Below are 110426 nucleotides of genomic sequence, written 5' to 3'. Positions count from 1 at the left end.
GGACAAGGGGCTTCGGCGCGAACTGCCGACCCGCGAGGAAGCCCTGGCCGTCCTCGCCACTTCCGACGACGACGTGCTGGACGTGGTGGCCGCGGCCGGGAAGGTGCGCCGCCACTGGTTCGGGCGACGGGTGAAACTGAACTACCTCATCAACATGAAGTCGGGGCTGTGCCCCGAGGACTGCTCCTACTGCTCCCAGCGGCTCGGCTCCACCGCCGGGATCCTCAAGTACACCTGGCTGAAGCCGGACGAGGCGTCCGAGGCGGCCGCGGCGGGGCTCGCCGGGGGCGCCAAGCGGGTGTGCCTGGTGGCGTCCGGGCGCGGGCCGACGGACCGGGACGTGGACCGGGTCTCGGCGACCATCAAGACCATCAAGGACCAGAACGAGGGCGTCGAGGTGTGCGCCTGTCTCGGCCTGCTCTCCGAGGGCCAGGCGGAGCGGCTGCGCGAGGCGGGCGCGGACGCCTACAACCACAACCTGAACACCTCCGAGGCGACCTACGGGGACATCACGACCACCCACACGTACGCCGATCGGGTGGACACGGTGCGCAAGGCGCACGCGGCGGGGCTGTCGGCGTGCTCCGGTCTGATCGCCGGTCTGGGCGAGTCGGACGAGGACCTGGTCGACGTGGTCTTCTCGCTGCGCGAGCTGGACCCGGACTCGGTGCCGGTCAACTTCCTCATCCCGTTCGAGGGCACCCCGCTGGCCAAGGAGTGGAACCTCACCCCGCAGCGCTGTCTGCGGGTCCTCGCCATGGTGCGGTTCGTCTGCCCGGACATCGAGGTCCGGATCGCGGGCGGCCGCGAGGTGCATCTGCGCACGCTCCAGCCGCTCGCCCTGCACCTGGCCAACTCGATCTTCCTCGGCGACTACCTCACCAGTGAGGGCCAGGCGGGCAAGGCCGACCTGGAGATGATCGCGGACGCCGGGTTCGAGGTGGAGGGCACGGGCGAGGTGACCCTGCCGGAGCACCGGGCGGCGAGGGCCGGGGGCGGGGGCTGCGGGTCGTCGCACGCGGAGGGCGACGGGTGCGGTGGCTGCGGTGGTTGCGGGTCGCACGAGGGGGGCGGGGGCGGTGGTGTGTGCGGATCCGTGCCGGCCGCGGCCCCGGCGCCCGACAAGGCGGCCGCTGCCGTCGTCGCCACGGCTTCCGAGCCCGTCGTCGGCGATGCGCGTCCCGATCTGGTCGCCGTACGCCGCCGGGGCACCGGAACGGATCTCGCGCCCAATGCCTGAACTGCCCGTCACCGAACTGCTGGACCTCGACCGGCGGCATGTGTGGCATCCCTACGGTCCGATGCCGGGCCGGGCCGAACCGCTCGTCGTGGAGTCGGCGAGCGGGGTCCGGCTGCGCCTCGCGGACGGCTCGGGCGAGCTGGTCGACGGCATGTCGTCCTGGTGGTCGGCGATCCACGGCTACAACCACCCGGTGCTCAACGAGGCCGCGCGCGAGCAGCTCGGCCGGATGAGCCATGTGATGTTCGGCGGGCTCACCCACGAGCCCGCCGTACGGCTGGCGAAGCACCTTGTCGACATGTCGCCCGAGGGTCTCGAGCATGTGTTCCTCGCCGACTCGGGGTCCGTGTCGGTCGAGGTCGCGGTGAAGATGTGCCTCCAGTACTGGCGTTCGCTGGGGCGGCCGGCCAAGCGGCGTCTGCTGACCTGGCGGGGCGGCTACCACGGCGACACCTGGCAGCCGATGTCGGTGTGCGACCCGGACGGCGGGATGCACGACCTGTGGACCGGGGTGCTGCCGCGCCAGGTCTTCGTGGACGCGCCGCCCGTGGAGTACGACGAGGGGTACGCCGAGCTGCTGCGGTCCGCGATCGAGCGGCACGCCGGCGAACTGGCCGCGGTGATCGTGGAGCCGGTGGTGCAGGGCGCGGGCGGGATGCGGTTCCACTCCCCCGGGTATCTGCGGGTGCTGCGCGAGGCGTGCGACGCGCACGACGTGCTGCTGGTGTTCGACGAGATCGCGACCGGGTTCGGCCGTACGGGCGCGCTGTTCGCGGCGGGGCACGCGGCGGTGACACCGGATGTGATGTGCCTCGGCAAGGCGCTGACCGGCGGTTATCTGACGATGGCGGCGACCCTGTGCACGTCCCGGGTGGCCGACGGGATCTCGCGGGGCGAGGTGCCGGTGCTGGCGCACGGGCCGACGTTCATGGGCAATCCGCTGGCGGCGGCCGTCGCCTGCGCCTCGGTCGAACTGCTGCTGGGCCAGGACTGGCTGGCCGAGGTCAAGCGGATCGAGTCGGGCCTGCGGGAGGGGCTGGCGCCGGCCGCCGACCTGCCCGGGGTGCGTGACGTCCGGGTCCTGGGCGCGATCGGCGTCGTCCAGCTCGACCACGAGGTGGACATGCGGGCGGCCACGGCGGCGGCCGTACGGGAGGGCGTGTGGCTGCGCCCCTTCCGTGACCTGGTGTACACGATGCCGCCGTACGTCACCGGTGACGTCGACGTGGCCCGGATCGCGCGCGCGGTGTGCGCGGCGGCGCGGGAGGGATGAGCATGCCGATCCTGGTGATCACGGGGACGGGCACGGAGGTCGGCAAGACCGTCACGACGGCGGCCGTCGCCGCCTCCGCGCTCGCGGCGGGCCGTACGGTCGCCGTCCTGAAGGCCGCGCAGACCGGTGTACGGCCGGACGAGCGGGGCGACGCGGACGAGGTCGCGCGGCTCGCGGGCGCGGTGACGACGGCCGAACTGGCCCGCTATCCGGAGCCGTTGGCGCCCGGCACGGCGGCCCGGCGGGCGGGCATGGCGCCGGTGCGGCCGTACGACGTGGTGCAGGCGGCCCAGAAGCTGGCCGTGGAGCACGACTTGGTGCTGGTCGAGGGGGCGGGCGGTCTCCTCGTCCGCTTCGACGACGCGGGCGGCACGCTGGCCGACGCGGCGGAGGCCCTCCGGGCTCCGGTCCTGGTGGTGGCGACGGCGGGCCTCGGCACCCTCAACACCACCGAGCTGACGGCCCGTGAACTACGGCGCCGCGGCCTGGAGTTGCTGGGCGTGGTGATCGGCGGCTGGCCCGACTCCCCCGACCTGGCGATGCGCTGCAACGTCACCGACCTCCCGGACGTGGCGGCCGCCCCCCTGCTGGGCGCGATCCCCCTGGGCGTGGGCACCCTCCCACCCCGCTCGTTCCGCACCGAGGCCCCGAACTGGCTGGCCCCCCGCCTGGACGGCAACTGGGAGGCGGACGCCTTCCGCCGCCGAGCGACGGCCGGACCGACAGCAGACTGACCGCCGGTCCCGGCGGGGCGGTGCGGGCGGGGCCCGACGCGGCGTGGGGCGGCCACGTACCGCCCCACGCCCCCCGCGGACTTACCCCGGGGCACCCCTCGGGCCCCCAGACCCGACCGGCCGACGGCCGGCGCCTGTGTCGCGCGCCGCTGGACCCGCCGGTGCGGACGACGGCTCGGTATGGCATGCGGGGGGGTGATAGCGCACACCGCCCGGTGCCGACGGCGCGCGATGCGGATGGCCCCGGGCCGCCCCGGCACGGGCGGGTGCTCCACCCGGCGCAGGACGGTCAAGTACCGCCCGGACCGCGGCGGCCCCACCCTGAGGGCACCCCTCGGGCAACCCACCGGACCCGACCCGCCGACGGCCGGTGCCGACGTCGCGCGTCGCGCGGCGCGCGGCGCGCGGCGCGGTGCCCGCCGACGTGGATGCGGCTCGGCGTGGCACGCGGGGCGCCCCGCACGGACCGATGCCCGGGGCCCCCTGCGGACGGCGGCGCGGCGGCATAGCCCGTGGCCGGGTGTGTGCCCCGCTCCGTGCCGAGGGCCGGGACCGTCGTGCGTTGCCGCTGGGCTCCCCGGCTGTGAGGTGTCGTGGGCCTCCGCGGGGGAGACTGAGGGTGAGGCTCGTCGTTCTCCGGTGGAGGTCGTCATGGCGGGACGGTCCGGTGGCGCCGTGCGGCATCCGGTGTTCGCGCGTTGTTATGCCCGGTTCAGTGTCGCCGCCGAGACGCGGGGCGGGCTCGGGGTCGTGCGGGAGCGGTTGCTCGGTGGGCTGGCCGGGCGGGTCATCGAGGTGGGGGCCGGGAACGGGATGAATTTCTCGCACTATCCCCGTGCCGTCAGTGAGGTCGTCGCCATCGAGCCGGAGGGGCGGCTCAGGGAGCTGGCGCGGGAGGCGGCCCTGCGGGCCGAGGTGCCCGTGGACGTGGTGCCGGGGGTGGCGGAGGCGTTGCCGGTCAAGAGTGAGGCGTTCGACGGCGCTGTGGTGTCTCTGGTGCTGTGCAGCGTGCGGGATGTGCCGCGCGCGCTCGGGGAGTTGCGGCGCGTGCTGCGGCCCGGGGGTGAGGTGCGGTTCCTGGAGCACGGGCCGGGTGGCGGGCGGGCGATGCGGGTCACGCAGCGCGTGCTGGACCGTACGGTGTGGCCCCCGCTCGTCGGCGGCTGTCATCTCACCCGGGACACCGTGGCCGCGCTGCGGGACGCGGGGTTCGTGCTCGGACCGTACCGCCGGATCACGCTCCCGGGGGAGGGGCCGAGGCTGCCGTACTCCTACTGTGTGCTCGGGAGCGCCGTGCGGCCCTCATAGGCTCCAGCGGCGCAGTTCGCGGGCGATGTCCTGGACGCCCGCCTCACCGCTCGCGACCAACTGGGCCAGGGCCCGGACCTGTTCGGGCGTGGTGGCGACCTTCACACCGCTGGCGACGAGATAGGCGTACGCCACGGCAACCGCGAAGAGCGCGTTCGACCGCTCCAACGCCGGTACATGGATGAGGAGTTGGAGGAGCGACGCGGCGCGGGCGGCGGCATCGTCGTAGACGGGGACGTCGAAGATCTCGGCCTGGTGGCGGGCGACCGCCGCGACCAGGGCGCCCCAGTCGGTGACCTGGGGGTCCCCCGGGGTGCGTTGTTCGGCGAGCATGAGGAGCCAGGCGAGGTCGATGCGGAGATCGTTCAAGGGATCAGCGACGACCTTCGCGCGCGCCGCCCTCGCGCTCCGCGCCGAACTCCTCCGCGAAGACGCCCTCGTACCGCTTCATGAAGTCGGCCGCGGCCTCGACGAAGGTGTGGCCGACCTCGCCCGCGTCGCGTCTGACCAGTTCCTCGATGTAGCGGTTGACGCTCATGCCGCGGGCCGTGGCCCGCTCCCGGGCGGCCTGGGCCGTGCCCTCGTCCACCCGCACGTTCAACTGGGTCTTCGCCATACCTCGACGCTAGCGCCGGACCGCTAGCAGCGGCAAGGGCGCACCGGAATCGAAAAGCGATACCGGCTGTGCGCCGGGTCACACTACCCTCGGCCGGACAGACGGGAAGAAGCGAGCCGAACCAGTCCGCGTGAGCGAGGAGGCTGTTTTGTCCACACCTGCTGCGGGTCCCGCCCCGGGTCCGGCCCCGGCACCCGCCCCGGCCGACGGGCCCGCCGCCCGCGCCCGCGCGCTGACCAAGGCGTACGGCTCGGGCGAGACGGCCGTGCTCGCCCTGGACTCGGTGGACGTGGCCATCGCGCGCGGCCGGTTCACCGCCGTCATGGGTCCCTCGGGTTCCGGCAAGTCCACGCTGATGCACTGTCTGGCGGGTCTGGACACCGTCTCGGCCGGTCAGGTGTGGATCGGCGACACCGAGATCACCGGCCTCAAGGACCGGGAGCTGACCCGGCTGCGGCGCGACCGGATCGGGTTCATGTTCCAGTCGTTCAACCTGATCCCGACGCTGAACGCGCTGGAGAACATCACCCTGCCCATGGATATCGCCGGGCAGAAACCCGATCCGGAGTGGCTGGACCGGATCATCGACACGCTCGGGCTGCGCGAACGGCTGAAGCACCGGCCGGCGCAGCTCTCCGGCGGCCAGCAGCAGCGCGTCGCCTGCGCCCGCGCGCTCGCCTCCCGGCCCGAGCTGATCTTCGCGGACGAGCCGACCGGCAACCTGGACTCACGGGCCGGCCTCGAAGTGCTCGGCTTCCTGCGCGAGGCCGTCGACAGCCTGGGCCAGACGGTCGTCATGGTCACCCATGACCCGAACGCCGCCGCCCACTCCGACCTGGTGCTCTATCTCGCCGACGGCCGGATCGTGGACGAGATGGCCGAGCCCACGGCGGAGGCGGTGCTGGAGCGGATGCGGCGCTTCTCCGGGAGCGGCGCCCGAACCGGCGCCTCCGAGGAGTGACCCGGTGCTGAAGGCCACCCTCAGGAGTTTCCTGGCGCACAAGGGGCGGCTGCTCCTTTCGGCGCTCGCCGTGGTGCTGTCCGTGGCGTTCGTCGCGGGCAGCCTGATCTTCTCGGACACGGTGACCCGTACCTTCGACCGGCTCTTCGCGTCGACGGCGGCGGACGTCTCCATCGAGCCGAAGGACGACCTGACCTCGTCCGTGCCGACCGGCGCGGTCCAGACCCTGCCCGCCTCCCTCGCCGCCGAGGTGGCCCGGGTCGACGGGGTCGCGGCGGCCCGCCCGGACGTGGGCGTGCAGAACATCACGGTCGTCGACAGCGAGAACGAGTCGGTGGGCCCGACCACCGGCGCCCCCACCATCGCCGCCGACTGGAATGTCACCGACCGCAGCCCCGTACGGCTCACCTCGGGGCGCGCCCCGCGCGGGGACGGCGAGGCGCTGCTCGACGCGGACACCGCCGACAAGAAGCACGTGAGGATCGGCGACACGCTCACCGTGATGGCCCAGCCGGGCACCTTCCGGGTCCACATCGTCGGCATCGCCACCTTCCGGACCACCAACCCCGGTTCGGCCCTGGTCTTCCTCGACCCGAAGGCCGCCCCGGCCCTGCTGCTGGGCTCGGCCGACCTGGCGACCGGTGTCTCCGTGGACGCGGCGCCGGGCGTGACCGACGCCGAGCTGAAGCGCCGGGTGAGCGCCGCGATCGGCCCGGGGCCGTACGAGGTGCGCACGGCCGACGAGCAGGCGAAGTCGTCGGCGGAGTCCCTGGGCGGATTCCTCGACGTGATCAAGTACGTGATGCTCGGCTTCGCCGGGATCTCCGTGCTCGTGGGCGTCTTCCTGATCGTCAACACGTTCTCGATGCTGATCGCCCAGCGCACCCGTGAACTGGGTCTGCTGCGCGCCCTGGGCGCCGACCGCCGTCAGGTGCGGCGCTCGGTGCTCACCGAGGCGGTGCTGCTCGGTCTGGTCGGCTCGACGCTGGGCCTCGCGGCCGGCATCGGGCTCGCCGCGGGGCTGATCCGGCTGATGGGCGCGTTCGGCATGAACCTCAAGACCACGGAGATGGTCGTCGGCTGGGGCACTCCGGTGGCGGCGTACGCCGTCGGTGTCGGCGTGACCTTCGTGGCGGCCTATCTCCCGGCCCGGCGCGCGGCCGCCGTCTCGCCGATGGCGGCCCTCGCGGACGCCGACGGGGCGGGCGTGGGACGGCCGTTGAAGGTCCGCGCGGTGGTCGGTTCGGTCCTCGGGGCGCTCGGCGCGGCCGCGCTGGCGGGCTGCGCGGTCTCCTCGGAAACGGCGTCGGCGGCGTCCCTGCTGGGGCTGGGCGTCGTACTGACCCTGGTCGCGACCGTCGTCGCGGGCCCGCTGCTGGTGCGTCCGGTGATCCGGGTGCTGGGCGGGGCCTTCCCCGCGCTGTTCGGCACGGTCGGCCGGATGAGCCAGCGCAACGCCCTGCGCAACCCGCGCCGCACCGGTGCCACGGCGGCCGCACTCATGGTCGGCCTGGCCTTGGTGGGCGGCATGTCGGTGGCGAGCGCCTCGATGTCGAAGTCCTTCGACCAGCAGATCGACAACACGCTCGGCGCGGACTTCGTGGTCCAGAACGCCAACTACACGCCGTTCTCCCAGGAGGTCACGGACGCGGTCCGCGGCACCGACGGCGTCGGCCTCGTCGTACGGCAGCGGTTCGCGCCGGTCGCCGTACGGCTGCCGGACGGCAAGCGCGTCGAGACGACGGCCGCCGGGTACGACGACGGCGTGGACGACGTCGCCCATGTCACCTACGCGGCGGGCGACACGGCGGCCGCGCTGGCCGAGGGCGCGATCGGCATGGACGTCGGCTTCGCCGAGGACCACGGCGTACGGATCGGCAGCGTGCTCCCGGTCGAGTTCCCCGGCGGCCGCACCACCGAGCTGAAGGTGACCGCGCTCACCGACCAGGACGCCGCCGACGCATTCGGCATGCAGGGCGGACTGTTCTTCGGGATCGCGACCGTCGAGAAGTACGTGCCCGGCGGCCAGGACTCCGCGTTGTACGTGAACGCGGCGGGCGACGGCGGCGCGGACCAGCTACGGCCCGAGCTGGAGCGGACCCTCGACGCCTACCCCCAGGTGCAGGCGCGCGACCAGGCCGACTACAAGAAGCTGGTGCACGACCAGATCGCCGTCCTGCTGTACCTGGTGTACGCGCTGCTCGGGCTGGCCATCGTCATCGCGGTGCTCGGCGTGGTCAACACCCTGGCGCTGTCGGTGGTCGAGCGGACCCGGGAGATCGGGCTGCTGCGGGCCATCGGTCTCGGCCGGCGGCAACTGCGCCGGATGATCCGGCTGGAGTCGGTCGTGATCGCCGTCTTCGGCGCCGTCCTCGGGCTCGCGCTGGGCCTCGTATGGGGTGTGTGCATACAGCAGGTACTGGCGCTCCAGGGCATGAAAGCCCTGGCCGTCCCGTGGGGCACTGTGGTCGCGGTGGTGATCGGCTCGGGGATCGTCGGAGTCGTGGCAGCGTTGCTCCCGGCGATGCGTGCATCCCGCATGAACGTGCTGGCGGCCATCGCCCACGAGTGATGGAATCGCGACGAATGCTCAAGTCGGTTGCCACTGAGGAGAGTTCATGCCGTCGCGTCCGTTCGGGTTCGGGGGCGGTGTGGTCGGGCCCTCGCCCTCCGGCCGCCGTCCGGATGCTGGAATTCCGGGTCCGGGCGGGGGCCGCGTGGTGGGATCGTCGTATGTCTGATCTGCGGATACGGGCCGCGACGCCCGACGACCTGGACACCGTGCTCGCCTTCTGGAAGAGCGCCGCCGAGGGGACGAGCATCAGCGACGACCGCGCCGGAGTCGAACGGCTCGTCGCGCGCGACCCCGAGGCGCTGCTCCTCGCCGAGCTGGACGGCGAGCTGGCCGGCACGGTGATCGCCGGATTCGACGGCTGGCGGTGCCATCTGTACCGCCTGGCGGTACATCCGGAGCGCCGCCGTCGCGGCATCGGGTCGGCACTGCTGGCCGCCGCCGAGGAGCGCTTCGTCGGGCTGGGCGGGCGGCGCGGGGACGCGATGGTGCTCACCCGCAACGAGACGGCCCACCATGCCTGGCACGCGGCGGGGTACACGCCCGAGGAGCGGTGGCGGCGCTGGACGAAGCCGCTCACGGACTGACGGCGGGGGTGCGTAACCGACCGACCGGCTACTTTGCCGATCCTTTACTATAGGGAGGCCGTACGTCCGTACGGCCCCCTGATGTCTTGACATGAAAGGTGTGAGCGTCCGCCCATGGGCGAGCCTCCCAGTAGCAGTACGCGCCGTACAAGCCGTACGACCGGTACGAGCCGTGCGCGACATCGCGCGTTCCTCCCCGCCCTGTCCGATCATGGGACGGAGGTGACCCGATGACGGAAGTGCTTCTGCTGCTGGCGGCGATCCTGCTGTCGTTCGCGTGCGGCGCGTTCGTCGCCGCCGAGTTCTCGCTGACCACCGTCGAGCGCAGTGAACTGGAGCGGGCGGCCGAGCGCGGCGAGCGCGGCGCGGCCGGTGCCCTCAAGGCCGTGCGCGGCCTCACCTTCCAGCTCTCCGGCGCCCAGCTCGGCATCACCGTCACCAACCTGGTGGTCGGCATGCTGGCCGAGCCGTCGATCGCCAAGCTGATCTCCGGGCCGCTGGAGTCGGCCGGGCTGTCGAGCGGCGCGTCGAGTTCGGTGGCGCTGCTGCTGGGCACGGCCCTGTCGACGGTGTTCCTGATGGTCGTCGGCGAGCTGGTGCCCAAGAACTGGGCGATCTCCTCCCCGCTCGCGGTCGCCAAGACGGTGGGCAACGGCCAGCGCTGGTTCAGCGCCGCCTTCCGGCCGTTCATCACCCATCTCAACAACACCGCGAACCGGATCGTGCGCCGCTTCGGCGTGGAGCCCACCGAGGAACTGGCCGCCGCGCGCGGCCCGCAGGAGCTGGCGGCACTGGCCCGGCACTCCGCCCGGGAGGGCGCCCTGGAGGCGGACACCGCCGAGCTGTTCGTGCGCACCCTGAACCTGGCCGACCTGACCGCGGAGAACGTGATGACCCCGCGCGTCCAGGTCATCGCCCTCGACGCCCAGGCGACCTGCGAGGACGTGGCGAACGCGACCCGGGCGACCGGTCTGTCCCGCTTCCCCGTCTATCGCGGCACGCTGGACGCCGTCGTCGGCACCGCGCACATCAAGGACGCCCTCGCGGTCACCGCGGGGCGCCGGCCGCGGGTGCCCGTATCGGAGATCATGCGCGAGCCGCTGCTGGTCCCCGAGTCGCTGACCGTGGACCGGCTCCTCGACCGGCTGTCCGGCAAGCGGACCATGGCGGTCGTCATCGACGAATACGGCGGTACGGCGGGCGTGGCGACGCTGGAGGACATCGTCGAGGAGGTCGTCGGCGAGGTCCGCGACGAGCACGACCCGCACGAGACGCCCGACCTGGCCCCCGCGGGCACCGACGACACCGGGCGCGCCCTGTACTCGGCCGACGGCGCCGCCCGCACCGACCAGCTCGCGCGCGTGGGCCTGGCGGTGCCCGACGGGCCGTACGAGACGCTCGCCGGTCTGGTGGCCACCGAGCTGGGCCGGATACCGGCCGTCGGCGACACGGTCGAGGTCGCCGGCTGGCGGATGGACGTGGTGGACGCGTCCGGACGCCGGGCCGCGCGCGTGCTGCTGCACGCGCCGCTGGGCGAGGACCAGGACAGCCATCGCGACGGCCGTGGCGGCCGTGACGACCACTCGGAAGGGGCGGGCCGGTGACCGCGGTACAACTGCTGATCGCACTGGCGACCCTGGTCGTCAACGCGTTCTTCGTGGGCGCGGAGTTCGCGCTGATCTCCGTCCGCCGCGCCCAGATCGAGCCGTACGCCGAACGCGGCGACCGGCGCGCCAAGAGCGTGCTGTGGGGTCTTCAGCACGTGTCGGCGCTGATGGCGGCGGCGCAGCTCGGCATCACCCTGTGCACCCTGGTGCTCGGTGTGGTGGCGGAGCCGGCGATCGCGCATCTGCTGGAGCCGGTGTTCCACGCGGTGGGCGTGCCCGAGGGCGCGGGGCACGCGGTGTCCTTCGTGATCGCGCTGGCGGTCGCCACGTATCTGCACATGCTGCTGGGCGAGATGGTGCCCAAGAACATCGCGCTCGCCGAGCCGGTGCGCAGCGCGCTGCTGCTCGGCCCGCCGCTGGTCACGCTGTCCCGGGCGCTGCGCCCGGTGATCTTCACGATCAACGCGTTCGCCAACGCCCTGCTGAAGCTGCTGCGGATCGAGACGAAGGACGAGGTCACCGCGGCCTTCTCCGACGCTCAGCTCGCCCAGATCGTCAAGGACGCCGGAGAGGCGGGGCTGATCGACGACCGCGCCCAGGAGCGACTGCACGACGCCCTGGAGCTGGGCCGCCGACCGGTCCGGGACGTCGTCATGCCGCTGGAGCGCGTGACGTACGCGCGCGTGGGCGTGACCCCGGAGGAGCTGGAGCGGCTGTCGGCCGAGACCGGGTTCTCGCGGTTCCCGGTGGTGGACGAGGGGCGCCGGATCGTCGGCTATCTGCATGTGAAGGACGCGCTGGACGCCTCGCCCCGGGACGAGCCGTTCCGGCTGCGGGACATGCGCCCCATCGCGCGCGTACGGGAGACGACACCGCTGGACGACGTCCTGACGGCGATGCGCGGCAGCCGGACGCATCTCGCGGCGGCGTTGGGCTCGGACGGCCGGCTGGCCGGGCTGGTGACGATGGAGGACGTGCTGCGGGAGCTGTTCGGGCAGCGGGCGTAGGACGACGGTGGGCCCGAGAAGCAGGCCCAGGGGGCGACCGACCGCTGGGTATGGTCCTCGGGCTACCATCTATGTCGCCATGCAGACGAATCCCACACACACCAGCCTGGTCGCGGTCGGCGACTCCTTCACCGAGGGCATGTCGGACCTGCTGCCCGACGGCTCCTACCGGGGCTGGGCGGACCTCCTCGCCGGCCGGATGGCCGCCCACAGCCCCGGCTTCCGCTACGCCAACCTGGCGGTGCGCGGCAAGCTGATCGGCCAGATCGTCGAGGAGCAGGTGGGGGTGGCGGCCGCGATGGAGGCGGACGTCATCACGCTGGTCGGCGGTCTGAACGACACCCTGCGCCCCAAGTGCGACATGGGGCGCGTGACGGGTCTGCTGACCGAGGCCGTGGAGCGCCTGGCCCCGGCCTGCAAGCAACTGGTCCTGATGCGCAGCCCGGGCCGCCAGGGCCCCGTCCTGGAACGCTTCCGGCCGCGCATGGAGGAACTCTTCGCCTGCGTCGACGGCCTCGCCGCCCGGCACGGCGCGCTGGTCGTCGACCTGTACGGCGCCCCCTCGCTCGGCGATCCGCGCCTGTGGGACGTCGACCGGCTGCACCTCACGCCCGAGGGCCACCGCCGGGTCGCCGAGGCGGTCTGGCAGGGCCTCGGCTACGCCCCCGAGGACCCCGAGTGGCACACGCCGATGCCGGTGACCCCGCCGCCCGGCTGGGCCGCCCGCCGCGTCGCGGACGCCCGCTTCGCCCGGCAGTACCTGCTCCCCTGGATAGGCCGCCGCCTGACCGGCCGCTCCTCGGGCGACGGCCGCCCGGCGAAACGCCCGGACCTGCTGCCGTACGAGGGCCCCACGGGGTAGGGCCCGCGTGGTGGGATCGCCGTATGCCTGATCGCGCTCTCACCTTCGGAACGGTCGCGGAATCGTACGAACGCTTCCGCCCGGCCTACCCCGCGGAACTCTTCACCCTGGTGACGGAGTACGCGGCCCGCCCGCTGGTCACGGCCCTGGAGATCGGCGCGGGCACAGGCAAGGCGACGCGCGTCTTCGCCGGCCGCGGGCTCGAACTGACGGCCACCGACCCCGACGCGGCCATGCTCACGGAGCTACGCAAACACGTACCGGCGGACGTCCGCTCGACACAGGCAGCCTTCGAGGACCTGCCCTTCCACGACGAGCGATACGACCTGGTCTACGCGGCGGCCGCGCTCCACTGGACCCACCCCAGGACCGCTGCAACCGCCTGGCCACACTCCTGAACCCGGCCGCCACCTTCGCCTCCTTCGGCGGCCCCTTGCGTGTGGCCGACCCGAGGGTCGAGGAGGCGGTACGCACGGCACGCTCCCCCTTCCTGGACCGCGACGACATCCCGTCCCCGGACGGCACACCCCCGGACGACGCGATGCAGTGGCCTGGCACGGAACTCCACCGCTCGGAGTGGTTCACCGACGTCCGCCAGACCGTCGTACACCGCCGCGTGACGATGAGCCCGCACGACTACCTCGGCCACCTCTCCACCGTCTCGGCGTACCTCGTCCTCCCACCTGCGGAACGGGAGGAAGTGTTCAGCCGGATCGAGCGGGTGTTGCCGGAGCGGGTGGAGATGGTCGCGGACATCACGGTGCATCTGGCCCGTCGCCGAGGGGACAGGAAGTGAATTTCCCCTCCGGCTCATGGCCACCGCCTGCATGTCGCCGAGGAACTTCCCATACAGATGGCATGCGTGGCCCGAGCCCGAGACAGCCCGCCCTGTATCAGTCGGCCGATGCGTGGCGGCGAGCGCTGCCGCATGTTCGGAGGCGCAAGACCCAGGCCAAGTCCGCCGCGGTACGCCGAAAGGTCGAGGGCAAGGCGCGCGCACTGCTCACCGAACTCAGCGTCAACCCAGTCGGGGACGCACTCGCCCAACTGCGGTATCTCGCGGGCGAGGTCTCCTCCTCGCAGAAGGCGACGGCCGCGCTCGTCAACCAGCTCGAGCACCTCCGCTACCAAGACTGCATCGGCGAGCAAGGGTGGGCCGAGGTGCCGTTGTACGCGCGCGCGATGGGCCGAGCTGCCAGCATCCTGGCCACCATGCAGAGCGACGAGCGTCTCGCCGAAGTGACGCAACGGCAGGCGGGAGTGGTCATGAGCGCAATCGAGGCCAGTCTGTAGGCGGCCGGTGTGGCCGACGACAACCGGATGACCAAGGCGCCGCGCGGCGGCCCGGCACCGCCGTCTCGTGGACGCAGTGCGCTGAAGAGCGTACGCGGCCGAGTTCGACGAGGCGCAGTGACGGGGTACAACGGCATGTCGTTGTGCAGCTGGCATGCGGCGAACAGGGATAGCGGTTACCCCACGCCCCCGCCATCGACAATGCTTCAGTCGGCGAGGAGTCGCGCCTTTTGCGCCTCGAACTCCTCCGGGCTTAAGAGGCCCTGTTCCCGCAGCGCGCCGAGCTTGGCCAACTCGTCAGCCACGGACTCCGAGGACACGATCGCGGGCGCAGCCGACGCCTTGTGGTGCGCAGCGATGGCAGCCTCGACAGCGGTCCGCAGCTTCTCGAATTGTGGCATCTGCTTCTTGTGGAAGACGACCGAGTTCTCGTCGTGGGCCGCGTCCTTTGTCTGACTACCGAAGGCGGACCGACGCTCATTGCCGCCGGGCACCGTGAATTGAATGAAGCCGTTCACCAGCAGCCCGGCGGGCTTCCACTGCACGCCGCTGATCTGCGATATGTGCATGCGCTTCTCGCCCTTGCCGACGCTGAGCCGGGCGTTGAGGCCCTTTCGCATAATCGTGACGTACTCGCCGTCGAACGCAACCTGACCTGTGTGACCTTTGACCTCAATCATCTCGGATGCCCCTTTTGCCGGTAGGAGGCATGGTTCCATGCTCGGGCTGGCCTCGCACGAGAACGAACGGATACACCGAGCATCCGCGACGCCGATCGACTGCGCCACCCCGCGAGCGCGCGACGAATGCCGCCCCATCCCCCCTCGAGGCGATAGACCCAAGGGCAGATTGCCTCGTTAATCTTCGAATCAATTGGGAGCTGGGGTTATGACCCAGCACGGGACACAAGCATCGCGGGGGCCCCACCAGCCCGCGATGGGCTCAGCACCTGGGCACGGCGACAGCAGCCCACCAGGTTCAGGCGGATAGCTCACAGGTTCGCTCAGGCAGGGACAGCACCCCCACATCCCACGCTGCTCGACCCGGCGCCCCTGTGGCTGTCACCGCCTCTAGCGGCTCGGTGCTGCGCGATCAGCGCCGCCTCGCCGACATTCCCGCCGCCGTCGCAGGCTGCTCCGGGGTGGGACCCGTGGAAGCACGAGACCGACAGGTCCACGCCGCCGTCGGCCTCGCCGACGCCCTCCACCTCTGCCTTGAGCAGCGCCTCACTCGCACGACCGAGCCACGATGTGGCGGCGCGTAACAGCAGGTTGAGTGCTCTGCCCGTCGGACAGCCCCCACCTACCTGGCACACCGCACACGCTTTGGCCCCGGTGCTGTGGTCGAACAAGGCGCACATGGCGTGGCGGGCCACGTCCCTCCGGCACCCCCGTAGGAACACCCTGCGGCCGGCGTGGTCGCACTCGCCGACGGTGACCGCCGTGCCGGCCGTCAGGGATTCCCCGCCCCACACGCACACGTGCCCCTCCAACTGCGCCCCGGAGAGTCGAGCCAGGTCGGGCACGGGCAGGGCCTTCAGCGCTGCTGCGGTGAGTTCCTCCAGGGTGGTGGTCATGGTGCCGTCTCCCGTGGTTCGAGGGCGTGGGCGAGTCGCAGGGCCACGTCGGCGCGCACGCGGCCGAGTTCGACGAGGCGCAGCGACGGGGACGCGGGGTCCGCGCTGAGGGAGGGCAGGACGATTCCCGCCTGGTCGAGGGCCGCGCGGAGGGACTCCACGGCCGCGTGGGGGTCGATGTCGGCATCGGGTGCCGGGGGTGCAGAGGCCATGAACCGGACCGTAGAAGCGGTCCGTTGACAGCGGACAGGTGATGTTCCTGAATGTTCGCGCCATCCGACTGACTGTTCTCGTATGGTCGCACGCGAGGTACGGCACGCTGTAGCGGCGTGGTCACCGGCCCGGACAGGATGAAGGAGACCAGGCCCCACACCCGAGGGAGGCAACTCATGGCACGACGGCTGCGGTTCACCGGCACCGACAGCAAGAACGGCGGGTGCCCGGCCCTGCACGAGGACGCCGACACCGGACAGGTCATCGTCCAAGGACCGCCGCTCACGGATCCCGAAGACCTGGCTCAGCTCCAGCACTTGGGGGCCGACGACGTCGCCGTGGTCGTCCCGCGGGAACTCCTCGTCCATCACGGCCCCAAGGAGACGCTCCGCGTGCCCGAGCTGATCGGGCCGGAGGAGTTCGGGCGGCTCTTCGAGACGTTCGAGCACTCGGCCTGGCACCTGGAGACCCGACGCGGCTACGCCTCGGACAGGGAAGACCCGTCGTACGCCGCGTTCCTGGAGACCGGCACTGCGGCGATGGATCTGGACAGCGACTGGTGCCGGAACATCATCCGGCAGACCGCCGCCGGCAAGTACGTCGGTCGGGTGAGGGTGGTCGACAACCCGCCCACGCAGGGGCAGTTGTTTCTACTCGACTACGCGCGCTGCAACGCAGCCACCGGCGAGGACGTCGGCAATCTGTGGCGCGCGGACGCGGACCGCGCACACGTACCCGCGGAGGACTTCTGGCTCTTCGACAGCCGCCTCGTCGCCGTCCTCCGGTTCGACGACGCCGACGTCTTCCACGACGTCGAGATCATCACGGAGCCCGCCGAGGTCCTGCGTTACTGCCAGATCCGCGACGCCGCGGTGCACCACGCCGTCCCGTACGACCGGTTCGCGGCGCAGTTGCGCGCCTCGCGAGGTTAGACGGCGTTCCGGTGAGCACAGACTTCCAGCAGGCCCGAGAGGCCCTCGGACTCCGGCTCCGGGAACTCAGGCTCTCAGCCCCTGGAGGCAGCCGGCTCACCGGCACGCAGCTCGCACAGCGGCTCGGCTGGCCGCATTCGAAGATCTACAAGCTGGAGAACGGCCGCCAGACCGCGACCGGTGAAGACCTCAAGGCATGGGCGGACGGGGTGGGTCAACCCGACGCCTACGACGAACTCCACGCCCGGCTCAAGGGATTCGAGTCCCGCATCCGCTCCTGGCGCCGCCAGCTTGCGGCCGGCCACCGGCCCGTACAGGACAGTTGGAACCTCGAGGTCTCCCGCTCCACGGTCATCCGCGCGTGGGAGGAGGCCGTGATCCCCGGCATGCTCCAGACCGCGGAGTACGCGCGGCACGTCTTTCTCCGCTACGCCGAACTCCAGGGCACGGTACGCGACACCGACGCAGCCGTCCGCGCCCGGCTCAAGAGGCAGGATTGGCTGTACGAGGGAGGCGGACGCACGTTCCACGCCCTCGTCTGGGAGGCGGCGCTCCATGCCCTGATCTGTCCTCCGGCCGTCCTTGTCGGCCAACTGGACCGCCTGATGGGCATGGTCGGCATGGACACCGTGGAGCTGGCGATCATCCCGCTCGGCGCCTCCCTCAGGATTCCCCCCGCCAACGGCTTCTGGATCCTGGACGAACGACTCGTCGTTGCCGAGGACTGGCACGCGGAGCTGTGGCTGGACGACGCCGAATCCACGACAACGTACCTGCGGGTCTGGAACACCCTGCGGGAGTCGGCGGTGCACGGCCCGGAAGCACAGAACGTCATCAGCCGCGCCCGCCGTGCCGTGAGCCCTCTGTGAGGTACCGGCCAGGCTGCAACAGTGGTCGAGGTGCGACCCGCTGACCCCGGTGTTCGGCGCGTCAGGAGAGGGGGACGAGGACCCGCAGCAGCCGTCGGTGTCGAGCGCGCCGACTCCGTCCGTGACGGAGACACCCGACATCACGGTTACTCCGTCGACCAGGACACCGGACCCGCCGACCGTCTCGGTCACCGTCACCGAGACCAAGACGGAAGAGGTTCCTGCGGCCGAAGTGCCGGAACAGCATTCCGCGGCGCCCAGGCCGCCGAGTACGCCCGCCCTCTCCGACGTGTACTACGAGAACCGTGACGAGGCGCGTTCGGCCGGTGTCGCTCCGTTGCATCGCCGGGAGCCCGGCTACGGACCGCATCTGGACCGTGACGGTGACGGCGTCGCGTGTGAGCCCTATCTGGGGAGGTGAGGATCTGCGTCTTTGCCGGTGTGGGCCCCGTCTCGTAGCTTCCGCCGAAGGGGTCGCGGCGCGGGGCTGCATGTTTCGCCAGTAGAATCCGGTCACGTGACTTCTGCGCCCGTCAAGCCCCGTATCCCCAACGTCCTCGCCGGACGGTATGCCTCCGCCGAGTTGGCCACGCTCTGGTCGCCCGAGCAGAAGGTGAGGCTGGAGCGTCGGCTCTGGCTTGCCGTGCTGCGGGCTCAGCGCGACCTCGGGATCGAGGTGCCGGACGCGGCGATCGCCGATTACGAGCGTGTCCTGGACACCGTCGACCTGGTCTCCATCGCCGAGCGCGAGAAGGTGACGCGGCACGACGTGAAGGCGCGGATCGAGGAGTTCAACGATCTCGCCGGGCACGAGCAGGTCCACAAGGGCATGACGTCCCGCGACCTCACGGAGAACGTCGAGCAGCTCCAGGTCCGGCTGTCGCTGGAGCTGGTCCGTGACCGCACGGTGGCGGTGCTGGCGCGGCTCGGCAAGCTGGCCGGGGAGTACGGCGAGCTGGTCATGGCCGGCCGGTCGCACAACGTGGCCGCGCAGGCCACCACCCTCGGGAAGCGGTTCGCCACGGCCGCCGACGAGCTGCTGGTGGCCTACCAGCGCGTCGAGGAGCTGCTCGGGCGGTATCCGCTGCGCGGGATCAAGGGGCCTGTCGGTACCGCGCAGGACATGCTCGACCTGCTCGGCGGCGACGCGGACAAGCTCGCCGAGCTGGAGGCGCGGATCGCCGATCATCTCGGGTTTTCGCAGGCGTTCACGTCCGTCGGCCAGGTCTATCCGCGCTCGCTCGACTATGAAGTCGTCACCGCGCTCGTGCAGCTCGCGGCCGCGCCCTCCTCGCTGGCCAAGACGATCCGGCTGATGGCCGGGCACGAGCTGGTGACCGAGGGCTTCAAGCCGGGCCAGGTCGGTTCGTCGGCGATGCCGCACAAGATGAACACCCGCTCCTGCGAGCGCGTCAACGGCCTCATGGTCATCCTGCGCGGGTACGCCTCGATGACCGGCGAGCTGGCCGGCGACCAGTGGAACGAGGGCGACGTGTCCTGCTCGGTGGTGCGCCGGGTCGCGCTGCCGGACGCGTTCTTCGCGCTGGACGGCCTGCTGGAGACGTTCCTGACGGTGCTCGACGAGTTCGGCGCGTTCCCGGCGGTCGTGGCGCGTGAGCTGGACCGTTACCTGCCGTTCCTCGCCACCACCAAGGTGCTGATGGGTGCGGTGCGCGCCGGTGTGGGCCGCGAGGTCGCGCACGAGGCGATCAAGGAGAACGCCGTCGCCTCCGCGCTGGCCATGCGCGAGCAGGGCGCCGAGCGCAACGAGCTGCTGGACAAGCTGGCCGCCGACGAGCGGCTGCCGCTCGACCGGGCCCAGCTCGACGCGCTGATGGCCGACAAGCTGTCCTTCACCGGTGCCGCGTCCGCCCAGGTCGCCACCGTGGTCGCGCGGATCGAGGAGATCGTCAAGCAGCGCCCGGAGGCGGCCGGTTACACCCCCGGGGCGATCCTCTGACGCGGTTCACCCCCGCCGAGCTGGAGGCCGCCCGCGACCGTCTCGTACCGGACGTCGTCGCGGGCGGTCTGCGCGTGCTGTTCTGCGGGATCAACCCGGGCCTGATGACGGCGGCCACCGGCCACCACTTCGCCCGCCCGGGCAACCGCTTCTGGCCCGTGCTGCACCTCTCCGGCTTCACGCCGAGGCAACTGAAGCCGGCGGAGCAGGCGGAGCTGCTGTCCTACGGACTCGGCATCACCAACGTCGTCGCCCGGGCGACCGCGCGCGCCGACGAGCTGTCCGCCGAGGAGTACCGGGAGGGCGGGCGGCTGCTCGCCGACAAGGTCGTACGGCTGCGGCCCCGCTGGCTGGCCGTGGTCGGCGTGACCGCCTACCGGGCCGCCTTCGGGGAGCGCGGGGCCGCGGTGGGGCCGCAGGAGCGGGTCTTCGGGGACACGCGCGTGTGGGTGCTGCCCAACCCCAGCGGGCTCAATGCGCACTGGACGGCGGCGACCATGGCGGAGGAGTTCGCGCGGCTGCGTGCGGCGGCCGGGGACGAGGGCTGACGCCCCGCGCGCGCTCAGGGCGGGTCGGTCTCCGTGGCGAGCGCGAGGAGTTCGAACGGCAGCTCGCGGTCCCACTGCGAGACGCCCAGAGCGACCCAGCGGGGCGTGTCCGGGTGCCGCCACAGGTGGACGTCCGGCACGTGCTGAGCGAGCCAGTCCCAGGGCTCGGGTATGTCCTCGCCCTCCATCGAGCGCTCCAGGACGCTCGCGAGGCTGATGACGTGCGGCGGGCCCCAGCGGTCCGTCAGCCGCTCCGACAGGCCGTCCCGGTCGGCCTCGTACTGGTCGACCGTCTCCTCCCAGGCCGTGCCGTCGTCCTCCCAGAAGTCACGGCTCATCTGTAAGGCGGCGGCAAGCCATCCGGGGCCGCCCGGACCCACGTCGGTCCTGCCGTACTCCGCGGGGAACTCCCGGGTGCACAGCAGGTCGACGGTGGCGAGGCAGCGCGTGATGTCCATGCGTTCCAGTAAACCCGGCGCCACTGACAATTGGCGTGGCGTCAGCCCCCTCGGCCCCTCCGAGGCAGACCCCAAGCCCACCGAGCAGTCAGGCGTCCCGGTGCCGCAGCCGCCACCCGCCCGCGAGGATCACCCCGGCCGTCCACAGCGCGGTCACGGCCAGCCCCGACCACGGCCCCAACGGCCCCTCGTACGACGCGTGCAGCGCCACCTGCCCCGCCCGGTCCGGCAGATACGCGACGGCGCCGCCCGCCGCGTCGCCGATCACGAACGACACCACGAGGATGAACGGGATCAGCAGCGACAGCGCGCCCACCCCGCTGCGCAGCAGGGCCGCGAGACCGGCCGCGAGCAGTGCCATCAGCGTGAGGTAGATCCCGCAGCCCACGACCCCGCGCGCCTGTCCGGCCACGCTGAGGCTGTCCGCCGCCTCGCCGAGTCCCGCGCGGGCGACGACGAGCGAGGCGCACGCGGTGACCAGTCCGACGGCCAGCACGGGTACGGCGACGGCGGTCAGCTTGGCGGCGAACCACCGGCCCCGGCGCGGCACCGCGGCGAGGGAGAGCCGCAGCGCGCCGGAGTGGAACTCCGCGGACACGGCCAGGGCGCCGAAGGAGATCGCCGCGATCTGGCCGGGCATCACACCGGACAGGGCCGTGTACAGCGGGTCGAAGCCGGGCTCCCCCGTCTCGGAGGGGTCCGCGCTCGCGAGCGCCGAGAACGCCGTCGTCGCGGCGAACAGCGCGAGCAGCGCGCCGAGGAGCGAGCGCAGGGTGCGGATCTTCAGCCACTCGGAGTGGAGGGCGGGTACGAACGTCATGTCATGCCTCCTGGGGCTGTGCCGTGAACTCGGCCTCGGCGGACGTCAGATCGAGGTAGGCCCGTTCCAGCGTGGCCTCCTCCGCGGCCAGTTCGAGGACGGGCACGCGCGCGGCGGACAGCAGGCGTCCGATGTCGTCCACGCGCGCGTGGTCCACCAGCCAGTGCCCCTGCTCATGCTCCAGGGCGTCGTGTCCGCCCGCCGTTAGGGCCTGCCGGAGGGCGGCGGGGTCCGTGGTGCGGATCCGGACGCGGGGCCGTACACGCGCGTGGATGAACTCCCGCATCGGGGTGTCGGCCAGGAGCCGTCCGCGGCCCAGGACCACCAAGTGGTCGGCGAAGGACGCGGTCTCGTTCATGAGGTGGCTGGAGACCAGGACCGCGCGCCCCTCCCCCGCGAGCCGGCGCAGCAGCCCGCGGATCCAGACGATGCCCTCCGGGTCGAGGCCGTTGGAGGGTTCGTCCAGCATCACCACCGCCGGGTCGCCGAGCAGGGCGGCCGCGATGCCGAGCCGCTGGCGCATGCCCAGGGAGTACGTGCGTACCCGGTGCCGGGCGACCGCCGCGAGGCCGGTGGCCTCCAGCACCTCGTCGACCCGGCGGGGCGCGATGCGGTTCGCGGCGGCCAGCGTCCGCAGATGGTCGCGGGCCGTGCGGGAGCCGTGGGCGGCCTGGGCGTCGAGCAGGGCGCCGACGTGCCGCAGGGGTTCGGTGAGGGTGGCGTAGGCGCGGCCGTCGAGGGTGGCGGTGCCGGAGGTCGGCCGGTCGAGGCCGAGCACCAGCCGCATGGTCGTGGACTTTCCGGCGCCGTTGGGGCCGAGGAAGCCGGTGACGCGGCCGGGCAGGACGTCGAAGGTGAGGTCGTCCACGGCGCGCCGGGTGCCGTACTCCTTGGTGAGGGCGCGGACTTCGATGCTGGTCATGGCAGGAGCATGGCCGGGCGGGCGGGTCCGGGGCCTCCCCCGCGGGTGGAGATCGTCTCCCCCGGGCGGGGGAGGCCGGCTGTCGGTGGCGGCTGGCACGATGGCGGGATGGTCCGCATCCTGCGCCCGTTCGGCCGGGCGGTGACGTACACCCGGTGGCTGCACCTCTTCATGGCCTGTGTGTGGCCCGCCCTGTGGTACCTCGTCGACAGCACGCGCATGTACATGACGGCCGTGCTGCTGGTGCCCGTCGGACTCGTGCCCCCGATGCGGGTCGCGGAGGGCGTGCAGGCGCGGCTGCTGCTGACCGGACACCGGCAGGACGGCGGCCCGGACCCGGGGATCGTGGTGACGCCCTCGGCGACCTGGGCGGACCGCGGCCGGACCGTGCTCTGGCTGGAGACCCGGCTGCTCCTCGGCGGTACCGTCGCCTTCCTCACCATCCAACTGCCCATGCTCACCGAGGATCTGCTGCGCACCTCCCGGGGCGGCGGCGCGGACCCGTCCACGTTCGTCCAACTCCCCGGCCACCACTGGTGGTACGCGCTGCTCGCGCCGCTCCCCCCGATCGCGCTGGCCGCGGTCGTGGTCGGCGCGGGAGAGCTGATCAGCGTCGCGGCCGGGCATCTGCTGGGCCCCTCCCCCGGCGAGCGGCTCGCGGCGCTGGAGGAGCGCACGGAGCGGCTTCTGGAGCGCAACCGCATCGCCCGCGAGCTGCACGACTCCATCGGGCACGCGTTGACGGTCGCCGTCGTCCAGGCGGGCGCCGCGCGGGCGGCGGGCGATCCGGCGTTCACGGAGCGGGCGTTGGACGCGATCGAGGAGACGGGGCGGGCGGCGCTGGAGGATCTGGAACGGGTGCTGGGCGTCCTGCGCGAGTCGGAGCGGCCGGTGAGCGGGCGGCCCACGCTGGCCGACGCGGACCGGCTGCTGGAGTCCGCGCGGGCCTCGGGGGCGAAGGTCGACGCGGAGCTGACGGGGCCGCTGGAGACCGTGCCGGGGCCGGTGTCACGCGAGGGCTACCGCATCCTCCAGGAGTCGCTGACGAACGTGCTGCGGCACGCGGGCGCCGTGCCCGTGCGGGTGCGCGTCGAGGTCGACGGCGGGTCGCTCGGCCTGGAGGTCCGCAATCCGCTGACCGCCGGGGCACCCGACGCGGGCCGGGGCAGCGGGCTGCGCGGGATACGGGAGCGCGCGGCCCTGCTCGGCGGGCACGCGCGTACGGGGCCGTACGAAGGGGACTGGCGGGTGCGGGTCGACCTGCCGTTGCGCTGATCTAGGCTGGGCGGATGCCGGTCACCGTCCTGCTCGTCGACGACGAACCCCTGGTCCGCGCGGGGCTGCGGGCCGTGCTGGAGGCACAGCCCGACATCGAGGTCGTCGGCGAGGCGGCCGACGGGGCGGCGGTGATCCCGCTGGTGCGGCAACTGCGGCCCGACGTGGTCGCCATGGACGTCCGCATGCCGCTGATGGACGGCATCGAGGCCACGCGCGCGGTGCTGCGCTCGGTGGCCGACCCGCCGCGGATCGTCGTCGTGACGACGTTCGAGAACGACGAGTACGTGTACGACGCGCTGCGGGCGGGCGCCGCCGGGTTCCTGCTGAAGCGGGCGCGGCCCGCGGAGATCGTGCACGCGGTACGGCTGGTCGCGGCGGGCGAGTCGCTGCTGTTCCCGGCGTCGGTGCGGCGGATGGCCGCCGACTACGGCGACCGGGGCGGCAACGCGGCGGCCCGGGACACGCTGGAGCGGGCCCGGCTGACCGACCGGGAGGCCGAGGTGCTGCGGCTGATGACGCGCGGTCTGTCCAACGCGGAGATCGCCCGGCGGCTGGTCGTGGGCACGGAGACGGTCAAGTCGCATGTGAGCGCGGTGCTGGCGAAACTCGGCGCGCGGGACCGCACCCAGGCGGTGATCCTGGCGTACGAGTCGGGGTTCGTGGCGCCCGGTTGAGCACCCGCCGATGCCGGGGTGTGTGATTCCGCACTCGCCGGGGTGCCCCGCGCCGAGTACGATCCGCCCAACACGCGCACGAGCTGGAAGGACGGACGGTGGGTCGGCTGACCGGCGGGGATCCCTCGCTGCTGCGAAGGATCAACTCCGCGGTGGTACTGCACGCGCTGCGTGCCACGGACTGCGCCACGCTGACGGAGATCACCCGGGTGACCGGCCTGTCCCGGCCGACCGTCGAGGGCGTGGTCGAGGACCTGATCACGGCGGGGCTCGTGGTCGAGACGGCGGCCGACGAGAGTGTCGCCCGGCGGCAGGGGCGGCCCGCGCGGAGGTTTCGGTTCCGGGCCGAGGCCGGCCATCTGCTGGGCCTCGAGATCGGACCGCACCGGGTGGCGGCGCTGCTGGCCGACCTGGACGGCCGGGTGCTGGGCGCGCAGGCCAAGGACGTCGACGAGACGGCGTCGGCGGACGAGCGGCTGGAGCGGCTGCGCACCGCCGTCGCCGAGCTGCTGCGGCGGGCGGGTGTGCCGCGCAGTTCGCTGCGGGCGGTGGGCGTCGCGACGCCAGGCATCGTCGAGGCGGACGGGACGATACGGCTGAGCACCGCGCTGCCGGAGTGGACGGGGCTGCGCCTCGGCGAGCGGCTGAGCCGCTCCTTCAAGTGCCCGGTGCTGGTGGAGAACGACGCCAACGCGGCGGCCGTCGCCGAGCACTGGAAGGGTTCCGCGACCGAGTCCGACGACGTGGTGTTCGTCCTCGCCGGACTCAGCCCGGGCGCCGGCTCGCTGATCGGCGGACGGCTGCACCGGGGGTACGGCGGGGCGGCCGGGGAGATCGGCGCGCTGCACCTGCTGGGCCGGGGCGTGACGCCGGAGACGCTCCTGTCGACCACCGACGAGCCGTTGCACCCGCTGGACGAGCAGGCGGTGGCCGCGGTGTTCGCGCAGGCCCGCCAGGGCGACCAGCGGGCCCGGGCGGCCGTGGACCGCTTCCTCCAGCGGCTCGTCCACGACGTGGCCGCGCTGGTGCTGGCCCTCGACCCCGAACTCGTCGTGATCGGCGGCTGGGCGGCCGGTCTGGACGGCGTACTGGAGCCGCTGCGGCGGGAGTTGGCGCGTTATTGCCTGCGCCCGCCGAAGGTGGTGCTGTCCCTGCTCGGCGAGGCGGCCGTGGCGACGGGCGCGCTGCGGCTGGCCCTCGACCACGTCGAGGAGCAACTCTTCGCGGTGGAGGGGACGGTGACGGGCCGCTCCACGGTGGGGCAGGTGTGAGGCCGCCGTTTCACCGCGGGGCCCCGCGCCCCGCGCCGCGCCCCGGGAATGCCGGGGCGCGCTGCCCGCGCACCACATGAGCGTGCGCACCGTGCGCGGGCCGGGCCGCCGCGGTGACGCGCGTAGCGGCCGGTCGGGGCCGTCGGAGGCCCGCCCGGGTCAGGACGCCTGGCGTTCCGGGCCGTGGTGTATCTCCACGCCTCCTGACGCGCCGAAGGTGAGGCGGCAGGTGTCGGCGCGGTAGGTCGCCACCGACAGGGCGGCGGTGCGGCCCGCGGCGAAGAAGCGGGTGGTGACGACGAGGACGGGCGCGCCGGGCAGCCGGTCGAGTTCCTTCGCGTCGTCCGCGCGGGCCGAGCCAAGCTCCACGGCGCGGTCCTGGGTGTCGAGCGGAAGGCGCTGGAGTTCGCGCAGCACCGCACGCGCGCGTGCGGCCTGGTTCGCGGTGTCGATCGCGGACAGGTCGGGCACCGAGGCGTGCGGCACGTAGAGCAGTTCGGCGGCGACCGGCTGGCCGTGCGAGACACGGGAGCGCCGCACGATGTGCACGCTCTGCTCGCGCGGGATCTCCAGCGCCGTCGCGACGGTCGACGGCGGCACCGCGTCGGTGCTGTCCACGGCCCGCCAGGCGTCGTCGCCGCCCCCCGGCCACGCCTGCTGTCCGGTGCCGACGGCGACCCCCACGCGCGGCGGCGCCACGGTCGTGCCGACCCCCCGGCGGCGCTGGAGACGGCCTTCCAGTTCGAGCTGCTCCAGGGCCTGACGGAGCGTCGCGCGCGCGACGCCGAAGCGGGCGGCCAGCTCACGCTCGTTCGGCAGGATCTCGCCGACCGTGAACTCGGAGTCGAGCGCCTCGCTGAGCACGGTCTTGAGATGCCAGTACTTCGGTTCCGGTACCGATTCCAGATGCGTGGTCCCCACCCTGTCCTCCGCATTCCCCGTGGTCCGGCGGCGTTTTCACGCCCTTGTTTATTAAAGGTTGTTGTACTTCTCTGCGACGATAGGGCGGCCCCCACCCTTGGTCAAGACCAATCCTCACCCCCGCGCGGGCCGCCGGGCGCGGTGACGGCGAGGTTTCACGGCCCGTTCGTACAGACCCGGTTTCGTGACGTCGCGGCAAACCTCCCGTCGCGAAAGACCCGGAAAGAGAAGGCGGGGTGACTTTCCGAAGGGGCTACCCGCGAGTAGCAATTGCTGACAAGCTGTCTCGGGCGTCCGCCCCCACGTCCAGCCGAGGAGCATCCGCATGTCCGCCACCGTCTCCTTCCCGGTGCCCGCCCCCAGCGGCCCACAGACCGTCACGGTCTCGTACACGCGCGTGGGCGCGGGTGAGCCGCTGCTCCTGCTGCACGGTATCGGTCACCACCGGCAGGCATGGGACCCCGTGGTGGACATTCTGGCCACCGAGCGGGACGTGATCGCGGTCGATCTGCCGGGCTTCGGCGTCTCCCCGGCCCTGCCCGACGGACTGGCCTACGACCTGCCGACGACGACCGCCGTCTTCGACGCGTTCTGCCAGGCCCTGGACCTGGACCGGCCGCACGCGGCGGGCAATTCGCTGGGCGGTCTGCTGGCCCTGGAACTGGGCCGGGAGAAGCTGGTGCGGTCCGTCACCGCGCTGTCCCCGGCCGGGTTCTGGTCCGAGGCGGAGCGCCGGTACGCGTTCGGCATCCTGCTGACCATGCGCAGGATCTCCCGCCGGATGCCGCTGCCGATGGTCGAGCGGCTGGCCCGGTCGGCGGCCGGGCGCGCGGCGCTGACCAGCACCATCTACGCCCGCCCGGCGCGCCGTTCACCGGACGCCGTGGTCGCCGAGACGCTGGCGCTGGCCGGGGCCACCGGCTTCGACCAGACCCTGCGGGCCGGCGGCTCCGTGCTGTTCACCGACGACGTCCCGGACATCCCGGTGACCGTCGGCTGGGGCACCCGTGACTGGCTGCTCGTACGCCGCCAGGGCGTCCGCGCCAAGCGGGTCATCCCGCGCGCCCGTCTGGTACGGCTGCCCGGCTGCGGTCACTGCCCCATGAACGACGACCCGGCGCTGGTCGCGCGCGTGATCCTCGACGGCAGCCGCTGAGGTCCGGCGCCCGGTGGAGGCGCCGCGGTCACGGGGTTACCGGGAGCCCGGCGCCCGGTGAAGGCGCCGCGGTCACCGGGTTACCGGGTGCCGTCGGCGGTCTCCACCCGGGCCGCCGGACCGCGCTCCGATCCGGCCTGATCTTTTCCCGTCCGCTCCGGATCCGTCTGCTCCGGAGCGGACGTCTTGTATGCAACTCCCCCGGCACGCACAGCGCCTTGATGACCCGTCAGCGCTCCCCACACCACTCCCGCACCCACCAGCGCGCTGCCCACGGCCTGGGCGGGCCCGTAGGAACCGGTGCCGACCAGCGGGGCGGTGCAGGCGGCGGCGACGGGGATCAGGCCGGAGAAGAGCGTGGCCCGTTCCGCGCCGAGCCGCTGCATGCCCATGTACCAGCACACGAAGCCGACGACGGTGACCACCACCGCCTGCCACAGCAGCGCGGCACCCTCCGCCGCGTCCGGCATCCGCAGCCACCCGCCGCCGTCGGCCAGGAGGCCCACCGCGGCCGACTCGGCGGCCGCGAGACCGCACACCGTGGCCGACAGCAGCCGCGGGCCCAGCGGCCGCAGCACGGGGACGGCGAGCACCGCGAAGCCGACCTCCCCCGCCAACGCGCAGAAGGAATAGGCGAGTCCGGCGCCGTCGGTCCTCCCCCACCCCTGCACCACACAGGCACCCACCGCCACGAGCCCGGCCCCGAACAGGACCGTGCGGCGCGGCCGCCGCCCTTCCAACAGCGGGACCACGACCGCCACGACGACCGGCGCGCAGCCCACCAGGACCCCGGGTACGGCGGGTTCGGCCGAGCGCTCGGCGGCCAGGACCGCCAGATTGAAGCCGACCATCCCGACCGCCGCCAGCAGCGCGAGCCGCCCCCACTGCCGGGCCGTGAGCGCGCGCAGCCGGTCCAGGGCGCCGGCGCCCGTCAGCGGGACGAGGAGCAGACAGGCGAGGCCGTACCGGAGGAACTGGCCACCCGCGTACGGATAGTCGCCGAGCACGCTGTTGGCGGTGAAGGAGGCGCCGACGAGGACGCAGGCGAGCGCGGCGAGCAGGGAGCCGCGCGTGGTGGTGGCGTTCATGAGGACGACGCTAGGAAGAGCGGCGGTCCGGTCTAAGGTCCACTTCCATGACGTCATCGGGGACCAATCCGAACGGAACGAGCGGACCGCCCCCCTTCTCGGCCGCCTGGGAGGTGCTGCTGCCGGCCGCCGCCGCGCCGGCCCGCTCGCGGGGGCGGGCGTTGCAGGGCGCGCTGCGGGACGCGGTGCGGTCGGGGCGGCTCGCGCCGGGCACCCGGCTGCCGTCCAGCCGGGATCTCGCCACCGACCTGGGAGTGTCGCGGGGGCTGGTCACGGAGGCGTACGAGCAGCTCACGGCCGAGGGCTATCTGCGCAGCGGCCGGGGCGCCGGGACCTGGGTGGGCGGCGCGGTGCGGGCGGTCCCCGCACGCGCGCGTGACCTGGCGCCCCGGGTCCCGGGTGCGGCGGCCGACTTCGTGCCGGGCACCCCGGATCTGGCGCTGTTCCCGCGCACCGCCTGGACGGCCGCGCAGCGGGGCGTGCTGGCCGAACTGCCGCACGCCGACCTGGGATACCCCGATCCGCGCGGGCTGCCCCGGCTGCGCACCGCGCTCGCCGCGCTGCTCGCCCGGCGGCGGGGCGTGGTCGCCGACCCCGAACGGCTGGTGATCGTCTCCGGGGTCGCGCAGGCGATGGCGCTGCTGGGGCTCGCGATGCGGGCGCGCGGCTGGGACACGGTCGGCGTCGAGGACCCGGGGAGCCCGCAGCACGGCGACCTGTACGCGGCGGCGGGCGTCACCGCCGTACCCCTGCCGCTCGACGGGGACGGGCTGGCGCTCGGGCCGTTGCGGGGGTCGGGGGTGCGGGCGGTGGTGGTGACGCCGGCGCACCAGTTCCCGACCGGGATCGCCTACTCGGCGCGGCGGCGTGCCGAACTCCTGGACTGGGCACGGTCGGTGGACGGTTTCGTGCTGGAGGACGACTACGACGGCGACTTCCGCTACGACCGGGCGCCGGTCGGCGCGCTCCAGGGACTGGACCCGGAGCGGGTGGTGTACACGGGGTCGGTCAGCAAGTCGCTGGCGCCGGGGCTGCGGCTGGGCTGGATGCTGGTGCCCGAGGCGCTGGCGGAGAAGGTCGTGGAGCGCAAGCGGACGCTGGACCTCGGCCATCCGACGCTGGACCAGGCGCTGTTCGCGCGATTCGTGGAACGCGGCGACCACGACCGGCAGTTGCGCCGCTGCCAGCGGGCGTACCGGGAACGGCGGGACACGCTCGTGACCGCGCTCGGGAAGCACTTCCCGGGGGCGCGGGTGACGGGGATCGCGGCGGGTCTGCACGTCATCGCGGAGCTTCCGCCGCGCCACGGGCCGCAGGCGGAGTTCCTGGCGCGGGCCACGGCGGCCGGGGTGCGGGTGCGGGCACTGACCGAGTACACGCACGCGCGTAACGAGGACACGAGCCCGGTCGAGGGCGGGGTGCGGCTGGTCCTGGGGTACGCCCATCTGCCGCCGACGCGGATCCGGGACGGGGTGCGGGTACTGGCGCGGGCGGTCGGCGCGGAGTGACCCTGTTTCTCTTTCAGTAAAATAATCAACAATACGGACAATTACATCCTTTACCCATCGGTCACACATCGTTCGTGATCACGCAACACCCTTCCTTCACAGTGGTTGCATGACTCGAGACATGACTGACACGCGGGGCGCGAAACACGGGCACCCCGTCCACCACTGGCTGCGCGACCTCGTGAAGTGGGCACGCCGCCACGGACACGCGCCGCCGACAAGTGATACCGGCGCCCGGCCGCCCTCCCCCGAGGAGCAGGCCGGGCCGTCCGCGCTTCCGGGCCGGGCAGGCGGCGGGAGCACGCTGTGGCGGATGCGGACCACCGTGCGGGACGAACCGGGGGCCCTGGCCGCGCTGTGCACGGCGCTGGCCGGCCACCGGGTGGACATCCTGAGCCTCCAGACGCATCCGCTGGGCGCGGACACGGTGGACGAGTTCCTGCTGCGCGCGCCCGGCGCGCTCGGCGCCGACGAGATCACCCGGGCCGTGTCACTGGCGGGCGGGTCGGACACCTGGATCGAGCGGGCCGACGCCCACGATCTGGTGGACGCCCCCACCCGGGTGCTGGGCCTGGCCACCCGCACCGCGCTGGACGCGGCGGAACTTCCGCTCGCGCTGCGGCAGTTGCTGGGCCGGTGCACGATCCGTTCGCTGCCCGCCAAGCCCGCGGGAGGCGGCCGGGGACCGGCCGGGGTGCCCGTGGAAGGGGTGCTGGAGGACACCGTGATGCGGCTGCGGGCGCCGGAGGGCGGTGTGATCACCGTGGAGCGGCCGTATCTGCCGTTCACCCCGACCGAGTTCGCCCGCGCGCGTGCCCTGGTGGAGCTGGACGCGCGGCTCGGCCCGCGCGTGCCGGGCGGCCAGGACGTGCTGACACTGCCCGAGGGCAACGACATCACCGTGCGCCGGGCCGACACGGGCGATCTGGCGGCGGCCCGGGAGATGCACGAGCGGTGCTCGCCGCGCACCCTCGGCATGCGCTACCACGGGCCCGTCGGGGACGCCGACCGCTATCTGAACCACCTGCTCAGCCCCCGCTTCGGCCGTACGCTCGCCGTGCAGACGACGTCCGGCCGGATCGTCGGACTCGGCCATCTGCTGTGGGACGGCGACGAGACCGAGGTCGCGCTGCTCGTCGAGGACGAGTGGCAGCGGCGCGGCATCGGCGCCGGGCTGCTCGACCGGCTGGTGGCGATGGCCGTCGAGGCGGGCTGCGAGAGCGTGTACGCGGTGACGCAGTCCTCCAACACCGGCATGGTCGCCGCCATGCGCGGGCTCGGTCTGCCGCTCGACTACCAGATCGAGGAGGGCACCCTCGTGATCACCGCCCGCCTGGACCGCGCGACGGCCCGGACGGAATCGTCCGCGGCGCTCGGCGAACGGGTCGGCCGCGACTGACGGCATGTGCACCGCGTGGGGCCCGGCGAGATGATCGCCGGGCCCTCTCTCACGCCTTCACGGCCACGGCGCCGAGCGCGCCACGCAGGTCCCGCCACAGGTCGTCGACGTCCTCAAGCCCCACCGACAGCCGCAGCAGCCGGTCGCTCACGCCCGCGCCCCGGCGCTCGTCCGCGTCCACGATGCGGTGGCTGATGGACGCCGGGTGCTGGATCAGGGTGTCGACGCTGCCCAGGCTGACGGCCGGGGTGATCAGCCGGACGCCGGCGATCACCTCGTGCGGATCGCCGTGCACCTCGAAGGCGACCATCGCGCCGCCGATCCGCGGATAGTGCACGCGCGCCACCCGCGGGTCGTCGGCCAGCCGCCGGGCCAGTTCGGCGGCGCTCGCGGAGGCGGCCCGGACCCGCACCGGGAGGGTGGCGAGGCCGCGCAGCAGCAGATAGCCGGCGAGCGGATGCAGCACCCCGCCGGTCGCGAACCGCACCTGCCGCAGCCGCCCGGCGAACTCCTCGTCGCAGGCCACCACCCCGGCCAGGACGTCCCCGTGGCCGCCGAGGTACTTGGTGGCACTGTGCAGCACCAGGCGCGCGCCCTGCTCGGCGGGCCGCTGGAGCACCGGGGTGGCGAAGGTGTTGTCGACCAGCAGCGGCACCGAGCCGCAGGCGTGGGCGACGGCCCGCAGATCGACCTCGGCGAGCGTCGGGTTCGCCGGCGACTCGACCAGCACCAGCCCGGTGTCCGGGCGCAGCGCGTCCGCGATCCCGGCCGGGTCGGTCCAGGTGACCTCCGAGCCGAGCAGCCCGGCCGTCAGCAGATGGTCGCTGCACCCGTACAGGGGCCGTACCGCCACGACGTGCCGCAGACCCATGGCGGCGCGGGCGAGGAGGACCGCGCTCAGCGCCGCCATGCCGCTGGCGAACGCCACCGCGCTCTCGGTGCCCTCCAGGCGGGCGAGGGCCGTCTCGAACCGGGCGACCGTCGGATTGCCCAGCCGCCCGTAGACCGGCGGGCCGTCCGGCTCGGCGCCGGTCGCGGCGAACGCGTCGATCCGGGCGGCCTCGGCGCGGCTGTCGTACGAGGGATAGGTGGTGGACAGATCGATCGGCGGGGCGTGCAGGCCCTGCCGGGCCAGATCGTCCCGGCCGGCGTGCACGGCCTCGGTGGCCAGGGCACGGGGCGGCGTCGCTGACGGACGTACGTCGTCGTACGTGGAGGTGCTCGCTGCGGCTGAGTCCATGCACCGCAGGGTGAACACCGGACGGGTCACTTCATTCGAACACCGTGCTACGTTCGGCCGATGGCCGAATCTGTCGTACTGGACCCGGTGGACCTCCAGCTCCTGCGGCTCCTTCAGAACGACGCCCGGACGACCTACCGCGATCTGGCGGCCCAGGTCGGCGTGGCGCCGTCCACCTGTCTGGACCGGGTGACGCGGCTGCGCCGCTCGGGCGTGATCCTCGGGCATCAGCTCCGACTGGATCCGGCCAAGCTCGGGCGCGGGCTCCAGGCGCTGCTGTCCGTGCAGGTCAGACCGCACAGGAGGGAGCTGGTCGGGCCGTTCGTGGAGCGCATACGGGCGCTTCCGGAGGCGCTGAGCGTCTTCCATCTCACCGGGCCCGACGACTATCTCGTGCATGTCGCCGTCGCGGACATGGCGGATCTGCAACGGCTGGTGCTCGACGAGTTCACGGCCCGGCGCGAGGTGGCCCGGGTGGAGACCCGGCTGATCTTCCAGCAGTGGGAGTGCGGCCCCCTGCTGCCGCCCGGCCCGCCGCAGCCGCCCGGCCCTCCGGCGCCACCCGCGCCTTCCGGACAGACTCCCTGAAAGACGCCGGTGACGTGCGCGGTCCCGCCGTACGAAGATGGTGTGCATGCCACAGACCACCAGCCCGCTGCCCCGTGAGGTCGCCGACGCCTACGTCGACGATCTCATCGCCCTCGACCCGGTCACCGGCACCTTCCTCGGGGTGCCGGAGAGTTCGAGCCGGCTGCCCGACTACTCCCCCGCAGGCCAGGAGGCGCTCGCCCGGCTCGCCCGGGACACCCTGACGAAGCTGGCCGAGGCCGAACGGCGGCCCGGCGCGGACAGTGACATCGAGCGCCGGTGCGCACGCCTGCTGCGCGAGCGCCTCACCGCCGAACTCGCCGTGCACGACGCCGACGAGGGGCTGCGCTCGGTCGGCAACATGTCCACGCCCGCGCACCAGGTGCGCGAGGTGTTCACCGTGACGCCCAACCGGACCGACGCCGACTGGGCCGCCATCGCCGAGCGGCTGCGCGCGGTGCCCACCGCGCTGGCCGGCTACCGGGAGTCACTGGAACTCGGCCTGGAACGCAAGCTGTACGCCGCGCCGCGCCCCACGGCCACCTTCGTCGGCCAGCTCACCGAGTGGTCGGACCCGGAGGGCACCGGCCGCGGCTGGTTCGAGGACTTCGTCGCACCCGGCCCGGCGCCCCTGCGCGCCGAACTGGAGGAGGCGGCCCGCGCGGCGACCGCGGCCGTGGTGGAACTGCGGGACTGGCTGCGCGACGTGTACACGCCGACCGTGCAGGACGCGCCGGACACCGTCGGCCGGGAGCGCTACGCCCGCTGGTCGCGCTACTTCAACGGCACCGACCTCGACCTGGACGAGGCGTACGCCTACGGCTGGTCGGAGTACCGCCGGCTGCTCGGCGCGATGCGCGAGGAGGCCGAGAAGGTCCTGCCGGGCGCGGCCACGCCCTGGGTGGCGCTGGCCCACCTCGACGAGCACGGCCGGCACATCGACGGCGTCGACGAGGTCCGCGACTGGCTCCAGGGCCTGATGGACCGGGCGATCGAGGCGCTGGACGGCACCCACTTCGAACTCGCCGAGCGGGTACGGAAGGTGGAGTCGCGCATCGCCCCCGCGGGCAGCGCCGCGGCCCCCTACTACACGCCCCCGTCGGAGGACTTCTCCCGGCCGGGCCGCACCTGGCTGCCGACCATGGGGCAGACCCGGTTCCCGGTCTACGACCTCGTCTCGACCTGGTACCACGAGGGCGTCCCCGGTCACCATCTCCAGCTCGCCCAGTGGACGCACGTCGCCGGGAACCTCTCCCGCTACCAGGCCACCGTGGGCGGGGTCAGCGCCAACGCGGAGGGCTGGGCGCTGTACGCGGAGCGCCTGATGGACGAACTGGGCTTCCTCACCGACCCGGAGGAGCGGCTCGGCTATCTCGACGCGCAGATGATGCGCGCGGTCCGCGTCATCGTCGACATCGGCATGCACCTGGAGCTGGAGATCCCGGCGGACTCGCCGTTCCACCCCGGGGAGCGCTGGACGCCGGAGCTGGCACAGGAGTTCTTCGGCGCGCACAGCAGCCGCCCTGCGGACTTCGTGGAGAGCGAGCTGACCCGCTACCTGAGCATCCCCGGCCAGGCGATCGGCTACAAGCTCGGCGAACGCGCCTGGCTGCTGGGCCGGGAGCGGGCCCGCGAGCGCCACGGCGACGCCTTCGACCTCAAGTCCTGGCACATGGCGGCCCTTTCACAGGGCTCGCTGGGCCTGGACGACCTGGTGGACGAACTGGCCGCGCTCTAGGGCGTGTCGGGGCGGTGGCGCCCTCCCGGACCGTCAACAGCCGCAGTCGGCCCCGTCGTTCACCGGCGCGGTCAGCGGGTCGGCGGGGCGCCGGTCACCGCCCTCCCAGGTCTCGTACGCGAAGCCCTCGCGCACCCAGTACTCGAAGCCGCCGAGCATCTCCTTGACCCGGTAGCCGAGTTCGGCGAGCGCGAGGGCGGCGCGGGCGGCGCCGTTGCAGCCGGGGCCCCAGCAGTACGTCACCACCGGGACGTCCTTGTCGAGGAGGGCCTCGGCCTGCTCGGGGATGAGCGCCGTGGGCAGATGGACCGCACCGGGGACATGGCCCTGGTCCCAGGAGTCGGTGGAGCGGGAGTCCAGGACGACGAACCCGGGGTCGCCACCGGCGGCGAGCGCCCCGGCCACGTCGGAGACGTCGGCGTGGAAGACGAGGCTCGCGCGGAAGTAGGTGGCGGCTTCGGCGGGGGCGGCGGGGGCGACGCGGAGGACGGGGTTCGGGGTGGTGGGGGCGGTGGTCATCGTGGGCGGTGCCCTCTCTGTGCGGATGCGGCGGACGCGGCGGATGCGGCGGATGCCCAGAAATCTACGGCCGGTGATCCGTCCCGCTGAAGGGGAATTCCCCGGCCCCATCCTTGCCCCACCGGGGATTCCCCTGCTATTTCTCGTCTATGACCGCGTATTCCCCGGACGCCACCGACTGGCGCATCCTGGAGGTCCTCCAGCGTGAGGGCCGGGCCAGCTTCGCCGAGCTGGCGCGGGCCGTGTCGATGTCGGCGAGCGCCGTGACCGAGCGGGTGCGCAGGCTGGAGGAGGCCGGCGTGATCCAGGGGTACGCGGCCGTGGTGGACCCCGAGCGGCTGGGCCTGCCGATCCTGGCGTTCGTGCGGCTGCGCTACCCCAACGGCCACTACAAGCCGTTCCACGACCTGGTGGCCGTCACGCCGGAGATCCTGGAGGCGCACCATGTGACGGGCGACGACTGCTTCGTGATCAAGGTCGCCGCCCGCTCGATGCGCCACCTGGAGGAGGTCTCGGGCAAGATCGGCACCCTGGGGTCCGTCACGACGAGCGTCGTCTACTCGTCACCACTCCCCCGACGGCCTCTTGGCCGCTAGCTCCGCTGGCGCAGCGTCGACCCCGAGCGGCCCTTCACGATCTCCAACTGGGCGTGGACGCGGCGCCGCAGGTCGGCGACATGGCTGACGATGCCGACGCTGCGGTCGCGTTCGCGCAGGGAGTCGAGCACGTCGAGCACCTCGTCCAGGGTCTGTTCGTCCAGGCTGCCGAACCCCTCGTCGATGAAGAGGGTGTCGAGGCGGACCCCGCCCGCCTCGTCGGTGACCACGTCGGCGAGGCCGAGCGCGAGGGCGAGCGAGGCGAAGAAGGTCTCGCCGCCGGACAGGGTCGCGGTGTCGCGCTCCCGCCCGGTCCAGGCGTCCACGACGTGCAGCCCGAGCCCGCTGCGGCCGCGTCCGGCCCGGTCGTCGGAGTGCACCAGCGTGTAGCGGCCGGACGACATCCGCTGGAGCCGTGCGGTCGCGGCGGCCGCCACCTGTTCGAGCCGGGCCGCGAGGACGTACGCCTCCAGCCGCATCTTGCGCTCGTTGTCGGCGGAGGTGCCCGCGGTGAGCCCGGCGAGGCGGGCGACCCGGTCGTACTCGTCGCGGAGCGGCGCGAGCCGTCGTACGCCGTCGGCGGCGCGCGCGGAGAGCTGGTCGAGTTCGGCGCAGCGGCGGGCGGCGGCGTCCTGGGCGGAGGACGCCCGGCGGAGCCGTTCGGCGGCCTCGGCGGCGGTCCGTTCGGCCGTGGCGAGGTCGGCGGGCGGCCGCTGGGCGGCGGCCACGGTGTCGGGTTCGGCGAGGACCGCGCGGACGGCCGCCTCCTCGGACTGCCAGGCGTCCAGGCGCCGTTGCAGCTCGCGGTGGGCGGTGTCGTCGAGGAGGGCGTCGGCGGCGGCCCGGGGAGTGTCGAACCCGGCGCGGAAGGCGGCCTCGTCCAGGCGTCCGTCGGCGTCCTTCAGACGTGCGGCGCTCTCCTCGGCGGCCCGGGCGCCGTCGGCGGCGGCGGTGAGCAGCCGGACCTGCCGCTCCAACTGCTCGGCCCGCGCGGCCACACTGTGCGCGGCACCCCTGGCCCGCGCCAACTCCTCCTCCAGCGCGGCCCGTTCGCTGTCCAGCCGCTCGCGGTGTCCGACCCGGGAGGCGGCGCGGACGGCGGCGTCGCGCTGGGCGGCCGTGCGGCGCTCGTGCTCCTGCTCGGCGGCGCGCAGTTCCTCGCGCGCGGCGTGCAGCGCACCGGCCTCGCGGCGCGCCTCCTCGTGGTCGCGCTCCAGCTCCCCGGCCTCGGCGGCGAGCGTCTCGGCGGGGGTGTCACCGGCCTCCGCGACGGCGGCGGCCAACTCCCGTTCCACGTCGGCGAGTCGCCGCAGCTCCCCGCCGTGCGTCTCGGCGGCGTCCTGCTGGGCGGCGAGGGCCCGGTCCTCGGCCTCACGGTCGATGTGCCCCGCGTCCTTGCGGGCCGGGGCGGGGTGCTCCGTGGCGCCGCAGACGGCGCACGGCGCCCCGTCGCTGAGACGGGCGGCGAGTTCGGCGGCGATGCCGTCGAGCCGCTGTTCCTTGAGCTCCAGCCAGTGGGCACGGGCGTCGAGGGCCCGCTGTGCGGCGGCGCGGACGCGTGCGCGGGCCGTCTCGGCCTCGCCGGTGAGCCGGTCGCGCAGCCGGGCGGCCCGCAGCCGCCGCTGGGCGGGCTCGATCCCCACGGCCAGGCGCTCGGCGCGGGCGGCGGCCTCCTGCGCGGACTCGATCCGCTCCCGGAGCGCGGTACGCGTGGCGTCCCAGCCCGCGAGCCAGCTCCCGGCCTCGGTCAGGACGTCGTCGTCGGCCCGCTCCTGCCGGTCCAACCGCGCGCGTTCGTCGGTGAGTTCGGCCAATCGGCGTTCACCGCGCCGGGCCGACTCCAGTCCGCCCAGTTCCTCGGCGGCCCGGCGTGCGGCGGCGGCCAGTCCTGCGGCGCCGGCCTCGGCGAACCGCTCCGGCAGGGCGGCACGCGCGCGTGCCTCGGTCTCGGCGGCCCGCCGGTGCTCGGCGTCGGCGGCGTCCCGCAGGTCCAGCGCCGGTGCCACGGCCTCCGCCTTGCGCCCCCGCTCCAGCCGGGTCCGCGCCGCCTGATGCTCTCCGGCCCGCTCCTCCAGCCGCCGGGCCCGCCCCTTCGCCTCCTCGAACCGCCCCTGCAACCGGGCGAGTTCGCGTACGTCGTCCAGGGCGCGGTCGGCGGCGGCCTGGGCGGACGCGGCGGCGAGGCGGCCGCACTCGGCGACCGTCAGCCGTTCACGGGCGGTACTGCGGGCCAGAGCGGCGGCGGTGAGCACGGCGTCGGCCAACCCCGGCTCCCCGGGGGCCAGTTCGGGCAGCTCCATGGTGTCGCCCGCCGCCTGCTGCATCCGGTGGGCGTCGGCGAGCAGCGCGGCGTCGCCCTCCCGTACGCGTGCCTCGGCGGCGCGGCGGCGCTCCACGAGCCGCTTCTCCACCTCGGCGAACCGCCGGGTGTCGAAGAGCCGGCCCAGCAGCCGCCCGCGGGCCTCGGCGTCGGCGCGCAGGAAGCGGGCGAAGTCGCCCTGCGGCAACAGCACGACCTGGCAGAACTGCTCGCGGCTCATGCCGAGCAGTTGGGTGATCTCCTCGCCGATCTCCTGGTGGGAGCGGCTGAGGTCCTTCCAGACGCCGCCCACCGGGTCGTACTCGCGCAGCCAGGTCTGGGCCTTGTCGACCGTGACGCCCGTGCCGCGTTTCTTGGGCCGCTCGTGGGGCGGCCGGCGGGTGATCTCCAGCCGGCGTCCGGCAACCGTGAGATCGAGGGTGACCTCGGTGCGGACGCCGGGGGCGGCGTGGTCGCTGCGCAGGGTGAGGCCCTGGCCGTTCTGGCGGGCGCCAGGGACGGAGCCGTAGAGCGCGTAGCAGACGGCGTCCAGGACGGAGGTCTTCCCGGCGCCGGTCGGGCCGTGCAGGAGGAAGAGCCCGGCGGCGGACAGCTCGTCGAAGTCGACGCTCTGCGGGCCGCCGAAGGGCCCGAAGGCGGTGAGGTCGAGCCGGTGCAGCCTCATCGGTCGCCTCCCACGTTTTCGTCGCCGGGGTGGGTCACCGGGCCACCTCGCGTACGGTCTCGTCCGCGCGGACCGCGTCGAAGGCGTCGCGCAGGACACCCCGCTCGCGGGCGTCGGGTCCGGCGCCGCGGACATGGGCCACGAAGTCCTCGGCGATCTCCTGGTCGTCGCGTCCGGCGAGGCGGCGGGCGTACGACACGTCGGGGTCGTCCGGGGCGCGTTGCGGGTCGAAGACCAGGCTGAGGGTGTGCGGGAAGCGGTCGGTGAGCCGGGCCATGGGGTCGGCGGGGCGGACGGCGTCGGTGAGCGTCGCCTCCACCCAGGCGTCCTCGTGCACGGCGAGCGCCGGGTCGGCGAGCAGGTCGTCCAGGGTGCCGCGGATCCGGGCGAGGGCGCGCGGCACCGGGCAGTCGATCCGCTCGGCGGTCAGGGAGCCGTCGCCCGCGAGGTCGATCAGCCACATGGTCTTGCGGTGCGCGGCCTCGGAGAAGGAGTACGGCAGCGGGGAGCCGGAGTAGCGGACGCGGTCGGTGAGGGTCTGGCAGCCGTGCAGATGGCCGAGGGCCACGTAGTCGACGCCGTCGAAGACCCCGGCGGGCACGGCGGCGACCCCGCCGACCGTGATGTCGCGCTCGCTGTCGCTGGGCTCGCCGCCGGTGACGAAGGCATGGGCGAGGACGACCGAGCGGGTGCCCGGCGTGCGGCGCGCGAGGTCGGCGCGGACCCGGTCCATGGCCGCCGCGAGCACGCTCTCGTGGCCGGCCTTCTCGACCCCGAACTCGTCCTTCACCAGGGCGGGTTCGAGATACGGCAGACCGTAGAAGGCGACGTCGCCGTGGGCGTCGGCGAGGACCACCGGGGTGCCGGCGGCCGCGGGGTCGGTGCGCAGATGGATGCCGGCGCGGTCGATGAGTCCCGCTCCGACGCCGAGCCGGCGGGCGGAGTCGTGGTTCCCGGAGATCATCACGGTCGGCACGCCGAGCGCGGCGAGCCGGTGCAGGGCGTCGTCGAACAGCTCGACGGCGGCGAGGGGCGGTACGGCACGGTCGTAGACGTCGCCCGAGACGACCACGGCGTCGACCTCGCGCTCGCGCACGGTGGTGACGAGCCGGCCGATGAACTCGGCCTGGGCGCCGAGCATGCCGACGCGGTGGAAGGCGCGGCCGAGGTGCCAGTCGGAGGTGTGCAGCAGTCTCACGCGACAAGGCTCCGAGGTCTCACGAAATCGCTCCGCCCCCGCATGTGGCTCCCCCTCGTTCCCGCCCGTGACGTCCCTGCCGTGCCGTGCGGTCCCGGCCGGCGGCAACCACCACGCTAACGCCTGCCGGCCCCACGACGGTCACGAGATCGGCAACACGTGGCCCGCTTCCCGCACGGCGCCGTGCTCCGGTACGGCCTCACGCGTCGCCGTACGCCTCCCCGCCCAGCGTGAACTCCGCCGTCCCGGCGGTCGCGTCGGCGAGCCAGGAGCGGAAGGCGTCCACGTCGGCGTCGGGCAGGCCGATCTCGATGGTGACCGCCTCGCCGTAACGGACGTCACGCACTTCGCGGCCGGTGGCCCGCAGATCGTTCTGGATCTTGCCGGCGCGCTGGTGGTCGACGGTGACGGTGGCGAGGCGGAAGCGGCGGCGGGTGAGCGTGCCGAGGGTGTCGAGAGCCTCACCGACGGCTCCGCCGTAGGCGCGGATCAGACCGCCGGCGCCGAGCTTGATGCCGCCGTAGTAGCGGGTGACGACGGCGACGGCGTAGCGCATGTCGCGGCGCAGCAGCATCTGGAGCATCGGGACGCCCGCGGTGCCGCCGGGTTCGCCGTCGTCGCTGGCCTTCTGGACGGAGGCGTCGGCGCCGATGACGTACGCCCAGCAGTTGTGGGTGGCGTCGGAGTGCCGCTTGCGGACCTCGGCGATGAACTCCTGGGCCTCCCGCTCGGTGGCCGCCGGGGCGAGCGCGCACAGGAAGCGGGAGCGGTTGACCTCGGTCTCGTGCACACCCGCGCGGGCCACGGTGCGGTACTCGTCCTGCATCCGGTCAGCCTAAGCGCTGGTGGCGGGTGCCGTGTCTCAGCCTGGCGGGTGCCATGTCTCGGCCTGGCGGGTGCCATGTCTCAGCCTGGCGGGTGCCATGTCTCAGCCGCCCCTCAGCGGTCCCTCACTCACCCTTGGGCCCCCGGGGCACGGTCATCGAGGTCAGCAGGGCGGTGCCGGGGGCGAGGGCGCGCCAGGTCGGGCCGTGCCAGGCGAGCACGGCGATCGCGGAGGTGGGGAACTTGAGCCGCACCTCGTCGAGGGCGTCGCCGAGCGCCTCCCCGGCCAGCTCCACGACCAGGTCCTCCAGGCCGGGGTTGTGCCCGACGAGCAGCAGTGTGCCGACCTCGGCGGGGGTCTCCCTTACGACGCCGAGCAGCTCGGGCACGTCGGCGGCGTAGACCCGCGGCTCATAGTGCACCGGGGGCGGGGTGGCCCACTGGGCGGAGGCCAGCTCGTAGGTCCGGCGGGCGCGGACGGCGGTGGAGCAGACGGTGAGGTCGGGCAGGCAGCCGGCCTCGGCGAGCGCGCGGCCGGCGGCGGGGGCGTCGCGGCGGCCGCGTCCGGCGAGGGGACGTTCGTGGTCGGGGACGCCGTCGGGCCAGTCGGACTTGGCGTGCCGCAGCACGACGAGGCGGCGGGGCGGGCCGGTGGGGGTGCTCATGGGGCGGCTCCGATGTCGCGGGTCAGCTCCAGGCCGAGCAGTCGGTCGGCGTAGGCGTAGGTCTCGAAGCGGGCGCCGTCGGGCAGTTCGGGCCCGGCGTCGGCGACCGACCGCAGGACGCGCAGCACGGCGGGCACGTCCAGATCGTCCTCCCAGGCGGCGCGCAGCCGCCCGCGCACCTCGTCGGGCACGGGCCGCGAGGGCTGCCGCGCCCACGCGGCGACGGCCCGCCGCCAGCGCACGAGCGTGTCGTGGGCGTCGCTGAGGACGGCGGCGTCGAGCCGGACGGTCTCGGTACGTGGGCGCTCCAGCAGGGCGAGCCGCAGCACGGTGGGATCGGACGGCGCCTCCCCGAGGACGTCCCCCACGGCGACCTGAACGCCGTCGGCCCCGGCGTCCCCCTCGGCCGCCACCCGCAGCACCTGCCGCTCGGCCGGCCAGCCGCCGGGCTCGTGTCCTTCCTCCAGCGGATGGATGCCGAGGTCGGCGGCGCCGGCCCGCAGCACGGCCCGGTCCGCCTCCCCGGTGAGCACGGCCCGCACGGGCGTGCTGTCGAGTTCCAGGGCCCGCACGAGCAGATCGGTGACGAGCAGCACCCGGAGCGCGCCGGTGCCATGCCCCGAGACGTGCGCCTCGATCCGGGTGGGACCGCGGCGGACGGGGGCGGCGAGGACGGCTTCGCCGGTACGGGCGTCGATGATGCGCAGCACGTGCCGAGCTTAGGAGAGCGGCGGCGCTCGTGCCCGGGCGGCGCGGAATCAGGATCCGCGGCGGTGCGTTGCAGCGAACAGGTCAGAACGACTGGAAGAGCTGTCCGATCCCGAGGAGGCCGCCGGTGTACGGCGACGAGGCAACGGTCCGCAGGATTCTCACCGAGGCGGGCGACACCTGGGCGGTGGTGGGGCTGTCGACGAACCGCTCCCGGGCGGCCTACGGCGTCGCCCGCGTCCTCCAGCGCTACGGCAAGCGGGTCGTCCCCGTCCACCCGAAGGCGGAGACGGTCCACGGCGAGCAGGGCTACGCCTCCCTCGCGGACATCCCCTTCGAGGTGGACGTGGTCGACGTCTTCGTCAACAGCGACCTCGCGGGCGCCGTCGCGGACGAGGCGGTCGCCAAGGGCGCGAAGGCGGTCTGGTTCCAACTGGACGTCGTCGACGAGGCCGCCTACGACCGCACCCGCGCGGCGGGCCTGGACATGGTGATGGACCGCTGCCCGGCGATCGAGATTCCGCGACTGGGGTGACGTACGGCGGCGGTCCTGACGCGGGCGCGGGCGAGCCGACTCGATCGGTGCGGGGTCGGCTCCCATACTGGGCCGGTGGCCGTCAACTCCCCCTCCTCAGAACGTCATCCGGTCGTCATCGTCGGTGCCGGGCCGGCGGGGCTCGCTGTCGGGAATGTGCTGCGGGCCGCTTCCGTCGGGTGTGTGGTGCTGGAGGCGGAGAGCCGGGCGGTGATCGAGCGGCGGCCGCGGGCCGGGGTGGTCGAGGAGTGGGCCGTTCGTGCGCTGGAGCAACGGGGGCTGGCGGAAGGGCTGTTGGCGCGGGCTCAGCGGCACTCGGCCTGCGAGTTCCGCTTCGCGGGGGAGCGTCATCGGCTGGAGTACGGCGAGCTGACCGGGCGTCATCACTGGGTGTATCCACAGCCGTTGCTCGTGACGGACCTCGTGCGCGAGTACGTCGACGTGCGGGGCGGTGACGCGCGGTTCGAGGTGCGGGACGTCGAGGTGCGCGGGGTGGAGACGGACCGGCCGTCGGTGTCGTACACCTGCCCGGACACGGGTGAACGGCGGGTGCTGCACTGCGACTTCGTGGTGGGGGCCGACGGTGCGCGCGGGGTGAGCCGGGCCGCTGTTCCGGCGGGGCGGGCGCGGATCGCGCGGCACGACTACGGCATCGGCTGGCTGGCGCTGCTCGCCGAGGCGCCGCCGTCTTCGGACTGTGTGGTGTTCGGCGTCCATCCGAACGGTTTCGCCGGGCACATGGCCCGCAGCCCCGAGGTGACCCGGTACTACCTCCAGTGCCCGCCGGGCGACGACCCGGAGAACTGGTCCCACGACCGCGTGTGGTCCGAGCTGCGTCTGCGGCTCGCGGCCGAGGGCGCGCCGCCGCTCACCGAGGGGCGGCTCGTGGAGAGACGGGTGCTCGACATGCACGACTACGTGGTCGAGCCGATGACGTACGGGCGGCTCTTCCTGGCCGGTGACGCGGCGCATCTCGTGGCGCCCATCGCCGCCAAGGGCATGAACCTGGCGCTGCACGACGCGTTCCTGCTCGCCGACGCGCTGGTGGCGTGTCTCGACGGCGGGGACCGCACCGGTCTTGACGGCTACTCGGACGCGTGTCTGCGGCGGGTGTGGGACTACCAGGAGTTCTCGCAGTGGTTGTCGGAGGTCTATCACGGGGAGGCGGCCGGGGATCCGTTCCGGGCGGGGACGGCCTCGGCCCGGCTGCGGCGGCTGTTCACCTCGCCGGTGGCGGCCGCCGCCTTCGCCGAGCAGTACCTCGGGACGGCGCAGCGGTACTGACAGGGCAAAACCGCAGCCGGTCAGTCGTGCAGGGGCTTGTCCCCCAGGCGGTGGTCGGCCACGTTCAGCGCCTCGTCCACCAGGCGGCGCAGATGGCCGTCGGAGAGGGAGTAGATCACCCGGCGGCCCTCCTTGCGGGTGTGGACCAGGCCGGCCAGCCGCAGCCGCGCCAGATGCTGGCTGACCGCCGGACGGGCCGCCCCGCACACCTCCGTCAGCGTGGTCACGTCGGCCTCGCCCGACATCAGGGCGTGCAGCAGGGTGAGCCGGGTGCGGTCGCCAAGCAGGGCGAGCAGCTCGGCGGCGAGGGAGAACTGCTCCTCGCCGGGGGTGCGCGGATGCGCATGGTGTGCAGATGACAGGTGCATGCGTGCGCTCATACGCACATAATGGCGAGAGGGACGGGTAGACGTCCAGTTCTCCCCTCCTCCGCTTCCTCCGCGCCGAAAGGGACGACGTGAGCGAACACCACCACCAAGCCCACGAACACCACGGCCACGCCCACGAGCACCCGCACCACCCCTCCCCCGCCCGTCCGTGGCACCGCCTGCGGCATCTGCTCACCCCGCACTCCCACGAGACCGCCGACAAGCTCGATCACGCCCTGGAGTCCTCGGCCCGGGGCATGCGGGCGCTGTGGGTCTCGCTGGCGGTGCTGGGCGTGACGGCCCTCGCGCAGGCGGTCGTCGTGGCGCTGTCCGGGTCGGTGGCGCTGCTCGGCGACACCGTGCACAACACGGCGGACGCGCTGACCGCCGTACCGCTCGGCATCGCCTTCGTGCTGGGGCGGCGGGCGGCCACCCGGCGGTTCACCTACGGCTACGGGCGGGCGGAGGACCTGGCGGGCATCGTGATCGTGCTGACCATCGCGGCGTCGGCGGCGTTCGCCGGGTGGACGGCCGTCGAACGGCTGCTGCATCCGCGTCCGGTCGGATACGTGCCCGCCGTGGCCGTGGCCGCGCTGGTCGGTTTCGCGGGCAACGAGTGGGTGGCTCGCTACCGCATCCGGGTCGGCCGGGAGATCGGCTCGGCGGCGCTGGTGGCCGACGGGCTGCACGCGCGCACCGACGGTTTCACGTCCCTCGCGGTGCTGCTGGGCGCGGGCGGCTCGGCCCTCGGCTGGCAACTCGCCGACCCGGTCGTGGGGTTGGCGATCACCGCGGCGATCGCGCTGGTCCTGCGGGACGCGGCGCGCGAGGTGTTCCGGCGGGTGCTGGACGCCGTCGACCCGGCCCTCGTCGACCGGGCCGAACAGGCGCTGCGGGAGGTGCCGGGGGTGCGCGGGGTGGGTGAGCTGCGGCTGCGCTGGATCGGGCACCGGCTGCGCGCCGAGGTCGCGGTGGTCGTGGACGGGGAGGCGACCGTCCGCCAGGCGCACGCGATCGCCGTGGACGCCGAACACGCGCTGCTGCACGCCGTACCGCGACTCACGGCCGCGCTGGTGCACGCCGATCCGGCGCCGGTGCCGGGCGAGGCGGACCCGCATCTGGGGCTCGCCCATCACACGGCGGCGTAACCCTCCGCCCGGTCCGTCGGCGTCAGACCCCCAGCCCCTCCAGCACGACCGCGCCGGGCAGTTCGGCGAACGCCTTGCCCGGCACGAGGAGTTTGCCGCGGCGACGGCCGCTGCCCACGAGGACGTACGGCAGGTCGACGACGGCGGAGTCCACCAACACCGGCCAGGCGGCGGGCAGTCCGACGGGGGTGATGCCGCCGTACTCCATGCCGGTCTCCCCCACGGCCGTGTCCATCGCCGCGAACGACGCCTTACGGGCGCCCAGTTGGCGGCGTACGACACCGTTGACGTCGACCCAGGTGGTCGACAGGACGACACACGCGGCCAGCGAGGTCTCGCCGCCGCGCTTGCCGGCCACCACGACGCAGTTCGCGGACGTCTCCAGCAGATCGCGCCCGTAGTGCTCGACGAAGACGGCCGTGTCGGCCCACTCCGGGTCGGTGTCGACGTACACGATCTGGTCGGCGGGCACGCTGCCGCTCCAGTGGCGTACGGCGTCGGCGACCGGGCGGGTCAGCTCGTCGAGGCAGGCGGGGGCGGGCCGGGCGTTGTCGAAGTGTCCGATGGGTGCGTCCATGACCGCACGCTAACAAGGCCCGCCGGGCCGCCGACGCGCCGTCTCACCGCTCGGGCGGCGGCGTCGGGGCGGGCTGCGCGGACACGGGCGGGACCGAGACGGCCATCACCATCTCCATCGGCACGTCACCCCGATTGCCGTACACATGGGGGGCGTTGGCCTCGAAGGAGGCGCTGGCGCCCGCCGGGATCCGGTGGTCCTCGCCGTCCACGGTGAGGGTCAGCTCGCCCGCGTTCACATGGAGCAGCTCGACGGTGCCGCGCGGATGCGGTTCGGAGGGGCTGCTCTCGCCGGGCATCAGCCGCCAGTCCCACATCTCCAGGGGTCCGGGCGCCTCGGCGCCCGCGAGGAGCCGGTTGTAGCTGCCGGCCTCGGTGTGCCACAGGCGCACGGCCCGGTCGGCGGGCACGATACGGACCTTCGGGCCCCGCTCGTAGTCGAGCAGGGTGGTGATGGCGACGCCGAGGGCGTCACCGATCTTGACGACGGTGCCGATGCTCGGGTTCGTGCGGGCCTGCTCGATCTGGATGAGCATGCCCCGGCTGACACCGGCCCGGGCGGCGAGCACGTCCAGGGTGAAGCCCCGCACCGCACGCCAGTGCTTGACGTTGCGCGCGAGGGACTGGGTCAGCAGTTCGAGGTCCGACACGTTCCGTCCAGTGCAGAGGTGAATGCGGTGGACGACAGGGGCCGGCCGCCTGAACTACGGTGAAGTGCACCTGATCGTCCACCGCACTGTACTGCGCGGACGACGGGACGCGATCGACCACCGGATGCTTCTACGGCCCCTCAGCCCTCGCGTTCCATCCGCGCCAGTTCCACCGCGCCCTCGTCGTCGAGTTGTGCCAGCCGTGCCGCCGTCTCCTCGTCCAGGCCGGACAGCGCGACCAACTGGTCCGAGGTGACGCCGTCCGGGATCGGCACCGGCGGCGGGGTGCGCAGCGGCGGCTGCCAGCCCTCGGCCGGCGTCCAGCGCCGCACGACGCGGGCGGGGGCGCCCGCCACCACGGCGTGGTCGGGGACGGTGCCGCGCACCACCGCGCCGGCCGCCACGACCACGTTCCGTCCGATCCGCGCACCCGGCAGGATCACGGCGCCGGTGCCGATCCAGCAGCCCGGGCCGATCTCCACGGGCTCCATGCGCGGCCACTGCCGGCCGATGGGCTCGTGCGGATCGTCGTAGGAGTGGTTGGTGGAGGTCACATAGACGTACGGGCCGAAGTAGCAGTCGCTGCCGATGGTGACCGTGGTGTCGGCGATGACATGGCTGCCGCGGCCGAGCACGACCCCGTCGCCGATCCGCAGGATGGGGTCCGGGCCGAGGTCGAGGTCGGGCATCAGCCCGGCCGTGAGGGTGACCTGCTCGGCGACGATGCAGTGGGAGCCGAGATGGATCCAGGGCTCGCCGAAGACCGTGCCGAGCGGGAACGCGAGCCGGGTCGCCGGGCCGATCGCGCCGAAGCGCAGCCGGCCGGGGTGCTCCGCCGTGACGGAGCCCGCGCGCTGCGCCCAGGCCCAGCCCGCATGGACCGCGCGCTGTACGAGGCGGCGGCGCCATGATGAGAACGTGTTCTTGTCCGTCGGCACCCGCCAACGGTACTCAGCGCGCGGTGAGCGCACCGGCCCGGAGCCCTGTGATCTTCACCCCACCGGGTGGCGTACGGTGCGGGGACACGGATCGACGAGGAGGCGGTGGGACGGTGACGACGACGCACAAGGCGCTGATCGTGGGCATCGGCGGCAGGGAACCGAAGGTCGACGAGGGGGCGTTCGTGGCGCCGACGGCCTCGGTGATCGGGGACGTGACGCTGGAGGCGGGCGCGAGCGTCTGGTACGGCGCGGTCGTGCGCGGTGACGTCGAGCGGATCTCCGTCGGCGCGCGGAGCAACATCCAGGACAACTGCACCCTGCACGCCGACCCCGGGTTCCCGGTGACCATCGGCGAGCGGGTCTCCGTCGGCCACAACGCCGTCGTGCACGGGGCGACCGTCGAGGACGACTGCCTGATCGGGATGGGCGCGACCGTCCTCAACGGCGCGGTGATCGGCGCGGGCTCCCTGGTGGCGGCGCAGGCGCTGGTGCCGCAGGGGATGCGGGTGCCGCCGGGCTCACTGGTGGCCGGCGTACCGGCCAAGGTGCGGCGCGAGCTGAGCGAGGAGGAACGCCAGGGCGTGACGCTGAACGGGACGCTGTACGCGGACCTGGCGAAGGCGCACGACGAGATCCACGACGAAACCCACGAGTAGGACGACGCCGTCGGTACGCGCGCTCGGTGCGCGCCGTCAGTCCGTGACGCCGACCGGCTCCGCCTCCGCCGGGGTCTCCTCCGCGGAGGCGGCGCTCTGCTTGGCGGCCTTCCGCTTGATGACCAGCATCGACGTGACACCGATCAGCACGGCGAGCACCAGGCCCAGCCAGGAGAACCGCTTCAGCCAGGACTCGGCGACGACACCGACGTAGTAGATGACCGCGGTCGTGCCGCCCGCCCAGAGGATCCCGCCGAGGACGTTGGCGATCAGGAACTTCCAGTACGGCATCCGCAGCACGCCCGCGAGGGGGCCGGCGAAGATCCGCAGCAGGGCGACGAAACGGCCGAAGAAGACCGCCCACATGCCCCACTTCTCGAAGGACCGCTCGGCCGTCGCGATGTGCCCCTCGCTGAAGTGCCTGGGGAACTTCTTGCCGAGCCAGGCCAGCAGCGGCCGTCCGCCCTTGCGGCCGATGGCGTAGCCGATGGAGTCGCCGATCACCGCGCCCGTGGAGGCGACGGCGCCGAGGACGAACGGGTCGATGCCCGCGTGCTGGGAGGACAGCAGCGCGGCCGAGACGAGGATGATCTCGCCCGGCAGCGGGATGCCGAGGCTCTCGAGTCCGATGACCAGACCGACCACGGCGTACACGGCGGCCGCGGGTACCGTGTCGAGCCACTCCTGCACGTGCACCGGCGCTTCCTCCCCTTGGGCGTTCCTGGATTCCCGGGAAGCCTACCGTGGCGCTCTCCACAGGATCCTCCGAGCCGTCTGACCGGGAACTCCTATCCGGCTCGGCCAGCATGACCGCCATGAGCACCCCCCACACCACCGCCCGCGTCCGCAAGGCCGTCGTCCCGGCCGCCGGGCTCGGCACCCGCTTCCTGCCCGCGACCAAGGCCACCCCGAAGGAGATGCTCCCGGTCGTCGACAAGCCGGCCATCCAGTACGTCGTCGAGGAGGCCGCGGCGGCCGGTCTGGACGACGTGCTGATGGTCACCGGGCGGCACAAGCGGGCCATCGAGGACCACTTCGACCACGCCTTCGAACTGGAGCAGGCCCTCGCGGCCAAGGGCGACACGGTACGGCTGGACGCGGTGCGCGACCCGGCGCGTCTCGCCGACATCCACCACATCCGCCAGGGCGACCCGCTCGGCCTAGGTCACGCGGTGCTCTGCGCGCGGCAGCACGTGGGCGACCAGCCGTTCGCGGTGCTGCTCGGCGACGACCTGATCGACCCCCGGGAGACGCTGCTCAGCCGGATGCTCAACGTCCGCGACCGGTACGCGGGCAGTGTCGTCGCGCTGATGGAGGTCCCGCCGGAGCAGGTCCACCTGTACGGCTGCGCGGCCGTGGCCCCCTCGGGGGAGGGCGAGGACGACGTCGTGCGGGTCACGGGCCTGGTGGAGAAGCCGGACCGTGCGAGCGCGCCGAGCCGGTACGCGGTGATCGGCCGCTATGTCCTCGACCCGGCCGTCTTCGACGTGCTCGACCGCACCGCCCCCGGACGCGGCGGCGAGATCCAGCTCACCGACGCCCTGGCCCGGCTCGCCGCCACCGGCACGGTGCACGGCGTGATCTTCTCCGGCCGCCGCTACGACACCGGCGACAAGGCCGACTATCTCCGTACGGTCGTCCGGCTGGCCTGCGAACGCCCGGACCTGGGGCCGGAGTTCATCGGCTGGCTGAAGACGTTCGTGGCCGGGCTGGAGCGGGGGGAGCCGTGGCGGGAGGGGCGGAAGGCGGCGTAGGGGCCGTGCCCGGCGAACCTCAGCCGTTGGGCCGCAGCGTCCAGACGACCGTCATCTCCCCGGTGACCGCCCCGTCCGCGCGGCGGATCTCGATGGCGACCGGGAACTCGGGGCGCTCGCCCGCGTCGAGCTGGGCGACGACCTCGGCGGCCGGGCGGCCCAGCGTCGCGGTGGCGGTGACGGCGCCCATCGCGAGCTTGCGGTAGGCGATCTCCGCGCGCACGGCGAGCGGCACGGCGCGCGCGAGCTGGTCCCCGAACGCGGCGAGGACGATCGCGCCGCTGGCGGACTCGCCCAGCGTGAACATCGCGCCGGCGTGCGGTCCGCCCACGTGGTTGTGGTAGTCGCTCTGGTCGGGCAGGGCGACCACGGCCTTCTCCGGAGTGGTCTCCAGGAAGTCGAGGTTCAGGGTCCGGGCCATGGGCACGGTGGCGGCGAGCATCTCGCCGATGGACATCTGGTCTGCGCTCATGGCCGCGATGTTACCCATGAGTAGGACGGCTGACCAGACGCGCGGGAGGGGGACCGCGTACCCGACGGCGGTGGCTCCGGGCGCCCAGGCGCGAATTTCGGTACGTCCCTGACAAGGGGCGGTGACCGAACCGTGTCCATGGGGGAACTAGGGTTTCTGGCCATGTGGCCAGGACAGCAGCCGCCCGGGGGAGAGCAGAACCCGCAGGCGCAGAACAACCCGTACCAGCAGCCGGGATATCAGCAGCCGAATCCCTATCAGCAACCCGGCTATCAGCAGCAGCCCAACCCGTATGGGCAACAGCAACCGCAGTGGGGCGCCCCGACGGTGCCCGTCGGGCTCCAGCAGACCGGCGGGGACGGAAGCGGCGGGGGCGGCGGCAACCGGACGAAGCTGGTGGCGATCGTGGCGGCCACGGCCGTCGTCGTGACCGCCGGCGTCACCGGTTTCCTCGTCCTGGGCGGCAAGGACGACGATCCGGCGAAGGCGTCGGAGAAGACCAGCCCCAGCCCGACGGCGTCCGCGTCCGCCTCGGCCTCCGCTTCGGCCGGCGGCGACGACAACCCGCGCGGAGGTGAGGAGGAGAAGGCGACCATCGACGGCTGGAAGATCGTCGTGAACCCCAAGTGGGGCATCGCCTTCGACGTGCCGGCGGACTGGGAGGTGCAGTCCCCGGGGCTGAGCCAGGGCTTCGAGTGGGAGGACAAGAAGCAGTCCAGCGGCTACGACTCGATCATCATGGGCGGTACCGTCGAGTACAAGTCCAAGTGGTGCGGCGTGGACGACGACAAGGACGGCAAGATCGACTACACGCCGCTCGCGATGGCCGGCTCGAAGGGCGCCTCGGGCGCCAAGAGCACCGACGAGATCGCGATCAACACGCCCGCCTGGTGGGTGTTCGGCGGTTACACCGAGCCGGACAAGAAGAGCATCACCTTCGAGAAGAAGGCGACCGCCTACACGACGACGTCCGGTGTCGTGGGCAGCTACGCCTGGGCGCAGTCGACGAACACGCCCCAGAAGGGCAAGTGCGACAGCGACGGCAAGGCGATCACCTTCGGGTTCAAGAACTCCAAGGGCGACTACGTGTCCTGGAACTGGTACGGGGCCAAGGGCGTGAAGGAAGAGGTCCCGAAGGAGACGATCCTGAAGATCCTGAGCACCGTGCGGCTGCACGGGGAGCCCACGGCGAACTGATCGTCACCCCGCCGTACCGGCGGCTGGGCGCGCTCGGCACGCATGTGGCGGGGAACCGGATTGGCACATCCGTGCTTCTCCGGGGATAGTCGGCCGGTGACCAGAGCCGCCGACTCCCCCCGCCGCCTGCGCGCGCCCGCCTGGGCGGGCCGCAACTACACCCTGCTGACCGCGTCCGCCTTCGTGACGAGCCTGGGCAGCAACGGCGCGCTGATCGCCGCCGCGTTCGCCGTCCTGGAGGCGGGCGGCGACGGCGGTGACGTGGGCCTGGTGGCGGCGGCGCGGACGCTGCCGCTGGTGCTGTTCCTGCTGATCGGCGGGGCGGTCGCCGACCGTTTCCCCCGGCACCGGGTCATGGTCGCGGCGAACGCCCTGAACTTCCTGTCGCAGGGCGCCTTCGCGGCGCTCGTGCTGCTCGGGGAGCCGCGGCTGTGGCAGATGATGCTGCTGACCGCGCTCGGCGGCACGGGCCAGGCGTTCTTCTCCCCGGCGGCCGAGGGCATGCTGCTGTCCACGGTCCGGGGCGAGCAGGCCGGGCGCGCGTTCGCGGTGTTCCGGATGGCGATGCAGGGCGCGGGCCTGGGCGGCGCGGCGCTGGGCGGGGCGATGGTAGCGGTGGTCGGCCCCGGCTGGGTCCTGGCCGCGGACGCCGTCGCCTTCGCCGTCGCGGGTTCGCTGCGCGCGTTCCTCCGCGTCGAGGACATCGCCCGCCCTCATCGCAACGGCGGCCTGCTGACCGATCTCCGGGAAGGCTGGCGGGAGTTCATCGGCCGCCCCTGGCTGTGGACGATCGTCCTCCAGTTCTCGGTGGTCAACGCGATGGTGGCCGCCGCCGACGCGGTCTACGGCCCGCTGGTCGCCCGGGACCATCTGGGCGGCGCGGGCCCCTGGGGCCTGGCCCTCGGCTTCTTCGGCGCGGGCACGGTCGTCGGGGCGCTCCTGATGACCCGCTGGAAGCCCCGCCGCCTCCTGCTCGCCGGCACGCTCTGCCTGTTCCCCCTCGCGCTCCCGTCCGCCGCGCTCGCCGTGCCGGTGCCGATCGCGTTCCTCTGCGCCACGATGTTCGTGACCGGCGTCACCCTGGAGGTCTTCGGCGTCTCCTGGATGACCGCCCTCCACCAGGAGATCCCCGAGGACAAGCTCTCCCGCGTCTCCGCCTACGACTGGTTCGGCTCGGTCGCCATGGTCCCCGTCGGCACGGCCCTGGCCGGCCCGGCGGAATCGGCCTTCGGCCGCACGAACGCCCTCTGGGGCTGCGCCGCCCTGGTCGTCGCGGTGACGGCAGCGGTCCTGTGCGTCCCGGACGTACGCAACCTGACCCGCCGCACAAAGCCGATCACCCACCACACCCCGACCCCGACCCACCCCGAAACCGCCCTCGAGGGCCTCGGCTGACGCCGCTCAGATCAGCCTGCGGCCAAGTCCGTCAGGGTCACCCGATGCCGAACGCCCCCTCCGGGGGCTCCGGGGACGGGACCGCGTCATCGTCGTGGACCGGGTGGGCGTTGCCGATGAAGGTGTGGAGTGGGGGGCCGTGTTCGACGCGGGCCGGGAAGGTGTCGGCGGCGGTGCGGCGAGTAAGGGTGGGGGTGTCCAAGGGGTGGTGTGCGGCGGCGAGTACGGCGTTGCCGAAGCGGCGTCCGCGCAGGACCGCCGGTTCGGCGATGAGGAGGAGTTCCTCGAACACCTCGGCGAAGGTGGCCAGTTGGGATCGGAGGAAGGCGAACGGCGCCGCGTCGGCGAGGTTGGCCAGGTAGACGCCGTCCTCGCGCAGCACCCGCCCGGCCTCGCGCGCGTAGGCGAGGGTGGTGAGGTGCGCGGGGACGCGCGAGCCGCCGAAGACGTCGGCCACGAGCACGTCGGCCGAGCGGTCCGGGGCCGATTCCAGCCAGGCGCGGGCGTCGGCCGGGTGCAGGGTGACGCCGGTGCCGGCGGGCAGCGGCAGATGCTCGGCGACCAGCTCCAGCAGCCCCCGGTCGGCCTCGACGACGTCCTGTCGTGAGCCCGGCCGAGTCGCCGCCAGATAGCGGGGCAGGGTGAGCGCCCCGCCGCCGAGGTGCACCGCGTCCAGCGGCCGTCCCGGCTCGGCGACCGTGTCCAGGACGTGCCCGAGACGCCGCGCGTACTCGAACTCCAGGTGCTCGGGCTCGTCCAGGTCGACGTACGACTGCGGCGCGCCGTCGACCGTCAGCAGCCAGGCCCGCTCCCGGTCGACGTCGGGCATCAGCTTGGCGGTGCCGTGGTCGACGGCTCGGGTGACGGGTATGGGCTCCACCGTTCAATTGTGCCCGCACGGTGGAGCCCGCCGGCCGGAGCGGGGCTCAGAGCAGGGACGTCACCGTCCCCGCCCCCACCGTCCGGCCGCCCTCGCGGATCGCGAAGCCGAGGCCCGGCTCCAGGGGGATGTCACGCCCCAGCTCGACGGTCATGACGACCCGCTCGCCGGGCCGCGCCACGGCCGCCTCGCCCAGGTCCACATCGCCCACGACGTCCGCCGTACGGATGTAGAACTGCGGCCGGTACCCGGTGGCGACCGGCGTCGTACGGCCCCCCTCGCGCGCCGACAGCACATACACCTGCGCCGTGAAGCGGCGGCTCGGGGTGACGCTCCCCGGCGCCGTGACCACATGCCCGCGCCGGACGGCGTCCCTCGGCACCCCCCGCAGCAGCAGCGCCACGTTGTCCCCGGCCTGCGCCTCCTCCATCGGCTTGCCGAAGGTCTCCAGACCGGTGACGACGGACTCCACCCCGGCGCCGAGCACGTCGACCCGGTCGCCCACCCGTACCGTGCCCCGCTCCACCGCACCGGTGACGACGGTCCCCCGCCCGGTGATGGTGAGCACGTTCTCGACGGGCAGCAGGAACGGCGCGTCGAGATACCGCTCGGGCATCGGCACATACGTGTCGACCGCGTCGAGCAGCGCCTCGACGGACGCCGTCCAACGCGGGTCCCCCTCCAGCGCCTTGAGCCCGGACACCCGGACGACGGGCGCGGCGTCGCCGCCGTAGCCGTGCGCGGTGAGCAGGTCGCGGACCTCCAGCTCCACGAGGTCGGTCAGCTCCTCGTCGCCCGCGTCGGCCTTGTTGATCGCGACGACGATGTGGTCGACGCCCACCTGCCGGGCGAGCAGGACGTGTTCGGCGGTCTGCGGCATGATCCCGTCGAGCGCGGAGACGACGAGGATCGCCCCGTCGAGCTGCGCGGCACCGGTGACCATGTTCTTGACGTAGTCGGCGTGGCCGGGCATGTCGACATGCGCGTAGTGCCGGGTGTCGGTCTCGTACTCGACGTGCGCGATGTTGATGGTGATGCCGCGCGCGGCCTCCTCCGGGGCGCGGTCGATCCGGTCGAAGGGCACGAACGTGCCGGCGCCGCGGTCGGCGAGAACCTTGGTGATGGCGGCGGTCAGGGTGGTCTTGCCGTGGTCGACGTGACCCATCGTGCCGATGTTCAGGTGCGGCTTGGTCCGCACGTAAGCGGTCTTGGGCATGGCTGTACCTCGAAGCGTGTCCGTGTGTCCTGGTGATCTCCGGTGGGAGACGGGGACCCCGCGGTCCTGCCCGACCCTCCCCCTGCGGGGTCCGCCGGACGATCCGGAGAGGGTCAGCTTCGGGCGCCGTCGACAGCGGCCGGGAGAAGCGGAACGGCAGCCTTCGGCGCATCCGCGACCGCGGATGCTGCGAGATGGAAGGCGTACCGGAACATGGAACAGATCATCGCCGACGGTTCGTTCGGCGTCGAATGGTTTTCCACAGCCGCAGGTTTTCCACAGGGGGCGTGATCAAAGCGATGACCGAGGACGAGTGCTGGGAACTCCTGCCGGACGGCATCCGCGCACAGGTCGACGGATACGTCCTCCAGGACGCCTTCATGCGCGCGGTGCGCCTCGCCTGGACGGCGGGCCGGTCCGTCGGTCTGGACCTCACCGACGCGCAGCGGGTCGTCCACGCGCGGTACGTCCGGCTCGGCGACCGGATCGCCCGCACCCCCGACGATCCGCTGGACCTGGACTCGCTCGGCGCGCTCGCGGCCGGTGCGCCGGGCCGAGTGGTGGCGGTCGAGGCCGTCTGGGACGGCGACACGGTCCACGACTGGTTCGTGAACCTGCTCGCCGTGACCGCCGGCCCCGACGGCGACCACCTGCTCGCGACCGTGTACCGGGAACGGGCCGTCCGTCTCCTCGACGGCGAGGACCCCGGCACGCGGCACCCGTCGGCGCTGGTGGCCGACCGGGCGGGCAGAACGCTGGCCGCGCACCTCGGCGTGCCCTTCCATTTCGCGAGCCCGCACACCCCGGACGACGAGGCCCCCCGTTGGCGGCCCTCACACGGCGGTACGGCTTAACCGGCCCCGATGTTCTTCAGCGCCTCGCGGACCGACAGCGGCGCGAAGCGGTCGCCCTCGCGGGCGAGGAAGGCGCGGACCGCGTCCGGATCGGTCTTGGGGTACTCGCGCAGGGACCAGCCGATCGCCTTGCGGATGAAGAAGTCCGGGTGCCCGGACTGCCGCAGGCAGTAGGCGAAGAGCCGGTCGGTGTCGGTACGGTCCTTGTAGCGGAGCTGATGGAGCAGGGCGGTGCGGGCGAGCCACAGGTCGTCGTCGGCGATCCAGTCGTCCATGACGGCGGTCAGGCGCGGGTCGGCGGTGACCAGACCGCCGACGACATGCGCGGCGAGCAGATCGACCGTGTCCCACCAGGGCCTGGTGACGATCAGCCGCCGGGTCACCGGCAGGAACGCCGACGAACAGCGCGCGGTGTGCCGCCGGAGGTAGTCGACGGCGAAGTACTGGTACTCGCGCTGCGGCAGCGCCCAGCAGCGCAGGGCGACGGCCGTCAGGTCGTCCTCGCCGGGGCGGGGCGTGCCCGCGAGGACGGTCCGGGACAGGGCGCGGCGCTCGGGGGTGGGGATGCCGAGGAAGGGGGCCACGTCCTTCATGTACGCGCGCATGCCCGCCGCCCTGACCGGGTCGGCCGCGCCCTCGTACGCCACGGTCAGCCGCTCCAGCACGGTGTCGGCCAGCACGCTGTGCGGCGCACTCGACGTTCCCCCCGCTGTGACGGTCATGAGACGAACCATACGGCGATCAGACATCTCCTTCCGTTAGTGTCGCGGGATGCTCGATGCCCACACCCGCTCTGGGGGCACCGCCACGGCCGCTCCCCCGGCCGCCGCCACGGAGCTTCTCCTCCCCGTGCCCGTAGCGCCTGTGCCCGCACCACCCGTGTCCGTCCTCGGCGCCGCGCCCGCCGGTGCCGTCGCGCGCTGCGCGAGAGTGCTGCTCTCGCCCTGGTCACGGTTCTCGCTGCTGGTCGCGCTGCTCGCGGCGGCCGGCGCGAGCGTCCTGCTGTTCGAGCCGCAGCACCTGCTCGCGGACGGCTGGCCGCCCCAGCTCGGCGGTGCCTCGGCGGCCGTGGTGTTCGCGGTGGCGTACGGGCTGTGCACGGTGGCGTTCGTGCCGCGCCCGCTGCTCAACCTCGCCGCGGGTGCCCTGTTCGGCTCCCAGCTCGGCCTGGGCGCCGCGCTCGCGGGGACGGTCCTGGGCGCCGGTTTCGCGTTCGGTCTCGGCCGGGTGCTCGGTCAGGACGCGCTACGGCCGCTGCTGCGCGGCAGACTGCTGACGGCGGCGGACGGCCAGCTCAGCCGCCACGGGATGCGCTCGATGCTGGCGGCGCGGCTGTTCCCCGGGCTGCCGTTCTGGGGTGTCAACTACTGCGCGGCGATCTCCCGGATGGGCTGGGTGCCGTTCCTGCTGGCGACCGCCCTCGGCTCGATCCCGAACACGGCCGCCTACGTCGTCGCCGGCGCCCAGGCGTCGGCGCCCACCTCCCCCGCCTTCCTGATCGCCCTGGCCGGCATCGCCCTGCCGATGGTCGCGGCGGCGGTGCTGACCTGGCGCAAGCGCCACCATCTGCGCGGCCGGAAGGCACGGTAGAGCCCGACGTGCCTGGCCAGGCGGTAGAACGCAAGGCGTCTGGCTAGACGGCCTCCACCACCATCGCGTTGGCCAGTCCGCCCGCCTCGCACATGGTCTGGAGGCCGTAGCGCCCTCCGCGTTCCCGCAGGGCGTGCACCAGGGTCGTGGTGAGGCGGGTGCCGCTGGCGCCGAGCGGATGGCCGAGTGCGATGGCGCCGCCGTGCACGTTGACCTTGGCGAGATCGGCCCCGGTCTCCTGCCGCCAGGCCAGGACCACGCTGGAGAACGCCTCGTTGACCTCGAAGAGGTCGATGTCGTCGAGGCGGAGTCCGGCCCGGCGCAGCACCTTCTCGGTGGCCGGGATGACGCCGGTGAGCATCAGCAGCGGATCGGAGCCGGTGACGGCGAAGCTGTGCAGCCGGGCGAGCGGGCGCAGCCCGAGCCGGGCGGCGGTCTCGCCGGAGGTGATGAGCACGGCCGAGGCGCCGTCGTTGACGGGGCTGGCGTTGCCCGCGGTGACGTTCCACTCGATCTGCGGGAAGCGTTCGGCGAACGCCGGGTCGTGGTAGGCGGACTTGAGACCGGCGAGGATCTCGGGGGTGCTGCCGGGCCGTACGCACTCGTCGCGGGAGACACCGTCGAGCGGGGCGACCTCGGCGTCGAACAGGCCGCGCTGCCAGGCGTCGGCGGCCCGCCGATGGGAGGACACGGCGAAGGCGTCCATCTGCTCGCGCGTGATCGACCACTTGGCGGCGATCAGCTCGGCGCTGATGCCCTGCGGCACGAGCCCTTCGGGGTAGCGGGCGGCGACGCCGGGGCCGAACGGGTCCACGCCGGGCGGCACGTTGGACCACATCGGGACGCGGCTCATCGACTCCACCCCGCAGGCCACGACGAGGTCGTAGGCGCCCGCCATGACGCCCTGCGCGGCGAAGTGCACGGCCTGCTGGGAGGAGCCGCACTGCCGGTCGACGGTGGTCGCCGGGACGGACTCGGGGAAGCCCGCGGACAGCAGGGCCTGCCGGGTGGTGTTCATGGCCTGCTCGCCGACCTGGTCGACGGTGCCGCCGATGACGTCGTCGATCAGCGCCGGGTCGACCCCGGAGCGTTCGACGAGGGCGCGCAGGGTATGGGCGAGGAGTTCGACGGGGTGGACATGGGCCAGGGAGCCGTTCGGCTTCCCCTTGCCGATCGGTGTGCGTACGGCTTCGACGATGACGGCGTCACGCATGGGCGGGCCTCCACGAATACGGGCACGGGTACGGGCACGGCTACTGGCGCGGCTACTGGTGAGTAGGAAATCCGAACTCACCATAGACCCGAGGGTTTGGAAATCCAACCCACTAGAGTTTGTTTTTCCAACCCTCACCTAGACTGTCGGCCATGGCCTCCCCCAAGGACCCGCGCCCCTGCTCGATCGCCGACGCCCTCGCACTCGTCGGCGAGAAGTACTCCCTGCTCGTCCTGCGGGAGGTGTGCCTGGGCAACGGCCGCTTCGACCAGCTCGTGCGCAACATCGGCGCCCCGCGCGACGTCCTCACCACCCGGCTGCGCCGCCTGGTCGACGCCGGCATCCTCACCCGGCGGCCCTACAGCGAACGCCCGCAGCGCTTCGAGTACCGGCCCACGCAGGCGGGCCTCGACCTGGAGCCGGTCCTGATGACCCTGATGGCCTGGGGCGACCGCCATCTGCGCGGGGACGCGGAACGCCCCATGGTCATCGAGCACGCCTGCGGCAACGAACTCGTCCCCGTGGTCACCTGCCGGGCGTGCGGCGGCGAGGTCCGCCACGAGGACCTCACCGCCCACCCCCAGGCCCCCGGCTGGACGACCCAGGGCCCGACGGCGGCCTAGAACACGCGACGCGCGCGCACCCCACACTCCCGCTCACGCGCTCACCAGGGATGCGACTCCAGATACGCGCCGATCTCCTCCCGCCCCCAGGCGCCGTCGGCCACGATCACGCGGTAGCGGCGGGCGAAGGTGTCGCCGGGGGCCAGTTCCAGTTCGTCGAAGAAGGCCCAGGAGGGGGCGAGTCCCACGAAGGGTTCGTTGCGGACGAACCAGTGGGCGGGGTGGGTGCCACCGGCGCCCGTGTGGTCGTTCCCGGGGGCGTGCGCGAAGACGACGGTGGCGTGGCCGTCGCTGCCGTCGTGCTCGCCCGTGACCGCGAGCCACTCGCTCTGCGAGGCCATCAGGCCGGGCCCCTCCCCGTCGGGGCCGATGATCCGGCCGCCCCGGAAGGAGCGCGGGCCCCGCCAGAACAGGCCCGTGTATCCCGCCAGTTCCCGTCCGGCGGTGGTCGGACTGCCGAAGCGCAACGGCTCCTCACGGCGGTTGGTGACGGCACTGGCCCAGGTCAGGGCCCAGACGCCGGCGCCCCGGTCGACGTCGTGCACCTCGATCCGGCGCGACTCCTCGGCCCACAGCCCCCCGCCGTAGGGATGCCAGGTCAGCCGTTCGGCGACGACCGCCCGGTCACCGCCGGCAGTGACCTCGTCGAAATCGACGTGAACCATCGAGCCGACCCGCTCGGGCAGCGCGAGATACCCCTCACCGTGGACGTACGTGTTGCCGCCCCACAGGTTGGCCCCGGACAGATGGGAGGCGGTCAGGGAGAGGCCCTTGTGCCAGCGGTGGTCGTTCGGGCGGTAGTCGGTGACGAGATCGCCCCGGAGGGTCCGCAGCGGGTGGACGTACGGCCGCGGCGCCTCCCAGGCCGCCTCGGGCCGGTAGACGTAGGCGAGCAGCTCGACGCCCGTCGCGGGGTCGCTCACCGTGATCCGGTCGCCGAGGGAGTGCACGAGACGCAGACCGCGGCCGCCCTCGTCCGCCCCTCCGGCGGCGCTCATACGGCCGCCTCCACGGCCGTCGGCGCCCAGCCCGGGGCGCCCCCGTGCAGGGCCGTGTAGTACGGATCCCCGGGGCCGATCTCCCCGCGCCGCACCGTCGCGCCGGTGAACGCGGACTTGTAGAGCGAGGTGACCAGCTCCAGGCTGGTGCGCCCGTCCGCGCCGCTGCCCCGCGGGCGCGTCCCGGCGCGCAGGGCGGCGAGAAGCTCCCGCAGTTGGGCCAGGTGCGAGCTGGGCTCGTCGGGACCGAAGTCCCGCCAGACGGCCACCTCGTCCGCGGGGACGCCAGGGGCGGGAGTGATCCGCCAGTCGGCGTTGGAGTGGCCGTAGAGGTGGGTCAGCTCGACGGTGGCGCGCTCGCAGTCGATGCGGATGCGGCTGACCTCGTCGGGGCTGAGGACGCTGTTCACGACCGTCGCCAGCGTGCCGCCGTCGAAGCGGAGCAGGGCGGTGGAGACGTCCTCGGTCTCGATGTCGTGGACGAGGCGGCCCGCCATGGCGCGCACCTCGCTCCACGGACCGAGCAGGTCCAGGAGCAGGTCCGTCTGATGGATGCCGTGGCCCATGGCGGGGCCGCCGCCCTCGGTCCCCCAGCGGCCGCGCCAGGGCACGGCGTAGTACGCGGCGTCGCGGTACCAGGTGGTCTGGCAGTGCGCGACGAGCGGTCGCCCGAGCGCCCCCTCCGCGAGCAGCCGCCGCACGTGCCGGGCCCCGGAGCCGAACCGGTGCTGGAAGACGATCGAGGCGTACGGCCCGCCCTCCGCGCCCTCCTCCGCCTGTACGGCGTCGTAGTCGGCCAGGGTCGGCACCGGGGGTTTCTCGCACCACACCCAGGCGCCGGCCCGCAGCGCCGCCACGCTCTGCTCGCGGTGCAGAGTGGGCGGGGTGCAGACGGTCACCAGATCGGGGCGCCGCTCGGCGAGCATCCGCTCCAGGTCGGTGTAGGCGTGCGGGACGCCACCCTCGGCGCAGAACGCCTCGACCGCCGCGGCGTCGATGTCGACGGCCGCGACCACCTCCGTCCCGCCCTCGGCAGCGAGCTGCCGCAGCGCGGGCAAGTGGGAGACCCGGGCGATGGCACCGGTCCCGATCACGGCGACCCGGACCGGACGGCCGGCGAGCGGAGCGGGCCGGGGTGGCGGGGTGCGGGAGGACGACATCGGCGGATCAGCACTCCTCCGAGGAACGGCGGACGGCGGACGGCGGACACGGCTCATGAGCGGTACACGCGAGGAGAACGCCGACACCAGAGCCGTAGCAAGCGCTTTCCCCGCCCGGCAGCAACGTAGGCGCCACCCACCGGCCGGGTCAACCGTCCGAACGCCCGGGGCCGCCGTGCATCAAACCCCTGTGCGGGGCCGTCACCCAGGACCGCTACGCTTCCTGTGCACACCTCTTGATCACGCGCGCGGCGGCATGCCGTCCCCGCCGCCCCTTTCCCGATCGGCGCTTGGACTCCTTAACCTCATGTCTTGGTTTGAATCCCTCATCCTCGGACTCGTCCAGGGGCTGACCGAGTTCCTCCCCGTCTCCTCCAGCGCGCATCTGCGCCTGACCGCGGCCTTCTCCGGCTGGGAGGACCCCGGGGCCGCCTTCACGGCGATCACCCAGATCGGCACGGAGGCCGCGGTGCTGATCTACTTCCGCAAGGACATCGGGCGGATCATCTCGGCGTGGACCCGGTCGCTGTTCGACAGCGCGGTCCGCAAGAAGGACCACGACGCCAAGATGGGCTGGCTGGTGATCGTCGGCTCCATCCCGATCGGTGTGCTGGGCGTCACGCTCAAGGACCAGATCGAGGGCCCGTTCCGCGATCTGCGGATCACCGCGACCATGCTGGTCGTGATCGGCATCGTCATAGGCATCGCCGACCGGCTGGCCGCGCGCGACGAGAAGGGCGGCCGGCACCGCGCCGCCAAGCAGCGCAAGTCGCTGGAGGACCTGGGCGTCCGGGACGGCCTGATCTACGGCCTCTGCCAGGCGTGCGCCCTCATCCCGGGCGTCTCCCGCTCCGGCGCCACGATCAGCGGCGGCCTCTTCATGGGCTACCGGCGCGAGGCGGCGGCCCGCTACTCCTTCCTCCTCGCCATCCCGGCCGTCCTCGCCTCCGGCGTCTTCGAGCTGAAGGACGCGATGGAGGGCGGCCACGTGGACTGGGCACCGACGGCCTTCGCGACGGTGATCGCGTTCGTCTCCGGGTACGCGGTGATCGCCTGGTTCATGAAGTTCATCAGCACCAAGTCGTTCATGCCGTTCGTGTACTACCGGGTCGTCCTCGGCATAGTGATCATCGCCCTCGTCGCGATGGGCGTACTGAGCCCTCACGCGGCGGAGTCGGCGGGCTGATCCGACATCGCCGATGGCCCTCACCCAACAGACGGCGCGCGTCTCCCCGGCGTACCTGGACCGCTGCCGCGCGACGGCGCTCGACTCGCCGGACGCCGCGCCGGGCTGGGATCCGCCCGAGACAGATCTGCTCGACACGGACTGGGGCCTGTGGGGCCTGCTCTGGTACGGCCGCCGAGTGGGCGCCGCCCTCGAAGCGAGGGCGCTGATCGTGCGGGCCATCCACGGCGACCCCGGCGGACAGGTCGGCTTCCTGGATCACGACGAGGTCTACGACGGCTACGGCGACCCGCCCCGCCTGCTGGCGCCGGAGGCGGTCCGGGACGTGTCCCGGGGCCTCGACGCCATCGACCTCGACGGATACCTCGCGGCCCTGCCCGCCTCCCCCGGAGAGGCGGCCGATGCCTGCGGGTTCAGGGGATTCAACGGTGACGTCCGGGAGTACCTGGTCCGGCGCTTCGAGGCGCTGCGGGCGTTCTACCGCGAGGCGGCGGAGCGGGGCCTGTGCGTGCTGACGTGGATCGACTGACCGGGTGACGGTTGGCCGAACCCCCGCCGACATGGCCCCCGTTGATCGATCATCCGTGACCAACCCCATACCCCCCGCGTAGCCGTCCGGTAGCGCGCTGTCAGTTCTTGCGCCTAGGCTTGCGCCGTGTCCCCCACTTCAGGTGCCCCTGGTTCCGTGCTGTCCGCGACCGAGTTGAACGAGCGGATCAGAGCCCTGTGGCTGCGCGCGGGCGGGTCGCTGTCGGCCGCCGAGCGGGCGGAGTACGAAGTGCTGGTGGTCGCGTGGGCCCAGGCGGTCCGGGGCAAGGTCGTCGCAGCCGCGTAAGCAAGGGCGCACGCCCGGTCACTGCTCGGGCAGGCGCCAGTACTGCCGGTCCTTCTCGTCGCGCACGATCACGCCGAGGCGCCCCAGTTCCGTCCGCAGCTCACGGGCGTCCGAGGCGTCGTCCTTCGCCTTCAGCGCCCTGGCCCGGGCGTGCAGCAGGGCGTTCGCGCCCTCGGGCAGACCGGCCGCGCCCGGCACCCAGCGCCGGAACTGCTCCCGGTGCGGATCCTCGTCGGCCCAGCGGTGGCCGTGCTTGGTGAAGGCACGGGCCAACCGGGCCCAGGGCAAGCCGCAGTTCTCCCGGGCGAGTTCCGCACCCGTCCGGCTCAGCAGCACGAGCTGCTTGCCGTCACGTGCGGCGAGGGCGATCTCCTCGCGGGCGAACTCCCGCTTCTCGCCCCGCACCGCGAGCCCCACCCGCGCGTCATCCACCGTCACGGTCAGCGACTCGTGCAGCGCGCCGAACCCGAAGAACAGGCCCACCACGGCACCGACCACGGCGGTGCCCAGGGTGCGGGCGGGCTCGGGCACCGAGTCCACCAGTTCGGCCGGACCCTTCAACGGCGCCCACGGCAGCGACACCAGCCAGTCCGCGAGGAACGGGACCAGCAGCCCCACCCCCACCCCGCATCCGACGCAGAACGCCAACACGTCCCGGGCCGACTCCGCGACCACCGTCCTCTTCCTCATGCGACCACTCTGCGCGGTCGTCGCACGTCCGGTCGTCGGCCGATGGTCTACGCCGCCCCGACTTTGGTCGCACCCTGAGTGCGGGCGCCCTCAGGCCCCGGCCGGCTCAGGTCCGGGCTGCCCGACCGCCCCCTCCGGCACCGCCGCCAACTCGCCCGACTCCCGCGTCTCTTCCACGTCATCCGGATCCGCCGGCTCACCCGACTCCCCCGCCGGATCGACAAGTTGCTCCCGCACGTAGTTCCACACCACGGCGATCATCGCGGCGACCGGTACCGCGAGGAGGCTGCCGACGATGCCCGCCATGCTGCCGCCCAGGGTGACCGCAAGCAGGATCACCGTCGCGTGGAGACCGAGCCCGCGGCTCTGGATCATCGGCTGGAAGACATTGCCCTCCAACTGCTGCACCACCACGATGATGCCGAGCACGATCAGCGCGTCCATCGGCCCGTTGGACACCAGCGCGATGAGGACCGCGACGAAGCCGGCGAACAGCGCGCCCACGATCGGCACGAACGCCGAGACGAACGTCAGCACCGCCAGCGGCAGCACCAGCGGAATGTCCAGGACCCACAGCCCGATGCCGATGAAGACGGCGTCCAGCAGCCCCACCAGCGCCTGCGACCGCACGAACGAACCCAGCGTGTTCCAGCCGCGCTCGGCCACGATCGGCACGTCGACCGCGAGCCGGCCCGGCAGTTGACGGGTCAGCCACGGCAGGAACCGCGGACCGTCCTTGAGGAAGAAGAACATCAGGAACAGCGCGAGCACGGCGGTGACCACCCCGTTCACCACGGTCCCCACCCCCGTGGCGACCGCGGACACCATGCTGCCGACGCTGTTCTGCACCCGGTCGACGGCCGAGTCGAACGCCCCCGCGATCTGCTCGTCGCCGATGTTCAGCGGCGGACCCGACGCCCACTCCCGCAGCCGCTGGATACCGGCCACGACACCGTCGGTGAGTTCCCCGGACTGCGAGGACACGGGGACGGCGATCAGCGCGACGATACCCGCCACGACCAGCAGGAACAGCAGGGTCACGGCCGACGCGGCGGGCGCCGGACGCCACCCCCACCGGCGCAGCGCGCGGGTCGCGGGCCAGGTCAGCGTGGTGAGGAACAGGGCGACGACGAGCGGCCACACGACGGACCACATCCGGCCGAGCGCCCACAGCGCGACGGCGAGCAGCACGAGAATCAGCAGCACGTCGAGCGAGGCACGGGCGGACGCGCGCAGCGCGGCACGGGTTCTCGCGGAACTCAGCGGGGCAGACATGCCGCCACCCTATATTCGGCCACGCGCCCTAACGCCGCAGGTGATCCAGCATTCCCGGCTCCGTGGGATACGGCCGCTCCACCGGCAACAGCGCCTGCGCACGGTCGAGTTCACCGGCCCGCACGAGCGCGTGGATCTCGGTGGCGAGCGGGGTGACGTCCTCGATGCCGACGATCCACTCGTCGGCGTACCGCTCGGTCGCCTCCCCCGCGAGGCCCAACTGCAAGGACCGGTACGGCAAGGGCCGCAACCGCAGGTCACGCTCCGGGTCCCACTGGACGCGCGCCGGGGCTCGCTTCAACTGCCGTTTCCACTCGCCCTGTTCGCCGTGGAGGACGGGCACGTGATGGGAGAGGCAGGAGTTGCGCAGGGCCCATTCGAAGCCGTCGCGGCGTATCTCCACGGCCAGTACGGTCTCCTGACCCTCCTTCAGGCCCCATCCGCAGCGGTACATCATCCACAGGAAGCTGGGCTTGATCCAGGTCATGCGGGTGCGGCTCCACTGGGCCGGGAAGCGGCCGTCACGGGCCGCCGGAAGGCCCAACCCCGGGCGGTACGCCTGGTAGACGGTGAGTGTCGTCCCGGTGTGCCGGGCGCGGATGCGGAACTTGGGTTCGGTCTCGGTCGCGGGTTCGGGCATGTCGTTCACGGCATCAGAATCGGCCCCGCCCCCCGACCGGGGCCACCGAATATCACCGCATGGCTCTTGGCCCGGAAGCCGTCATGCCCAACACTCGGCGCATGACGCAGCGTGTGGAGCTGGCCACCGTGATGGACCGGCTGGCCGTCGACGGACTGATCACCGACTACGCGGGGGCGGTGGACGACGGCGACTGGACGGCGTACCGCGGCCTGTTCGCACCCGGCGGGCGGGCCGACTACCGGTCGGCCGGCGGGATCGAGGGAGAAGCGGGGAGTGTCGCCGCGTGGCTCGCGGAGAGCATGCGGCTGTTCTCGATGTGCCAGCACCTCATCGTCAACCGCAGGATCGCCTTCGGGATCCTGGACCAGGACACCGGCGACACGGCCCGGGTACGGGCCGACTACGTCAACCCGATGCGGCTGGCCGCGACCGCGGAGGGTTCCCCGGCCGGCGCGCCGGACTTCGTCTGCGGAGGCCGCTACTCCTTCGGTCTGGTGCGGACGGCCGACGGCTGGCGGCTGAGCGAGGTGGTCGTCGCCGAGAAATGGCGCAGGATGCCCGGCTGAGCCGAAAGGCGCCCTGTCGTAGATCGTCCCGGACGCGCACACTGGAGGGGACGGGTGGGGACAGGGAGGTGCCGTGTGAGGACGTTCGGCCACTGGATCGCCTCCCCCTGGCGGCGCGGTTCCGTCGCCGCCCTCGCGGGCGCCCTGCCCGTGCTCGCGTTCCCGGCCCCGGGGCTGTGGTGGTGGGCGTACGGGGCGCTCGTCCCGTGGATCCTGCTGATCCGCTCGGCGCCGACGGCACGGCGGGCGGCGCTCGACGGCTGGTGCGGCGGGTTCGGCTTCATGCTGGCGATGCACCACTGGCTGCTGCCGAGCCTGCATGTGTTCACCCTGGTCATCGCCGCGCTGCTGGGGGCCCTGTGGGCGCCGTGGGCGTGGCTGGTGCGCAGGTTCCTCGCGGCGCCCGACGGGGTGCCGGCCCAGGGCCGGGTGCCGGCCGCCCTGCTCGTCGTGCCGTCGGCCTGGCTGGCGGTCGAACTGGTGCGGTCCTGGCAGGGGCTGGGCGGGCCGTGGGGTGTGCTCGGGGCGAGTCAGTGGCAGATGGAACCGGCGCTGCGGCTGGCCTCGGTGGGCGGGGTGTGGCTGCTGAGCTTCCTGGTGGTGGCGGTCAACGTGGCGGTCGCCGTGCTCGTCGCCGTACCGGCGGCCCGGGTTCCGGCCGTCGCGGGGCTCGTGGCCACGGCGGCGACCGCGTCGGCGGCCTGGGCATGGTCGCCGCGGCCCGATGTCGACGGGCGGGTCAGGATCGCCGTCGTGCAGCCGGGCGTGATCGACGGGCCCGACGCCCGTTTCGACCGTGAGGAGGAGCTGACCCGGCGGCTGGCCGGGCAGGACGTCGATCTGATCGTGTGGGGCGAGAGCAGTGTGGGCTTCGATCTCTCCGACCGGCCCGACCTGGCCGGCCGGCTCGCGACGCTGTCCCGGGTGACCGGTGCGGACGTCCTCGTCAACGTCGACGCCCGCCGCGCCGACCGGCCCGGCATCTACAAGAGTTCGGTCCTGGTGGGCCCGGACGGTCCGACGGGCGCCCGGTACGACAAGATGCGGCTGGTGCCGTTCGGGGAGTACGTCCCGGCGCGCTCGCTGCTCGGCTGGGCGACCTCCGTCGGCAAGGCGGCCGGGGAGGACCGGCGGCGCGGGACCGAGCAGGTCGTGATGCACGCGGGGCCGGGGCTGCGGATCGGGCCGATGGTCTGTTTCGAGACGGCGTTCCCCGACATGAGCCGGCATCTGACGGAGGACGGCGCGGACGTGCTGGTCGCGCAGTCGTCGACGTCCACGTTCCAGGGGAGCTGGGCGCCCGAGCAGCACGCGTCGCTGGCCGCGCTGCGGGCCGCGGAGACGGGGCGGCCGTTCGTCCACGCCACCCTCACCGGTGTCTCCGCCGTCCACGACCCGAGCGGCCACCGGATCGGCTCCTGGCTGGGCACGGACACGAGCGCCGTCGCGGTGTACGACGTCCCGCGCGCGGGCGGCACGACCCTGTACGTCCGCTTCGGCGACTGGCCGCTGCACCTGGCGCTGCTGGTGCTGGCCGCGCTGGGGCTCACGGAGGGGTCACGCGCGGTGCGGCGGCACGGCGGGGTCGGCGGCGGTCAGGCGGCCCCGTCCGGCTCCCCCACCGCGCGTACCACCCGCTCGCACAGTTCGTGAGTGGCCAGCGCGTCGCGGGCGCTGAGCCGCTTGCCCGCGCGGACGGCGTCCAGGAAGGCGCCGACGGCCTGCTCGATGCCGCGCTGCCGGGCCACCGGCACCCAGTCGCCGCGCCGCCGCACGGTCGGCTGCCCCTTGTGGTCGATCACCTCGGCGAGATTGACGACCTGGCGCTTGGTGTCCTGCCCGGACACCTCCAGGATCTCCTCGTTGGATCCGCTGAGCCGGTTCATCACACCGAGCGCGGTGAACCCGTCCCCGGCGAGCTGAAGGACCACATGATGCAGCAGCCCGTCCCGGACACGGCCTCGCACGGTGACGTCGTCCACGGGACCGGGCGCGAGGAACCGAAGGGTGTCGACGACGTGGATGAAGTCGTCGAGGATCATCGTGCGGGGTTCCTCGGGCAGTCCGACGCGGTTCTTCTGCATCAGGATCAGCTCACGCGGATGGTCGGCGCACTGGGCGTACCCGGGTGCGAAACGCCGGTTGAAGCCGACGGCCAGGGACACGCCCCGCTCCTCCGCGAGCGCCACCAGCCGCTCGGAGTCGGCGAGTTCGTACGCCAGGGGCTTGTCGACGTACGTCGGCACACCCGCCTCCAGCAGCCGCCCGACGATCTCGGGGTGCACACCGGTCGGCGCGTGCACGAAGGCCGCGTCGAGCCCGGCCCCGACGAGGGAGTCAAGATCCCGATGCCGCTGCGCGAGGGGCACGCGCATGACGTCCCCCACCCTCTCGAGAGTGGCGGGCGTGCGGGTCTGAAGGTGCAACTCGACCCCGGGCCACGCGCTCAACACCGGCAGATAAGCCTTCTGAGCGATGTCCCCGAGCCCGACACAACCGACCTTCACGCCAACTCCCTCACCCACGACCCCACCTTTCCTCGCAGCATACGGCGCCCGCGCGGACGGCTGTTCTCCGATCCGGGGAAGCGGGGCACCCGGAAGCCGGAGCAGCGCCCCCCGGTCGCGATGCCGAGCGGGACACGGGCGACCCGGAACAGACAGGCGGTCGGGGCGCGAATCCGTCGCAGGCGGAGGGCCGGGCAGCCGAGCCGGACGGCGGCCGCTCCGCCGCAGGCGCGGCAGCGTGCCAGGCGAACGGACGACGCCCGCCGGGCCGAGCCGACGGGCGAAGCGGCCGCAGTCCGGCCCCGGACACCCGCCTCGGCGAACGGACGGGGCGCCGGACACCTCCCGCTGGAAGCCGAACGCGCGGGCGCATGGCACCGGCTGCCGACAGGCCGGCCCGACGGGTACGGGCCTGTCCGACACCTGGCCCATCAGCCGCAGACCCGAAGCCCCCGAGCAAGCCATCCGGTGGAAAACCCGTGGCCCCCGCGCCCCTCCCCGGCGACGATGCCAGGATGACGACGACGCAGCGCAGTGAACCCGCCCAGAACGCCGATGAGCGCTCGATGTTGGAGGGGTGGCTGGAGTATCACCGGCAGACCCTGGCGCAGAAGTGCGAGGGGCTGACCGACGCCCAGCTCAGGACCGCCTCCGTGCCGCCCTCGGAGCTGTCCCTGCTGGGGCTGGTGCGGCACATGGCGGAGGTGGAGCGCGGCTGGTTCCGCCGGACGCTCCTGGCCGAGGACGCGGACCCGATCTACTACAGCGAGGAGGACCGCGACGGCGACTTCCATCTCACCGACAAGGACACCTGGGAGGAGGCGTACGCCACCTGGCAGGCCGAGATCGAGACCGCCCGGCGCAATGCCGCCGGCTTCGCGCTGGACGACCTCTCGCGCAACCTGAGCAGGCACAACGGGGAGCCGTTCAACCTGCGCTGGATCTACACCCACATGATCGAGGAGTACGCCCGCCACAACGGCCACGCCGACCTGATCCGCGAGCGCATCGACGGCGCGACCGGCGACTGAGCGCCTGAGCCCCCGGTCTGCGGACGTCAGCGCGGGCGGCCGCGCCCCCATCCGTACGGGGCAGGAGATCACCCGTGCGGGGCAACCTGCGCCCGTCCGCTGTCGCCGCGACGCCCGCAGCCACCAGAGTGGCGCGGGTGCAGCGAACGACGACTACCGCAACGCTCCTGGTCACCGTGGCCGTAACGGCCCTCACCGGGTGCGTGACCGTCCAGGCGCCGGCGGGGCCCGCGCCGGGGGCCGCCGTACCGTCCCGGGCGCCGGTGCCCCGGCCGGACGGGCGGGCCGGGACGCGGGTCGTGCAGGCGCCCGCCCGGGAGGCGCTGGAGATGACCGGGACGGGGCCGTCCCGCGGGCCGGAGCGGTCGGCGGCCCCGGCGGAGCGGCAGCAGGTGGCCCCCGCCCGTCCGCGTCCGGCGCAGCCGCGCCCCCTTCCCCGGCCGACCCGTCCGGAACCGCGACGGCCCGCGGCACCACGTGCCGAGGTCCCGAGCGTGCCGCGCGGCGGCGCCGACGTGTGCGCGCTCGGCCGGAAGTACGGCGGCTGGAAGGGCGACAGCCCGGAGTCGACGATCTGCGACCAGACGTACGGACGGTGAGGCGGGCCGGATCAGGTGTCGCGCCCGTCCTCGCCCAGCCGGTGTTCCATCCGGCTGATCGCCGCCCGTACGCCGTCGCCGTAGCTGTCGTCGGCCAGGGCGCGGGCCGCTCTGCGGGCCCTGCGGACATGGGTGCGGGCGGCACCCGCGCGGCCGAGCTTGAGGTAGTCGGCCGCGAGGTTCAGATGCAGCGAGGGGTACAGGGCGCGCGCCGCGCGGGACTCCTCGTGCTCCTCGGCGGCGGTGAGCGCGCGCAGGTCCCAGGCGAGTTCGTCGAAGGGGTCGTCCTGGGTGTCGGCGAGGTAGTGGGCGAGGGTGCAGCGGTGCAGTGCGTCGCCGTCCTCGCCGACCTCCGCCCACAGCTCGAGGAGACGGCGGCGGGCCTCCTCGCGGTCGCCGCCGTGGTGCAGCATCACGACCTGCCCGATCCGCGTCAGCAGGGCGTCCGGCGCCGTCTGCCCGTGTCGCTCCGCCACCGCGTTCTCCTTGCCGTTCCGGGACGACGCTGCGTCCTCAGGGCGACGCTATCGGCAGCCACCGGCATTCCCGGTCAGGCGGCACCGGGCCGGCGCGCGGAGCGACCGGCCCGGCGGGGCCTCAGGCCGAGGCCAGGTTGGGGATGGTCCAGTCGATCGGGTCGTGGCCCTGCCGGGCCACCGCCTCGTTGATCTGGGTGAACGGACGCGAACCGAAGAACTTCTTCGCCGACAGCGGGGAGGGGTGCGCGCCCTTGACCACGATGTGCCGGCTCTCGTCGATCAGCGGGAGCTTCTTCTGCGCGTAGTTGCCCCACAGGACGAACACCGCGGGGTCGGGCCGGTCGGCCACGGCGCGGATCACCGCGTCCGTGACCTTCTCCCAGCCCTTGCCCTTGTGCGAGTTCGCCTCGCCCGCGCGGACCGTGAGGACCGCGTTGAGCAGCAGCACGCCCTGCCGGGCCCACGGCATGAGATAGCCGTTGTCCGGGACGGGCGTGCCCAGCTCCTCGTGCATCTCCTTGTAGATGTTGCGCAGCGAGGGCGGGATCTTCACCCCCGGGCGCACGGAGAAGCACAGTCCGTGGCCCTGCCCCTCGCCGTGGTACGGGTCCTGGCCGAGGATCAGCACCTTGACCTGGTCGTACGGTGTCGCGTCCAGCGCGGCGAACACCTCTTCGCGCGGCGGGTAGACGGGGCCCTTCGCCCGCTCCTCCTCGACGAACTCGGTCAGCTCCTTGAAGTAGGGCCGGCCGAGTTCGTCGCCCAGAGCCTCGCGCCAGGTCTCGGGCAGCATGGCGATGTCGGTCACGTCAACGTCCTCCGTCGTGCGGTCACTTGCCTGCCACAGAACCTACAGGCGACCACTGACAACGGGGGCCCCGAGTGGTTACCAGCTCGTCTTGCGGGACAGTTCCCAGACCATCATGATCGTGGACGGGTCGAGGGAGCGCTCCGCGCCGGACAGGTCCTCGTTGACGGCGAGGTACTGCTTGCCCTGCCACAGCGGCAGCAGCCGCGCGTCGTCGACCAGGATCTGCTGGGCGGCCTCGAAGTCCTTCACCACGTTGGCGCGGTCGCTCTCCTCGCGGGAGCGCGGCAGCAGCACCTGGGTGATCTCCTTGGCCGGGTAGGGCGTACCGAGGGCGTTCTGGTCACCGACGAAGGGGGCGATGAAGTTGTCGGCGTCCGGGAAGTCGGGGGACCAGCCGCGGCCGAAGACCGGGTACTCGCCCTTCTGGTAGCCGACCACGTAGGTGTTCCACGGGCGGCTCTTGAGGGTGATCTTGAACAGGCCGGACGCTTCGAGCTGCCGCTTCAGCTCCTTGAACTCCAGGGCGGTGTCGGAGCCGTAGCGGTCGGTGGTGTACCAGAGGGTGAGCGGGACGGTCTGGGTGATCCCGGCCTCGGTGAGGATCTCACGGGCCTTCTTCGGGTCCGGGTCGCCGAACTGGTCGAAGAACGCGGTGGTGTGGCCGGTCAGACCCGTCGGGACCATGGAGTACAGCGGGTCGACGGTGTCCTTGTAGACCTTGTGCGCGATCGCGGCCCGGTCGACCACCTGGGCGACGGCGCGGCGCACGGCGAGCTTGTCCGACCAGGGGTCCTTGGGGTTGAACACCAGGTAGTTGATGTTGGCGGTGACGCCCTCGACGATCTGGAGGCCCGCGTTCTCACCGCCCTTGGTGTCCAGGGCGACGATGTCGTCGGCCGCGAGACCCTGGTAGGTGATGTCGATGTCGCCGGCCCGCAGGGCCTTGACCATCTCGCCGGAGTCCTGGAAGTAGCGGATGGTCACCGCGTCGTTCTTGCGGTCGGCGAAGCCGTCGTAGTTGCCGTTGCGGACGAGGACGGCTTCCTTGCCCTCCTCGTAGGAGTCCAGCCGGTACGGTCCGGAGCCGACGATCCCGGAGTCCTTGCGGACGGCGTCGGCGGGGTACTCGTCGGGGTCCACGAGGGACAGGCCCGGGGTGGCGAGGACGAACGGGAAGGTGGCGTCCGACTTGTTCAGCTTGAACGTCACTTCACGGTCGCCGGTGGCCTCGACGCTCTTGAGGGTGCCGAGCAGACCCGCGGGGCCGGTCTCGGCATTGATCTTCTTGATCCGGTCGACCGAGTACTTGACGGCCTCGGCGTCGATGGCGTCGCCGTTGGAGAACTTCAGGCCCTCGCGGAGCGTGCAGCGGTAGACGCGGCTGGCGCTGTCGTCGAACTTGCAGTTCTCGGCGGCGTCCGGCTGCGGGGTGGTCGCGCCCGGCGGGTAGGACAGCAGCGTCTGGTAGATGTTGCGGAACAGCTCCCAGGAGCCGTCCCAGGCCGCGGCGGGGTCCAACGTACTGGGGGCGCTGGTCGTACCCATGACGATGGGTCCGGCCTCGTCGGAGCCCTCGTCACCGAGAAGACCGCATCCGCTCACCAGGGATATGGACACGATCGCCGCCATGTAACGCAAGGATCGGTTCCGGTTGAACACGCGCACGCTCCTCGATAAGCCATGCCAAGGGTTGGCAGACCATACCGCAGCGCCCGGGGCGCTGGACCCTTGCTCGATACACCATTTGGATCACGGTCGCGCTGACTACGTTGTCATGCCGGATGCGACCTTTTTGCACCGACAAGGGCGCCGCTTCCGTCAAGAAGCGGCGCCCGCGGAGTGAGACGCGGTCCTGCGGGCTCAGCCGACGCCGGCGTTGAGGAAGATACCGCCGTCGACGACGAGCGTCTGCCCCGTGATCCAGTCGGACTGCTCCGAGGTGAGGAACGCGGCGGTGCCGCCGATGTCGGAGGGGACGCCGAGCCGGGCCAGCGGGTAGGCGGAGGCGGCCTCCTCCTCCCGGCCCTCGTACAGGGCCTGCGCGAACTTGGTCTTCACCACGGCCGGGGCGATCGCGTTGACCCGCACCTTCGGGGCGAACTCGTGCGCGAGCTGCTGGGTCAGGTTGATCATCGCGGCCTTGCTGACGCCGTAGGCGCCGATGAACGGCGAGGCCGACAGACCGGCGACGGAGGCGATGTTGACGATCGCGCCGCCGTTGTCCTTCTGCCAGGCGTGCCAGGTGCGCTGGGCGAAGCCGAGCGCGGAGACCACGTTGGTCTCGAAGACCTTGCGGGCGACGTCGAGGTCGAGGTCGGCGATCGGTCCGAACACCGGGTTGGTCCCGGCGTTGTTGACCAGGTAGTCGACGCGGCCGAAGGCTTCCATGGTGCGCTCGACGGCGGCGGCCTGGTGCGCGAGGTCGTGCGCCTTGCCGGCGACGCCGATGACCCGGTCGGCGCCGAGCTGCTCGACGGCCTCCTTCAGGGCGTCCTCGTTGCGGCCGGTGATGCAGACCCGGTCGCCGCGGGCGACCAGCGCCTCGGCGACGCCGTATCCGATGCCCCGGCTGGCGCCGGTGACGAGGGCGACCTTGCCGGAGAGTGCGGGCAGTTCAGTCATGGTGGTGATCCCAGGGGGTCGAAGGGGCCGGTCCGGGTCGGTGCGGATCGGGCTCGGGTCGGCTAGTCGAGCGGTCCGCCGGCCACGTACAGGACCTGGCCGGAGACGAAGCCGGCGGCCTCGTTCGTGAAGAAGGCGATCGCGTTGGCGATGTCGTCGGGCTCACCGACGCGGGCCACGGGGATCTGGGTGGCGGCCGCGGCCTTGAACTCCTCGAAGCCCATGCCGACGCGGGCCGCGGTGGCGGCGGTCATGTCGGTGGCGATGAACCCGGGGGCGACGGCGTTGGCGGTGATGCCGAACTTGCCCAGTTCGATGGCGAGGGTCTTGGTGAAGCCCTGGAGACCGGCCTTGGCGGCCGAGTAGTTGGCCTGGCCGCGGTTGCCGAGCGCCGAGGACGACGACAGGTTGACGATCCGGCCGAAGCCCGCGTCGACCATGTGCTTCTGGACGGCCTTGCTCATCAGGAACGAGCCGCGCAGGTGCACGCCGAGCACGGTGTCCCAGTCGGAGACGCTCATCTTGAACAGCAGGTTGTCGCGGAGGACGCCCGCGTTGTTGACGAGGATGGTCGGCGCGCCCAGCTCCGCCACGACGCGCGCGATGGCCGCCTCGACCTGGGCCTCGTCGGAGACGTCCGCCCCGACCGCGATCGCCCGGCCGCCCGCCGCGGTGATCTTCTCCACGGTGTCCTTGCAGGCGGCCTCGTCCAGGTCGATCACGGCGACGGCGCGGCCCTCGGCGGCCAGCCGTACGGCGGTGGCGGCGCCGATGCCCCGCGCCCCGCCGGTGACGACCGCGACCCGCTGTTCAGTGGTGGACATTGATGTGTCTCCTCGCCCTCGAGTAGAACCTGTGATGTGGTGAGCGACCGCTTAGTACCTTCGTCACGTGACGCTAGAAGCGATGGCACCCGGTGTCAACGGCACACGGCGCCGGTGTGATCCATTACCTCACCAGCAGATCCAGCAACCGCTCGGTCTCGGCCGCCGGATCGGTGGTGAGCCCGGTGTGCACGGGCCCCGGCCGGACCACGGTGGAGCGGGGCGCGACCAGCCAGCGGAACCGCCGCCCGGGATCGTCCCCGGCCGCCTGCCCGGCCGCCGCGCCACCGGCGCAGACGCCCTCGACGGCGCCCAGCGCGGCCCGCACCCCGGCCACGTCCGCCGCCGGGTCCAGGGCGAGCAGCCGGGCCTCGTCCAGATGGGTGCGGGCGCCGAGGTAGCCGCGGGCGCGGCAGTACACCAGGACGCCCGCGTTGATGCGCTCGCCGCGTTCGACGCGCGGTACGACGCGCAGCAGGGCGTACTCGTAGACGTCCCGGTCGCCGCCCTGGCCCGAGCGGGTGATGTGGCGCTCGGTGACATGGCCGGCCATGTGGATGTGGTGGGCGCTCACTTGCCTGCCTCCTGGCGGCCGTCGAGGCCCTCGACGCGCCCGGCGACGACCGACGCCCGGGCGAGCAGGGGCCGTGCGTAGGCCCGTCTGAGGTCGTCGGGGGTGTCGAAGCCCGGTTCGCCGTCGAGCCAGACGTCGGGGATCTCGGCGGTGACCTCGGCGAGCAGGTCGGCGGTGACCTGGGGGGCCAGTTCGGCGGCGGCCGCCGCGATGTCGGGCGCGAAGGACGCGAGGGCGTGGTCGGAGGCGTCGTAGGGGCGGGCCGCGGAGGTCTCCGCGGAGGGCCAGTTGTGGTGCCAGATCATGGTGGCGCCGTGGTCGACGAGCCACAGATCGCCGCGGTGGACCAGCAGGTTGGGGTTGCGCCAGGAGCGGTCGACGTTGTTGACGAGGGCGTCGAACCAGACGATCCGGCCGGCCTCCTCGGGGCTCACCGGGAAGGCCAGCGGGTCGAAGCCGAGGGCGCCGGAGAGGAAGTCCATGCCGAGGTTGGTGCCGCCGCTGGAGCGCAGCAGGTCCTGCACCTGCTGTTCGGGTTCGCCGAGTCCCAGCACCGGTTCCACGTGCACGGTCACGAGGCGGGGCATCCGCAGGCCGAGCCTGCGGGCGAGTTCACCGCAGACGACCTCGGCGACGAGCGTCTTGCGGCCCTGTCCGGCGCCGGTGAACTTCAGGACGTAGGTCCCGAGGTCGTCGGCCTCGACGAGCCCCGGCAGCGAGCCGCCCTCCCGCAGGGGCGTGATGTAGCGGGTGGCGGTGACTTCCTTGAGCATCGACCCAGGTTACTGGCGTGCGGCGGAGCGGCGCCGACAGGTCGGCGACAGCTCCGGCTTACGCGGCCCCGACCTCGAAACGGTCAATATCTCGACACTGTCCGGAGTTGGCACGGGCACTGAACGAGCGGCTCAGATGGTCCGTACCACTCGGCAGATCCACCGATCCCCCTGGAAGGGACCACAGCATGACCAGCGCATCCATCAAACCCTCGTCGGGACCCGCCCGTCGTACCGTCGTGACGGCCGCCGGAGTCGCGGGGCTCGCCGTCGCGCTGACCGCGTGCGGGGGATCCGACGACGGCGGCTCGTCCGAGTCCGTGTCGGCCGGGTCCGCGTCGTCCGGGGGCACCTCGGGCGGCGGCTCCGAGGGTGCGAGCAGCGGCGGCACGGGCGGCGGGGACAACGCGGCGGGCGGGGGCGCGCTGACCACGACGGCCGACATCCCGGAGGGCGGCGGCAAGGTCTTCGGCTCCGAGAAGGTGGTCGTCGTCCAGCCGTCGGCGGGCACGTACAAGGCGTACTCGGCCGTGTGCACGCACGCGGGCTGCGGGGTGAAGAGCGTCGCGGACGGGATCATCAACTGCCCCTGCCACAACAGCAATTTCTCGATCGAGGACGGCAGCGTGAAGAGCGGTCCGGCGACGAAACCGCTGCCCGAGGTGAAGATCACCGTGAGCGGCGACTCGATCAGTCTGGCCTGACGCCGGACGCCCGCAGGCATGTCAGCACCTCGTCCGTGGTCGCGACCGTGGCGACCAACGCGAGGGTGTGACGGATCATGGCGGGCGTGTAGTCGGCGGGCACCCCCGCGATGGCGTCGGAGGGCACGACGGCCGTGTAGCCGCGGTTGACGGCGTCGAAGACGGTGTTGGGAACGGCCACATTGGCCGAGACGCCGGCGACGACGAGCGTACGGCAGCCGAGGTTGCGCAGCAGCGCGTCGACGTCGGTGCCCTGCACGGGCGAGAGGCCGTGCAGCCGCCGGACGACGAGGTCGTGTTCGGCGACCCGGATCGGGGGTGCCACGCGGACGGCGGGGGTGCCGGTGAGCTGCTGGACCGGGAGGCGCCCGGCGGCGCGGAAGAGGCGCGCGTTGCGGTTCGCGCCCCGGCCGTCCGGGCGGCGTTCGGCGACGGCGTGGATCACCTGGACGCCGGCCGCGTGCGCGCCGTCGACCAGCCGGGCCACATTGGCGAGGGCGCCCGACTCCCGTGCCTCAGCGGCGAGTCGGGGCAGTGCGGCGTCCGGTCCCACGACGCCCTGCTGGCACTCCACGGTGATCAGCACGGTGGAGCCGGGGTCGAGAAGGGCGCTCAGTTCTTCGGACGGCGGCACGGCTCCCCCTGGTGTCGGTGCGGACCGGGCGGCGACACTGAACCGCCATTGCGCGGAGCAGGAAGAAGACTCATTCTTTTCTGACGGTACGTCAGGAAGCGGCACAGGAGAAGAGAAGAGGGGGCCGGATGACCGTCACACAGCGCCGGGGCCGGAAGATCATGATGACGTCGGGCGAGCTGGACGCGTTCCTCACCACCCAGCGCACCTGCCGGGTGGCCACGGTGTCCGCCGAGGGCGCACCGCATGTGAGCGCGCTGTGGTACCTGTGGGACGGCAGCGCGCTCTGGCTGTACTCCGTCGTCCGCAGCAAGCGCTGGACCCAGCTCCGGCGCGATCCACGGGTCGCGATCGTGGTCGACACCGGCGAGGAGTACGAGTCGCTGCGCGGCGTCGAGCTGTCGGGGGCCGTGGAGTTCGTGGGCGAGGCTCCGCGCACCGGGGAGCTGTGCGCCGAACTCGACGCCGTGGAGACGCTGTTCGCCCGCAAGAACTTCGGGCTGGACGCGATGCCGCACGACGGACGGCACGCCTGGGTGCGGCTGCGGCCCGACAAGATCGTGTCCTGGGACTTCCGCAAGCTCGGCGACCGGTAGCCCGTCGGCCGCGGCTATGGCGGCCGGTAGCCCCTCGACGGACGTCAACTCACCTTTGTGGCAGCCTCCTTCAGCGCCCTGACCGCCGCCCGGATCGACGGACGGCGGTCGGCGTCCGCCCGCCACACGACGTAGACGTGCCGGCGCACCCGCTGGCGCAGCGGGATCATCACCACCCCGTCGGGCACCGGGTGCCGGCCCAGCACCGGGGCGATGCACACCCCCAACCCGGCGGCGACCAGGTTCAGTTGGGTGTGGGTCTCGGCGGCCCGGTGGCCGACGATCGGTTCGACGCCGCGCGAGCGGAGCGTGAACATCAGCCACTCGTGGCAGAACTCGCCCTCGCCCCAGGTGATCCACTCGTCCCCGGCGAACTCCCCGAGGTCCACCTCGTCCCGGTCCGCGAGCCGGTGCCCGGCGGGAATCGCGACCTCGGCGGGGTCGTCGAGGATGGGCGCCTTGACCAGGCCGTCGGGCAGCGGCATCGGCTTGTTGTACCAGTCGAGGACGACGGCGAGGTCCAGGTCGCCGCGGACCACCCCGGCGATTCCGCGCTCCGGCTCCAGTTCGCACGAGCGCAGCCGCAGCCCGGGGTGCTCCTCGCGCAGCGCGGCGAGTGCCACCGGGAACAGTCCGCGCGCCGCCGTCGGGAACGCCGACAGTCTCAACTCCCCCACCACCTGGCCGCGTTGGGCCTCCAGATCGGACTGGGCCAGCTCGACCTGGGACAGGATCCGGGCCGCGTGGTCGGAGAGCAGCCGGCCCGCGTCCGTGAGCCGCACCCCGCGCCCGTTCTTGGCCAGCAACTGCTGTCCGACCTCCCGCTCCAGCTTGGCCATCTGCTGCGAGACGGCCGAGGTGGTGATGTGCAGGGCGGCGGCCGCCCCGCTGACCGAGCCGTGCCGGGCGAGGGCGTCGAGGGTGCGCAGGCGCTCCAGATTCAACATGTAAGCGATCCTACGAGGTACCGGGTGCGAAGTCTCGCTTGTGCTACGAGATCGTGGGCGGCATGGTGTGGACCATGAGGACCACGACCACCGTCACCGCTCCCGAGCCCGGCCTCGGCACCGCACCCCGTTCCACCCCGCGCCGCGCGCTCGACTGGCGGCTGCGCTTCGGCGCGCTCTCGCTGATCTGGGGCTTCAGCTTCCTGCTGATCAAGGTCGGCACGCACGGCTACGCGCCCTTCCAGGTCACCCTGGGCCGGCTGGTCTTCGGTACGGCGGTCCTGGCGGCGGCGATGGCGGTGAAGCGGGAGCGGATACCGCGCGGGGTGCGCACCTGGGTCCATCTGACGGTCGCCGCGTTCCTCCTCAACGCGCTGCCGTTCTCCCTCTTCGCCTATGCCGAGCTGACGATCCCCTCCACGCTGGCCGGCATCTGCAACGCGACCTCGCCGCTGTGGGGCATGGCCCTCTCCCTGGTCGCCCTCTCCGAGGACCGCCCCACCCGGGTCAGGGTCGCGGGGCTCGGCCTGGGCTTCCTCGGGGTGCTGACCGTCCTGGGCGCGTGGCAGGGCTTCCACGGTCTGGACGCGCGCGGCACGGCGATGGCGCTGCTGGCCTCGCTGAGCTATCCGATCGGCTGGATCTACGTACGGCGCACCCTGGCCGACACGGGGTTCTCGGCGCTGTCGATGACGGGGGCGCAGTTGTTTCTCGCGACGGTGCAACTGGCCGTCGTGACACCACTGTTCACGTCGTTCCCGAGCCGGTTCGCGGTGCTGCCGCTGCTCGCGATCGTCGCGCTGGGGACGCTGGGGACGGGGCTGGCGCTGCTGATCCAGTACGGGCTGGTGACGGAGGTCGGGCCGACGACGGCGCAGATGGTCACGTACTTCATTCCGGTCATCGCGACGGGGGCGGGGGTGGCCGTTCTGGGGGAGTCGCTGCGGTGGTCGACGCCGGTGGGGGCGGTGGTGGTGTTGGCGGGGGCGGCGCTGACGCAGGTTCGGGGGGTGCGCTCCGGCTCGGGGGGTGTGGGGGTGCGTCGGCGGGTGCGGGTGCGTGGGGGCTGGTCGCACAGTTCCCCGCGCCCCTGAGTCGGCCCCCGCATCCGGCACCTATACGTAGCTGCGGGACGGGGACGGGTTCAGGGCCTCTGCCACCGCCGTCGCCAAGGGGGCCGTTTCCTCTTCGGTCAGGGTGGAGATCGTGATGCGGATCGCCGGTGGGGAGGACAGGCGGAAGCGGGCCCCCGGGGACACCGCCCACCCCGCGTGCAGCAGGCGGGCCACCGCTCCCGTCTCGTCCGGGACCGGGACCCAGACGTTCATCCCGCTGCGCCCGTGCGCCGTCACGCCCCGCTCGGCCAGCGCGTCGAACAGCCGCTCGCGCCGCTCCCGGTAGGCCGCGGCCACCGCGGGGCCGTCCACCGCGCCGTCCGTCCACAGCCGTACCACCGCCCGCTGCATCAGCAGACTCACCCAGCCCGGCCCGAGACGGTGCCGGCCGCGGACCCGGTCGACGGTGACGTCGTCCCCGGTCAGCAGGGCGAGCCGCAGGTCGGGGCCGTACGTCTTGGCGACCGAGCGGACGAACGCCCAGTGCCGGGTGACCCCGGCGAGGGGGTGCAGCGGAAGGTCGACGACGCCGTGGCCGTGGTCGTCCTCGATCAGCAGGGTCCCGGGGTGGTCGGCGAGGACGGCCCGCAGGGCGCGGGCGCGGGCGGCGCTCACGGCGGCGCCGGTCGGGTTCTGCGCGCGGGCGGTCACCACCACGGCGCTCGCCCCGCCCTCCAGCGCGGCCCGCAGCCGGTCGGGCAGCGGACCCTCGTCGTCGACGCCGACCGGGACCGTGCGCAGCCCGAGCGCCGGCACGAGGTCGAGCGTCCGGCCCCAGCCGGGATCCTCGACGGCGACGCCGTCCCCCGGTCTGAGGTGCGCGGCGAGGACCCGTTCGACGGCGTCCAGGGCGCCGGAGGCCACGGTCAGCGGTCCGGCGGGCACCCCGTCGGCGTCGAGGGCGGCCCGCGCGAGCCGGGCCAGTTCGGGGTCGACGGGCTCGGCGCCGTACAGGACAGGGTCCCGGTCGCCGCGCTCGGCGGCCGCGGCGAAGGCGCCCGCGAGCGGGGGCAGCAGGGCGGGATCGGGGTTGCCGCCCGCCAGGTCGCGCACCCCCTCGGGCACGTCGAGCCGCACCTTCTCGCGGCCGGTGGTGGCCGGCTTGGGCCGCACCCGGCTGCCCCGGCGCCCGTGCGTCTCGATCACCCCGCGCTCCCGCAGGGTGCGATAGGCGGCCGCGACGGTGTTCGGGTTCACCCCGAGTGTCGCCGCCAACTCCCGCATCGGGGGCAGCAGTTGCCCCGGTTCCAGCGCACCTTCGCCGACCGCGCGCTCGATGCTCGCGGAAATGTCCGCTGCGCGCCGCCCCGTGATCCGATACTCTCCTAGCACAAAGCCAAGTATGCACTAGTGCAATGGAGAGCGCCATGCAGGGGACCCCGGAGACGACGACCCGGCCCGCCGCCTACACCCCGACCGACCGCACGGTCCCCACGCGGTCGGCGCAGAAGGCGTCGTACGACAAGGAACTGGTGCACTCGATACTCGACGAGGGGTACGTCTGCCATCTGGGCTTCGTCCGCGACGGCGCGCCGGTCGTGCTGCCGACGCTGTACGGCCGGGTCGGCGAGACGCTCTATCTGCACGGTTCGACGGGCTCGCGGCCGCTGCGGATGACGGGCAAGGCCGACCCGGGGCTGCCGGTGTGCGTGACGGTGACGCACGTGGACGGTCTGGTGCTGGCGCGCTCGGCCTTCCACCACTCGATCAACTACCGCTCGGTGGTGGTGCACGGTGTCGCCCACACGGTCACGGACCCCGAGGAGAAGCGCGTCGCCCTCGACGCCCTGGTCGACCATGTGGTGCCGGGCCGGGCCGCGGACTCCCGCCCCGCGAACAAGAAGGAACTCGCCGCCACCGCCGTGATCCGCCTCGACCTGAACGAGGTCTCGGCCAAGACCCGCACCGGCGGGGTGAACGAGGAGCCCGAGGACCTCGGCCTCCCCCACTGGGCCGGCGTGATCCCGCTGCGCACGGGCTACGGCGCCCCGCTCCCCGAGGCCGACCTCGCCCCGGGTACGGCCTTCCCCGACTACCTGGCCGCGCTCTGATGCTGATCCACCCCTGGGACGCACCCCGCGACGACACCGAATGGCAGAGCTGGCTGGCCGGCCGCGACTTCGGCCAGCTCGCCGTCAACGGGCCGGCCGGCGAGCCGCCGTTCGTCCAGCCCCTCCACTTCGTCTACGACCTCGACCGCGCCGAGGCCCTCACCCACCTGGCCCGCCCCAACCCGCTCTGGCCCGCGCTGGAGGCGGCCCCGGAGGTCGTGCTGAGCGTGGTGGACGACTACGTGTACGTGCCGGGCCCCTGGCAGGCACCGCCCGACGGACCCCCCGAACACGGCACACCCACGAGCTTCTACACCGCCGTCCAGCTCCGCTGCCGAGCCCACATCGTGGACGACCCCGCCGCCAAGGCCGCCCTGCTCAACCACCAGGTCGGCCACTTCCAGCCGGAGGGCGGCTCGGCCCGCGCGACGGTGGGCGAGGCCCCGTACGGCCGCCTGCTCACCGGAATCCGCGGCCTGCGCCTGGAGGTGACGGGAGTCCGAGCCAAGTTCAAGTACGCCAACCACCGCCCCCCGGAGGTCCAGAACAGGATCGCAACCGCCCTGGCACAACGAAACGCCCCGGGCGACGCGGCGGCCCTGACCCACCTACTACGCCGCCGCACCACCTGACCGGACCGGCACGCCCCACCCTCCACATCGCCGCACCGGCCGACCTGGTGCGGGCGCGACCCACCCCTCGGACGACCCGCCAGGCAAGAACGATCCGCCGGGACGACGCTGCACCACCGCCCCACCCGCTGCGCCGACGCTCCACCAGACCTGGACAGCGCGACCCACCCAATCCACGCAAACCCACCGCGCCGAGGAACGGCCGACAGCCCGCCCCCTCGGACGGCCCCGCCGGGCGAGGGTGGTCCGCCGGGCGACGCCGCCCCACCCGCTGCACGGACGATCCGCCTGATCAGACGGCGCAGCCCACTCGGCAAACGCAAACCCGCCCGGCCGACGAACCGGCCCACCCGGGCGAGAGCCCGCCCCTCGGGCCGCCCCGCCCAGCGAGGGCGGCCCGCCAGGCAACACCGGGGCACCGGCCCACCCACTGCACCGGCAGTCCACCCGGCCACACAGCGCGAACCGTTCGCCACCCACAAACCCACCCACCGACAGACCAGGCGACCCGCGCGCCGGTCAGCCCTTGGACATCCCGTCCGACGATCCCGCCCCTCCGGACACCCCGCCCGGCGAGGGAGGCCCGCCGGGCGCAACCCACCACCACACCTGCCGCGCCGACACTCCGCCGGACCAGACAGCGCGCGCCCGGCATCCCCACACCCGCCACACCCGCCACACCGGCGAACCGTTCAACCCAGGCGGCGCCCAGCCCCTCGGACAACCCGCTCGCTGATTTCCCCCTCGGGCACCCCGCCAGGCGAGGCGATCCGCCGAAGCGACGCCGCGACATCGGCACACGCGCCACGCGGAACTCCGCCCAACCGGACAGCGCGCCCCACCCGCCACCCACAAACCCCGCCCCGCCGACGAACCAGCCGACCCAGGCCACGCCCCCGCCGCCCGGCAAGGGCCGCCGTCTCAGACCACGCTCTCCTGCCGCACCCGCTCCGACTCCGCCTCCGGCCCCGCCCCCGGTACCGGCTCCGGGCTGCCCGTCACGATCGGTGTCGCCGAGCCCTTCGACGGGGTGGAGGACTGTGCGATGAACGCCCCCAGCAGCACCACCGCGCCGCCCGCGATCTGCGGTGCGGAGAGGTGTTCGCCGAGCAGGACCCAGGCCAGGACCGTCGCGATGACCGCCTCCAGGCAGGCCACGACCCCGGCGACCTGCGGGGACAGCCGGCGCACGGAGACCACGCCGGTCACGTACGCGACGACCGTGGCGATCAGCACGATCCAGGCGAGCAGCAGCCAGGCCGGCACCTCGGTGCCGTTCATGTCGGCGCCGTGCCCGAGGACCGAGAAGTCCATGCCCCACGGGCGGGCGACGACGGTCAGCACGAGCGCGCCGACGAGCAGCCCGTACGCGATCACGCCGAGCGGATCGGGCGCGTCCGCGCCGGAGTCGCTGCCCTGGTCGGACAGGACGAAGTAGCCGACCTGGCAGCCGGCGGCGGCCAGCGCGAGTGCCAGGCCGAGGGCGTCGAAGCCGAGTCCGGCCCAGACCTCCACCACACAGGCGAGGCCGCCCACCGCGAGGACCACCCCGAGCGCCGCGGCACGTGTCACCGGCCGACGCTGCACGAACCGCACCCACCCGAGCACCAGCGCGGGCGCCAGGTACTCGACGAGCAGCGCGACCCCGACCGGGATCCGGGAGATGGACGCGAAGTAGAACGCCTGGACGCCGGCCACGCCGAGCAGACCGAACCCGGCGAGCAGCGCGGGACGGCGGCGCACCAGCGCGCGGTGCCGCACGGCGAGCGGCAGCATCACGAGGGCCGCACCGGTCACCCGCAGCCAGACCACGTGCAGCGGATCGAGGCCCGCCTCGATCAGCGGCTTGGCCGCGACCCCGGACCCGCCGAAGGCGATGGCCGACCCGACCGCCAGACCGAGCCCGATGCCCTTGCCGCGGTTGACCGTACTGCTCACAGACGTATGCACGGCACCCATGATGACAGGGCATGACATGACCGTCATCCCCGATGACACCTGTCTCAACGGCTGGACCCTCGCGGACCTCCCTCCCCGCCACGCTCCGGCGGACCGTCACCCAGGCGCGTACGGAGCCCGGGGACGTCGACACCGGCACGGGTGAGGACCTCGACGGCCCGCGCCCGAGGGTCGTCGACGATCGCGGCGAGCAGATCGGCGCCACGCGCGGGGCCCCCGTCCCGCCGGGCGGCTCGCACACCGGCCCGGTCCAGGGCGACGGCGGCCAGCGGGGAGAGCCCCTCGACGGGAGGGGTGCCCGCTCCTACGACGGGCAGGGCCCCGGAGTCCTCGACGCCGCCGCGCCAGCGCAGGCCGTAGCCGATGCTGCGCTGCACAAGGTAGCCGAGCAGCCGGGCGAGCTGGGGGCCGTCGAAGAGGGCGCACACCTGCGGGTCGTGCTCCAGGAGCGAGTGCAGAAGGTGCGCGGTGTCGATCTGCCGGTCCCCGTCCCGCAGCGCCCGGCGGCGCGCGGCGGTCACCGCCGCCGCGGGCTCGGCACCGAGCCCGGCGCGTTCACGGATCGGCTGCCGTGGACCACGGGAAGTACGGGGAGTACGGGGCTGCACTCCCCCACCCCACCAGCCCCGGCCGGCGAGGGCATCCCCGGCGGGAACCATTTCGGCGTCCCACGTCGAGCGGACCGGCCGCGCCGAAATCTCCTCCTCGGGGAGGAGATCAGGCCGCTCCACACTCATTCTGACGGTTCATCAGTATTGAACATTGACGTCCCCGGAGCTACTTTCCGCGACAACGCACGCCGTCGCAGCCGGAGTTGCCCGACACGAAGAGGTGGTCGCATGGCCGAGATCAACGCCGAGGCACGTATCGAGGCACCGGCCGAGAAGGTGTGGGCCCAGCTCACCGACTGGCCGGCGTACGGCGAGTGGAACGCGACCCACACCAACTTCCCTCAGGGCGGCCCCGATTCACTGGAGGTGGGCGCCACCTTCCAGGAGAACATGAAGCTGATGGGCTTCCCGGCCGAGGTCGAGTGGACGGTCGCCGAACTGGAACCGGCCCGCGTGCTGGCCATCCGCGGCAAGGGCCCGATGGCGGTGGACGTCGCGACCCGGTACACCCTCACCCCCGACGGCGACGGGACGACGGTCCGTATCGACGGCGAGTTCACGGGCGCGGCGGTGTCGCTGATGGCGGGCCGGCTCAAGGACTCCGGCACGGCGGCCCTCAACGAATCGCTGCGCAAGCTGGGCGGCCTGGTCTCCTGACACCGGCCGGGCCCCGGGTCCGCGAGACGCCCCGCGGAGTGTTCCGCGGGGCGCCTTCACCGTCGTACGCCATCAAGCCGTCGTATGACATCAAACCGTCGTACGACCTCAAGTGCCGTCCCCGGCCGGTCAGTCCTCGTCGGCGAGGATCAGGTACAGCTTCTTGCGGGCCTCGTTGACGACCGCGAGGGCCTTCTCACGCTGCTCCTTGCTGCCGGCCTTCCAGACCTGCCCGAAGGCTTCCATCAGACCGAAACCGGCCTGGCGGACCTCGCCGAGCGCCTCCCAGTCGACACCGCGGCCGGCGTCCTCCCAGGGGGCGTCGGGGCCTTCCTCGGCGGCCGCGCGGCCCTCCTCGGTGAGCGCGAAGAGCTTCTTGCCGCCCTCGGTCTCACTGCCGATCAGCCCCTCGTCCTCCAGCAGTTGGAGGGTGGGGTACACCGAACCGGGGCTGGGCTTCCACGCCCCGCCGCTGCGCTCGGCGATCTCCTGGATCATCTCGTAGCCGTGCATCGGCCGGTCCTTGAGCAGGGCCAGGATCGAGGCCCGCACATCACCGCGCCGCGCCCTCCCCCTGGGCCCACCACGCCCTCGGCCACCCCAGGGCCCACCGGGCCCGAACCCGCCGCCGGGGCCGAACCCCGGACCACCCGGGCCCCCCGGACCGAAGGGCCCGAAGGCCGCACGCCCGCCCTCGAACCCACCCCGGCCACGCCGGAAGGGGCCGCCCTGACCATGTCCACGCTCATATCCGTGGGTACGCATCGCAACCACTCCATTCCATCGATCGTTGATCTGTCGCGATGCGTCAACGATATATCGGAACACTTCGCTTGGCAAGCATGCGGCAGGCAGGGGGGCGTGCAGGCGGCACGCGGGCGGCGAACGCCCGGTCGGCAGGCCCTAGGGTTCGGGCATGGATTCGCGCAGCTATCTCGCCGAACTGTTCTCGCTGGAGGGCCGGGTCGCCGTGGTGACCGGGGGGAGTTCCGGCATCGGGCGGGCCGTCGCCGGGGCGCTCGCGCGGGCGGGGGCGAGCGTGGTGGTCGTGGCGCGCCGGGAACCGGAGCTGGCCGAGACGGTGGCGGAGCTGACGCGGGACGGCTGCCGGGCGGCCTGGGTGAGCGCCGACCTGGGCAGCCGCGAGGGTGTGCACACGGCGGCGGAGCGGGCCGTCGAGGCGTTCGGCGAGCCGGACATCCTCGTCAACAGCGCCGGGATCAACCTGCGGCCGCCGCTGGACGAGCTGGGCGACGACGTCTGGGACGCCACCATGGCCGTCAACCTGGAGGCGCCGCATCTGCTCAGCCGCCGGTTCGGGCCCGGCATGGCCGAGCGGGGTTTCGGCCGGATCATCCACGTCACCAGCCAGCAGGCCCACCGCGCGTTCGTGCAGAGCGGCGCCTACGGCGTCTCGAAGGGAGCGCTGGAGTCGCTGGCCCGCTCGCAGGCCGAGGCGTGGTCGCCGTACGGCGTCACCTGCAACACGCTGGTGCCCGGCTTCGTCATGACACCGCTGAACGCCCGGCTGTCCTCCGACCCGGAGCGGGTCGCGGCCCTCGCCGCGCGGACCATGGTCGGCCGCAACGGCCTGGCCGGCGACTTCGCCGGTGCCGCGGTGTTCCTGGCGAGCCGCGCCTCGGGCTATGTCACCGGTCAGTCGATATTCGTCGACGGCGGCTTCTCGGTGCACTGAACCGGCATCTGGACCGGCATCTGGACCGGCAACTAGTCCGGTATCTGAACCGGCACGACGTGGGACGTCCCCGACCGACCGGGTGAGGCGATGTGGAAGGGCGGTCGATGACGACCACGAACGACGGACGGCAAGCGGACTCCTGGTGGCGGGCCGTCCCCGGGATCCGGGCGGTGACGACGTACCGGCGCGCCTGGCTGCCGAAGGACCTGGTCGCCGGGGTCGTCCTGACCACCCTGCTGGTGCCCCAGGGCATGGCCTACGCCGAACTCGCCGGACTGCCGCCGATCACCGGTCTCTACACGACGATCCTCTGTCTGCTGGGCTACGCGGTGTGCGGGCCGTCCCGGATCCTGGTGCTGGGCCCGGACTCCTCGCTCGGACCGATGATCGCCGCGAGCGTGCTGCCCCTGGTGGCGGCCGACGGCGACCCCGACCGGGCGGTCGCGCTGGCCTCGATGCTCGCGGTGATGGTGGCCGCGATCATGATCCTGGCCTCGGTGGCGAAGCTCGGGTTCGTCGCCGACCTGATCTCCAAGCCGACCATGATCGGCTATATGAACGGCCTGGCCCTGACCATCCTCATCGGTCAGCTCCCCAAGCTGCTCGGCTTCAAGGTCGACGCGGACCATCTCGTCGAGGAGGCCGCCGGGGTCGTGGAGAAGATCGCGGACGGCGCGGTGGTGCCGGCCGCCGCCGCGGTCGGCTGCGGCGGGATCGCGCTGATCCTGGTCCTGCAACGGCTGCTGCCGAAGATCCCCGCCGTGCTTGTCATGGTGGTCCTCGCGATCGCCGCGGCCGCCGCCTTCGACCTGGGCGGGCGCGGGGTGAACCTGGTCGGTCAACTCCCGGAGGGTTTCCCGCCGTTCACCCTGCCCGACGTCCGGCTCTCGGACCTGGCGCCGCTGTCGGTCGGTGCGCTGGGCATCGCGCTGGTCTCCCTCGCCGACACCATCTCCAACGCCTCCGCCTTCGCCGCCCGCACCGGCCAGGAGGTCCGCGGCAACCAGGAGATGGCCGGCGTCGGCGCCGCGAACCTCGCGGCCGGCCTCTTCCAGGGCTTCCCGGTCAGCGCCAGCGGATCCCGTACGGCGGTGGCGGAGCGCACCGGGGCCAGGAGCCAGCTCACCGGCGTCGTCGGCGCGGCGCTGATCGCCCTGATGCTGCTGGTCGCCCCCGGCCTCTTCCGCAACCTCCCCCAGCCGGCCCTGGCCGCCGTCGTCGTCACCGCGTCCCTGTCCCTGGCCGACATCCCCGGCACGGTACGGCTGTGGCGGCAGCGCCGGGCCGAGTGCCTGCTGTCGCTCGCCGCGTTCGCCGGGGTGGCCCTGCTCGGTGTCCTGGAGGGCATCGCGATCGCGGTGGCCCTGTCGGTGCTGAACGTGTTCCGGCGCACCTGGTGGCCGTACAACACCGTGCTGGGGCGGGTGAAGGGGCTGGAGGGGTACCACGACGTGCGCTCGCACCCGGGGGCCGAACGGCTGCCGGGGCTGGTGCTGCACCGGTGGGACGCGCCGCTGATCTTCGCCAACGCCAAGACGTTCCGCGACGAGATCCTGCGGCTCGCCCGCACCGAACCGAGGCCCACCTGGATCGTGGTCGCGGCGGAGCCGGTGACGGACGTCGACACGACCGCCTCGGACGTCCTGGAGGAACTCGACGCGACCCTCAACGCCGAGGGCGTCCATCTGGTGTTCGCCGAGCTGAAGGACCCGGTGCGCCGGAAGATCGAGCGGTACGAGCTGACCCGCACCATCGACCCGGAGCACTTCTTCCCGACGGTGGAGGCCGCCGTCGCCGCGTTCCGGCAGCGCACGGGGGCACGGTGGCAGCCGGCGGATGGTGACGCGACGCGGCCTGGGGAGTGAAGGTGACGCTCAAGCATCCTGCGGCGTGAAGGTGACGCTCAAGCATCCTGCGGCGTGAAGGTGACGCTCAAGCGGCCTGGGGAGTGAAGGTGTGCATCTCGTCGTCGCCGTCCTCCACCACGCCGTACGTGCTCTCGGGCACCTCGTTCCAGGCGCCGGGGAGGTCGCCCAGCGGTTCGGAGACGATCAGACGGGTCTCGTCGGAGACCTCCTGAAGGAAGCCCAGATCGGGGTGGAGCTGGCGCAGGGCCTGCACCCGGGTGCTGTAGAACAGCGACCGGGACTGCTTCTGGCTGGAGTAGCGGAAGGCCCACATCCGCCGCCCCTCCGTCACCGCGACCGTCATCTGGAGCGGGTACTCCACGCCGTGTTCGCGACCGACCCGCTCGACGAAGCCCGCCATGCGGGCGACGGCGCCCGGCGGGTCGTCCTCCAGACCGAAGGTGAGGGCCAGGTAGAACATCATCTCCGAGTCCGTCGAGCCCTCCATGTCCAGGAAGAGCTGGGGGTCGACGGCCAGCGCGAGGTCACGCCGGGTCCGGTGGAACTCGGCGATCGCGCCGTTGTGCATCCACATCCAGCGGCCGTGCCGGAAGGGGTGGCAGTTGGTCTGCTGGACCGCCGTCCCGGTGGTGGCGCGGATGTGCGCGAAGAACAGCGGCGAGCGGATGTGGTCGGCCAGCTCGCGCAGGTTGCGGTTGCTCCAGGCCGGCCCGATGTCCCGGAAGACGCCGGGGGTCCTCATCCCCTCGCCGTACCAGCCGATCCCGAACCCGTCGCCGTTGGTCGTCTCGACGCCGAGCCGCGAGTGCAGGCTCTGGTCGATGAGCGAGTGCTCGGGTTTGTACAGGATGGTGTCCAGCAGGATGGGCGTTCCCGAGTAGGCGAGCCAACGGCACATGGTCCCCTTGCCTTCCTGGTCGGCGGTGTCGCTGTCCGGGCCGGTGCGTGGGGGGCTCCCCGCACCGGCCCGGTCCCGGACCGCTCTAGTAGCCGGAGTCCTCGGTCGGGCGTGCCACGCACAGGCCCCAGATGATGAACGCGGAGAACGCGATCATCACCACGGACCAGACCGGGTAGTACGGCAGGGACAGGAAGTTGGCGATGATGATGAGCGAAGCGATCGCCACACCGGACCAGCGCGCCCAGGTGGCGCCCTGGAACAGACCCATGCTGACGATCACCGCGACCACGCCGAGGGCGAGATGGATCCAGCCCCACCCGGTGAGGTCGAACTGGAAGACGTAGTCGCGTGTGGTGACGAAGATGTCGTCCTCGGCGATGCCCATGATGCCGCGGAAGATGTCGAGCACCCCGGCGATCATGAGCGTCACGGCGGCGAAGACCATCAGGCCCTCGGCCCACTGTCGCCTCGCGGACGACGTCTCTTGCGTGGCGTGTGTCATCCCGATGCCTCGATTCGGTGTCGTTCGGTGTGCCCGGGGCTCAGCGGCTCGCGCCGGTTCCGGAGGCGACCGGTCCGGGGCGGTCCGCGGGGGGCTGGTCGCCCAGGATCTGCGCCTTGGCCCGGCGGAACTCCTCGTCCGTGATGTCACCGCGGCTCTTCATCTCGGACAGCTTGTGGAGCTGGTCGACACTGCTGCCGGAGCCGCCGCCGTGACCCTTGGCGGTGTCACGGATGTACTGGTCGAACTCCTTCTGCTGCGCACGCGCCTGGGCCATCTCGCGCTTGCCCATGTTCTTGCCGCGGGCGACCACGTAGACGAACACGCCCAGGAAGGGCAGGACGACGCAGAACACCAGCCAGCCGGCCTTGGCCCAGCCGCTGAGGTCGTCGTCGCGGAAGATGTCGACGACGATCCGGAACAGCAGCACGAACCACATGACCCACAGGAAGAAGACCAGCATGGTCCAGAACGCGCTGAGCAGCGGGTAGTCGTACGCGAGGTACATGTCTCCTCCGTTCCGGGCGTTCGCCCGATGTCCGTCCGGGCCTGCGCCCGACATACGCCCCGGACCTGAGCCCGAGCCCGTACCGCTCTCAGCGTGCGCACGGCAAGAGGCCGGCGCCTCACCCGGGGAGGGTGATCGGGGGGTTCACCCGGGGTGGGGTGGGGGTTGGGGGCGGGCGGGGTCTTTGGAGGGGGACGGGGACGGTGGAGTTGATCGTGGAGGGGGGAGCGGTGGGCCCGGCTGATCTGGTGGAGCCGGTGGGTCAGGCGGAGCTGGTGCCCTCGGTCGGGCTGGTGGGGTTCGGCGAGCCAGGCGGAGCCGGTGTGGGCTGGGCGAAACCGGTGGGCCCGGCGGGTCCGGTGGGCCGGGCGGGGTCGGTAAGTACGGGGCCTGTAGGTCCGGTGAGCAGGCGGAGTCGGTGGGGTCCAGCAGCCTCGGCGGGCTTGGCGAACCCGCAGGCTTGGCAGACCTGGCAGGTCCGGCGGGCCAGGCAGGTGCGCCGGACCAGGTGGCTCCGGCGGCTCCGGCGGGCCAGCCTGACTAGCCGGATGGGCAGGTCCCACTGCACGCGCCAGCCCTACCGGCCACTGGAACCGTCGACCAACTGGACCCGCCGGATACGCGGTCCTGTGGGACCAGCCGGACCTGCCAGATTCGCCAGCCCTACCGGACTCCCCGGGCCAACCGCTCGCGCCGGACCTGCCGAGCCAACGGGCCCACCATGCCTGCCGCATCAGCCGAAGGCGACGGTCCCCACCGCACGCGTCGGCCCGACGAACCACACGGAACTCACGACGCCCGCTGGAGGCGCCGGCCCTACCGCATCCCCGGACCAACCAGACGCCCCGGATCCACCGACCCTGCGCACCAGGCGATCTGCCGAACCAACGGAACCCGCCAGGCATGCCGGATGGACCAGCGCCTCCGGATCCCGGGCCAACCGCACGCGCCGGTCCCGCCGAACCAACAGGACCCGCCCGGCGTATCCCAAGACCTACCGGGTCTGACGGACCAACGGCCCCGCCAGCACCTCCCCCGAACACGGCGACCTCACCGGCCCCGGGCCACCCCAACCCTCCAGACACCCCCGCCGCCCCCGAACTACCCGTCTCCCCCACCAGAAACCCCCGCCCGCCGCAGCGCCGACCTCCACGCGAGGGCGACTGCCACCTCGACCAGGCCGATCAGGACGAGCCAGAGGCCGAGGAGGCGGGTCAGGGCGCGGGCCGATTCCGTGGGGAGGGCCAGGACGACGATGCCGGCGACGATGGCCAGCAGCGCCGCGCCGAGCACCCAGCCGCGGTGCGGCAGATCCTTGGCGCTGAGCGCCGTGAACAGGGTGAGCATGCCGGACACCAGCCACACCACCCCGACGATCAGCGAGAGCGCGGCGATCGTCTGCAACGGGTTCCGCAGGCACAGCACACCGGCCAGCACGTACAGCACGGCAAGCAGCAGCCCGGGCAGCCGTTCCCCATGGTCCTCGCGGCCGAACGCCGACACGAACCGGAACGCCCCGGCCACCAGCAGATACAGACCGATGAGCACCGCCAGGACGTGCAGCGTCTCGTCCGGCCACACCAGGACCAGGATGCCCGGCACCAGCGTGGCGACGGCCGAGCCGAGGATCCACGTCCAGGACCGGCCGAGCGCGGTGAGGGTGGCGGTCGGATCACCGCCGTAGGGCCGGCCGGCGACGGGGGCCGACCCGTAGGGGTCCGCCTCCGCCCCGCCGGGTTCGAACTCCGGTCCGCTGTGCGGTGCCGGACCACGCGACTCGGTCATGGCTCCTCCTCGCACGCTCCGGCGGACCGCGATCGGACCGCCGACGGGGCGGTGTGTGGTGACCCCACCCGAGAAGCGTGTCGCCCGTCCCCCGGCCCCGGGTCACCCTCCACGGGTGATACCGCCACCGGAAAGAGGGACGACGACCCGCCGTCACTCCGGAAGCTGGCGCATCTCCAGCACCCGCAGCCCCAGCGACTGGCAGCGGGCCAGCAGTCCGAACAGGTGCGCCTCGTCGACGACCTGCCCGAACAGCACCGTCTGACCGGACATCACGACATGGTCCAGCTCCGGAAACGCACTCTTCAGCGCCTCCGTCAGATGTCCGTCGACGCGGATCTCATAGCGCATGAGCTGCTCTCCCCGGGTGGGCCTGGGACAGGCGGGCTGCGCCCTCACTCCGGCGATCCGATCCTCCTACCACTCCTGCGATCCTCCGCCCGGACGGACCCCCCGGCCTCACCCCGTGCAGGTGATAAGCCCCTCCCGAGCGCCGGTTCCGCCCCTGCCGACCCCACACCCAGCCCCACGACCCGCCTCAATGCTTCAGGAACAGCTTGAACGAAATGATCACCAACCCGAGCACCAGATTCACCACCCCACTGACCGCCACCATCCCCCACCCGGCCCCGGCCCGCCGCGCCGCGGCCGCCGACCAGCCCACCTGCCCCGCGACCGCCACCGACAGCGCGAACCACAGGGCGCCCTCCACATCGAGGCCGAGCAGCGGACTGACGGCCACTGCTGCGGCGGGCGGAAAGGCCGCCTGGACGATCGGCCACTCGTCGCGGCACACGTGCAGCAGCATCCGCCGGTCCGGCGTCCGCCGCGTCAGCCGCGCGCCGAACACCTGGGCGTGCACATGCGCGAGCCAGAACACCACACCGGTCAGCACCAGCAGGATCACCAGTTCCGCCCGCGGGAACGAGCCCAGGGTGCCCGCACCGACGATCACGGACGTGGCGAGCATGGAGCCGTAGACACCACCGGTGTAGTCGGCACGGGCCCGGTGCTCCTCACCGCGGCCGGCGCCCGCGTCGGGCTCGGTCCGGGACATGGCGGCCTCCTTGGACGGGGTCAGCCGAAGACGGAATCAGCCGGCCGGACCGGCCGGACCGGACAGATCAGATGCATCGGACTCACCGGCCCCGCCACCCCCACCGCCACCCCCTCCAGCCGACTCGCGACGCACCCCCGCCCGCCCCGGCAACCCCGGCGTCACCAGCAACGCGGCGAGCGTGACACCCCCCGCCGCCAGAACCGCCGCCTTCAAGCCGTCGAGCTGCGCCGCCGCGTACGAGTCCACCAGCGCGTCGACCTCACCCGGCGGCAGTCCCGCCCGCTCGGCACCCGTGCGCACCTGGTCGGTGGAGACGAAGCTGACCCCGGACTCCAGGGCCACCCCGGTCTGCTGCCGGGCCTGCTCGGACAGCCGTGGATCGTCCTCGATCTCGGTGGTGAAGGCATGGGCGAGCGCGCCGACGAGCAGTGACCCGATGAGCGCGGTGCCGAGCGCCGACCCCAGGTTCTGGGCGGTGAACTGAAGGCCGCCGACCTCGCTGCGCTCCGCCTCACCGACGCTGGACTGCACGATGTTGCCGAGCTGCGAGGCGAGCAGCCCCATGCCGATGCCGAGCAGGGCCATGGCACCGGCGAACTGACCGTCGTCGATGACGGGGTCGATGGTCGCCAGCAGCCACACGACGGAGGCGGCCAGCAGAAGCAGCCCCAGCCGGACCACCCGGCGTGGCCCGACCGCCCGTCCGAGCGGCGCGGCGGCGAGCGAGGTCACGAGCATGGTCGCGGACACCGGCAGCAGCCGCAGCCCCGTCTCGAAGGCGTCGAACCCCTGGACCACCTGGAGATACAGCGGGATGGCAAAGAACAGCCCCAGCAGGATGAGGTTCTGGGCGAGCAGGGTCAGCAGCCCGGAACGCAGCGCCGGGACGCGCAGCAGCCCGAGGTGGAACAGCGGGTCCTCCCTACGGGCCTCCCGGCGCCGCTCCCAGTGCGGGAAGGCGGCCAGGACGACCGCTCCGGCCGCGATGACGAACAGCGTCGGCGCGAAGCCCAGCACGGTGAAGGGCGGGTTGCGGGGCTGCACCCACCCCCAGCTCCCGCTCTGGAGCACGCCGAGCACGCACAGCCCCAGCCCGGCGGCCGACAGCACGGCGCCCACGCCGTCCAGCCGGGGGCGCGGGCCGGTCCGGGGGGCTTCGGTGACCACCCGGTGGCAGAGCAGCATGACCAGGACGACCACGACCTCGCCCGCGAACACCAGCCGCCAGGTGAGATACGTCGTCACCCAGCCGCCGAGCAGCGGTCCGACGGCGATGCCGGCCCCGGCGAGGCCGCCGATGACGCCGTAGGCGACGGCCCGGTCGCGTCCCTGGTAGGACTCGGCGACGAGGGCCGCCATGGCCGGCAGCACCAGCGCGGCGCCGATCCCCTCGATCACGGACCAGCCCAGCGCGAGCATCCAGAGGGTGGGCGCCACGGCGGTCAGGGCGGATCCGGTGCCGTAGACGACGAGTCCGACGAGGAACAGCCGACGCCGTCCGAAGATGTCCCCGAGCCGGCCGCCCACGATCATGAAGGCGGCCATGACCAGCGCGTACAGCGTGATGACCGCCTGGATGGCCGTGACCTCGGTGTCGAAGTCCTCGACCAACTGGCTGATCGAGACGTTCATGACCGAGGTGTCCAGGACCATCAGGAACTGGGCCGCGCCCAGGACGGCCAGGGCCCGCCAGCGTGCCATCGTCCACCTCGTCCGGTCGGGGCCGGGGTGCGCCGGCCGGGATCGGCCGACGAGGCTGCCGGCCCCCGCGACCGGCCGCCACCCCGATCCCACCCGAGGAACCCCCGACGCGCCTCACCCGCCACGGGCGAGACACACCGGTACCGGTACCACGCGTACTGCGCGTACTGCGCGTACTGCGCGTACTGCGCGTACTGCGCGGGTCAGATCAGTCCCAGCTCCCGCGCCCGGCGCACGGCGTCGTTGCGGCGGTTCACCGACAGCTTCCGGTAGGCGCTCTTGAGGTGCGTCTTGACCGTGTTCACGGAGACGTACAGGTCGGCGGCGATCTCCTCGGTCGACATCATCCGGGACAGCCGCAGCACCACATCGCGCTCACGGCCGCTCAGCTCCTCCACGACCGGCGGCTGCGGCCGGTCCTCGGGCGGGACGGAGGCGGGGGTGGAGCCGGAAGCCGCACCGGGACTCGTGCCGTGCGCGGAACCAGGGGTGAGCCAGTCCTCGGCCAGTGCGCGCAGGGGCGCGGTGGTGAGGAAGGGCCGGATCCAGGGCCCGGCCTCCAGGAACGGCCGGCGCAGCAGATCCCGGCGCGCGTCGTGCAGGGCCTGTCCGATCAGCCGGCGGGCGGCGGCCGGATCGCCCGTGTCGTCGGCGGCCTGCGCGCGCACCAGGGTGGCGCGGACCGTGACGGCGGGCCCGGTACGGCCGTCGGGGCGGAGCCGGTCGAGCAGTTCCCGTGCCGCGTCGGGGCGTCCGGCGGCGAGCCGGGCCCGGGCGGCGGCCACGACGGCGGGCCCGCGGTCGTCGGGCAGCCGTTCCTCCAGCAGCTCGACGGCGGCCTCGGCACGCCCGGCGGCGAGGTGCGCGGCGGCGGCCACGAGGGCGGTCTGCGTACGGACCCAGGGCGATTCGGTGACGGCGTCGACGGCGGGCCCGGTCGCCGCGAGGGCGGCGCGGGTGTCACCGCGTGCCAGGTGGAGGCGGGCGGTGGCGAGCGCGCGGCCGGCCTCCAGCACCGGGTCGCACAGCGCGGGGTGCGGGGCGTCGGCGACGGTGAGCAGCGCGTGGGCCCGCCGCAGTTCGTTCCGTTCCACGGCGACGGCGGCGAGGACCGTGCGGGCGACGCCGGACCCGGCGGGCTCGGGCAGCCCGAAACGCTCGGTCTCCGTCATCGCGGCCCGTGCGGTGCGCTCGGCCCGGCCCGGCCAGCCGTTCAGTTGTTCGATAAGCGCGAGCCGGCCCAAGGCGTCCTCGCGCAGCAGGGCCGTGGCGGCGCCGCCCGCGCACTCGGCCACCTCGGTGAGGGTGGCCCGTGCCTCGTCGTAACGGCCGGCCCACAGCAGGGCGGATCCCAGGTGGGCCTGGAGGAGGGCGGTGACCTCGGGGTGTTCGTCCAGGAGCCGGGCCGGGATGCGTTCGCGCAGCCGTACGGCGGTCTCGGCGGCCTCCTCGGCCGGTCCGGCGGCGCCGGTGAGCCGGGCGGCCAGGGCCTTGAGCAGGGCGCAGCTCAGTTCGGCGGCGGCCGTGTCGGGCGGGTCCGCCGCCCGGCGCAGCTCCGCGAGGGCCTGTTCGGCGCGGTGCAGCGGGGCGCGGCCGTGGTCGGGGTCGCGGCGGGCGAGGTCACGGGCGGCGCGCACCAGGTCCGGCGCGGGGCCGTGGGCCTCGGGCGCCATGCCCGCGAACAGGTCGACCAGGTCGTCCGAGTGCAGTCCCGTGAAGAGCCGGCCGATGGCGAGGTCGTCGACCAGGGCGCCCGCGGTGAACTCCCAGTCGCCCGCGGCGGCGCCGTGCGTGAGCGTCTCGGTCAGGGATCCGGAGCGCCGTAGCCAGCGCGCGGCCCGGCCGTGCAGTTCGGGTTCCAGGCCGGGTTCGCGCATCCGCAGATGGGCCCGGAGGATCTCGCCGAACAGCGGGTGCAGCCGGTAGCTGTCGTGTCCGAGGTGCTCGACGAACGCGTTGTCGCGGTGCAGTCCGGCCAGCAGCGGTCCGGCGTCGGACCGGCCGGTCAGGGCGTTGGCCAGCTCGGGGCCGAACCGTTCCAGGACGCTGACCCGCAGCAGCAGGTCCTGGATCTCGGGGCTCTGCCGTTTGAGGACCTCGGCCAGCAGGAAGTCGGCGACGGTGGAGCGGTCGGCCTCGAACTCCTTGAGGTACCGCTCCGGATCCGGGTCCTCCTGCGCGGCGAGCGCGCACAGCCGCAGCCCCGCGGCCCAGCCCCGGGTGCGCTCCACCAGGGCCTGCGCGGCGCTCACCGGGAGCGTCAGGCCGTGCAGCGCGAGCAGGGCGGCGGCCTCCTCCGGGGTGAAGGCCAGTTCCGCGCCCCGGATCTCGGTGAGATCGCCGGCGGCGCGGTAACGGTGCAGGGGGAGCAGGGGTTCGGTGCGGGTGACGAGGACGAGGCGCAGGCCGGCCCCCGCGTGGTGCAGGACGAACTCCAGTTGCTCCGCGATCTCCGGGTCGGTCACCCGGTCGTACTCGTCGAGCACCAGGACGACGGGCTGCTCACGGGTGCTCAGCTCGGCGGCGAGCCGGGCCAGCAGGGTCTGGGGCACATGGCTCGCGTCCGCCGGGCTGCCGCCGCCGGGGGGCAGGGTGACGCCCGCGGGGCGCAGTGCCTCGATCAGGTAGGCCCAGAACACGCCGGGCCCCAAGTCCGCGGCGTCGGTGGTGAACCAGGCGAGGGGGCCCTCCACACCGGCCGCCCAGTCGGCGAGCAGCAGGGTCTTGCCCGCACCTGCGGCGCCGTTGACCATCGTCAACGGGGTGCCGAGGGCCTGGTCCAAGTGAGTGACCAGCCGGTCGCGCCGCAGAAAGGTCGCGGGACGCGCGGGTATCGCGAACCGGGTCCGCAGATAGGGATCCCCGCGCGGATCCGCCTCCGCCGCGCGCGGGTCGTCCGACGCGCGTGGGTCCGCCGACGCCGTCGGCTCCGGATCGTCCTCGTCCGGCCCAGCCATCCGTTCACCGCCCTGGTCGACCACGAGGTCATGAGGTGACGCTCGCCACCTTCAGCATCCCAGCGATCCGCCGACCGCGCCCTACGAGAGCGACCCGGTCCCCGGCGCGGTACCGGCCGACTCCCACAGATCGCCGGCGAGACACCGGTGACCCTGCGCGCCCCAGGCGAACCGCCGCCCAGCGGTGGACGAGCCAGCCATCGGGCACCCCGCGAGCCGCGAGCGCGGGCCCGGCCGGACGACGCGCCGACCACGGTCCACAAGTCCTCGGCGAGGCACCAGCGGCCTGCACGACCAGGGCGAACCGCCCCGCCGCCGCCCGCACTCGACCAGAAACGCGGATGGCCGCGGGCCCGCGCTCACCCACCTGCGGGCGAGCCCGCTCCCCGCCTCAAGACCCGCGCCACCACCCCCGCGACCCGCGAGAGCGGACCCGACCCAAGCAAGGTGTCAGCCCACCGACCCACTTCCACGGCTCCTCGGCGAGTCAGGTACTGGTGGCCCGATCAGGGCGAACCCCACCCCCACCCGAACCGCCCCGCAGAAAACAGGCGCCGCGCCTCACCCGCCCGCAGGCGAGCCCGCTCCCCCGGCCTCCCGCAGCCACCCCCGATACCAAGCCGCCACCCCCGCAAGCCGTGACAGCGGACCCGGGCCCGGTGACGTGCCTGCCAGCTTCCACAGGTCGTCGGTCAGGTACCAGTGGTCCTGCGCCGCCAGGGCGAACTGCCGTTCCGAGACCCGCCCCGGTGTCGTCCGCAGCCGCTCCAGGCAGTCGGCGAGGGGCCAGTCCGCGTCGGGGCGGGGCGGGAGCACGCCCACCGCGGCCAGTTCGGCCAGCAGGGCGCCGATCCGTACCGGCTCCGGATGTCCGGCGTGATAGGTGCCGGGCGGTACGACGGACGGCCCCACGGCGATCGCGGCGATCAGCCGGCCGAGGTCACCGGCGTCCACCACGGTCTGCTCCGCCTGGCCGCCGTCCCACTCGACCGGCACCCGGTCCACGAGTTCCCGCAAGCCAGGGACGACCCAGCGGTCCCCGGCGCCGAGCACCATCCCCGGCCGCAGCACCACCGCGCCCGCCCGGCGCGCATACGCCTCCCCCGCGAGCCGGGTCCGGCTCACCGCGGACACCGGCTGGGGGGCGATCTCGTCGACGGCGATCCCCCGGTGCGGCCCGGCGCCGTAGACGGCGGCCGTGGACAGATGGACCACCCGCGCCGCTCCGGCGCGCTCGGCCTCCGCCATCAGCGCCCGGGTGCCGCCCACGTTGACGGCCTCACACCGCTCCTCGTCCGCGCCGATGTACGACGCGAGGTGGACGACCGCCGCCGCGTCCTCGCAGAGCCCGCGCACGGACGCGGGGTCGGTGAGGTCGCCGCGCACCCACTCCACGGTGCCGGGCGGCGGCACATCAGGAACGGCGCGCACCAGCGCCCGCAGCCGTGGCGTGGGACAGTCGCCGTCGGTTCCCTGCAATTCCGCCAGCGCGCGCAGCGCGTGCGACCCGATGAACCCGGTCGCCCCCGTCACCACCACCGTGCCGTTCCCCGCCACCCCGTCCTCCCCTCACCACACATCCCGGATGCCATGAACTGCCGTTAAATATAGGGCAGTTGACCACCGATGATCACCGACACCGGCCGATCGCCCCGCAGAGCGACCAGCCCCGCACAGCGGTCAGCCCCACGGAGCAGTCGGTCCAGGACTCCCGGATTGGCCTTGGCCGCCGGCCTCCGCCACCGCCTACCGTCACCACCATGCGGATTCGAATCGTCGACGCCTTCACCGACCGCCCCTTCGCCGGCAACCCGGCCGGGGTCCTGCTCCTCGACGCCTTCCCAGGCGGCGACCGGCTCCAGAACATCGCCCTGGAGGTCAACCACGCCGAGACGGCGTTCGCCCACCCGCTCCCGGCCGGCGGCGAGGCGGACTGGGCGCTGCGCTGGTTCACCCCGGCCGCCGAGGTCGACCTGTGCGGCCACGCGACCCTCGCCACGGCCCACGTCCTGCACTCGACGGGCACCCACGAGGGACCCGTACGCTTCGCCACCCGCAGCGGCGTCCTGGTGGCCACGCCCGCCGAGGACGGCTCCATCACCCTGGACTTCCCGACCGCTCCGCTCACCCCGGTCACCCTGCCGGACGGCGTCACCGAGGCCCTGGGCACCGAGCCGCTCTCCGCCCACGACACCGGCCCGCACGTCGGTGACCTGCTGCTGGAGCTGCCCGACGAGAAGTCCGTGCACGCCCTGCGCCCCGATCACCGGGCCCTCGGCGCCCACTCCCGCCGGGGCGTCATCGCCACCGCCCGCGCCGAGAACCCCGAGCTGGGCTACGACTTCGTCTCCCGCTGCTTCTTCCCGAACATCGGCATCGACGAGGACCCGGTCACCGGCAGCGCCCACACCGCGCTGGCCCCGTTCTGGGCCGAACGTCTCGGCCGTACGACGCTCACCGGGCTCCAGGCCTCACCGCGCGCCGGCCGCGTCCGCACGGAGCTGCGCGGCGAACGCACCCTGCTCGGCGGCCGCGCGGTCACCGTCATCGAGGGCGAACTGCTGGCCTAGAGAGCGGCGTACGCCTACGGCGTGGGCAGCCACGACACCTTCCCGGCCAGCAGCGCGTACCCGACGAACGCCCCGATGTCGAGCAGCGTGTGCGCCACCACCAGCGGCCCCACGCGGCCCCAACGCCGGTACAGGAACACGAAGACGACGCCCATCACCATGTTGCCGATGAACCCGCCGATGCCCTGGTAGAGGTGGTACGAGCCCCGCAGGACCGAGCTGGCCATCAGCGCGTTCCCGGGGCTCCAGCCCAACTGCCGCAGCCTGCGCAGCAGATAGCCGACGACGATGACCTCCTCCAGGACGGCGTTCTGGAGGGCGGACAGGATCAGCACCGGGAACTTCCACCACACGTCGGGCAGCGCCTCGGGCACCACGGTGAGGTTGAAGCCGAGCCCCCTGGCCAGCAGGTAGAAGGCGATGCCCGCGCTGCCGATCACCGCGGCGATCGCGGCGCCGCGCCCGAGGTCGAACCAGGGCCGGGTGCGGTCGAAGCCGAGGGTGCGCAGCCCCTGGCCCTCGCGCATCAGGAAGTGCGCGACGAGGGCGACCGGGACGAGCGCCGAGGCGATCCCGAAGAGCTGCCACGCCAGATCGAGCCAGGGGCGGCCCGGCGCGGCGGACGCGTTGAGGGTCGCCGCCTGGTCCTTCAGCCCGCCCGGTTTCGTGACGGATCCGACAAAGCTGATCAGCGCGGCCACACCGCTCGCACCGAGCGAGAGCCCCAGGACGAGCAGTGTCTCGTCCCGCAGGATCCGCCGCGGGGGCCGCCCCTGGGGATAGGGCTCGCTCAGCGACCCCGCCTCCACCTGCACACCTGCCTCCAGTACGCCACCGTCATCGGACGTCACAGCTTGCCCGATGATCCTGGCGCGGGCGCCACCGGCCCCCTCGGCCCGCCGCGGTACCGGTGACCGTCACCCCAGCGAAACCGGTGGCCGTCACCCCAGCGAAACCGACCCCCTCACCCCGCCGGCACCGGCTCCGGCAGCCCCACCGGCCAGGTGTGCACCGGCTCGCCCAGGCGCATCAGCTCCGCGTACCGGCGTGTCGTCGCCGCCAGCGCCGCGTCCCGCGCGAATCCCGCCTCCACCGCCTTGTGGAACGTCGCCACCTGCCAGGACGCGCCGTTGACCCGCCGCCGGCAGCGCTCCTCGATGACACCGAGATAGAAGTCCCGGTCGGCCGCCTCCACCCCCCACGCGTTCAGCCCGGACTCCGCGAGCGGCAGCAGCTCCTCGCGGACCAGGCTCACCGCGTCGACCTCGGCGACCCCGCCGAGCCGGCCGCGCCGGGGCCACTGGAGCCGGGCGTCGATGCCGTACCGGCAGGCCGCGTCGAAATTGGCCTCGGCCGTCTCGAACGGCAGCCGGGTCCACACCGGCCGGGACTCCTCGGCGAGCGCGCGGACGACGCCGTAGAAGAAGGCGGCGTTGGCGAGGACGTCGGTGACGGTCGGTCCGGCGGGCAGCACCCGGTTCTCGACGCGCAGATGCGGGACACCGTCGGCGATGCCGTAGACGGGCCGGTTCCAGCGGTACACCGTGCCGTTGTGCAGGACGAGTTCGGCGAGCGAGGGGATCCGGCCGGCGTCGAGCGCCTCCAGCGGGTCCTCGTCGTCGCAGATCGGCAGCAGGGCGGGGAAGTAGCGGAGGTTCTCCTCGAACAGCTCGTAGGCCGAACCGATCCAGCGCTCCCCGAACCAGGTGCGCGGCCGGACGCCCTGCGCCTGGAGTTCCGGCGGGCGGGTGTCGGTGGCCTGCGTGAAGAGGGGCGGCCGCGACTCGCGCCACAGCTCACGGCCGAACAGGAAGGGCGAGTTGGCGCCGACGGCGATCTGCGCGGCGGTCACGGCCTGGGCCGCGTTCCAGACGTCGGCGAAGCGCGCCGGGGTGACCTGGAGATGCAACTGCACGGAGGTGCAGGCCGCTTCGGGCACGATCGACTTCGACGTACAGGAGAGGGTCTCCACTCCCTCGATCCGCAGCGCGAAGTCCTCCCCGCGGGCGGCCACGATCTGATCGTTGAGCAGGGTGTACCGGTCGACCTCGGAAAGATTGGACGACACCAGATCGTCCCGGTCGAGGGTCGGCAGAATACCGATCATCACGATTCCCGCGTCGACTTCACCGGCCTTTCGATGAGCATATGCCAGTGACGTACGGAGTTCCTCCGCGAGCTGATCGAATACCCGCCCGCCCAATCGATGGGGGGCTATGTTCACTTCCAGGTTGAACATGGCGAGTTCTGTTTGGAAATCGCGGCTCGCGATCCGCTCCAGCACCTGACCGTTCAGCATTTTCGGCAGCCCGTCGGCGCCCGCGAGATTCAGCTCGATCTCCAGCCCCATGAGGTTCTTGGGCCGGTCGAAGCGCTTCTGGGCCAGAAGCCGCTCCAGCCCCGTCAGGCAGCGCCGGAGCTTGTCGCGGTACTGCTGCCGATCGGACAGATCGAACGCGCCCGCCACGACCTTCTCCCCCATCGAAGCGTCCCTCCTCGCATGGGCGGGCCGCCACCGCGGCCGCCGGTCTCCGGGTCAGGTGGGATGATGCCCAGCCGGACCGATCGATAACGTCTCCTGACGGGCGTGTGACCCGCTACGCTGACCGGAAACGTCCCCGAGGTGACCGGTGGCACATTCACCGGGCATGCGGCAGAGCGCCCTTTCCCATTGAGAACTCGTGAAAAACGCCGACGACAATGGGCCGACCGCTCCGCGCACATATCCCGAGGTCATCGCCGTGCGACCGCTTTGAATCGGGATTTTCCACGCGTTTCCGCGACCGAATGAACCCTTGCCGAGTGGCCCGGGATCGGGTAGACGAAACACAGTCTGAACACGTGTCGTATAAACTCCGCAAACAAGGCAGAGAAGGTTGGGCATCCACAGTCGAAGGAGCCTGTCGTCCCGGTGGCGGCAGGCCGCTCGCGCACCCCGAGAACCTCAGACTCCGGCCCCCGCCTCTCCGACCACCCGAGAGCTAGCCGACAGCGCCGTCCGCCCCCGCCCTCGCGCCACCGCCTGTGAATGAGAGGCGACCCACCATGCCGCTGCATGTCCCTCCGGCACCCGCGCCCGCCCTCCGCTCCGTCCTCACCGCCCTCGGTTCCCCCACCGCGGTCCGTGAGGCCAGGACACCGTCCCTGCGCACCGCGCAGGGCGAGGCCACGCCCGAACAGCCGCTCCCCCTGCACGTCCTGGACCGGATCACCCCGGAGGGCGTCTCCGCGACCCGGCTGGCCGGCTGGCGGTTCCTGATCCGCTGCGGGGACCGGTCCGTCGCCGCCGCCGACACCCGGCTCACCCCGGACGGCTGGGCGTTCTCGCACTTCTTCGAGGGCCCCTACATCGCCTCCACCGAACGCGCCCTGCGCCAGGCCGAGTCGGCGGACCGGCCGTACCAGGCACGGCTGCTGTCGGTGCCCGGCCTCTACATGCTCACCCTCTGGCTGCACGGCGACACCGAGGGGGACGGCTCCACCGGCCACCCGGCCGCCACCGACCTGCTGGTGCCGCTGGCCCCGGCACCGCCCGGCATCGCCGCCCACCGTCCGCACCGGGTCGCGGAGTTGCTCCCGGTGCTGACCCTCCGGGTGCCGCCGGCGGCCCCGCCCCCGCTGCTCGGCTCACCGGCCTGACCACGCCCGACCCGCGCCCGACGCGACCGAACCCGTACCCCGCCACCACGGCCCCGGTGGCGGGGTACGGTGCCGTTCACGGCCGTCTCCCCCGCGTCCCCGGGCGGACTAGCCCTATCCGGCCACCCGAAACCACCCGAAGAGACAGTGCAGTTGAGATGAACCGCCCGCGTGGGTGATGCGTCATCAACCTGTGAGAAGCGGTGCCACGAAATCCCTGCGGATCGGCGCCCGTGGGGCAACACTGGTTCCGACCACTATCACAACGGGGGGCGGCCATGAAGGACGTGACCGACGCTTCACGCCGCGGGTCAGAAACGACAGCCAACTCATCTCACACGCCAGAGCGGAAGAACCCAGCCATGTGCCAGCACCAGCCACCGTGCCCGACCGCAAGCTCCGCAGACCGGGAGTCCGCCCGCCTCGTGGCGCACCACCCGGAACAGGGCTGGAGCCTGCTGTGCAACGGCGTCCTGCTCTTCGAGGACACCGGCGAACTGCTGCCCGACGGCCAGGTCATCGCCCCGCACCGCCCAGCCGTCACGGCGGCCTGAGACACTCCGGCTTCACGAACGACCCACCGGCCAGGGCCCGTTCGGCACGACTCGGGCGGCGCGGGACCGCCGCCCGGGGCCCACAGCCGCCTGCGCGGGACCTTGCGCAGGGCGTGCCCACCGCCCCCGCCGAGCGCCTCGTTGAGCGCGGCCCACGTGGTCGTCCGTCCCGCATATCCGACGCGCCGGACCCGCACCGGCCCCGGCTCCGCCTTCAGGCGCCCGCGGCCCTATCGTGACCGGCATGCAGTCCTACACAATCGGCCAGGCGGCGCGGCTGCTCGGCGTGAGCCCCGACACCGCGCGCCGCTGGGCCGACGCCGGCCGGGTGACGACCCACCGCGACGACTCCGGCCGACGCCTCATCGACGGCGCCGACCTCGCCGCGTTCTCCGTCGAACTCGCCCGGTCGGACGCCCCGGACGACGAACCCTCGTACACCTCCGTGCGCAACGCCTTCCCCGGCATCGTCACCGCGATCAAGCTCGGCGACGTCGCCGCCCAGGTGGAGATCCAGGCCGGCCCGCACCGCCTAGTCTCCCTGCTGACCCGGGAGGCGGTCGAGGAACTGGGCCTGGAGGTCGGCATGGAGGCCACCGCCCGCGTGAAGTCGACGAACGTCCATATCGACCGCGTCTGAACCACACCCGACCGACCGCGCCCGAACCACGCCCGCCGCGACGCACACCCCCGCATCCCGGGGACGCGCCGTCGCCGCGCCTACGGTGGGTGCCCATGACCCTGAGCATCCGCAACCAGCTCCCCGGCACCGTCACCACCGTCACCGCCGGCGAGGTGATGGCCGTCGTCGGGATCCGTCTCACCGGCGGTCAGGACCTCACCGCCGCGATCACCCTGGAGGCCGTGACCGATCTCGGTCTCGCCGCCGGATCCGCCGTCCGGGCCCTGGTGAAGTCGACCGAGGTCGCCCTCGCCACCGGCCCGGTCGAGGGTCTGTCGATCCGCAACCGGATCCCCGGCACGGTCACCGAGATCGCCACCGGCGAAGCGATGGCCTCGGTCAAGGTGCACATCGACGGCGGCTCGCTGACCTCCGCCGTCACCCGGGAGGCCGTGACCGACCTGGCCCTCGCCACCGGCTCCCCGGTCGTCGCCCTGATCAAGTCGACCGAGGTGTCCCTGGCCACGGCATGACCCGCCCGGCTCCGGGCCCCCAGACAGACAGACCGAGGGCCCCCGCCCTGCCCGGACGGGAGCCCTCGGTCACCGCTTCAACGGCCTGAGCCGCTTCCGCCGTCAGTCGTCGTACGCGTCCAGCGGCGGGCACGAGCAGACCAGGTTGCGGTCACCGAACGCCTGGTCGATCCGGCGCACCGGCGGCCAGTACTTGTCGGCGACGGACACCCCGGCCGGGAACACGGCCTCCTCGCGCGAGTACGCGTGCGCCCACTCCCCGCCGAGCGCGCCCGCGGTGTGCGGAGCGTTCACCAGCGGGTTGTCCTCGGCCGGCCAGTCGCCCGCGCCGACCTTCTCGATCTCCGCGCGAATGGCGATCATCGCGTCGCAGAACCGGTCCAGCTCGCCCAGGTCCTCGGACTCGGTCGGCTCGATCATCAGCGTGCCGGCCACCGGGAAGGACATCGTCGGCGCGTGGAAGCCGTAGTCGATGAGCCGCTTGGCCACGTCGTCCACGCTCACGCCGGTCGCCTTGGTCAGCGGCCGCAGGTCGATGATGCACTCATGCGCCACGAGCCCGCCCGGGCCGGTGTACAGCACCGGGTAGTGCGGTTCGAGCCGCTTGGCGATGTAGTTGGCGCCGAGCACCGCGACCTGCGTGGCCCGCTTCAGCCCCTCGCCGCCCATCAGTCGCACGTACGACCACGAGATCGGCAGGATGCCCGCCGAGCCCCAGGGCGCGGCCGAGATCGGCCCCACGCCCGTCGCGGGCCCGGCCGCGGGCTGCATCGGGTGATTCGGCAGATACGGCGCCAGGTGCGAGCGCACGGCCACCGGGCCGACGCCGGGACCGCCGCCGCCGTGCGGGATGCAGAACGTCTTGTGCAGGTTGAGGTGGGAGACGTCCCCGCCGAAGTGGCCGGGCTTGGCGAGCCCGACGAGCGCGTTGAGGTTGGCGCCGTCCACGTAGACCTGGCCGCCCGCCTCGTGCACCTGCGCGCAGATGTCGGCGACATGCTCCTCGAACACGCCGTGCGTCGACGGGTACGTGATCATCAGCACCGCCAGCTCGTCGCGGTGCTTCTCGATCTTGGCGCGCAGGTCCTCGACGTCGATCTCGCCGTCCTCGGCGGTCTTCACGACGACGACCTTCATCCCGGCCATCACCGCGCTCGCGGCGTTGGTGCCGTGCGCGGAGGACGGGATCAGACAGACCGTGCGCCCCTCGTCCCCGTTGGCCCGGTGGTAGCCGCGGACCGCCAGCAGACCGGCCAGCTCACCCTGGGACCCGGCGTTCGGCTGGAGCGACACCTTGTCGTACCCGGTGACCTCCGCGAGCCGCTCCTCCAGCTCCTGGATGAGCGTGAGGTAGCCCTGCGCCTGCTCGGCCGGCGCGAAGGGGTGGAGCTGCCCGAACTCCGGCCAGGTCACCGGCTCCATCTCGGTGGTGGCGTTGAGCTTCATGGTGCAGGAGCCCAGCGGGATCATGCCCCGGTCCAGCGCGTAGTCGCGGTCGGCGAGCCGGCGCAGATAGCGCAGCATCGCCGTCTCGGAACGGTACTCGTGGAAGACCGGGTGGGTCAGGATCTCGTCGGACCGCAGCAGCCCGGCGGGCAGCGTCTCCTCGGTGACGGCGTCCAGCGCCTCGATGTCCCCCTCGACCCCGAAGGCCGCCCACACGGCGGCGACCTGGGCCCGCGCGGTGGTCTCGTCACAGGCGATCGACACCTGGTCGGCGTCGACGAGGTGCAGGTTCACACCGTTCGCGCGCGCCGCGGCCACGACCTCGGCGGCCTTGCCGGGCACCCGCACGGTCAGCGTGTCGAAGTACGACCCGTGCACGACCTCCACCCCGCCGGCGGTCAGCCCGGCGGCGAGGATCGAGGCGTAGCGGTGCGTGCGCCAGGCGATCGACCGGAGGCCCTCGGGCCCGTGGTAGACCGCATACATGCCGGCCATCACGGCGAGCAGCACCTGCGCGGTGCAGATGTTGCTGGTGG

At 72.9% G+C, this 110426-nt stretch carries 114 protein-coding genes and 1 pseudogene (1 of these 115 running past the window's edge); 57 read left to right on the top strand and 58 right to left on the bottom strand.

From position 1 onward, the window contains the following. From bioB to G6W55_RS13165, 4 genes are all read left to right on the top strand, one after another. Positions 1-1240 carry the 3' portion of a biotin synthase BioB gene (gene bioB / locus G6W55_RS13180; RefSeq protein ID WP_175521010.1) on the top strand. 23 nt of this gene lie to the left of the window's left edge, so 1240 of the gene's 1263 nt are visible here — the last part of the coding sequence; its start codon lies beyond the left edge, outside the window; it ends in the stop codon at positions 1238-1240. Continuing rightward, the gene (locus G6W55_RS13175) at positions 1233-2513 is read left to right on the top strand and encodes an adenosylmethionine--8-amino-7-oxononanoate transaminase (protein WP_175521009.1); all 1281 of its coding nucleotides are present in this window, start codon (positions 1233-1235) and stop codon (positions 2511-2513) included. Before bioB ends, G6W55_RS13175 begins: the two co-directional genes overlap by 8 nt. Before the next feature lie 2 nt (positions 2514-2515). Further along, on the top strand, positions 2516-3247 hold the full coding sequence (bioD, locus tag G6W55_RS13170; RefSeq protein WP_175521121.1) for a dethiobiotin synthase: 732 nt from the start codon (positions 2516-2518) through the stop codon (positions 3245-3247). A 651-nt stretch (positions 3248-3898) separates the two neighbouring features. Next, the gene (locus G6W55_RS13165; RefSeq protein WP_175521008.1) at positions 3899-4555 is read left to right on the top strand and encodes a class I SAM-dependent methyltransferase; all 657 of its coding nucleotides are present in this window, start codon (positions 3899-3901) and stop codon (positions 4553-4555) included. Here the strand turns inward: G6W55_RS13165 and G6W55_RS13160 are convergent. Together G6W55_RS13160 and G6W55_RS13155 are read right to left on the bottom strand one after the other, a co-directional pair. Next, positions 4550-4924, bottom strand: a complete 375-nt coding sequence (locus G6W55_RS13160; protein WP_175521007.1) for a fic family toxin-antitoxin system, toxin component — start codon at positions 4922-4924, stop codon at positions 4550-4552. The two genes, G6W55_RS13165 and G6W55_RS13160, sit on opposite strands and share 6 nt — an antisense overlap. Before the next feature lie 4 nt (positions 4925-4928). Then, complete coding sequence (locus tag G6W55_RS13155; RefSeq protein ID WP_030795641.1) at positions 4929-5171, bottom strand: toxin-antitoxin system antitoxin component; 243 nt, start codon at positions 5169-5171, stop codon at positions 4929-4931. A gap of 148 nt (positions 5172-5319) precedes the next feature. On the opposite strand from G6W55_RS13155, the gene G6W55_RS13150 reads away from it, so the two are divergent. The 9 genes from G6W55_RS13150 to G6W55_RS13115 all read left to right on the top strand — a co-directional run bounded on the left by G6W55_RS13150 (position 5320) and on the right by G6W55_RS13115 (position 14060). Then, a complete protein-coding gene (locus tag G6W55_RS13150) occupies positions 5320-6132 on the top strand; it encodes an ABC transporter ATP-binding protein (RefSeq protein ID WP_175521006.1) in 813 nt (270 codons plus the stop codon). 4 nt (positions 6133-6136) lie between these two features. After that, a complete protein-coding gene (locus G6W55_RS13145; RefSeq protein ID WP_175521005.1) occupies positions 6137-8704 on the top strand; it encodes an FtsX-like permease family protein in 2568 nt (855 codons plus the stop codon). Positions 8705-8865: 161 nt separating this feature from the next. Continuing rightward, positions 8866-9291 (top strand): GNAT family N-acetyltransferase, encoded by a 426-nt coding sequence (locus tag G6W55_RS13140; RefSeq protein ID WP_175521004.1) that lies wholly within the window; start codon positions 8866-8868, stop codon positions 9289-9291. A 230-nt stretch (positions 9292-9521) separates the two neighbouring features. After that, complete coding sequence (locus G6W55_RS13135) at positions 9522-10895, top strand: hemolysin family protein (protein WP_175521003.1); 1374 nt, start codon at positions 9522-9524, stop codon at positions 10893-10895. Continuing rightward, positions 10892-11905 carry a hemolysin family protein gene (locus G6W55_RS13130; protein ID WP_175521002.1) on the top strand — a complete coding sequence of 338 codons (1014 nt, stop codon included), beginning with the start codon at positions 10892-10894 and terminating at the stop codon, positions 11903-11905. Before G6W55_RS13135 ends, G6W55_RS13130 begins: the two co-directional genes overlap by 4 nt. A gap of 79 nt (positions 11906-11984) precedes the next feature. After that, positions 11985-12767, top strand: coding sequence for an SGNH/GDSL hydrolase family protein (locus G6W55_RS13125; protein WP_175521001.1), 783 nt, complete (start codon positions 11985-11987; stop codon positions 12765-12767). A 23-nt stretch (positions 12768-12790) separates the two neighbouring features. Beyond that, positions 12791-13165 carry a bifunctional 2-polyprenyl-6-hydroxyphenol methylase/3-demethylubiquinol 3-O-methyltransferase UbiG gene (locus G6W55_RS38625; protein ID WP_254876228.1) on the top strand — a complete coding sequence of 125 codons (375 nt, stop codon included), beginning with the start codon at positions 12791-12793 and terminating at the stop codon, positions 13163-13165. A gap of 41 nt (positions 13166-13206) precedes the next feature. Then, a complete protein-coding gene (locus G6W55_RS38620) occupies positions 13207-13563 on the top strand; it encodes a hypothetical protein (protein ID WP_254876227.1) in 357 nt (118 codons plus the stop codon). Positions 13564-13625: 62 nt separating this feature from the next. Then, positions 13626-14060, top strand: a complete 435-nt coding sequence (locus G6W55_RS13115; protein WP_175521000.1) for a hypothetical protein — start codon at positions 13626-13628, stop codon at positions 14058-14060. Between the two features lie 206 nt (positions 14061-14266). On the opposite strand, the gene G6W55_RS13110 is transcribed toward G6W55_RS13115, so the two are convergent. The 3 genes from G6W55_RS13110 to G6W55_RS13100 form a co-directional block, all read right to left on the bottom strand. Next, positions 14267-14740: a DUF4429 domain-containing protein gene (locus G6W55_RS13110; RefSeq protein WP_175520999.1), complete on the bottom strand. Its 474-nt coding sequence runs from the start codon at positions 14738-14740 to the stop codon at positions 14267-14269. Between the two features lie 323 nt (positions 14741-15063). Beyond that, positions 15064-15636 carry a hypothetical protein gene (locus G6W55_RS13105; protein ID WP_175520998.1) on the bottom strand — a complete coding sequence of 191 codons (573 nt, stop codon included), beginning with the start codon at positions 15634-15636 and terminating at the stop codon, positions 15064-15066. Beyond that, entirely contained in the window at positions 15633-15848 is a 216-nt protein-coding gene (locus tag G6W55_RS13100; protein ID WP_175520997.1) for a hypothetical protein, read from the bottom strand. The genes G6W55_RS13105 and G6W55_RS13100 overlap by 4 nt, the downstream gene beginning before the upstream one ends. Positions 15849-16025: 177 nt before the next feature. Here G6W55_RS13100 and G6W55_RS13095 point away from each other — a divergent pair, with 177 nt between their 5' ends. From G6W55_RS13095 to mug, 5 genes are all read left to right on the top strand, one after another. Beyond that, on the top strand, positions 16026-16781 hold the full coding sequence (locus tag G6W55_RS13095) for a DUF6879 family protein (RefSeq protein WP_175520996.1): 756 nt from the start codon (positions 16026-16028) through the stop codon (positions 16779-16781). A gap of 11 nt (positions 16782-16792) precedes the next feature. Next, positions 16793-17650 carry a helix-turn-helix transcriptional regulator gene (locus G6W55_RS13090; protein WP_175520995.1) on the top strand — a complete coding sequence of 286 codons (858 nt, stop codon included), beginning with the start codon at positions 16793-16795 and terminating at the stop codon, positions 17648-17650. Between the two features lie 121 nt (positions 17651-17771). Continuing rightward, entirely contained in the window at positions 17772-18071 is a 300-nt protein-coding gene (locus G6W55_RS39225; RefSeq protein WP_309243702.1) for an excalibur calcium-binding domain-containing protein, read from the top strand. 96 nt (positions 18072-18167) lie between these two features. Beyond that, the gene (purB, locus tag G6W55_RS13080) at positions 18168-19610 is read left to right on the top strand and encodes an adenylosuccinate lyase (RefSeq protein WP_030795663.1); all 1443 of its coding nucleotides are present in this window, start codon (positions 18168-18170) and stop codon (positions 19608-19610) included. Next, positions 19607-20158, top strand: a complete 552-nt coding sequence (gene mug, locus G6W55_RS13075) for a G/U mismatch-specific DNA glycosylase (protein WP_175521119.1) — start codon at positions 19607-19609, stop codon at positions 20156-20158. Before purB ends, mug begins: the two co-directional genes overlap by 4 nt. Positions 20159-20172: 14 nt before the next feature. Here mug and G6W55_RS13070 read toward each other — a convergent pair whose 3' ends face one another. The 3 genes from G6W55_RS13070 to G6W55_RS13060 all read right to left on the bottom strand — a co-directional run bounded on the left by G6W55_RS13070 (position 20173) and on the right by G6W55_RS13060 (position 22358). After that, a complete protein-coding gene (locus G6W55_RS13070) occupies positions 20173-20616 on the bottom strand; it encodes a hypothetical protein (protein ID WP_175520994.1) in 444 nt (147 codons plus the stop codon). A gap of 88 nt (positions 20617-20704) precedes the next feature. Further along, positions 20705-21436 carry an ABC transporter permease gene (locus G6W55_RS13065; protein ID WP_175520993.1) on the bottom strand — a complete coding sequence of 244 codons (732 nt, stop codon included), beginning with the start codon at positions 21434-21436 and terminating at the stop codon, positions 20705-20707. 1 nt (position 21437) lies between these two features. After that, complete coding sequence (locus G6W55_RS13060) at positions 21438-22358, bottom strand: ATP-binding cassette domain-containing protein (RefSeq protein ID WP_175520992.1); 921 nt, start codon at positions 22356-22358, stop codon at positions 21438-21440. A 108-nt stretch (positions 22359-22466) separates the two neighbouring features. Between G6W55_RS13060 and G6W55_RS13055 the strand changes: the two genes are divergently transcribed. From G6W55_RS13055 to G6W55_RS13045, 3 genes are all read left to right on the top strand, one after another. Further along, a complete protein-coding gene (locus G6W55_RS13055; protein ID WP_175520991.1) occupies positions 22467-23633 on the top strand; it encodes a sensor histidine kinase in 1167 nt (388 codons plus the stop codon). A gap of 14 nt (positions 23634-23647) precedes the next feature. Then, positions 23648-24310, top strand: a complete 663-nt coding sequence (locus G6W55_RS13050; RefSeq protein WP_175520990.1) for a response regulator transcription factor — start codon at positions 23648-23650, stop codon at positions 24308-24310. Between the two features lie 98 nt (positions 24311-24408). Then, complete coding sequence (locus G6W55_RS13045) at positions 24409-25581, top strand: ROK family transcriptional regulator (RefSeq protein ID WP_175520989.1); 1173 nt, start codon at positions 24409-24411, stop codon at positions 25579-25581. A gap of 159 nt (positions 25582-25740) precedes the next feature. On the opposite strand, the gene G6W55_RS13040 is transcribed toward G6W55_RS13045, so the two are convergent. Next, positions 25741-26502, bottom strand: coding sequence for a GntR family transcriptional regulator (locus tag G6W55_RS13040; protein ID WP_175520988.1), 762 nt, complete (start codon positions 26500-26502; stop codon positions 25741-25743). Between the two features lie 325 nt (positions 26503-26827). Between G6W55_RS13040 and G6W55_RS13035 the strand changes: the two genes are divergently transcribed. Then, a complete protein-coding gene (locus G6W55_RS13035; protein ID WP_175520987.1) occupies positions 26828-27658 on the top strand; it encodes an alpha/beta fold hydrolase in 831 nt (276 codons plus the stop codon). 80 nt (positions 27659-27738) lie between these two features. Here G6W55_RS13035 and G6W55_RS13030 read toward each other — a convergent pair whose 3' ends face one another. After that, on the bottom strand, positions 27739-28746 hold the full coding sequence (locus G6W55_RS13030; RefSeq protein WP_175520986.1) for a DMT family transporter: 1008 nt from the start codon (positions 28744-28746) through the stop codon (positions 27739-27741). A 47-nt stretch (positions 28747-28793) separates the two neighbouring features. Here G6W55_RS13030 and G6W55_RS13025 point away from each other — a divergent pair, with 47 nt between their 5' ends. Next, positions 28794-30254, top strand: coding sequence for a PLP-dependent aminotransferase family protein (locus G6W55_RS13025; protein WP_175520985.1), 1461 nt, complete (start codon positions 28794-28796; stop codon positions 30252-30254). Between the two features lie 121 nt (positions 30255-30375). After that, the gene (locus G6W55_RS13020; protein WP_175520984.1) at positions 30376-31653 is read left to right on the top strand and encodes a GNAT family N-acetyltransferase; all 1278 of its coding nucleotides are present in this window, start codon (positions 30376-30378) and stop codon (positions 31651-31653) included. Positions 31654-31702: 49 nt separating this feature from the next. On the opposite strand, the gene G6W55_RS13015 is transcribed toward G6W55_RS13020, so the two are convergent. Further along, positions 31703-32893, bottom strand: coding sequence for a PLP-dependent aspartate aminotransferase family protein (locus G6W55_RS13015; RefSeq protein ID WP_175520983.1), 1191 nt, complete (start codon positions 32891-32893; stop codon positions 31703-31705). A gap of 60 nt (positions 32894-32953) precedes the next feature. Here G6W55_RS13015 and G6W55_RS13010 point away from each other — a divergent pair, with 60 nt between their 5' ends. Together G6W55_RS13010 and G6W55_RS13005 are read left to right on the top strand one after the other, a co-directional pair. Then, positions 32954-33481 (top strand): Lrp/AsnC family transcriptional regulator, encoded by a 528-nt coding sequence (locus G6W55_RS13010; RefSeq protein WP_078632755.1) that lies wholly within the window; start codon positions 32954-32956, stop codon positions 33479-33481. A gap of 46 nt (positions 33482-33527) precedes the next feature. Beyond that, positions 33528-35219 (top strand): DUF885 domain-containing protein, encoded by a 1692-nt coding sequence (locus G6W55_RS13005; RefSeq protein WP_175520982.1) that lies wholly within the window; start codon positions 33528-33530, stop codon positions 35217-35219. Positions 35220-35252: 33 nt separating this feature from the next. Here G6W55_RS13005 and G6W55_RS13000 read toward each other — a convergent pair whose 3' ends face one another. Continuing rightward, on the bottom strand, positions 35253-35738 hold the full coding sequence (locus G6W55_RS13000) for a rhodanese-like domain-containing protein (protein WP_175520981.1): 486 nt from the start codon (positions 35736-35738) through the stop codon (positions 35253-35255). A 149-nt stretch (positions 35739-35887) separates the two neighbouring features. Between G6W55_RS13000 and G6W55_RS12995 the strand changes: the two genes are divergently transcribed. Beyond that, positions 35888-36334, top strand: coding sequence for an Lrp/AsnC family transcriptional regulator (locus tag G6W55_RS12995; protein WP_085209593.1), 447 nt, complete (start codon positions 35888-35890; stop codon positions 36332-36334). Here G6W55_RS12995 and G6W55_RS12990 read toward each other — a convergent pair. The 5 genes from G6W55_RS12990 to G6W55_RS12970 form a co-directional block, all read right to left on the bottom strand. Then, on the bottom strand, positions 36331-39318 hold the full coding sequence (locus G6W55_RS12990; RefSeq protein WP_175520980.1) for an AAA family ATPase: 2988 nt from the start codon (positions 39316-39318) through the stop codon (positions 36331-36333). The two genes, G6W55_RS12995 and G6W55_RS12990, sit on opposite strands and share 4 nt — an antisense overlap. Before the next feature lie 34 nt (positions 39319-39352). Next, positions 39353-40516, bottom strand: a complete 1164-nt coding sequence (locus G6W55_RS12985) for an exonuclease SbcCD subunit D (protein WP_175520979.1) — start codon at positions 40514-40516, stop codon at positions 39353-39355. Between the two features lie 199 nt (positions 40517-40715). Then, a complete protein-coding gene (locus tag G6W55_RS12980; protein WP_175520978.1) occupies positions 40716-41342 on the bottom strand; it encodes a YigZ family protein in 627 nt (208 codons plus the stop codon). A 124-nt stretch (positions 41343-41466) separates the two neighbouring features. Further along, the gene (locus G6W55_RS12975) at positions 41467-42006 is read right to left on the bottom strand and encodes a histidine phosphatase family protein (RefSeq protein ID WP_175520977.1); all 540 of its coding nucleotides are present in this window, start codon (positions 42004-42006) and stop codon (positions 41467-41469) included. Then, complete coding sequence (locus G6W55_RS12970) at positions 42003-42716, bottom strand: hypothetical protein (RefSeq protein ID WP_175520976.1); 714 nt, start codon at positions 42714-42716, stop codon at positions 42003-42005. The genes G6W55_RS12975 and G6W55_RS12970 overlap by 4 nt, the downstream gene beginning before the upstream one ends. 125 nt (positions 42717-42841) lie before the next feature. On the opposite strand from G6W55_RS12970, the gene G6W55_RS12965 reads away from it, so the two are divergent. Both G6W55_RS12965 and G6W55_RS12960 read left to right on the top strand, forming a co-directional pair. Beyond that, positions 42842-43249: a CoA-binding protein gene (locus tag G6W55_RS12965; RefSeq protein WP_175520975.1), complete on the top strand. Its 408-nt coding sequence runs from the start codon at positions 42842-42844 to the stop codon at positions 43247-43249. A gap of 75 nt (positions 43250-43324) precedes the next feature. Next, positions 43325-44533 carry a 4-hydroxybenzoate 3-monooxygenase gene (locus G6W55_RS12960; RefSeq protein ID WP_175520974.1) on the top strand — a complete coding sequence of 403 codons (1209 nt, stop codon included), beginning with the start codon at positions 43325-43327 and terminating at the stop codon, positions 44531-44533. Between the two features lie 20 nt (positions 44534-44553). Here G6W55_RS12960 and G6W55_RS12955 read toward each other — a convergent pair whose 3' ends face one another. Next, complete coding sequence (locus G6W55_RS12955) at positions 44554-44913, bottom strand: metalloregulator ArsR/SmtB family transcription factor (RefSeq protein WP_175520973.1); 360 nt, start codon at positions 44911-44913, stop codon at positions 44554-44556. A 77-nt stretch (positions 44914-44990) separates the two neighbouring features. Here G6W55_RS12955 and G6W55_RS12950 point away from each other — a divergent pair, with 77 nt between their 5' ends. Continuing rightward, complete coding sequence (locus tag G6W55_RS12950) at positions 44991-46049, top strand: cation diffusion facilitator family transporter (protein WP_175520972.1); 1059 nt, start codon at positions 44991-44993, stop codon at positions 46047-46049. Positions 46050-46071: 22 nt separating this feature from the next. On the opposite strand, the gene G6W55_RS12945 is transcribed toward G6W55_RS12950, so the two are convergent. From G6W55_RS12945 to G6W55_RS12935, 3 genes are all read right to left on the bottom strand, one after another. Then, a complete protein-coding gene (locus tag G6W55_RS12945; protein ID WP_175520971.1) occupies positions 46072-46626 on the bottom strand; it encodes a YbaK/EbsC family protein in 555 nt (184 codons plus the stop codon). A 43-nt stretch (positions 46627-46669) separates the two neighbouring features. Continuing rightward, positions 46670-47275 carry a helix-turn-helix domain-containing protein gene (locus G6W55_RS12940; protein WP_175520970.1) on the bottom strand — a complete coding sequence of 202 codons (606 nt, stop codon included), beginning with the start codon at positions 47273-47275 and terminating at the stop codon, positions 46670-46672. A gap of 140 nt (positions 47276-47415) precedes the next feature. Beyond that, complete coding sequence (locus G6W55_RS12935) at positions 47416-48213, bottom strand: acyltransferase (RefSeq protein WP_175520969.1); 798 nt, start codon at positions 48211-48213, stop codon at positions 47416-47418. A gap of 113 nt (positions 48214-48326) precedes the next feature. Between G6W55_RS12935 and G6W55_RS12930 the strand changes: the two genes are divergently transcribed. Next, on the top strand, positions 48327-48872 hold the full coding sequence (locus tag G6W55_RS12930; protein ID WP_175520968.1) for a gamma carbonic anhydrase family protein: 546 nt from the start codon (positions 48327-48329) through the stop codon (positions 48870-48872). Positions 48873-48908: 36 nt separating this feature from the next. On the opposite strand, the gene G6W55_RS12925 is transcribed toward G6W55_RS12930, so the two are convergent. Further along, the gene (locus G6W55_RS12925; protein WP_175520967.1) at positions 48909-49568 is read right to left on the bottom strand and encodes a DedA family protein; all 660 of its coding nucleotides are present in this window, start codon (positions 49566-49568) and stop codon (positions 48909-48911) included. A gap of 110 nt (positions 49569-49678) precedes the next feature. Here G6W55_RS12925 and galU point away from each other — a divergent pair, with 110 nt between their 5' ends. Next, positions 49679-50626, top strand: coding sequence for a UTP--glucose-1-phosphate uridylyltransferase GalU (gene galU / locus G6W55_RS12920; RefSeq protein ID WP_175520966.1), 948 nt, complete (start codon positions 49679-49681; stop codon positions 50624-50626). Positions 50627-50645: 19 nt separating this feature from the next. Here the strand turns inward: galU and G6W55_RS12915 are convergent, their stop codons facing one another. Beyond that, entirely contained in the window at positions 50646-51098 is a 453-nt protein-coding gene (locus G6W55_RS12915) for a DUF4442 domain-containing protein (protein WP_175520965.1), read from the bottom strand. Positions 51099-51260: 162 nt separating this feature from the next. Here G6W55_RS12915 and G6W55_RS12910 point away from each other — a divergent pair, with 162 nt between their 5' ends. Together G6W55_RS12910 and G6W55_RS12905 are read left to right on the top strand one after the other, a co-directional pair. Then, positions 51261-52295 carry a hypothetical protein gene (locus tag G6W55_RS12910; RefSeq protein ID WP_175520964.1) on the top strand — a complete coding sequence of 345 codons (1035 nt, stop codon included), beginning with the start codon at positions 51261-51263 and terminating at the stop codon, positions 52293-52295. A 96-nt stretch (positions 52296-52391) separates the two neighbouring features. Then, on the top strand, positions 52392-53690 hold the full coding sequence (locus G6W55_RS12905; RefSeq protein WP_309243700.1) for an MFS transporter: 1299 nt from the start codon (positions 52392-52394) through the stop codon (positions 53688-53690). Positions 53691-53727: 37 nt separating this feature from the next. Here G6W55_RS12905 and G6W55_RS12900 read toward each other — a convergent pair whose 3' ends face one another. Both G6W55_RS12900 and tuf read right to left on the bottom strand, forming a co-directional pair. Next, positions 53728-54519, bottom strand: a complete 792-nt coding sequence (locus G6W55_RS12900; RefSeq protein WP_175521118.1) for a spermidine synthase — start codon at positions 54517-54519, stop codon at positions 53728-53730. Between the two features lie 97 nt (positions 54520-54616). After that, positions 54617-55786: an elongation factor Tu gene (tuf, locus tag G6W55_RS12895; protein WP_175520962.1), complete on the bottom strand. Its 1170-nt coding sequence runs from the start codon at positions 55784-55786 to the stop codon at positions 54617-54619. A gap of 299 nt (positions 55787-56085) precedes the next feature. On the opposite strand from tuf, the gene G6W55_RS12890 reads away from it, so the two are divergent. After that, a complete protein-coding gene (locus tag G6W55_RS12890; protein ID WP_175520961.1) occupies positions 56086-56640 on the top strand; it encodes a hypothetical protein in 555 nt (184 codons plus the stop codon). Here G6W55_RS12890 and G6W55_RS12885 read toward each other — a convergent pair. After that, complete coding sequence (locus G6W55_RS12885; protein WP_175520960.1) at positions 56637-57362, bottom strand: DNA alkylation repair protein; 726 nt, start codon at positions 57360-57362, stop codon at positions 56637-56639. The two genes, G6W55_RS12890 and G6W55_RS12885, sit on opposite strands and share 4 nt — an antisense overlap. Before the next feature lie 49 nt (positions 57363-57411). Here G6W55_RS12885 and G6W55_RS12880 point away from each other — a divergent pair, with 49 nt between their 5' ends. After that, a complete protein-coding gene (locus G6W55_RS12880) occupies positions 57412-58230 on the top strand; it encodes a TVP38/TMEM64 family protein (RefSeq protein ID WP_175520959.1) in 819 nt (272 codons plus the stop codon). A 43-nt stretch (positions 58231-58273) separates the two neighbouring features. On the opposite strand, the gene G6W55_RS12875 is transcribed toward G6W55_RS12880, so the two are convergent. After that, positions 58274-59443 carry a thiolase family protein gene (locus G6W55_RS12875; RefSeq protein ID WP_175520958.1) on the bottom strand — a complete coding sequence of 390 codons (1170 nt, stop codon included), beginning with the start codon at positions 59441-59443 and terminating at the stop codon, positions 58274-58276. Between the two features lie 152 nt (positions 59444-59595). On the opposite strand from G6W55_RS12875, the gene G6W55_RS12870 reads away from it, so the two are divergent. Next, positions 59596-60066, top strand: a complete 471-nt coding sequence (locus G6W55_RS12870; RefSeq protein WP_175520957.1) for a helix-turn-helix domain-containing protein — start codon at positions 59596-59598, stop codon at positions 60064-60066. Between the two features lie 41 nt (positions 60067-60107). Here G6W55_RS12870 and G6W55_RS12865 read toward each other — a convergent pair whose 3' ends face one another. Both G6W55_RS12865 and G6W55_RS12860 read right to left on the bottom strand, forming a co-directional pair. Then, positions 60108-61064, bottom strand: coding sequence for a PmoA family protein (locus G6W55_RS12865; protein WP_175520956.1), 957 nt, complete (start codon positions 61062-61064; stop codon positions 60108-60110). Continuing rightward, a complete protein-coding gene (locus tag G6W55_RS12860) occupies positions 61061-62224 on the bottom strand; it encodes a Gfo/Idh/MocA family protein (protein WP_175520955.1) in 1164 nt (387 codons plus the stop codon). Before G6W55_RS12860 ends, G6W55_RS12865 begins: the two co-directional genes overlap by 4 nt. Positions 62225-62531: 307 nt before the next feature. On the opposite strand from G6W55_RS12860, the gene G6W55_RS12855 reads away from it, so the two are divergent. From G6W55_RS12855 to G6W55_RS12845, 3 genes are all read left to right on the top strand, one after another. After that, positions 62532-63410, top strand: coding sequence for an undecaprenyl-diphosphate phosphatase (locus tag G6W55_RS12855; RefSeq protein WP_175520954.1), 879 nt, complete (start codon positions 62532-62534; stop codon positions 63408-63410). A 13-nt stretch (positions 63411-63423) separates the two neighbouring features. Next, positions 63424-63939 carry a DUF1877 family protein gene (locus G6W55_RS12850; protein ID WP_175520953.1) on the top strand — a complete coding sequence of 172 codons (516 nt, stop codon included), beginning with the start codon at positions 63424-63426 and terminating at the stop codon, positions 63937-63939. Between the two features lie 126 nt (positions 63940-64065). Continuing rightward, positions 64066-64245 (top strand): hypothetical protein, encoded by a 180-nt coding sequence (locus G6W55_RS12845; protein WP_175520952.1) that lies wholly within the window; start codon positions 64066-64068, stop codon positions 64243-64245. Between the two features lie 18 nt (positions 64246-64263). On the opposite strand, the gene G6W55_RS12840 is transcribed toward G6W55_RS12845, so the two are convergent. The 3 genes from G6W55_RS12840 to G6W55_RS12830 form a co-directional block, all read right to left on the bottom strand. Continuing rightward, positions 64264-64935, bottom strand: coding sequence for a hypothetical protein (locus tag G6W55_RS12840; RefSeq protein ID WP_175520951.1), 672 nt, complete (start codon positions 64933-64935; stop codon positions 64264-64266). Positions 64936-65025: 90 nt separating this feature from the next. Further along, positions 65026-66210, bottom strand: a complete 1185-nt coding sequence (locus G6W55_RS12835) for an AI-2E family transporter (RefSeq protein ID WP_175520950.1) — start codon at positions 66208-66210, stop codon at positions 65026-65028. A gap of 28 nt (positions 66211-66238) precedes the next feature. Beyond that, the gene (locus tag G6W55_RS12830) at positions 66239-66850 is read right to left on the bottom strand and encodes a DUF4291 domain-containing protein (protein WP_175521117.1); all 612 of its coding nucleotides are present in this window, start codon (positions 66848-66850) and stop codon (positions 66239-66241) included. Between the two features lie 101 nt (positions 66851-66951). Here G6W55_RS12830 and G6W55_RS12825 point away from each other — a divergent pair, with 101 nt between their 5' ends. Together G6W55_RS12825 and lnt are read left to right on the top strand one after the other, a co-directional pair. Next, positions 66952-67419: a nuclear transport factor 2 family protein gene (locus G6W55_RS12825; protein WP_175520949.1), complete on the top strand. Its 468-nt coding sequence runs from the start codon at positions 66952-66954 to the stop codon at positions 67417-67419. Between the two features lie 75 nt (positions 67420-67494). Next, positions 67495-69097, top strand: a pseudogene (gene lnt / locus G6W55_RS12820) (apolipoprotein N-acyltransferase). Here the strand turns inward: lnt and G6W55_RS12815 are convergent. After that, complete coding sequence (locus G6W55_RS12815) at positions 69015-69926, bottom strand: Gfo/Idh/MocA family protein (protein ID WP_175521116.1); 912 nt, start codon at positions 69924-69926, stop codon at positions 69015-69017. The pseudogene lnt and the gene G6W55_RS12815 sit on opposite strands and share 83 nt — an antisense overlap. Positions 69927-70441: 515 nt before the next feature. On the opposite strand from G6W55_RS12815, the gene G6W55_RS12810 reads away from it, so the two are divergent. After that, on the top strand, positions 70442-70957 hold the full coding sequence (locus G6W55_RS12810) for a DinB family protein (RefSeq protein WP_175520947.1): 516 nt from the start codon (positions 70442-70444) through the stop codon (positions 70955-70957). Between the two features lie 176 nt (positions 70958-71133). Further along, the gene (locus G6W55_RS12805; protein ID WP_309243699.1) at positions 71134-71556 is read left to right on the top strand and encodes a hypothetical protein; all 423 of its coding nucleotides are present in this window, start codon (positions 71134-71136) and stop codon (positions 71554-71556) included. Positions 71557-71567: 11 nt separating this feature from the next. On the opposite strand, the gene G6W55_RS12800 is transcribed toward G6W55_RS12805, so the two are convergent. The 7 genes from G6W55_RS12800 to G6W55_RS12770 form a co-directional block, all read right to left on the bottom strand. After that, positions 71568-72032, bottom strand: a complete 465-nt coding sequence (locus G6W55_RS12800; RefSeq protein ID WP_175520946.1) for a hypothetical protein — start codon at positions 72030-72032, stop codon at positions 71568-71570. A gap of 121 nt (positions 72033-72153) precedes the next feature. Then, positions 72154-72843: a uracil-DNA glycosylase gene (ung, locus tag G6W55_RS12795; RefSeq protein ID WP_175520945.1), complete on the bottom strand. Its 690-nt coding sequence runs from the start codon at positions 72841-72843 to the stop codon at positions 72154-72156. Positions 72844-72921: 78 nt separating this feature from the next. Next, positions 72922-74475 (bottom strand): ABC transporter substrate-binding protein, encoded by a 1554-nt coding sequence (locus G6W55_RS12790; RefSeq protein ID WP_175520944.1) that lies wholly within the window; start codon positions 74473-74475, stop codon positions 72922-72924. 231 nt (positions 74476-74706) lie between these two features. Then, positions 74707-75468 carry an SDR family oxidoreductase gene (locus G6W55_RS12785; RefSeq protein WP_030795752.1) on the bottom strand — a complete coding sequence of 254 codons (762 nt, stop codon included), beginning with the start codon at positions 75466-75468 and terminating at the stop codon, positions 74707-74709. A 62-nt stretch (positions 75469-75530) separates the two neighbouring features. Next, positions 75531-76292, bottom strand: coding sequence for a 3-oxoacyl-ACP reductase FabG (gene fabG / locus G6W55_RS12780; RefSeq protein ID WP_085209559.1), 762 nt, complete (start codon positions 76290-76292; stop codon positions 75531-75533). Between the two features lie 124 nt (positions 76293-76416). Then, positions 76417-76866 (bottom strand): DUF3037 domain-containing protein, encoded by a 450-nt coding sequence (locus tag G6W55_RS12775; RefSeq protein ID WP_309243698.1) that lies wholly within the window; start codon positions 76864-76866, stop codon positions 76417-76419. Continuing rightward, entirely contained in the window at positions 76863-77639 is a 777-nt protein-coding gene (locus G6W55_RS12770) for a HipA family kinase (protein WP_175520943.1), read from the bottom strand. Before G6W55_RS12770 ends, G6W55_RS12775 begins: the two co-directional genes overlap by 4 nt. Positions 77640-77827: 188 nt before the next feature. Here G6W55_RS12770 and G6W55_RS12765 point away from each other — a divergent pair, with 188 nt between their 5' ends. Further along, a complete protein-coding gene (locus G6W55_RS12765; RefSeq protein ID WP_175520942.1) occupies positions 77828-78343 on the top strand; it encodes a Rieske (2Fe-2S) protein in 516 nt (171 codons plus the stop codon). Here the strand turns inward: G6W55_RS12765 and G6W55_RS12760 are convergent. Continuing rightward, complete coding sequence (locus tag G6W55_RS12760; RefSeq protein WP_175520941.1) at positions 78330-78977, bottom strand: isochorismatase family cysteine hydrolase; 648 nt, start codon at positions 78975-78977, stop codon at positions 78330-78332. The two genes, G6W55_RS12765 and G6W55_RS12760, sit on opposite strands and share 14 nt — an antisense overlap. A gap of 128 nt (positions 78978-79105) precedes the next feature. Between G6W55_RS12760 and G6W55_RS12755 the strand changes: the two genes are divergently transcribed. Further along, positions 79106-79573 (top strand): pyridoxamine 5'-phosphate oxidase family protein, encoded by a 468-nt coding sequence (locus G6W55_RS12755; RefSeq protein ID WP_175520940.1) that lies wholly within the window; start codon positions 79106-79108, stop codon positions 79571-79573. 44 nt (positions 79574-79617) lie between these two features. Here the strand turns inward: G6W55_RS12755 and G6W55_RS12750 are convergent, their stop codons facing one another. Next, positions 79618-80520, bottom strand: coding sequence for a LysR family transcriptional regulator (locus G6W55_RS12750; protein WP_175520939.1), 903 nt, complete (start codon positions 80518-80520; stop codon positions 79618-79620). A gap of 74 nt (positions 80521-80594) precedes the next feature. Between G6W55_RS12750 and G6W55_RS12745 the strand changes: the two genes are divergently transcribed. Next, the gene (locus G6W55_RS12745; RefSeq protein WP_254876225.1) at positions 80595-81614 is read left to right on the top strand and encodes a DMT family transporter; all 1020 of its coding nucleotides are present in this window, start codon (positions 80595-80597) and stop codon (positions 81612-81614) included. A gap of 21 nt (positions 81615-81635) precedes the next feature. Here G6W55_RS12745 and G6W55_RS12740 read toward each other — a convergent pair whose 3' ends face one another. Continuing rightward, the gene (locus G6W55_RS12740; protein ID WP_175520938.1) at positions 81636-82967 is read right to left on the bottom strand and encodes an aminotransferase class I/II-fold pyridoxal phosphate-dependent enzyme; all 1332 of its coding nucleotides are present in this window, start codon (positions 82965-82967) and stop codon (positions 81636-81638) included. 35 nt (positions 82968-83002) lie between these two features. On the opposite strand from G6W55_RS12740, the gene G6W55_RS12735 reads away from it, so the two are divergent. After that, positions 83003-83686, top strand: coding sequence for a pyridoxamine 5'-phosphate oxidase family protein (locus G6W55_RS12735; RefSeq protein WP_175520937.1), 684 nt, complete (start codon positions 83003-83005; stop codon positions 83684-83686). After that, positions 83686-84318: an FMN-binding negative transcriptional regulator gene (locus tag G6W55_RS12730; RefSeq protein ID WP_175520936.1), complete on the top strand. Its 633-nt coding sequence runs from the start codon at positions 83686-83688 to the stop codon at positions 84316-84318. The genes G6W55_RS12735 and G6W55_RS12730 overlap by 1 nt, the downstream gene beginning before the upstream one ends. A 921-nt stretch (positions 84319-85239) precedes the next feature. Here G6W55_RS12730 and G6W55_RS12725 read toward each other — a convergent pair. Together G6W55_RS12725 and G6W55_RS12720 are read right to left on the bottom strand one after the other, a co-directional pair. Beyond that, positions 85240-86277 (bottom strand): DMT family transporter, encoded by a 1038-nt coding sequence (locus G6W55_RS12725; RefSeq protein ID WP_175520935.1) that lies wholly within the window; start codon positions 86275-86277, stop codon positions 85240-85242. A 44-nt stretch (positions 86278-86321) separates the two neighbouring features. Further along, positions 86322-86885 (bottom strand): Clp protease N-terminal domain-containing protein, encoded by a 564-nt coding sequence (locus G6W55_RS12720; protein WP_354800226.1) that lies wholly within the window; start codon positions 86883-86885, stop codon positions 86322-86324. A gap of 231 nt (positions 86886-87116) precedes the next feature. On the opposite strand from G6W55_RS12720, the gene G6W55_RS12715 reads away from it, so the two are divergent. Continuing rightward, positions 87117-87545: an SRPBCC family protein gene (locus G6W55_RS12715; RefSeq protein ID WP_030798503.1), complete on the top strand. Its 429-nt coding sequence runs from the start codon at positions 87117-87119 to the stop codon at positions 87543-87545. Between the two features lie 129 nt (positions 87546-87674). Here G6W55_RS12715 and G6W55_RS12710 read toward each other — a convergent pair whose 3' ends face one another. Then, positions 87675-88310: a PadR family transcriptional regulator gene (locus G6W55_RS12710; protein WP_175520934.1), complete on the bottom strand. Its 636-nt coding sequence runs from the start codon at positions 88308-88310 to the stop codon at positions 87675-87677. 151 nt (positions 88311-88461) lie between these two features. Between G6W55_RS12710 and G6W55_RS12705 the strand changes: the two genes are divergently transcribed. Next, the gene (locus G6W55_RS12705) at positions 88462-89241 is read left to right on the top strand and encodes an SDR family NAD(P)-dependent oxidoreductase (RefSeq protein WP_175520933.1); all 780 of its coding nucleotides are present in this window, start codon (positions 88462-88464) and stop codon (positions 89239-89241) included. Between the two features lie 107 nt (positions 89242-89348). Beyond that, positions 89349-91109: a SulP family inorganic anion transporter gene (locus G6W55_RS12700; protein WP_175520932.1), complete on the top strand. Its 1761-nt coding sequence runs from the start codon at positions 89349-89351 to the stop codon at positions 91107-91109. 67 nt (positions 91110-91176) lie between these two features. Here G6W55_RS12700 and G6W55_RS12695 read toward each other — a convergent pair whose 3' ends face one another. The 9 genes from G6W55_RS12695 to G6W55_RS12655 form a co-directional block, all read right to left on the bottom strand. Next, a complete protein-coding gene (locus G6W55_RS12695) occupies positions 91177-92010 on the bottom strand; it encodes a class II glutamine amidotransferase (protein WP_175520931.1) in 834 nt (277 codons plus the stop codon). An 85-nt stretch (positions 92011-92095) separates the two neighbouring features. Then, a complete protein-coding gene (locus G6W55_RS12690; protein ID WP_375372445.1) occupies positions 92096-92521 on the bottom strand; it encodes a hypothetical protein in 426 nt (141 codons plus the stop codon). A 34-nt stretch (positions 92522-92555) separates the two neighbouring features. Further along, positions 92556-93023, bottom strand: coding sequence for an SHOCT domain-containing protein (locus tag G6W55_RS12685; protein WP_175520929.1), 468 nt, complete (start codon positions 93021-93023; stop codon positions 92556-92558). 1101 nt (positions 93024-94124) lie between these two features. Continuing rightward, a complete protein-coding gene (locus G6W55_RS12680; RefSeq protein ID WP_175520928.1) occupies positions 94125-94808 on the bottom strand; it encodes an HdeD family acid-resistance protein in 684 nt (227 codons plus the stop codon). A gap of 153 nt (positions 94809-94961) precedes the next feature. Next, complete coding sequence (locus G6W55_RS12675) at positions 94962-95159, bottom strand: hypothetical protein (RefSeq protein ID WP_030798341.1); 198 nt, start codon at positions 95157-95159, stop codon at positions 94962-94964. Positions 95160-95346: 187 nt separating this feature from the next. Continuing rightward, positions 95347-95865 (bottom strand): hypothetical protein, encoded by a 519-nt coding sequence (locus tag G6W55_RS12670; RefSeq protein ID WP_175520927.1) that lies wholly within the window; start codon positions 95863-95865, stop codon positions 95347-95349. A 36-nt stretch (positions 95866-95901) separates the two neighbouring features. Continuing rightward, on the bottom strand, positions 95902-97569 hold the full coding sequence (locus G6W55_RS12665; protein WP_175520926.1) for an MFS transporter: 1668 nt from the start codon (positions 97567-97569) through the stop codon (positions 95902-95904). 203 nt (positions 97570-97772) lie between these two features. Beyond that, complete coding sequence (locus G6W55_RS12660; protein ID WP_175520925.1) at positions 97773-100526, bottom strand: LuxR C-terminal-related transcriptional regulator; 2754 nt, start codon at positions 100524-100526, stop codon at positions 97773-97775. Positions 100527-101087: 561 nt separating this feature from the next. Further along, the gene (locus tag G6W55_RS12655) at positions 101088-102083 is read right to left on the bottom strand and encodes an NAD-dependent epimerase/dehydratase family protein (protein ID WP_309243697.1); all 996 of its coding nucleotides are present in this window, start codon (positions 102081-102083) and stop codon (positions 101088-101090) included. Positions 102084-102286: 203 nt separating this feature from the next. Here G6W55_RS12655 and G6W55_RS12650 point away from each other — a divergent pair, with 203 nt between their 5' ends. Beyond that, entirely contained in the window at positions 102287-103096 is an 810-nt protein-coding gene (locus G6W55_RS12650) for a PhzF family phenazine biosynthesis protein (RefSeq protein WP_175520924.1), read from the top strand. Between the two features lie 14 nt (positions 103097-103110). On the opposite strand, the gene G6W55_RS12645 is transcribed toward G6W55_RS12650, so the two are convergent. Then, positions 103111-103911 (bottom strand): CPBP family intramembrane glutamic endopeptidase, encoded by an 801-nt coding sequence (locus G6W55_RS12645; RefSeq protein ID WP_175521111.1) that lies wholly within the window; start codon positions 103909-103911, stop codon positions 103111-103113. A gap of 149 nt (positions 103912-104060) precedes the next feature. Continuing rightward, on the bottom strand, positions 104061-105578 hold the full coding sequence (locus G6W55_RS12640; protein WP_175520923.1) for a glutamate-cysteine ligase family protein: 1518 nt from the start codon (positions 105576-105578) through the stop codon (positions 104061-104063). Between the two features lie 563 nt (positions 105579-106141). Here G6W55_RS12640 and G6W55_RS12635 point away from each other — a divergent pair. The 4 genes from G6W55_RS12635 (at position 106142) to G6W55_RS12620 (ending at position 108444) form a co-directional block, all read left to right on the top strand. Continuing rightward, positions 106142-106735, top strand: coding sequence for a hypothetical protein (locus G6W55_RS12635; protein ID WP_030798328.1), 594 nt, complete (start codon positions 106142-106144; stop codon positions 106733-106735). A gap of 362 nt (positions 106736-107097) precedes the next feature. Beyond that, the gene (locus G6W55_RS12630; protein ID WP_030798326.1) at positions 107098-107289 is read left to right on the top strand and encodes a DUF5999 family protein; all 192 of its coding nucleotides are present in this window, start codon (positions 107098-107100) and stop codon (positions 107287-107289) included. Positions 107290-107533: 244 nt separating this feature from the next. Further along, positions 107534-107929: a molybdopterin-binding protein gene (locus G6W55_RS12625; RefSeq protein ID WP_030798323.1), complete on the top strand. Its 396-nt coding sequence runs from the start codon at positions 107534-107536 to the stop codon at positions 107927-107929. Positions 107930-108024: 95 nt separating this feature from the next. After that, positions 108025-108444, top strand: coding sequence for a molybdopterin-binding protein (locus tag G6W55_RS12620; protein WP_175520922.1), 420 nt, complete (start codon positions 108025-108027; stop codon positions 108442-108444). Positions 108445-108546: 102 nt separating this feature from the next. Here G6W55_RS12620 and gcvP read toward each other — a convergent pair. Beyond that, positions 108547-110426, bottom strand: a 1880-nt coding sequence (gene gcvP, locus G6W55_RS12615) for an aminomethyl-transferring glycine dehydrogenase (RefSeq protein ID WP_175520921.1), incomplete at its 5' end; no start/stop codon positions are given.

Origin of the sequence: Streptomyces sp. CAI-85 (assembly GCF_013363615.1) — a bacterium.
GTDB classification, from domain to species: domain Bacteria; phylum Actinomycetota; class Actinomycetes; order Streptomycetales; family Streptomycetaceae; genus Streptomyces; species Streptomyces antibioticus_B.
The sequence above is the reverse complement of the archived record's forward strand: the minus strand, read 5'-3'. Positions and strand labels throughout refer to the sequence as shown.

Excerpts from the sequence above, each read along its gene's own strand:
- G6W55_RS13175 (WP_175521009.1), top strand. The coding sequence starts at position 1,233 with ATGCCTGAACTGCCCGTCACCGAACTGCTGGACCTCGACCGGCGGCAT.
- bioD (WP_175521121.1), top strand. The coding sequence starts at position 2,516 with ATGCCGATCCTGGTGATCACGGGGACGGGCACGGAGGTCGGCAAGACC.
- G6W55_RS13165 (WP_175521008.1), top strand. The coding sequence starts at position 3,899 with ATGGCGGGACGGTCCGGTGGCGCCGTGCGGCATCCGGTGTTCGCGCGT.
- G6W55_RS13155 (WP_030795641.1), bottom strand. The coding sequence starts at position 5,171 with ATGGCGAAGACCCAGTTGAACGTGCGGGTGGACGAGGGCACGGCCCAG.
- G6W55_RS13140 (WP_175521004.1), top strand. The coding sequence starts at position 8,866 with ATGTCTGATCTGCGGATACGGGCCGCGACGCCCGACGACCTGGACACC.
- G6W55_RS13135 (WP_175521003.1), top strand. The coding sequence starts at position 9,522 with ATGACGGAAGTGCTTCTGCTGCTGGCGGCGATCCTGCTGTCGTTCGCG.
- G6W55_RS13125 (WP_175521001.1), top strand. The coding sequence starts at position 11,985 with ATGCAGACGAATCCCACACACACCAGCCTGGTCGCGGTCGGCGACTCC.
- G6W55_RS38625 (WP_254876228.1), top strand. The coding sequence starts at position 12,791 with ATGCCTGATCGCGCTCTCACCTTCGGAACGGTCGCGGAATCGTACGAA.
- G6W55_RS13115 (WP_175521000.1), top strand. The coding sequence starts at position 13,626 with ATGCGTGGCCCGAGCCCGAGACAGCCCGCCCTGTATCAGTCGGCCGAT.
- G6W55_RS13110 (WP_175520999.1), bottom strand. The coding sequence starts at position 14,740 with ATGATTGAGGTCAAAGGTCACACAGGTCAGGTTGCGTTCGACGGCGAG.
- G6W55_RS13105 (WP_175520998.1), bottom strand. The coding sequence starts at position 15,636 with ATGACCACCACCCTGGAGGAACTCACCGCAGCAGCGCTGAAGGCCCTG.
- G6W55_RS13100 (WP_175520997.1), bottom strand. The coding sequence starts at position 15,848 with ATGGCCTCTGCACCCCCGGCACCCGATGCCGACATCGACCCCCACGCG.
- G6W55_RS13095 (WP_175520996.1), top strand. The coding sequence starts at position 16,026 with ATGGCACGACGGCTGCGGTTCACCGGCACCGACAGCAAGAACGGCGGG.
- G6W55_RS13070 (WP_175520994.1), bottom strand. The coding sequence starts at position 20,616 with ATGGACATCACGCGCTGCCTCGCCACCGTCGACCTGCTGTGCACCCGG.
- G6W55_RS13065 (WP_175520993.1), bottom strand. The coding sequence starts at position 21,436 with ATGACGTTCGTACCCGCCCTCCACTCCGAGTGGCTGAAGATCCGCACC.
- G6W55_RS13060 (WP_175520992.1), bottom strand. The coding sequence starts at position 22,358 with ATGACCAGCATCGAAGTCCGCGCCCTCACCAAGGAGTACGGCACCCGG.
- G6W55_RS13055 (WP_175520991.1), top strand. The coding sequence starts at position 22,467 with ATGGTCCGCATCCTGCGCCCGTTCGGCCGGGCGGTGACGTACACCCGG.
- G6W55_RS13050 (WP_175520990.1), top strand. The coding sequence starts at position 23,648 with ATGCCGGTCACCGTCCTGCTCGTCGACGACGAACCCCTGGTCCGCGCG.
- G6W55_RS13035 (WP_175520987.1), top strand. The coding sequence starts at position 26,828 with ATGTCCGCCACCGTCTCCTTCCCGGTGCCCGCCCCCAGCGGCCCACAG.
- G6W55_RS13030 (WP_175520986.1), bottom strand. The coding sequence starts at position 28,746 with ATGAACGCCACCACCACGCGCGGCTCCCTGCTCGCCGCGCTCGCCTGC.
- G6W55_RS13025 (WP_175520985.1), top strand. The coding sequence starts at position 28,794 with ATGACGTCATCGGGGACCAATCCGAACGGAACGAGCGGACCGCCCCCC.
- G6W55_RS13020 (WP_175520984.1), top strand. The coding sequence starts at position 30,376 with ATGACTGACACGCGGGGCGCGAAACACGGGCACCCCGTCCACCACTGG.
- G6W55_RS13015 (WP_175520983.1), bottom strand. The coding sequence starts at position 32,893 with ATGGACTCAGCCGCAGCGAGCACCTCCACGTACGACGACGTACGTCCG.
- G6W55_RS13010 (WP_078632755.1), top strand. The coding sequence starts at position 32,954 with ATGGCCGAATCTGTCGTACTGGACCCGGTGGACCTCCAGCTCCTGCGG.
- G6W55_RS13005 (WP_175520982.1), top strand. The coding sequence starts at position 33,528 with ATGCCACAGACCACCAGCCCGCTGCCCCGTGAGGTCGCCGACGCCTAC.
- G6W55_RS13000 (WP_175520981.1), bottom strand. The coding sequence starts at position 35,738 with ATGACCACCGCCCCCACCACCCCGAACCCCGTCCTCCGCGTCGCCCCC.
- G6W55_RS12995 (WP_085209593.1), top strand. The coding sequence starts at position 35,888 with ATGACCGCGTATTCCCCGGACGCCACCGACTGGCGCATCCTGGAGGTC.
- G6W55_RS12990 (WP_175520980.1), bottom strand. The coding sequence starts at position 39,318 with ATGAGGCTGCACCGGCTCGACCTCACCGCCTTCGGGCCCTTCGGCGGC.
- G6W55_RS12980 (WP_175520978.1), bottom strand. The coding sequence starts at position 41,342 with ATGCAGGACGAGTACCGCACCGTGGCCCGCGCGGGTGTGCACGAGACC.
- G6W55_RS12975 (WP_175520977.1), bottom strand. The coding sequence starts at position 42,006 with ATGAGCACCCCCACCGGCCCGCCCCGCCGCCTCGTCGTGCTGCGGCAC.
- G6W55_RS12955 (WP_175520973.1), bottom strand. The coding sequence starts at position 44,913 with ATGAGCGCACGCATGCACCTGTCATCTGCACACCATGCGCATCCGCGC.
- G6W55_RS12945 (WP_175520971.1), bottom strand. The coding sequence starts at position 46,626 with ATGGACGCACCCATCGGACACTTCGACAACGCCCGGCCCGCCCCCGCC.
- galU (WP_175520966.1), top strand. The coding sequence starts at position 49,679 with ATGACCGCCATGAGCACCCCCCACACCACCGCCCGCGTCCGCAAGGCC.
- G6W55_RS12915 (WP_175520965.1), bottom strand. The coding sequence starts at position 51,098 with ATGAGCGCAGACCAGATGTCCATCGGCGAGATGCTCGCCGCCACCGTG.
- G6W55_RS12910 (WP_175520964.1), top strand. The coding sequence starts at position 51,261 with ATGTGGCCAGGACAGCAGCCGCCCGGGGGAGAGCAGAACCCGCAGGCG.
- G6W55_RS12900 (WP_175521118.1), bottom strand. The coding sequence starts at position 54,519 with ATGCCCGACGTCGACCGGGAGCGGGCCTGGCTGCTGACGGTCGACGGC.
- tuf (WP_175520962.1), bottom strand. The coding sequence starts at position 55,786 with ATGCCCAAGACCGCTTACGTGCGGACCAAGCCGCACCTGAACATCGGC.
- G6W55_RS12890 (WP_175520961.1), top strand. The coding sequence starts at position 56,086 with ATGACCGAGGACGAGTGCTGGGAACTCCTGCCGGACGGCATCCGCGCA.
- G6W55_RS12885 (WP_175520960.1), bottom strand. The coding sequence starts at position 57,362 with ATGACCGTCACAGCGGGGGGAACGTCGAGTGCGCCGCACAGCGTGCTG.
- G6W55_RS12880 (WP_175520959.1), top strand. The coding sequence starts at position 57,412 with ATGCTCGATGCCCACACCCGCTCTGGGGGCACCGCCACGGCCGCTCCC.
- G6W55_RS12875 (WP_175520958.1), bottom strand. The coding sequence starts at position 59,443 with ATGCGTGACGCCGTCATCGTCGAAGCCGTACGCACACCGATCGGCAAG.
- G6W55_RS12870 (WP_175520957.1), top strand. The coding sequence starts at position 59,596 with ATGGCCTCCCCCAAGGACCCGCGCCCCTGCTCGATCGCCGACGCCCTC.
- G6W55_RS12865 (WP_175520956.1), bottom strand. The coding sequence starts at position 61,064 with ATGAGCGCCGCCGGAGGGGCGGACGAGGGCGGCCGCGGTCTGCGTCTC.
- G6W55_RS12860 (WP_175520955.1), bottom strand. The coding sequence starts at position 62,224 with ATGTCGTCCTCCCGCACCCCGCCACCCCGGCCCGCTCCGCTCGCCGGC.
- G6W55_RS12855 (WP_175520954.1), top strand. The coding sequence starts at position 62,532 with ATGTCTTGGTTTGAATCCCTCATCCTCGGACTCGTCCAGGGGCTGACC.
- G6W55_RS12850 (WP_175520953.1), top strand. The coding sequence starts at position 63,424 with ATGGCCCTCACCCAACAGACGGCGCGCGTCTCCCCGGCGTACCTGGAC.
- G6W55_RS12840 (WP_175520951.1), bottom strand. The coding sequence starts at position 64,935 with ATGAGGAAGAGGACGGTGGTCGCGGAGTCGGCCCGGGACGTGTTGGCG.
- G6W55_RS12835 (WP_175520950.1), bottom strand. The coding sequence starts at position 66,210 with ATGTCTGCCCCGCTGAGTTCCGCGAGAACCCGTGCCGCGCTGCGCGCG.
- G6W55_RS12830 (WP_175521117.1), bottom strand. The coding sequence starts at position 66,850 with ATGCCCGAACCCGCGACCGAGACCGAACCCAAGTTCCGCATCCGCGCC.
- G6W55_RS12825 (WP_175520949.1), top strand. The coding sequence starts at position 66,952 with ATGACGCAGCGTGTGGAGCTGGCCACCGTGATGGACCGGCTGGCCGTC.
- G6W55_RS12810 (WP_175520947.1), top strand. The coding sequence starts at position 70,442 with ATGACGACGACGCAGCGCAGTGAACCCGCCCAGAACGCCGATGAGCGC.
- G6W55_RS12790 (WP_175520944.1), bottom strand. The coding sequence starts at position 74,475 with ATGGCGGCGATCGTGTCCATATCCCTGGTGAGCGGATGCGGTCTTCTC.
- G6W55_RS12785 (WP_030795752.1), bottom strand. The coding sequence starts at position 75,468 with ATGACTGAACTGCCCGCACTCTCCGGCAAGGTCGCCCTCGTCACCGGC.
- fabG (WP_085209559.1), bottom strand. The coding sequence starts at position 76,292 with ATGTCCACCACTGAACAGCGGGTCGCGGTCGTCACCGGCGGGGCGCGG.
- G6W55_RS12770 (WP_175520943.1), bottom strand. The coding sequence starts at position 77,639 with ATGCTCAAGGAAGTCACCGCCACCCGCTACATCACGCCCCTGCGGGAG.
- G6W55_RS12765 (WP_175520942.1), top strand. The coding sequence starts at position 77,828 with ATGACCAGCGCATCCATCAAACCCTCGTCGGGACCCGCCCGTCGTACC.
- G6W55_RS12755 (WP_175520940.1), top strand. The coding sequence starts at position 79,106 with ATGACCGTCACACAGCGCCGGGGCCGGAAGATCATGATGACGTCGGGC.
- G6W55_RS12750 (WP_175520939.1), bottom strand. The coding sequence starts at position 80,520 with ATGTTGAATCTGGAGCGCCTGCGCACCCTCGACGCCCTCGCCCGGCAC.
- G6W55_RS12745 (WP_254876225.1), top strand. The coding sequence starts at position 80,595 with ATGAGGACCACGACCACCGTCACCGCTCCCGAGCCCGGCCTCGGCACC.
- G6W55_RS12735 (WP_175520937.1), top strand. The coding sequence starts at position 83,003 with ATGCAGGGGACCCCGGAGACGACGACCCGGCCCGCCGCCTACACCCCG.
- G6W55_RS12730 (WP_175520936.1), top strand. The coding sequence starts at position 83,686 with ATGCTGATCCACCCCTGGGACGCACCCCGCGACGACACCGAATGGCAG.
- G6W55_RS12725 (WP_175520935.1), bottom strand. The coding sequence starts at position 86,277 with ATGGGTGCCGTGCATACGTCTGTGAGCAGTACGGTCAACCGCGGCAAG.
- G6W55_RS12715 (WP_030798503.1), top strand. The coding sequence starts at position 87,117 with ATGGCCGAGATCAACGCCGAGGCACGTATCGAGGCACCGGCCGAGAAG.
- G6W55_RS12710 (WP_175520934.1), bottom strand. The coding sequence starts at position 88,310 with ATGCGTACCCACGGATATGAGCGTGGACATGGTCAGGGCGGCCCCTTC.
- G6W55_RS12705 (WP_175520933.1), top strand. The coding sequence starts at position 88,462 with ATGGATTCGCGCAGCTATCTCGCCGAACTGTTCTCGCTGGAGGGCCGG.
- G6W55_RS12700 (WP_175520932.1), top strand. The coding sequence starts at position 89,349 with ATGACGACCACGAACGACGGACGGCAAGCGGACTCCTGGTGGCGGGCC.
- G6W55_RS12695 (WP_175520931.1), bottom strand. The coding sequence starts at position 92,010 with ATGTGCCGTTGGCTCGCCTACTCGGGAACGCCCATCCTGCTGGACACC.
- G6W55_RS12685 (WP_175520929.1), bottom strand. The coding sequence starts at position 93,023 with ATGTACCTCGCGTACGACTACCCGCTGCTCAGCGCGTTCTGGACCATG.
- G6W55_RS12680 (WP_175520928.1), bottom strand. The coding sequence starts at position 94,808 with ATGACCGAGTCGCGTGGTCCGGCACCGCACAGCGGACCGGAGTTCGAA.
- G6W55_RS12675 (WP_030798341.1), bottom strand. The coding sequence starts at position 95,159 with ATGCGCTATGAGATCCGCGTCGACGGACATCTGACGGAGGCGCTGAAG.
- G6W55_RS12670 (WP_175520927.1), bottom strand. The coding sequence starts at position 95,865 with ATGTCCCGGACCGAGCCCGACGCGGGCGCCGGCCGCGGTGAGGAGCAC.
- G6W55_RS12665 (WP_175520926.1), bottom strand. The coding sequence starts at position 97,569 with ATGGCACGCTGGCGGGCCCTGGCCGTCCTGGGCGCGGCCCAGTTCCTG.
- G6W55_RS12660 (WP_175520925.1), bottom strand. The coding sequence starts at position 100,526 with ATGGCTGGGCCGGACGAGGACGATCCGGAGCCGACGGCGTCGGCGGAC.
- G6W55_RS12650 (WP_175520924.1), top strand. The coding sequence starts at position 102,287 with ATGCGGATTCGAATCGTCGACGCCTTCACCGACCGCCCCTTCGCCGGC.
- G6W55_RS12640 (WP_175520923.1), bottom strand. The coding sequence starts at position 105,578 with ATGGGGGAGAAGGTCGTGGCGGGCGCGTTCGATCTGTCCGATCGGCAG.
- G6W55_RS12635 (WP_030798328.1), top strand. The coding sequence starts at position 106,142 with ATGCCGCTGCATGTCCCTCCGGCACCCGCGCCCGCCCTCCGCTCCGTC.
- G6W55_RS12630 (WP_030798326.1), top strand. The coding sequence starts at position 107,098 with ATGTGCCAGCACCAGCCACCGTGCCCGACCGCAAGCTCCGCAGACCGG.
- G6W55_RS12625 (WP_030798323.1), top strand. The coding sequence starts at position 107,534 with ATGCAGTCCTACACAATCGGCCAGGCGGCGCGGCTGCTCGGCGTGAGC.
- G6W55_RS12620 (WP_175520922.1), top strand. The coding sequence starts at position 108,025 with ATGACCCTGAGCATCCGCAACCAGCTCCCCGGCACCGTCACCACCGTC.